Origin of the sequence: Peribacillus aracenensis (genome assembly GCF_025175645.1) — a bacterium.
Taxonomy (GTDB): domain Bacteria; phylum Bacillota; class Bacilli; order Bacillales; family DSM-1321; genus Peribacillus; species Peribacillus aracenensis.
Genome location: NZ_JANZMJ010000007.1, coordinates 1 through 115,343, shown reverse-complemented (window position 1 = coordinate 115,343; position 115,343 = coordinate 1). Strand labels below are relative to the sequence as shown.

Annotated in this window: 113 protein-coding genes, 2 pseudogenes, 4 riboswitches and 1 other annotated feature (1 of these 120 running past the window's edge); of the genes and pseudogenes, 78 read left to right on the top strand and 37 right to left on the bottom strand. The window is 42.1% G+C overall.

Annotation, left to right across the window (positions count from 1 at the left end; translation table 11 throughout):
- The 6 genes from N0M92_RS09830 to N0M92_RS09805 all read right to left on the bottom strand — a co-directional run.
- Positions 1 to 1,193, bottom strand: partial view of a gamma-glutamyltransferase family protein gene (locus N0M92_RS09830; RefSeq protein ID WP_260285539.1) — the 5' portion only. 391 nt of this gene lie to the left of the window's left edge; the window shows 1,193 of its 1,584 coding nt (coding positions 1–1,193); the start codon lies at positions 1,191 to 1,193; the stop codon falls past the left edge of the window.
- 69 nt (positions 1,194 to 1,262) lie between these two features.
- Positions 1,263 to 2,555: a CapA family protein gene (locus N0M92_RS09825; RefSeq protein WP_260285538.1), complete on the bottom strand. Its 1,293-nt coding sequence runs from the start codon at positions 2,553 to 2,555 to the stop codon at positions 1,263 to 1,265.
- Positions 2,556 to 2,565: 10 nt separating this feature from the next.
- The gene (gene pgsC, locus N0M92_RS09820; RefSeq protein ID WP_192206182.1) at positions 2,566 to 3,015 is read right to left on the bottom strand and encodes a poly-gamma-glutamate biosynthesis protein PgsC; all 450 of its coding nucleotides are present in this window, start codon (positions 3,013 to 3,015) and stop codon (positions 2,566 to 2,568) included.
- Positions 3,016 to 3,030: 15 nt separating this feature from the next.
- Positions 3,031 to 4,212: a poly-gamma-glutamate synthase PgsB gene (pgsB, locus tag N0M92_RS09815; RefSeq protein ID WP_260285537.1), complete on the bottom strand. Its 1,182-nt coding sequence runs from the start codon at positions 4,210 to 4,212 to the stop codon at positions 3,031 to 3,033.
- Between the two features lie 791 nt (positions 4,213 to 5,003).
- Positions 5,004 to 5,219, bottom strand: a complete 216-nt coding sequence (locus tag N0M92_RS09810; protein ID WP_192206180.1) for a hypothetical protein — start codon at positions 5,217 to 5,219, stop codon at positions 5,004 to 5,006.
- A 452-nt stretch (positions 5,220 to 5,671) separates the two neighbouring features.
- Entirely contained in the window at positions 5,672 to 7,351 is a 1,680-nt protein-coding gene (locus tag N0M92_RS09805; RefSeq protein WP_260285536.1) for a methyl-accepting chemotaxis protein, read from the bottom strand.
- A 185-nt stretch (positions 7,352 to 7,536) separates the two neighbouring features.
- Positions 7,537 to 7,579: riboswitch (PreQ1 riboswitch) on the top strand.
- A gap of 55 nt (positions 7,580 to 7,634) precedes the next feature.
- Between N0M92_RS09805 and queC the strand changes: the two genes are divergently transcribed.
- The 3 genes from queC to queE are packed head-to-tail and all read left to right on the top strand — an operon-like array spanning position 7,635 to position 9,491.
- Entirely contained in the window at positions 7,635 to 8,300 is a 666-nt protein-coding gene (gene queC, locus N0M92_RS09800) for a 7-cyano-7-deazaguanine synthase QueC (RefSeq protein ID WP_260285535.1), read from the top strand.
- A complete protein-coding gene (queD, locus tag N0M92_RS09795; protein WP_192206177.1) occupies positions 8,300 to 8,770 on the top strand; it encodes a 6-carboxytetrahydropterin synthase QueD in 471 nt (156 codons plus the stop codon). Before queC ends, queD begins: the two co-directional genes overlap by 1 nt.
- Complete coding sequence (gene queE, locus N0M92_RS09790) at positions 8,763 to 9,491, top strand: 7-carboxy-7-deazaguanine synthase QueE (RefSeq protein ID WP_260285534.1); 729 nt, start codon at positions 8,763 to 8,765, stop codon at positions 9,489 to 9,491. Before queD ends, queE begins: the two co-directional genes overlap by 8 nt.
- Before the next feature lie 55 nt (positions 9,492 to 9,546).
- Here queE and N0M92_RS09785 read toward each other — a convergent pair whose 3' ends face one another.
- Together N0M92_RS09785 and N0M92_RS09780 are read right to left on the bottom strand one after the other, a co-directional pair.
- Positions 9,547 to 9,894, bottom strand: coding sequence for a DUF4260 domain-containing protein (locus N0M92_RS09785; RefSeq protein ID WP_260285533.1), 348 nt, complete (start codon positions 9,892 to 9,894; stop codon positions 9,547 to 9,549).
- Between the two features lie 50 nt (positions 9,895 to 9,944).
- Positions 9,945 to 10,514, bottom strand: a complete 570-nt coding sequence (locus N0M92_RS09780) for a TetR/AcrR family transcriptional regulator (protein WP_260285532.1) — start codon at positions 10,512 to 10,514, stop codon at positions 9,945 to 9,947.
- A gap of 334 nt (positions 10,515 to 10,848) precedes the next feature.
- Here N0M92_RS09780 and N0M92_RS09775 point away from each other — a divergent pair, with 334 nt between their 5' ends.
- Together N0M92_RS09775 and N0M92_RS09770 are read left to right on the top strand one after the other, a co-directional pair.
- Positions 10,849 to 11,154, top strand: coding sequence for a hypothetical protein (locus N0M92_RS09775; protein WP_260285531.1), 306 nt, complete (start codon positions 10,849 to 10,851; stop codon positions 11,152 to 11,154).
- The gene (locus N0M92_RS09770; RefSeq protein WP_260285530.1) at positions 11,151 to 12,122 is read left to right on the top strand and encodes an HD domain-containing protein; all 972 of its coding nucleotides are present in this window, start codon (positions 11,151 to 11,153) and stop codon (positions 12,120 to 12,122) included. Before N0M92_RS09775 ends, N0M92_RS09770 begins: the two co-directional genes overlap by 4 nt.
- A 224-nt stretch (positions 12,123 to 12,346) precedes the next feature.
- On the opposite strand, the gene N0M92_RS09765 is transcribed toward N0M92_RS09770, so the two are convergent.
- Both N0M92_RS09765 and N0M92_RS09760 read right to left on the bottom strand, forming a co-directional pair.
- Positions 12,347 to 12,787: an SRPBCC family protein gene (locus tag N0M92_RS09765; protein ID WP_260285529.1), complete on the bottom strand. Its 441-nt coding sequence runs from the start codon at positions 12,785 to 12,787 to the stop codon at positions 12,347 to 12,349.
- Between the two features lie 44 nt (positions 12,788 to 12,831).
- A complete protein-coding gene (locus N0M92_RS09760; protein WP_260285528.1) occupies positions 12,832 to 13,308 on the bottom strand; it encodes an SRPBCC family protein in 477 nt (158 codons plus the stop codon).
- Between the two features lie 215 nt (positions 13,309 to 13,523).
- Positions 13,524 to 13,566: riboswitch (PreQ1 riboswitch) on the top strand.
- Between the two features lie 50 nt (positions 13,567 to 13,616).
- Between N0M92_RS09760 and N0M92_RS09755 the strand changes: the two genes are divergently transcribed.
- The gene (locus N0M92_RS09755) at positions 13,617 to 14,159 is read left to right on the top strand and encodes a VUT family protein (protein WP_048687567.1); all 543 of its coding nucleotides are present in this window, start codon (positions 13,617 to 13,619) and stop codon (positions 14,157 to 14,159) included.
- A gap of 20 nt (positions 14,160 to 14,179) precedes the next feature.
- The gene (locus N0M92_RS09750; protein ID WP_260285527.1) at positions 14,180 to 14,329 is read left to right on the top strand and encodes a hypothetical protein; all 150 of its coding nucleotides are present in this window, start codon (positions 14,180 to 14,182) and stop codon (positions 14,327 to 14,329) included.
- A gap of 336 nt (positions 14,330 to 14,665) precedes the next feature.
- Here N0M92_RS09750 and N0M92_RS09745 read toward each other — a convergent pair whose 3' ends face one another.
- On the bottom strand, positions 14,666 to 14,986 hold the full coding sequence (locus tag N0M92_RS09745) for a PadR family transcriptional regulator (RefSeq protein WP_260285526.1): 321 nt from the start codon (positions 14,984 to 14,986) through the stop codon (positions 14,666 to 14,668).
- A gap of 310 nt (positions 14,987 to 15,296) precedes the next feature.
- Between N0M92_RS09745 and N0M92_RS09740 the strand changes: the two genes are divergently transcribed.
- Positions 15,297 to 16,043: an alpha/beta hydrolase gene (locus N0M92_RS09740; protein ID WP_192206165.1), complete on the top strand. Its 747-nt coding sequence runs from the start codon at positions 15,297 to 15,299 to the stop codon at positions 16,041 to 16,043.
- Positions 16,044 to 16,132: 89 nt separating this feature from the next.
- Here N0M92_RS09740 and N0M92_RS09735 read toward each other — a convergent pair whose 3' ends face one another.
- The gene (locus N0M92_RS09735) at positions 16,133 to 16,837 is read right to left on the bottom strand and encodes a DUF421 domain-containing protein (protein WP_260285525.1); all 705 of its coding nucleotides are present in this window, start codon (positions 16,835 to 16,837) and stop codon (positions 16,133 to 16,135) included.
- Positions 16,838 to 17,039: 202 nt separating this feature from the next.
- A riboswitch (purine riboswitch) is annotated at positions 17,040 to 17,140 on the top strand.
- 166 nt (positions 17,141 to 17,306) lie between these two features.
- On the opposite strand from N0M92_RS09735, the gene N0M92_RS09730 reads away from it, so the two are divergent.
- Complete coding sequence (locus N0M92_RS09730; RefSeq protein WP_260285524.1) at positions 17,307 to 18,500, top strand: NupC/NupG family nucleoside CNT transporter; 1,194 nt, start codon at positions 17,307 to 17,309, stop codon at positions 18,498 to 18,500.
- A gap of 89 nt (positions 18,501 to 18,589) precedes the next feature.
- Here N0M92_RS09730 and N0M92_RS09725 read toward each other — a convergent pair whose 3' ends face one another.
- The 3 genes from N0M92_RS09725 to N0M92_RS09715 form a co-directional block, all read right to left on the bottom strand.
- Entirely contained in the window at positions 18,590 to 19,741 is a 1,152-nt protein-coding gene (locus tag N0M92_RS09725) for a CAP domain-containing protein (protein WP_311202533.1), read from the bottom strand.
- A gap of 30 nt (positions 19,742 to 19,771) precedes the next feature.
- Entirely contained in the window at positions 19,772 to 20,077 is a 306-nt protein-coding gene (locus N0M92_RS09720; protein ID WP_260285522.1) for a hypothetical protein, read from the bottom strand.
- 178 nt (positions 20,078 to 20,255) lie between these two features.
- A complete protein-coding gene (locus N0M92_RS09715) occupies positions 20,256 to 20,627 on the bottom strand; it encodes a winged helix-turn-helix transcriptional regulator (RefSeq protein WP_192206160.1) in 372 nt (123 codons plus the stop codon).
- 188 nt (positions 20,628 to 20,815) lie between these two features.
- Here N0M92_RS09715 and N0M92_RS09710 point away from each other — a divergent pair, with 188 nt between their 5' ends.
- The 8 genes from N0M92_RS09710 to N0M92_RS09675 all read left to right on the top strand — a co-directional run bounded on the left by N0M92_RS09710 (position 20,816) and on the right by N0M92_RS09675 (position 30,767).
- Positions 20,816 to 22,021 (top strand): MFS transporter, encoded by a 1,206-nt coding sequence (locus N0M92_RS09710; protein WP_260285520.1) that lies wholly within the window; start codon positions 20,816 to 20,818, stop codon positions 22,019 to 22,021.
- A 181-nt stretch (positions 22,022 to 22,202) separates the two neighbouring features.
- Positions 22,203 to 23,045: an aldo/keto reductase gene (locus tag N0M92_RS09705; protein ID WP_260285519.1), complete on the top strand. Its 843-nt coding sequence runs from the start codon at positions 22,203 to 22,205 to the stop codon at positions 23,043 to 23,045.
- Between the two features lie 425 nt (positions 23,046 to 23,470).
- Complete coding sequence (locus tag N0M92_RS09700) at positions 23,471 to 24,499, top strand: NADH:flavin oxidoreductase/NADH oxidase (RefSeq protein ID WP_260285518.1); 1,029 nt, start codon at positions 23,471 to 23,473, stop codon at positions 24,497 to 24,499.
- Positions 24,500 to 24,851: 352 nt separating this feature from the next.
- Positions 24,852 to 27,365 carry a PEP/pyruvate-binding domain-containing protein gene (locus N0M92_RS09695; RefSeq protein WP_260285517.1) on the top strand — a complete coding sequence of 838 codons (2,514 nt, stop codon included), beginning with the start codon at positions 24,852 to 24,854 and terminating at the stop codon, positions 27,363 to 27,365.
- A 42-nt stretch (positions 27,366 to 27,407) separates the two neighbouring features.
- Positions 27,408 to 28,748: an MFS transporter gene (locus N0M92_RS09690; RefSeq protein WP_260285516.1), complete on the top strand. Its 1,341-nt coding sequence runs from the start codon at positions 27,408 to 27,410 to the stop codon at positions 28,746 to 28,748.
- A gap of 108 nt (positions 28,749 to 28,856) precedes the next feature.
- Complete coding sequence (locus tag N0M92_RS09685) at positions 28,857 to 29,168, top strand: rhodanese-like domain-containing protein (RefSeq protein ID WP_034309364.1); 312 nt, start codon at positions 28,857 to 28,859, stop codon at positions 29,166 to 29,168.
- Positions 29,169 to 29,435: 267 nt separating this feature from the next.
- Positions 29,436 to 30,518, top strand: coding sequence for a tartrate dehydrogenase (locus N0M92_RS09680; RefSeq protein WP_260285515.1), 1,083 nt, complete (start codon positions 29,436 to 29,438; stop codon positions 30,516 to 30,518).
- 63 nt (positions 30,519 to 30,581) lie between these two features.
- Positions 30,582 to 30,767: a sporulation protein Cse60 gene (locus N0M92_RS09675; protein ID WP_048682016.1), complete on the top strand. Its 186-nt coding sequence runs from the start codon at positions 30,582 to 30,584 to the stop codon at positions 30,765 to 30,767.
- A gap of 107 nt (positions 30,768 to 30,874) precedes the next feature.
- On the opposite strand, the gene N0M92_RS09670 is transcribed toward N0M92_RS09675, so the two are convergent.
- Positions 30,875 to 31,804, bottom strand: a complete 930-nt coding sequence (locus tag N0M92_RS09670) for an SDR family oxidoreductase (protein WP_260285514.1) — start codon at positions 31,802 to 31,804, stop codon at positions 30,875 to 30,877.
- A 147-nt stretch (positions 31,805 to 31,951) separates the two neighbouring features.
- Here N0M92_RS09670 and N0M92_RS09665 point away from each other — a divergent pair, with 147 nt between their 5' ends.
- The 3 genes from N0M92_RS09665 (at position 31,952) to N0M92_RS09655 (ending at position 33,250) form a co-directional block, all read left to right on the top strand.
- The gene (locus tag N0M92_RS09665; protein WP_260285513.1) at positions 31,952 to 32,122 is read left to right on the top strand and encodes a hypothetical protein; all 171 of its coding nucleotides are present in this window, start codon (positions 31,952 to 31,954) and stop codon (positions 32,120 to 32,122) included.
- A 238-nt stretch (positions 32,123 to 32,360) separates the two neighbouring features.
- Positions 32,361 to 32,921, top strand: coding sequence for an MEDS domain-containing protein (locus N0M92_RS09660; RefSeq protein WP_260285512.1), 561 nt, complete (start codon positions 32,361 to 32,363; stop codon positions 32,919 to 32,921).
- Positions 32,922 to 32,995: 74 nt separating this feature from the next.
- Positions 32,996 to 33,250, top strand: coding sequence for an MGMT family protein (locus N0M92_RS09655; RefSeq protein ID WP_063232865.1), 255 nt, complete (start codon positions 32,996 to 32,998; stop codon positions 33,248 to 33,250).
- 116 nt (positions 33,251 to 33,366) lie between these two features.
- On the opposite strand, the gene N0M92_RS09650 is transcribed toward N0M92_RS09655, so the two are convergent.
- Complete coding sequence (locus N0M92_RS09650) at positions 33,367 to 34,632, bottom strand: BaiN/RdsA family NAD(P)/FAD-dependent oxidoreductase (protein ID WP_260285510.1); 1,266 nt, start codon at positions 34,630 to 34,632, stop codon at positions 33,367 to 33,369.
- A gap of 205 nt (positions 34,633 to 34,837) precedes the next feature.
- On the opposite strand from N0M92_RS09650, the gene N0M92_RS09645 reads away from it, so the two are divergent.
- Together N0M92_RS09645 and N0M92_RS09640 are read left to right on the top strand one after the other, a co-directional pair.
- The gene (locus N0M92_RS09645; protein WP_260285509.1) at positions 34,838 to 36,439 is read left to right on the top strand and encodes a putative polysaccharide biosynthesis protein; all 1,602 of its coding nucleotides are present in this window, start codon (positions 34,838 to 34,840) and stop codon (positions 36,437 to 36,439) included.
- Positions 36,440 to 36,562: 123 nt separating this feature from the next.
- Positions 36,563 to 37,285: a pseudouridine synthase gene (locus tag N0M92_RS09640; RefSeq protein WP_260285508.1), complete on the top strand. Its 723-nt coding sequence runs from the start codon at positions 36,563 to 36,565 to the stop codon at positions 37,283 to 37,285.
- 85 nt (positions 37,286 to 37,370) lie between these two features.
- On the opposite strand, the gene N0M92_RS09635 is transcribed toward N0M92_RS09640, so the two are convergent.
- Positions 37,371 to 37,592: a DeoR family transcriptional regulator gene (locus tag N0M92_RS09635; RefSeq protein ID WP_034309346.1), complete on the bottom strand. Its 222-nt coding sequence runs from the start codon at positions 37,590 to 37,592 to the stop codon at positions 37,371 to 37,373.
- 539 nt (positions 37,593 to 38,131) lie between these two features.
- On the opposite strand from N0M92_RS09635, the gene N0M92_RS09630 reads away from it, so the two are divergent.
- From N0M92_RS09630 to N0M92_RS09615, 4 genes are all read left to right on the top strand, one after another.
- A complete protein-coding gene (locus N0M92_RS09630; RefSeq protein WP_192206148.1) occupies positions 38,132 to 38,482 on the top strand; it encodes a hypothetical protein in 351 nt (116 codons plus the stop codon).
- A 161-nt stretch (positions 38,483 to 38,643) separates the two neighbouring features.
- Positions 38,644 to 39,414 (top strand): isocitrate lyase/PEP mutase family protein, encoded by a 771-nt coding sequence (locus N0M92_RS09625; protein WP_260285507.1) that lies wholly within the window; start codon positions 38,644 to 38,646, stop codon positions 39,412 to 39,414.
- A 23-nt stretch (positions 39,415 to 39,437) separates the two neighbouring features.
- The gene (locus N0M92_RS09620) at positions 39,438 to 39,992 is read left to right on the top strand and encodes a bifunctional transcriptional activator/DNA repair enzyme AdaA (protein WP_260285506.1); all 555 of its coding nucleotides are present in this window, start codon (positions 39,438 to 39,440) and stop codon (positions 39,990 to 39,992) included.
- Between the two features lie 69 nt (positions 39,993 to 40,061).
- Complete coding sequence (locus tag N0M92_RS09615; protein ID WP_260285505.1) at positions 40,062 to 40,538, top strand: methylated-DNA--[protein]-cysteine S-methyltransferase; 477 nt, start codon at positions 40,062 to 40,064, stop codon at positions 40,536 to 40,538.
- 499 nt (positions 40,539 to 41,037) lie between these two features.
- On the opposite strand, the gene N0M92_RS09610 is transcribed toward N0M92_RS09615, so the two are convergent.
- Positions 41,038 to 41,796, bottom strand: coding sequence for a DeoR/GlpR family DNA-binding transcription regulator (locus tag N0M92_RS09610; protein WP_397443832.1), 759 nt, complete (start codon positions 41,794 to 41,796; stop codon positions 41,038 to 41,040).
- A 228-nt stretch (positions 41,797 to 42,024) separates the two neighbouring features.
- Between N0M92_RS09610 and N0M92_RS09605 the strand changes: the two genes are divergently transcribed.
- The 6 genes from N0M92_RS09605 (at position 42,025) to N0M92_RS09580 (ending at position 48,615) form a co-directional block, all read left to right on the top strand.
- Positions 42,025 to 42,777, top strand: coding sequence for an ABC transporter ATP-binding protein (locus N0M92_RS09605; RefSeq protein WP_260285503.1), 753 nt, complete (start codon positions 42,025 to 42,027; stop codon positions 42,775 to 42,777).
- Positions 42,770 to 44,386, top strand: a complete 1,617-nt coding sequence (locus tag N0M92_RS09600; protein WP_260285502.1) for an ABC transporter permease subunit — start codon at positions 42,770 to 42,772, stop codon at positions 44,384 to 44,386. Before N0M92_RS09605 ends, N0M92_RS09600 begins: the two co-directional genes overlap by 8 nt.
- Positions 44,387 to 44,399: 13 nt before the next feature.
- Positions 44,400 to 45,392 (top strand): extracellular solute-binding protein, encoded by a 993-nt coding sequence (locus N0M92_RS09595; protein ID WP_260285501.1) that lies wholly within the window; start codon positions 44,400 to 44,402, stop codon positions 45,390 to 45,392.
- A 25-nt stretch (positions 45,393 to 45,417) separates the two neighbouring features.
- Positions 45,418 to 46,512: a 2-aminoethylphosphonate--pyruvate transaminase gene (phnW, locus tag N0M92_RS09590; RefSeq protein WP_260285500.1), complete on the top strand. Its 1,095-nt coding sequence runs from the start codon at positions 45,418 to 45,420 to the stop codon at positions 46,510 to 46,512.
- On the top strand, positions 46,509 to 47,324 hold the full coding sequence (gene phnX, locus N0M92_RS09585; protein WP_260285499.1) for a phosphonoacetaldehyde hydrolase: 816 nt from the start codon (positions 46,509 to 46,511) through the stop codon (positions 47,322 to 47,324). Before phnW ends, phnX begins: the two co-directional genes overlap by 4 nt.
- A 226-nt stretch (positions 47,325 to 47,550) precedes the next feature.
- The gene (locus tag N0M92_RS09580) at positions 47,551 to 48,615 is read left to right on the top strand and encodes an NAD(P)/FAD-dependent oxidoreductase (protein ID WP_260285498.1); all 1,065 of its coding nucleotides are present in this window, start codon (positions 47,551 to 47,553) and stop codon (positions 48,613 to 48,615) included.
- A gap of 48 nt (positions 48,616 to 48,663) precedes the next feature.
- Here N0M92_RS09580 and N0M92_RS09575 read toward each other — a convergent pair whose 3' ends face one another.
- From N0M92_RS09575 to N0M92_RS09560, 4 genes are all read right to left on the bottom strand, one after another.
- Positions 48,664 to 50,610, bottom strand: a complete 1,947-nt coding sequence (locus N0M92_RS09575) for an ABC transporter permease (protein WP_260285497.1) — start codon at positions 50,608 to 50,610, stop codon at positions 48,664 to 48,666.
- Positions 50,600 to 51,361: an ABC transporter ATP-binding protein gene (locus tag N0M92_RS09570; protein ID WP_260285496.1), complete on the bottom strand. Its 762-nt coding sequence runs from the start codon at positions 51,359 to 51,361 to the stop codon at positions 50,600 to 50,602. Before N0M92_RS09570 ends, N0M92_RS09575 begins: the two co-directional genes overlap by 11 nt.
- Before the next feature lie 100 nt (positions 51,362 to 51,461).
- A complete protein-coding gene (locus N0M92_RS09565; RefSeq protein WP_260285495.1) occupies positions 51,462 to 52,466 on the bottom strand; it encodes a sensor histidine kinase in 1,005 nt (334 codons plus the stop codon).
- A complete protein-coding gene (locus N0M92_RS09560) occupies positions 52,463 to 53,152 on the bottom strand; it encodes a response regulator transcription factor (RefSeq protein WP_260285494.1) in 690 nt (229 codons plus the stop codon). The genes N0M92_RS09565 and N0M92_RS09560 overlap by 4 nt, the downstream gene beginning before the upstream one ends.
- A gap of 156 nt (positions 53,153 to 53,308) precedes the next feature.
- On the opposite strand from N0M92_RS09560, the gene N0M92_RS09555 reads away from it, so the two are divergent.
- Positions 53,309 to 53,650: a zinc ribbon domain-containing protein YjdM gene (locus N0M92_RS09555; protein WP_260285493.1), complete on the top strand. Its 342-nt coding sequence runs from the start codon at positions 53,309 to 53,311 to the stop codon at positions 53,648 to 53,650.
- A 64-nt stretch (positions 53,651 to 53,714) separates the two neighbouring features.
- On the opposite strand, the gene guaC is transcribed toward N0M92_RS09555, so the two are convergent.
- Positions 53,715 to 54,698 carry a GMP reductase gene (guaC, locus tag N0M92_RS09550; RefSeq protein WP_192206137.1) on the bottom strand — a complete coding sequence of 328 codons (984 nt, stop codon included), beginning with the start codon at positions 54,696 to 54,698 and terminating at the stop codon, positions 53,715 to 53,717.
- Positions 54,699 to 55,415: 717 nt separating this feature from the next.
- Between guaC and N0M92_RS09545 the strand changes: the two genes are divergently transcribed.
- Together N0M92_RS09545 and N0M92_RS09540 are read left to right on the top strand one after the other, a co-directional pair.
- Positions 55,416 to 55,634 carry a hypothetical protein gene (locus N0M92_RS09545; protein ID WP_260285492.1) on the top strand — a complete coding sequence of 73 codons (219 nt, stop codon included), beginning with the start codon at positions 55,416 to 55,418 and terminating at the stop codon, positions 55,632 to 55,634.
- A gap of 306 nt (positions 55,635 to 55,940) precedes the next feature.
- Positions 55,941 to 56,825, top strand: coding sequence for a PHP domain-containing protein (locus N0M92_RS09540; RefSeq protein ID WP_260285490.1), 885 nt, complete (start codon positions 55,941 to 55,943; stop codon positions 56,823 to 56,825).
- Between the two features lie 321 nt (positions 56,826 to 57,146).
- Here N0M92_RS09540 and N0M92_RS09535 read toward each other — a convergent pair whose 3' ends face one another.
- Positions 57,147 to 57,650, bottom strand: coding sequence for a DinB family protein (locus N0M92_RS09535; protein WP_260285489.1), 504 nt, complete (start codon positions 57,648 to 57,650; stop codon positions 57,147 to 57,149).
- A gap of 738 nt (positions 57,651 to 58,388) precedes the next feature.
- On the opposite strand from N0M92_RS09535, the gene N0M92_RS09530 reads away from it, so the two are divergent.
- From N0M92_RS09530 to N0M92_RS09455, 16 genes are all read left to right on the top strand, one after another.
- A complete protein-coding gene (locus N0M92_RS09530) occupies positions 58,389 to 59,057 on the top strand; it encodes a YdeI/OmpD-associated family protein (protein ID WP_260285488.1) in 669 nt (222 codons plus the stop codon).
- A 118-nt stretch (positions 59,058 to 59,175) separates the two neighbouring features.
- Positions 59,176 to 60,186: a permease gene (locus tag N0M92_RS09525; protein WP_260285487.1), complete on the top strand. Its 1,011-nt coding sequence runs from the start codon at positions 59,176 to 59,178 to the stop codon at positions 60,184 to 60,186.
- Positions 60,186 to 60,950 carry a TIGR03943 family putative permease subunit gene (locus tag N0M92_RS09520; RefSeq protein ID WP_260285486.1) on the top strand — a complete coding sequence of 255 codons (765 nt, stop codon included), beginning with the start codon at positions 60,186 to 60,188 and terminating at the stop codon, positions 60,948 to 60,950. The genes N0M92_RS09525 and N0M92_RS09520 overlap by 1 nt, the downstream gene beginning before the upstream one ends.
- Before the next feature lie 145 nt (positions 60,951 to 61,095).
- A complete protein-coding gene (locus N0M92_RS09515; RefSeq protein WP_063232644.1) occupies positions 61,096 to 61,551 on the top strand; it encodes an RrF2 family transcriptional regulator in 456 nt (151 codons plus the stop codon).
- Between the two features lie 74 nt (positions 61,552 to 61,625).
- Positions 61,626 to 62,336: a DsbA family oxidoreductase gene (locus N0M92_RS09510; RefSeq protein WP_260285485.1), complete on the top strand. Its 711-nt coding sequence runs from the start codon at positions 61,626 to 61,628 to the stop codon at positions 62,334 to 62,336.
- Between the two features lie 141 nt (positions 62,337 to 62,477).
- Positions 62,478 to 62,750: a hypothetical protein gene (locus N0M92_RS09505; protein WP_260285484.1), complete on the top strand. Its 273-nt coding sequence runs from the start codon at positions 62,478 to 62,480 to the stop codon at positions 62,748 to 62,750.
- A gap of 366 nt (positions 62,751 to 63,116) precedes the next feature.
- A complete protein-coding gene (locus N0M92_RS09500; protein ID WP_260285482.1) occupies positions 63,117 to 63,932 on the top strand; it encodes a uroporphyrinogen-III synthase in 816 nt (271 codons plus the stop codon).
- A gap of 13 nt (positions 63,933 to 63,945) precedes the next feature.
- Positions 63,946 to 65,394, top strand: coding sequence for a uroporphyrinogen-III C-methyltransferase (gene cobA / locus N0M92_RS09495; RefSeq protein WP_260285481.1), 1,449 nt, complete (start codon positions 63,946 to 63,948; stop codon positions 65,392 to 65,394).
- A gap of 78 nt (positions 65,395 to 65,472) precedes the next feature.
- Positions 65,473 to 65,628, top strand: a complete 156-nt coding sequence (locus N0M92_RS09490) for a hypothetical protein (RefSeq protein ID WP_260285480.1) — start codon at positions 65,473 to 65,475, stop codon at positions 65,626 to 65,628.
- A 133-nt stretch (positions 65,629 to 65,761) separates the two neighbouring features.
- Positions 65,762 to 66,172, top strand: a complete 411-nt coding sequence (locus tag N0M92_RS09485) for a DUF4064 domain-containing protein (RefSeq protein WP_260285479.1) — start codon at positions 65,762 to 65,764, stop codon at positions 66,170 to 66,172.
- 174 nt (positions 66,173 to 66,346) lie between these two features.
- Complete coding sequence (locus tag N0M92_RS09480; RefSeq protein ID WP_260285477.1) at positions 66,347 to 68,236, top strand: immunoglobulin-like domain-containing protein; 1,890 nt, start codon at positions 66,347 to 66,349, stop codon at positions 68,234 to 68,236.
- Between the two features lie 390 nt (positions 68,237 to 68,626).
- Positions 68,627 to 69,109 carry a DUF2975 domain-containing protein gene (locus tag N0M92_RS09475; protein ID WP_260285476.1) on the top strand — a complete coding sequence of 161 codons (483 nt, stop codon included), beginning with the start codon at positions 68,627 to 68,629 and terminating at the stop codon, positions 69,107 to 69,109.
- A gap of 10 nt (positions 69,110 to 69,119) precedes the next feature.
- Positions 69,120 to 69,338 (top strand): helix-turn-helix domain-containing protein, encoded by a 219-nt coding sequence (locus tag N0M92_RS09470; RefSeq protein WP_096339021.1) that lies wholly within the window; start codon positions 69,120 to 69,122, stop codon positions 69,336 to 69,338.
- 517 nt (positions 69,339 to 69,855) lie between these two features.
- The gene (locus tag N0M92_RS09465) at positions 69,856 to 70,239 is read left to right on the top strand and encodes a DUF1992 domain-containing protein (RefSeq protein WP_260285475.1); all 384 of its coding nucleotides are present in this window, start codon (positions 69,856 to 69,858) and stop codon (positions 70,237 to 70,239) included.
- Between the two features lie 94 nt (positions 70,240 to 70,333).
- Positions 70,334 to 70,882: a signal peptidase I gene (lepB, locus tag N0M92_RS09460; RefSeq protein WP_192206107.1), complete on the top strand. Its 549-nt coding sequence runs from the start codon at positions 70,334 to 70,336 to the stop codon at positions 70,880 to 70,882.
- A 245-nt stretch (positions 70,883 to 71,127) separates the two neighbouring features.
- The gene (locus tag N0M92_RS09455) at positions 71,128 to 71,613 is read left to right on the top strand and encodes a DedA family protein (protein ID WP_192206106.1); all 486 of its coding nucleotides are present in this window, start codon (positions 71,128 to 71,130) and stop codon (positions 71,611 to 71,613) included.
- Between the two features lie 88 nt (positions 71,614 to 71,701).
- Here N0M92_RS09455 and N0M92_RS09450 read toward each other — a convergent pair.
- Positions 71,702 to 72,435, bottom strand: a pseudogene (locus N0M92_RS09450) (SDR family NAD(P)-dependent oxidoreductase).
- 464 nt (positions 72,436 to 72,899) lie between these two features.
- On the opposite strand from N0M92_RS09450, the gene N0M92_RS09445 reads away from it, so the two are divergent.
- From N0M92_RS09445 to N0M92_RS09410, 8 genes are all read left to right on the top strand, one after another.
- Complete coding sequence (locus N0M92_RS09445) at positions 72,900 to 74,237, top strand: MATE family efflux transporter (protein ID WP_260285474.1); 1,338 nt, start codon at positions 72,900 to 72,902, stop codon at positions 74,235 to 74,237.
- A 382-nt stretch (positions 74,238 to 74,619) separates the two neighbouring features.
- A complete protein-coding gene (gene pepV, locus N0M92_RS09440; RefSeq protein WP_260285473.1) occupies positions 74,620 to 76,032 on the top strand; it encodes a dipeptidase PepV in 1,413 nt (470 codons plus the stop codon).
- Positions 76,033 to 76,053: 21 nt separating this feature from the next.
- Complete coding sequence (dat, locus tag N0M92_RS09435) at positions 76,054 to 76,908, top strand: D-amino-acid transaminase (RefSeq protein WP_260285472.1); 855 nt, start codon at positions 76,054 to 76,056, stop codon at positions 76,906 to 76,908.
- 214 nt (positions 76,909 to 77,122) lie between these two features.
- The gene (locus tag N0M92_RS09430; RefSeq protein ID WP_192206101.1) at positions 77,123 to 78,361 is read left to right on the top strand and encodes an Nramp family divalent metal transporter; all 1,239 of its coding nucleotides are present in this window, start codon (positions 77,123 to 77,125) and stop codon (positions 78,359 to 78,361) included.
- 206 nt (positions 78,362 to 78,567) lie between these two features.
- Positions 78,568 to 79,125 carry an RNA 2',3'-cyclic phosphodiesterase gene (gene thpR, locus N0M92_RS09425; protein ID WP_260285596.1) on the top strand — a complete coding sequence of 186 codons (558 nt, stop codon included), beginning with the start codon at positions 78,568 to 78,570 and terminating at the stop codon, positions 79,123 to 79,125.
- Positions 79,126 to 79,146: 21 nt separating this feature from the next.
- The gene (locus tag N0M92_RS09420) at positions 79,147 to 80,154 is read left to right on the top strand and encodes an NERD domain-containing protein (protein WP_260285471.1); all 1,008 of its coding nucleotides are present in this window, start codon (positions 79,147 to 79,149) and stop codon (positions 80,152 to 80,154) included.
- A complete protein-coding gene (locus tag N0M92_RS09415; protein WP_260285470.1) occupies positions 80,066 to 81,097 on the top strand; it encodes a diacylglycerol/lipid kinase family protein in 1,032 nt (343 codons plus the stop codon). Before N0M92_RS09420 ends, N0M92_RS09415 begins: the two co-directional genes overlap by 89 nt.
- 292 nt (positions 81,098 to 81,389) lie before the next feature.
- Complete coding sequence (locus tag N0M92_RS09410) at positions 81,390 to 82,172, top strand: phosphotransferase family protein (RefSeq protein ID WP_063232868.1); 783 nt, start codon at positions 81,390 to 81,392, stop codon at positions 82,170 to 82,172.
- Here N0M92_RS09410 and N0M92_RS09405 read toward each other — a convergent pair whose 3' ends face one another.
- Positions 82,173 to 82,448, bottom strand: coding sequence for a YtzH-like family protein (locus N0M92_RS09405; protein WP_260285469.1), 276 nt, complete (start codon positions 82,446 to 82,448; stop codon positions 82,173 to 82,175). It abuts the gene before it with no gap.
- A 241-nt stretch (positions 82,449 to 82,689) separates the two neighbouring features.
- Here N0M92_RS09405 and trmB point away from each other — a divergent pair, with 241 nt between their 5' ends.
- Together trmB and N0M92_RS09395 are read left to right on the top strand one after the other, a co-directional pair.
- Positions 82,690 to 83,328 (top strand): tRNA (guanosine(46)-N7)-methyltransferase TrmB, encoded by a 639-nt coding sequence (gene trmB, locus N0M92_RS09400; RefSeq protein ID WP_192206097.1) that lies wholly within the window; start codon positions 82,690 to 82,692, stop codon positions 83,326 to 83,328.
- 141 nt (positions 83,329 to 83,469) lie between these two features.
- Positions 83,470 to 84,315: a YtnP family quorum-quenching lactonase gene (locus N0M92_RS09395; RefSeq protein WP_260285468.1), complete on the top strand. Its 846-nt coding sequence runs from the start codon at positions 83,470 to 83,472 to the stop codon at positions 84,313 to 84,315.
- 50 nt (positions 84,316 to 84,365) lie between these two features.
- Here N0M92_RS09395 and N0M92_RS09390 read toward each other — a convergent pair whose 3' ends face one another.
- A complete protein-coding gene (locus N0M92_RS09390) occupies positions 84,366 to 84,683 on the bottom strand; it encodes a PepSY domain-containing protein (protein WP_260285467.1) in 318 nt (105 codons plus the stop codon).
- A gap of 177 nt (positions 84,684 to 84,860) precedes the next feature.
- Here N0M92_RS09390 and N0M92_RS09385 point away from each other — a divergent pair, with 177 nt between their 5' ends.
- The 3 genes from N0M92_RS09385 (at position 84,861) to N0M92_RS09375 (ending at position 87,527) form a co-directional block, all read left to right on the top strand.
- Positions 84,861 to 85,934, top strand: coding sequence for a M42 family metallopeptidase (locus N0M92_RS09385; protein ID WP_260285466.1), 1,074 nt, complete (start codon positions 84,861 to 84,863; stop codon positions 85,932 to 85,934).
- A gap of 83 nt (positions 85,935 to 86,017) precedes the next feature.
- Positions 86,018 to 86,539 (top strand): DUF84 family protein, encoded by a 522-nt coding sequence (locus N0M92_RS09380; protein WP_260285465.1) that lies wholly within the window; start codon positions 86,018 to 86,020, stop codon positions 86,537 to 86,539.
- 118 nt (positions 86,540 to 86,657) lie between these two features.
- Positions 86,658 to 87,527, top strand: a complete 870-nt coding sequence (locus tag N0M92_RS09375; RefSeq protein WP_260285464.1) for an AraC family transcriptional regulator — start codon at positions 86,658 to 86,660, stop codon at positions 87,525 to 87,527.
- A 108-nt stretch (positions 87,528 to 87,635) separates the two neighbouring features.
- On the opposite strand, the gene N0M92_RS09370 is transcribed toward N0M92_RS09375, so the two are convergent.
- Positions 87,636 to 88,085 (bottom strand): YtoQ family protein, encoded by a 450-nt coding sequence (locus N0M92_RS09370; RefSeq protein WP_260285463.1) that lies wholly within the window; start codon positions 88,083 to 88,085, stop codon positions 87,636 to 87,638.
- Between the two features lie 123 nt (positions 88,086 to 88,208).
- Here N0M92_RS09370 and N0M92_RS09365 point away from each other — a divergent pair, with 123 nt between their 5' ends.
- The 6 genes and pseudogenes from N0M92_RS09365 (at position 88,209) to murC (ending at position 96,523) form a co-directional block, all read left to right on the top strand.
- Positions 88,209 to 88,715 carry a hypothetical protein gene (locus tag N0M92_RS09365; RefSeq protein WP_260285462.1) on the top strand — a complete coding sequence of 169 codons (507 nt, stop codon included), beginning with the start codon at positions 88,209 to 88,211 and terminating at the stop codon, positions 88,713 to 88,715.
- Positions 88,716 to 88,825: 110 nt separating this feature from the next.
- A complete protein-coding gene (locus N0M92_RS09360) occupies positions 88,826 to 89,137 on the top strand; it encodes a thioredoxin family protein (protein ID WP_260285461.1) in 312 nt (103 codons plus the stop codon).
- A 50-nt stretch (positions 89,138 to 89,187) separates the two neighbouring features.
- On the top strand, positions 89,188 to 89,994 hold the full coding sequence (locus N0M92_RS09355) for a DUF1444 domain-containing protein (RefSeq protein ID WP_260285460.1): 807 nt from the start codon (positions 89,188 to 89,190) through the stop codon (positions 89,992 to 89,994).
- 156 nt (positions 89,995 to 90,150) lie between these two features.
- Positions 90,151 to 90,254, top strand: a riboswitch (glycine riboswitch).
- Positions 90,255 to 90,479: 225 nt separating this feature from the next.
- Positions 90,480 to 91,662: pseudogene (locus N0M92_RS09350) on the top strand (amidohydrolase).
- Positions 91,663 to 92,091: 429 nt separating this feature from the next.
- Positions 92,092 to 94,932 carry a DNA translocase FtsK gene (locus N0M92_RS09345; protein ID WP_449581448.1) on the top strand — a complete coding sequence of 947 codons (2,841 nt, stop codon included), beginning with the start codon at positions 92,092 to 92,094 and terminating at the stop codon, positions 94,930 to 94,932.
- A gap of 286 nt (positions 94,933 to 95,218) precedes the next feature.
- A complete protein-coding gene (gene murC / locus N0M92_RS09340; RefSeq protein WP_260285459.1) occupies positions 95,219 to 96,523 on the top strand; it encodes a UDP-N-acetylmuramate--L-alanine ligase in 1,305 nt (434 codons plus the stop codon).
- Between the two features lie 54 nt (positions 96,524 to 96,577).
- Here murC and N0M92_RS09335 read toward each other — a convergent pair whose 3' ends face one another.
- Positions 96,578 to 97,690, bottom strand: coding sequence for an aminopeptidase (locus tag N0M92_RS09335; protein WP_260285458.1), 1,113 nt, complete (start codon positions 97,688 to 97,690; stop codon positions 96,578 to 96,580).
- A 227-nt stretch (positions 97,691 to 97,917) separates the two neighbouring features.
- Between N0M92_RS09335 and N0M92_RS09330 the strand changes: the two genes are divergently transcribed.
- From N0M92_RS09330 to ccpA, 5 genes are all read left to right on the top strand, one after another.
- On the top strand, positions 97,918 to 98,427 hold the full coding sequence (locus tag N0M92_RS09330) for a DUF948 domain-containing protein (RefSeq protein ID WP_260285456.1): 510 nt from the start codon (positions 97,918 to 97,920) through the stop codon (positions 98,425 to 98,427).
- 49 nt (positions 98,428 to 98,476) lie between these two features.
- Positions 98,477 to 99,049, top strand: a complete 573-nt coding sequence (locus N0M92_RS09325) for a YtxH domain-containing protein (protein ID WP_260285455.1) — start codon at positions 98,477 to 98,479, stop codon at positions 99,047 to 99,049.
- Between the two features lie 129 nt (positions 99,050 to 99,178).
- Positions 99,179 to 99,505 (top strand): bacillithiol system redox-active protein YtxJ, encoded by a 327-nt coding sequence (gene ytxJ / locus N0M92_RS09320; protein ID WP_260285454.1) that lies wholly within the window; start codon positions 99,179 to 99,181, stop codon positions 99,503 to 99,505.
- Positions 99,506 to 100,001: 496 nt separating this feature from the next.
- The gene (locus tag N0M92_RS09315; protein WP_034309244.1) at positions 100,002 to 101,078 is read left to right on the top strand and encodes a bifunctional 3-deoxy-7-phosphoheptulonate synthase/chorismate mutase; all 1,077 of its coding nucleotides are present in this window, start codon (positions 100,002 to 100,004) and stop codon (positions 101,076 to 101,078) included.
- A 381-nt stretch (positions 101,079 to 101,459) separates the two neighbouring features.
- Positions 101,460 to 102,464 carry a catabolite control protein A gene (gene ccpA / locus N0M92_RS09310; protein ID WP_260285453.1) on the top strand — a complete coding sequence of 335 codons (1,005 nt, stop codon included), beginning with the start codon at positions 101,460 to 101,462 and terminating at the stop codon, positions 102,462 to 102,464.
- A 79-nt stretch (positions 102,465 to 102,543) separates the two neighbouring features.
- Here the strand turns inward: ccpA and N0M92_RS09305 are convergent, their stop codons facing one another.
- The 3 genes from N0M92_RS09305 to N0M92_RS09295 are packed head-to-tail and all read right to left on the bottom strand — an operon-like array spanning position 102,544 to position 105,027.
- Complete coding sequence (locus tag N0M92_RS09305; protein ID WP_260285452.1) at positions 102,544 to 103,725, bottom strand: acetoin utilization protein AcuC; 1,182 nt, start codon at positions 103,723 to 103,725, stop codon at positions 102,544 to 102,546.
- Positions 103,718 to 104,368: an acetoin utilization AcuB family protein gene (locus tag N0M92_RS09300; protein ID WP_260285451.1), complete on the bottom strand. Its 651-nt coding sequence runs from the start codon at positions 104,366 to 104,368 to the stop codon at positions 103,718 to 103,720. Before N0M92_RS09300 ends, N0M92_RS09305 begins: the two co-directional genes overlap by 8 nt.
- Before the next feature lie 26 nt (positions 104,369 to 104,394).
- Positions 104,395 to 105,027 (bottom strand): GNAT family N-acetyltransferase, encoded by a 633-nt coding sequence (locus tag N0M92_RS09295; RefSeq protein ID WP_260285450.1) that lies wholly within the window; start codon positions 105,025 to 105,027, stop codon positions 104,395 to 104,397.
- 346 nt (positions 105,028 to 105,373) lie between these two features.
- On the opposite strand from N0M92_RS09295, the gene acsA reads away from it, so the two are divergent.
- On the top strand, positions 105,374 to 107,092 hold the full coding sequence (gene acsA, locus N0M92_RS09290) for an acetate--CoA ligase (protein WP_260285449.1): 1,719 nt from the start codon (positions 105,374 to 105,376) through the stop codon (positions 107,090 to 107,092).
- A gap of 132 nt (positions 107,093 to 107,224) precedes the next feature.
- Here acsA and N0M92_RS09285 read toward each other — a convergent pair whose 3' ends face one another.
- Positions 107,225 to 110,254: a transglycosylase domain-containing protein gene (locus N0M92_RS09285; RefSeq protein WP_260285448.1), complete on the bottom strand. Its 3,030-nt coding sequence runs from the start codon at positions 110,252 to 110,254 to the stop codon at positions 107,225 to 107,227.
- Positions 110,255 to 110,403: 149 nt separating this feature from the next.
- Positions 110,404 to 110,620, top strand: a binding site (T-box leader).
- Positions 110,621 to 110,686: 66 nt separating this feature from the next.
- Between N0M92_RS09285 and tyrS the strand changes: the two genes are divergently transcribed.
- Positions 110,687 to 111,943: a tyrosine--tRNA ligase gene (tyrS, locus tag N0M92_RS09280; protein ID WP_192206077.1), complete on the top strand. Its 1,257-nt coding sequence runs from the start codon at positions 110,687 to 110,689 to the stop codon at positions 111,941 to 111,943.
- A gap of 97 nt (positions 111,944 to 112,040) precedes the next feature.
- Here tyrS and rpsD read toward each other — a convergent pair whose 3' ends face one another.
- Positions 112,041 to 112,643, bottom strand: a complete 603-nt coding sequence (rpsD, locus tag N0M92_RS09275; RefSeq protein WP_260285447.1) for a 30S ribosomal protein S4 — start codon at positions 112,641 to 112,643, stop codon at positions 112,041 to 112,043.
- Between the two features lie 507 nt (positions 112,644 to 113,150).
- Positions 113,151 to 113,630 (bottom strand): GAF domain-containing protein, encoded by a 480-nt coding sequence (locus N0M92_RS09270; protein WP_260285446.1) that lies wholly within the window; start codon positions 113,628 to 113,630, stop codon positions 113,151 to 113,153.
- Between the two features lie 154 nt (positions 113,631 to 113,784).
- Here N0M92_RS09270 and refZ point away from each other — a divergent pair, with 154 nt between their 5' ends.
- The gene (gene refZ / locus N0M92_RS09265; RefSeq protein WP_192206074.1) at positions 113,785 to 114,441 is read left to right on the top strand and encodes a forespore capture DNA-binding protein RefZ; all 657 of its coding nucleotides are present in this window, start codon (positions 113,785 to 113,787) and stop codon (positions 114,439 to 114,441) included.
- A 1-nt stretch (position 114,442) separates the two neighbouring features.
- On the opposite strand, the gene hisJ is transcribed toward refZ, so the two are convergent.
- Positions 114,443 to 115,246 (bottom strand): histidinol-phosphatase HisJ, encoded by an 804-nt coding sequence (gene hisJ / locus N0M92_RS09260; protein ID WP_260285445.1) that lies wholly within the window; start codon positions 115,244 to 115,246, stop codon positions 114,443 to 114,445.
- Positions 115,247 to 115,343 lie beyond the last annotated feature (97 nt).

Below are 115,343 nucleotides of genomic sequence, written 5' to 3'. Positions count from 1 at the left end.
GCGTTCAAGCCGGACCGGAAATTTTTCAATTGATCGTTAAGGAAAAATCCATTCGTATAATCACCAGATCCGAAAAAGTTACTGAGCGTATTTGTGGCGGAAACGACAGTGCCATACTTGTCCATGATCACAAAATGTGTCGTACTTTCATGTTCTTCGAAACCATTCGATTCTTTATTTTTCCATTTTTCACTTTTGATCATATTTTTTAGATTGTCCAAGTGAATAGGGGAGAGCAATTTTTCCGCCTTAGAGTGACTTATTCCATCCCCAATATTGGCGGATCGGTCTTGATAAGCAGTATCTGTTATGCCCCCCAATACCTTCATATAAGTTGATTTGCTAGCAGAATCACTGAGGTTCATTTCCTCGGCGAGCTTTAGCATTTCAAGAACGGTAATCCCGGAAAAGGGCGGAGGGGCGGTAAAAGCATCATAACCGGCAAATGTTCCATGGACCGGCTTACGTTCTTTCACCTCATAGCGCTTTAAATCCATCAAGTCGATATCTGTTTCTCTTTTAATATCCCGTGCGATTTCCCCTTTATAAAAACCATCAGGACCTTTCCTTTGAATCTGCTTCAATGTTTTAGCAAGTCTTTCTTGAACGAGGGTTTTGCCTGGTTCAATGGCATCGCCATCAGGATAAAAAAGTGAAGTCGCATCGGAAGATATCCTTGGCTGAGCTGCTTCTAAGCGTGATGATAACATTTTGTCGACTTCAAATCCGCCTTCAGCCAAATCTATCGCCGGCTGGAGAAGGTCTGCCATTGGTACGCTCCCATACTTATCACTTATAACCTGCATGCCGGCCACTAAGCCAGGAATCCCTGCATTGTGTCTTGAACTTGGGTCTTCCGGAGAGGATTCACGATAATCGATAAAATTGGGATTGCCGGATTTCGGTGCAATCAGCATACCGCCGCCGCCACCCACGCCAGATCCAAAAGGTTCAACTACACCTAATACATAGGATACCGCAATGGCGGCATCTGCCGCCGTACCACCATTTTTCAATATATCCATCCCGACATCTATTGCGATTGGATTTGAAGAACTGACCCCATATGATTGTTCCGTTTTACTATCTATCGGATCATTCGTGTCAGAAATAGGGGGGGTCTTCGAACATCCAGCTAAATATATGAGCAGGCAAAGTGAAATGAATATTTTCCAAGTCGCACGGTTAATCATCGATTACTCCCCCTTCTCGTTGAGACTCCAAGTTGTTTCTCATTTCACATAGTAGTATTCAATCGATCCTTACTGAATGGGCTGTATGTCCTGTTGTATAGCTTGTGCTGCCTTTTTCTCTTGTGCAGCTTTCTTTTCTTTTGCTTCTTTCGCTTCTTTTGCTGCCTTCGCAGCTTTTTCTTCTTGCTCACGTTGAGCCTTATGGTCGATTACCTTCTTGTGATCCAATGTAATCTCGATGTGATCCTCTTTTTTCGACCATTGGGTTTTTTCACTCGTTTCCTTCGTCAACTGACGGTAAACACGTGATTTGTCGATTGAAGTGGTAGCTGGCCTTGGTGTTGCTTCTTCAATTTGCAGTGGAACGACATCGACTGTAGCTTTTCCGTCTTCCGCTAAATGGTATTGAACCATGGCTGAATCCTTTGTGCGTGTCCAGCCTTGATCGAAAACGAAGTTTCCTAAGCTATAGAAAATGATTCCATCTTTATAAACATCAAACGATTGAAGCACATGGGGGTGATGGCCGATGATGACATCAGCTCCCGCATCGATTATCGCTTTAGCCAAGTCTGTTTGACGAGCGGTGGTAGATGTTGAATATTCTATTCCCCAGTGAACATTCACCACAACCAAGTCTGCGTTGCCTTGCTTGGCATCCTTTGCTTTTTCAATCATTTCAAATAATAAATCAGGGTTGGTGTTCAATATCCCGGCTTTATTACTTTTTGACACGGCATCCTTACCGTAAACATCTGTGAAGCCAAGTGTTGCGACACGCACACCATTAACATCCGTATAGTCGATGCTATTTTTAGCTTCGGTAGTGTTCGATCCAGCACCAACATAGTGCATATCCTCAGTTTTGAATTCATCAATCGTGTCAAGCAGTCCTCGTTCTTCATAGTCCATCATATGGTTATTGGCCAAATTCATCACAGTGAAGCCAGCATCTTTAACGGCTTTCACACCATTATTATTGGAGTTTAACCTGATAGCTGTGTCTGCTTCCTTGTAGTTGGATACCTCTTCTTTTAAAACGGGATGTTCATAATTCCCACTGACATAGTCTGAATCGGTAAAATAGGGCTTCATATAACGGAAGAGGTAATCATACCCATGCTTTTCCGTTACTTCTTCAACATAACGTCCCATCATCACATCACCGACCATCGTCATCGTCAATGGTTGATCAGTTTTTGAAGCGGTTGTTTTCACTTCTTGAGCCCGTCCCACCCAAGTGGTAATGACTAAAGCGATTAGTAATATAGGTAGTATGATTCCAGTGTATTTAAGATTCTTTTTCTTCGTGCGTTTAATAAAGATAAGTGTTTTTTCTTTTGCATTTAAATTCCGTTTCATTTTTTGCACCTCAGAATAGGTAGTACACGTTCATTAAACCGAAAGTCAAGCCGGATAATAAAAGCGTGCTGCCAAGTGTCAATGGCATTCCTTGTCTTTGTATGGTATTTGCTATCAATCCGGGTACGATTATACCGATTCCCCGAAACTCGAATATTTCAAATGGCATGACGGGGTAGACTAAATCCAATAGGAGTTTCAAGCAAATCCCGGTCACCATCATGGCTGCGAATTTTCTTCTTCCATATAAAATCACCCATCTTGAAAGGCCGTGGGCGACGATCAAATAAGTTACTATACTAATGGACAAGATGACCAGCATGATTTCCCATTGGTCAAATACTAATGCTAAATAACCAGGCACGATAAGTCCTGCGGGTACGACACCCGTCTTTTCTGAAAATATAAGGCTAAGCGTTACTCCCAGTACTAGGGCTACATATAAATCCGATCCAAACATTAAGGTTCCTCCTACTTAACTTGCTTTTTGCTTTGTTTTAGATTTCATGAATGCTTCAATTAAAGGTTCCGCTGCACCGTGAATATTCCCGACACCGTAGACGATGCGATTCTTCATCAATGGGCGGAGGCGGGCAACGATTTCTTCAGTTGACCAGTTTTCTAAATCCCAATATTCTTTTGTATCCAATTGACCTTGCTCGAATGCCCGAGTGATCGGTGATGTAGTTTCACCAATGGAAATGACGATTTCAGATTTTATGTAAGGCAATACATCTCTAGCAAACTGCTCTGTACGGTCCACGCGGTCGGGACGGCAATTCATGATGACGATAGGAGGTTCTGTGCTGTATCCGAACGTATTGACACGTTCCCAGATGTTCAGTGTCGATGACGCGTCATTTGCAGCAAAGCCATTGACAAAGAAAGTTGGCTGGATGGAATCCCCGAATTTGGTGATCCGCATGGCACCTGGATCGGGATGCGCATTCAACATTCCGCGAAAAGCTGTTTTTTCATCGATGCCCAAAGCTTCCGCAACGGCCAATGCCAGTGATGCATTATCAGGAAATACCATATAGTCGAATTCGCGTAGAAAATCTTCCGAAATTCTAGAATTGTCTGCAACGATTACTTTTGTGTTGCGTTCTTTGGCAATTTGCTTGAAAAAGTCCAAATATTCACTTTCGATGGTTACTAAGTGACCATTATAGGGAATGGTAGCAGTGAAAGCTTCAGCAACCTCATCCAAAGTCGGTCCCATTACATCCATATGGTCTTCCAATACATTCACGATTACGCCAATGTTTGCTTGGATCATTTTGTTTTGGAAGATTAATTGATAGTCAGGCTGTACGGCCATGCACTCACAAACCAGTGCTTCCGTGCCTAAATCGGCAACTTCTTTAACTACACGCCGCTGTTCTCCTATGTTGGGTCCTTCTGGGCGACGTACAATCGGTTTTTCCTTATCGGTAAACCAATAGATCATTCTTGCTGATGTTCCGGTTGTTTTGCCTACTGTTTTGTACTTAGCTTCTTGGATCACACCTGTAATTAGACGCGTTACAGTCGATTTCCCTCGAATCCCATTCACATTCACACGCACTGGGATGGAGTCGAGACGCTTCTGATGGCGCTTTTGTTCGAAAATGCCATAGCCAAGCAAAAAGATCGCACAAATAAATATCGGTGCCATTTTTTAACCTCTCTTTTTTTCAAATATTTGAATTACTGAATACACACTACATGATTTTAAACTTAATAGGCAAGAGCTAATTATTTTATTGTAATATAGTTTTTTTAGAGTTTTTCAAATAAATGTATATTAGGGTGTAATAGTATCTAATGGGATAAATTGTTTTATGAGTACAAAGTTATGTCTGGAAATCGGTGAAATACTCCGTTAATTTACACTAAATTATGGAAAGTTTAATAAAGATACCTTTTTAGTCAGAATCAAAGTAGTTTTATGAGCATTTGAACCTGATTCCTAATGGCTATATTTGAATAATAATTGGTTTTTAAAAGTGACGTTTATTACAGTTTGGTAATTGTTTATACCCATTGTTTGACATAAACGTAACAATATTTATGCATTTGTTATTCAATGTAAGATATTGCATCTAACGACTCAATTAGTTGAACTCTTTTGAATTTGATCAAAGATGAGTAAAAGAACACATCTCTTTTTTTGTGTATTTTCCGGTTTTTTCCTCAGAGAATACCCCGCGACTATAATGGAACTTTTACCTTAAACATGAAATAAACTAAAGTTAACCCATTTTTTTTAAAAAATACCTAGTTTCTTCTATAGATATAGTGTTTATAGAAGAATGAAATAGAAAAAAAGCTCAGAAGCATATCTGAGCTTTCGGCTTATATATTGTAAATGAATGGAATGGTCACGAATTTCCATTTTTCATGGAGATTTACCGTTTGTGGGTCTTAAGCTACAGCTTTTGGTAGCTGATTATGGAAGGAATCAGGTTAACTTGATTTCTTTCTGTCAGAAATCTCAAGGTTGGAGTCCTTTTTACCGCCATCAATCACATAAAGTCTAGGAGCTAATCTCCTTCTTTTTCCTTGATTGTCAGGATTCATCTTCATATAATTTTCATGTTCTTTGCGAAAGAATTCTTCGGTTTCCCGTTCCAGTGCTTTTCTTTCGTTAAAATCTGTTATGAATTTGAAAAAACGTTTCATATGAATTCCTCCTTATGGGGTTAAAAGGTCTTAGTTTAATAGTAACATATAAAGTGTGAAATTTAACCTTTTTTTACAAATTTGGAGTGAAAATCGTGTTTTTTTGTGTGAAAAAAGTCGTGTACGGTTTGATTCGAGAGAAAGATGCAATGGATCCTTACTGAGTATAAGTGCCCGTGCATGGTGTTGAAAGGGAATGTCGGGATGTGCAGTAGCGGTTATTGGAAGTGATGGTTATTTAAGTTAAAATATTCCTTTAATCAATTATACACTAAATATTCTGAAAATAAAGGAAAATATTCACTTCCAGCCGCCGCTTTTGATAGATTTGCTTTTTAATGATCTATTATTGGCTATAGTTATTTATTCCCCGAATTTACGAAAATGAAACAATCTATATAATGGGAGGGAAAAGCAATTTCCCGCATTCATGTGCCGGGAAATTGCTAGTGTCATAATTGGAACTTCCTAACCTGTTCAGTCAGCAGTTCTGCCGATGATGCAAGTTCACTGGCATGACTCGTGACTTCATCCATCGAAGAGCTGGATTGCTGAGCAGAGGCGGAGACTTGTTCGATTCCAGCTGCGGACTCTTCAGACACCGCGGCGATATCTTCGATAGCCTGATTGATATTTTTGCTATTTGTGGAGATATAGTTCAATTCGTCTGTTATATGCTGTATTTTCATTTCCATATTCCCGACAGAGTGATTGATTGTTTCAAAGGTTTGGCCTGTGAGCGTGATTTGTTTCGTGCCTTCGTCCACTTGTGCATAACCATCTTCCAGGGAGTGGACGACTGTTTTTGAATCCGTTTGAATGGCGGAGACAATATTGGTGATATCCCCAACGGAGTGTGTGACCTCTTCAGCGAGTTTCCGCACTTCATCGGCGACGACGGCAAAGCCCTTGCCATGTTCACCGGCACGAGCGGCTTCTATGGCAGCATTCAGTGCCAATAGATTGGTTTGATTGGATATATTCTTGATGACCTGTACAAGCTGTGAAATTTGCTGCGATTGGGAATCGAGCCCTTTCACTTGCTCTACGGCATTTTTTACAATCCCATCAATATATTGCATCTGTTTGATCGAACTGCGCATTAAAGTGGTGCCCTCCTTGGTCAAGAAAAGGATTTCGGTTGAACTTTTAGCAACATTCACTCCTTCTAGGCGGGCCAACTCGATTCTGCCGGTGAAATCATCCATCATGCGAACCACTTCAGCTGCCCGGTTGGCCTGTGACTCCGAACCTTCCGAAAGTTCATGCATGGTAGTCGCTATTTGTTTGCTGCCCTGCTGGACTTCATTTGCTGATTGAGTCAGATTCTCACTTTGGTTGGAAACGGATTCGGATACAACGAGCATTTTTTCGATCGTATCACGAAGGTTTTTCTGCATTTGGTTGGCGGATACCGTTAATTCGCCCATTTCATCATATGACTTTTGCTCCAGGGGCTCATGATTCAGCTCTCCGTCAGCCACCATTTTCATCCTGTCCCTGATTTTAAGGAGGGGGGTGGTAATGAGGTTGGCAGTCACAAGCGCCAGCAGAAGGCCGATAAGGACTGCCGCAATGGATATGATGATACTTGTCGTCTTTACCGATTTCCCGCTTGCGATGACGGTTTCACCTGAAGCGACAATCAATTCCTCGCGTTCCGAAGCAAGCTCCTTGAAACCCTCCATTACTTCATTGCTGATTGGCGCCACTTCATTTTTGAGTATCTCTTTCGCTCGTTCTTCATTTCCCTTTTCATATTGTGGAAATACCCGGTCTACAATCATCATCCTCCAATCCCGGCTTTTCTCGATCAATGCCTTCACTTTATCAGAATCGCTCAAAGCCAGGAGATCTTCCTGGATGACCTTGCTGTCTTCAGTATATTGTAAGAACCTTTCTTTATAACTCTCGTCACCATATAGAATATAGGCTCGGGCGAATGCGGTTCTTTGTGCTAGATTATATAGCAGCTTTTCATCTTGGATAAGAAGCGGAAGTTCCTTTTCGATGATATTCTGGGAATATACCAGTGACTTGTTGCTGCTGTAAATGTTGAATGCTCCTAATATGACACATAAAGATATGATGAGTGAAAATGCCACCAATACCTTTCCTTTAATGCTTTTCAAATTAATGGACCCCTTTATCGATATTTTATTCACACTATTTTATCGGACGGATAATGGGATATTTAAGCAATGAAAAGATAACCAAATTTTCCATCAGCTCTACTATTCACTAAATATAATCAACTTGATTTATGATCGTTTTCAAGTTACTATTGACTTGGAAAAATATAATATTCCGCGTTAAGGCGGAAGAGGTTCTAGCTACCCTCTCAAAAAAACTAAGGAGAAACAGTGCTCTATTCTTAGGGTGCTGTTTTTTTCCGTAAAAAGGAGTTTTATAGAAATGAAGAAGAAAGAAAAGGCAGTGGTTGTGTTTAGCGGAGGTCAGGACAGTACGACGTGCCTGTTCTGGGCATTGGAGAGATTTGAGGAAGTGGAAGCGGTGACGTTCGATTATAATCAGCGGCATAGCTTGGAAATCGAATGCGCTCAAAGCATCGCCAAGGAATTGGGCGTGAACCATCATATCCTTGACATGTCGCTGCTGAACCAACTGGCACCGAATGCATTGACGAGAAGTGATATTGCAGTTGCGGACGGAGAAGAAGGGGAATTGCCGTCGACGTTCGTACCAGGGAGGAATTTGCTGTTCCTTTCGTTTGCCGGAGTGCTGGCGAGTCAGATTGGCGCTAAACATATTATCACCGGTGTCTGTGAAACGGATTTCAGCGGATATCCTGACTGCCGCGATGTATTCATTAAATCGTTGAATGTGACCTTGAACTTGTCGATGGACCAGTCATTCGTGATTGATACGCCGCTAATGTGGCTTAATAAAGAAGAAACATGGGAGCTTGCGGATCAGCTTGGCGCCTTCGACTTTGTCCGCGAAAAGACCCTGACTTGCTATAACGGAATCATCTCCGACGGCTGTGGAGATTGTCCGGCATGTAATCTGCGGAAAAAAGGACTGGATGACTATGTAAGCAGACGGAAGGTGCTTTCATGATGTACGGTTTTACAATAGTGGATAAACTCCAAAAAATAGATGAAGACATTCAGCGCAGCCAATTGAAGTATACAACCAAGAGGGTTCTTGTGAGTAAGGAATTCACCTTTGACGCGGCGCACCATCTGCATGACTATGAAGGAAAATGCAAGAACCTGCATGGCCACACATATAAGGTCATATTCGGATTGAGCGGATATACGGATTCACGCGGTTTGATGATAGATTTCGGGGACATCAAGGATATATGGAAAAATGAAATTGAAATCCACCTGGATCATCGTTATTTGAATGAAACCCTGCCGCTCATGAATACAACAGCTGAAAATATGGTTGTCTGGATTTATGAAAAAATGGCCGAAGCCCTTTCATTAAAAGAATATGAGGGTGCTAGAGTCGAATTTGTTCGACTATACGAAACGCCGACAAGCTATGCCGAAGCCAGACGGGAGTGGATGGAAAGTGAGTAAACTCCCGGTTATGGAAATCTTCGGACCGACCATCCAAGGTGAGGGAATGGTCATTGGTCAAAAAACCATGTTCGTTCGGACGGCAGGCTGCGATTATTCATGTGCCTGGTGTGATTCCGCATTTACTTGGGATGGCACCGGTAAGGAAGATACCGTCCAAATGACTGCAAGAGAAATATGGGATGAGCTGAAGCGAATTGGGGGTTCCGGTTTTTCCTTCGTGACGATATCAGGCGGAAACCCGGCTCTGCTGAAAAACCTAAACGGGTTGATAGCGATCTTGCATGAAAATAAAATGAAGATAGGTGTCGAAACACAAGGGAGCCGATGGCAGGATTGGTTTCTCGATATTGATGAACTGACGATTTCACCTAAGCCGCCGAGCTCTAGAATGAACACGGACTTTACGGTGCTCGACCAAATCCTCTTGAACCTTGCCAATCGGAATCCTGAAAACCATGTCTCATTGAAGATTGTCGTCTTTAATGAGGAAGATTATCAATATGCCAAACATGTACATGGTCGTTACCCGGATATTCCTTTTTATTTGCAGGTCGGCAATGACGATAGCAGGACGGCGGATGATCGTCAATTGATCAGCGGTCTTTTGAAGAAGTACGAAGAGTTAATAGACAAAGTGATAGCAGATGATGAATTGAATGATGTGAAAGTGCTGCCCCAGCTGCATACCTATATATGGGGCAACAAGCGGGGCGTATAAAGAAAAGTGAGCAAAAGGCAGTGTGATGGCGTAATCACACTGCCTTTTAAGCTTTTTACAGCCTTTGAATATGTGTAGCTTTGAAGGAAGATGTGTATTTGAGGCCATACCCAAATAAGCGATCCATTCCAATATGTGCGGTCCAAATTAAACCAATCATCAACAATGCATCGAACTTTAGAAAAATGGCAAGCAAAATCATGAAGATGGACAGGGCATAAGTGTGAAATAGGTTATAAACCTTTGCTCCAATTCGATCATTGATCAGATAGGCCAGCATGGAAACATCAGGAGACAAAATCAATAACAGGAATATCCACCAGCTGAATTCATATAACGAATAGATGTAAATCACCGCTAAAAGAACCATGAGTCCTTCAATATGAAGGAATTTCTTTACCATTTTAAAACCCCCAATGTTTATTTGACCAATGGTCAATAATGTTCAAAAAATTATATGATGTTTCCGATGATATTTTTTACATGAAAATCAGCTAAGCCTTTAACATCTTCATAAGATAGTTCAGAATTAATATAAAAAGTGATGAATCCGTGAAGAGAAAGAAAAATCGACCATATGGATGCAGGATTCAATTTGTTGTCCGTTAGGTCCGTCAGGGACTGGATTAGCTTTTCATATGTTTTATTGGAATCGAATTGAAGTAACTGCTGAATTTCTTTTTCCTTCGATAAAAACATGATGGAATAATGATTCTGTTGGGTTAAACCGAACTCCAAGAAGCACAATAAAATCTTTTCCATTTTTACAGAAGGGTCATTTTCCGACATGATGATATCATCGATTAAAGTATTTAAAACGGAAAAATCCGTTTTCACCAAACTATAAAATATTTCTGCCTTATTTTTAAAATGATAATATATGGCTCCATGGCTGCATTCCAATGATTTAGCCAATTGCCTCATTGAGACATTCGAATACCCTAACGTTGCAAAAAGGTTTCTGGCTTCATTCAAGACCATGTCCCTGGACAGTTCTTTACTTGCCGATTTCCTTGGCGACATCTTGAGACCCCCTTATTTATTGACCACTGGTTAATAAAAATGATACCTCACTGATTTTCAAATGTCAACTATTGGATCATATTACAAAGTACTGTTTTTTCAGGGGGGCTTTACCATTTATTGAACTGGAATTTCGCCTATGTTGCAAAGGGGAGGATGCAGGATATTGACTAGGGAATATTCCCTGCAGCCCGTTAGATGAATCAGAGAAAATATTCATGTCATGTAACAGAAAAAGGAACCAACTATATATGCGCTGCGCTTATTTAAATACCATTAATTACCTCCTATGGTATTATAGAGGTATTGATAGAGCGTTGGAGGGGATGAATAAATGAAAAAGAAATTCGCTATTTTCGGTTCAATTATCATAGTCTTGACCGGCTATTTTTTATTCACTAAACCGTATAAAGATAAAACGAAACCTGTAGAAGACATTTTTAAAGTGAATCAACCAGATCAGGTAATAATAAATGAAATCATCTCGATAGAAGGAATTGATGAGGTCAATCCAGGGGATATCGATTTGAATGATGAAGAAGAAATAATAAAATTGGCAAAAAGGCAATATGAACAAAATGAAAAGGGGGAAATAATTTTTACAGAACCACCTACTAATGGGGGAGGCGGCAGTTATTGATAGTTTTGGATAGTATCTATGGGAAACACATTGTAGAGGGAGTTCTTGAAGAGCTGATTCTAAGCAAACCCGTCCAAAGATTAAAGGGGATACATCAAGGCGGGGCAAGTTATTTAGTTAATGAGAAGTGGGACGTTACACGATTTGACCATTCACTTGGTGTGATGCTTTTAATTAAAGCGCTTGGAGGTTCATTGGAGGAACAAATCGCGGGCTTGCTGCATGACGTATCCCATACTGCATTCTCACATGTTATTGATTTCGTTCTGGATTGTAAGGATGAAGATTATCATGAAAAGATATATGATCACGTCATTATGGAATCAGAAATCCCATTTATACTGAAGAAGTATGGATTTGATTGTGAAGTCATAGTTCAATCAAAATGGGAATTGCTTGAACAGCCAGCACCTGAGTTATGCGCCGATCGGGTAGATTATACTCTCCGGGATATGTATCAATATGGACATATCACACTGGAATCCGTTCAAGACTTCTTAGACCATGTAATCATAATAAATGGAAGGATGTATCTGGATAATATTGAATCGGCGGAATGGTTTGTGAAAACGTATTACAGTGAAGTTATTGATTTTTTCATGAACCCACTTAATATATATGGCTATGATGTATTGGCAAAGACCTTAAAATTGGCTTTGGCTAAAAATCTGATCAGCCTTGATGACTTACTCGGTACAGATGAAGAAGTTATGTCCTTGTTAAGCTCCACTGAAGACCATGAGGTGAAAAACCTGTTAAAACGGATCCATGGTAACGTAAAGGTGATAGAAAATCAATTGGAATACGATTTACATCGGAAAAATAAAGTGCGCCTTATTGATCCTTCCGTTATTGAAGGAACCCAATTATTAAGAGCATCCAGTTTATCAGAAAGAGTTAAGAAAATGGGAATGGAAGCCTATGAAAAAGCTTCGAAGGGCATATATCTAAAAGTGATTTCCGATTAAATGTCATGTCCAACCATACGGAAAGTAAAACTCAAGGGTGATATCCATCCTTGAGTTTTTTCTCGGAAGAATTTAAAGTCTCCTCCCGTATGCTTTCTTTGACCTTGATTAAGGAAAGAAGGTAAGACTCAATAGGACCCAACATGCTTAAAAATCTTAAGTATCATTGTGCCGGGAGTCAGGACGCCCAACTGCATTTTATCTGAACCAGCACCATTTAAGAATTAAAAAATTATAGATGCTCTCAAAGTATTAACCCCATTTTCTAAGTAACCCTTTAAACATGTTAATGTATAAACCCAACCTTCCTTTTGTCCTATCATTTTATTTATCAATTCGGGGTCGTCTTCTTTCAAACCTGATTCGTTCACTTCAATAATTGTACTCATTTTATCCGACTCTTTTAGGGTAATTGTAACAATCGTTTCTTGATCATTTCCTCCCCATGAGAACACGATTTTCCTATTTTCCTCTACTTCCAATACATGAATGGCCACTTCAGCATCGTATTCGTTATATCTCAATGTAAGCGTCCTGCCTTGTTCCCATCTATCAGAACTCGATGAGAACCAGAAATTCCCGATTCTTTCTGGGTCCACTATGGCTTCAAACACTTCCTTGGTTGGTTTGGCTATTTTAAACTTCGTGATTATTTGCGTATCCATCACTATCAACTCTCTTTCGATTTTTTTAAGTTTTCCACTACCACTTAATGATCCCGAACTACTGTTATCGGCGGCAGGGTCCGTCCCGTTTCAAGCAAGCTCTTCAGGTTACTTAGAATTGCTGGCCATCCATTATTCAAGCCTTCAAAGGTATGATCATCATATACGAAATCCGTCTCCAGAAGCTCTTCATGCCTAAGCGTTAATTTCAAAGTCGAATCATCCATGGGCTGCAGTATAAAAGTGACCCGGGTAGGCTGCTCGCGAGGTGTTTCGTCTCCTGTCATGTTCCAAGTGAACGAGAGCAGGTGCAGCGGCTCACACTTGAGTACTTTACCATGATCAGTAATACGCCCATCTTCCAGCATATATGTAACGCTTGAGCCTTCTTGCCAGTCAGACTGGACTTGGCATCCAAAATGGTACCTCTTCGTGACCTCACCGCTCGTCAGGGCTTCCCAAAGCTTCTCTGGTGTGGTTGCGATATAAATAGCATGAACAAACGATGGTTTTTTTATCATCTTTTTCCTCCTCGCGTTTATACCTCATATCAAGATCGTAACATTATTCTATCAATCATTTTCGGCTTTTCATATACAGCTGGTCAAGCAGTTTTCTGCGACAAAAATCGGCAGAGTCATTGAATTGACCATTGTCCGTGCAAGCCATATGGAAACTTCTTGATTTCCAATCGCTTTCAAGCTACGATAAATAAGGAAAATGATAATCCGCTCGGGCGGAAGAGGTTCTAGCTACCCTCTCAAAAAAACTAAGGGGAACAGTGCTCTTTCTTAGGGTGCTGTTTTTTCTGTATAAGGAGAATTAAGAAATGTTAAGAATTTTATTGTATTTAGTATCCATCATCACGGCGAATGTGGTTACAGCAGCTTTTGCGCCATTGCATTTTGGCATGTTCATCATTCCGATGGGTACATTGCTCATTGGGGGAACCTTCATCTTTCGAGATCTCGTCCAGAATAAATTCGGCCGCGCAAAGACCTATATATGTATCGTCACTGCACTTATTTTATCTGCGTGTGTATCATTTTTATTAGGAGATACGTTATTGATTGTATTTGCTTCCGCATTATCGTTCGTGGTCGCAGAAACAGCGGATACGGAAATATATACCCGTTTAAAACTCCCGATGAGCTGGAGAGTGTTTTACAGCGGAATCGTTGGAGGGTTTTTCGATTCGGTGATATTTGTCGTGATTGGCCTAAGTCCATTGGGTGCCAATATATTGCCATGGGAAGCAGTACCTGCTGCGGTCATCGGCCAAATCATCGTTAAAACGATCATTCAGTCAATTGGTGCCGTACTGTTGGGACGAATCAACGTAGAGCTGGAGAAACGTGTAGTCTCCAGTTAAAGCTAGGAGGGATGCACTCGATGGATGGAATCAAAAAAGAAAAAGATAAATGCTATTGCCTCGAGGCTTTTCGTGAAAAATATGGCCCGCATGTTCAAGGGGATTGTATGAAGCTCTCTTGCGCCAATTATCGCAAGCATAAAGGAATAGACAAAAAAAGACCTAATTAGGTCTTTTTTTTGCGTGAACGGAGTAACTCACGAGTAAACGGTGCGGAATCATGAGTGTAGTATGAATTCACGAGTAAAAGTGCAAAACTCACGAGTAAAAGTGCAAAACTCACGAGTAAAAGTGCAAAACTCACGAGTAAATGTGCGAAACTCACAAGTAAATGGTGCGAAATCATGAGTGCGGTATGAATTCACGAGTAAAAGTGCAAAACTCACGAGTAAAAGCGCGAAACTCACGAGTAAAACAGCAAATTCACGAGTAAACAGCCCAAACTCAGCAAAAAAAAGTTTCCTGCGCCTTTCCAAGTAATGGGTGCAGAGAGCTTTTTATTTTGTTTAGAATTGCTCTGCGCTTTTCCGGACTAATTTTTCCAGGAAGTAAAAGCATTCTCGTTTCCGTTCAAGTTCGGTTTGTCCATTTTCGGTGACATGATAATATTTCCTGCGGCCTGAATCTGACTCTTTCCAATGGCCTGTAATGAATTCTTTTTTTTCTAATCGTTTAAGGGCGGAGTAGAGGGTGCCTTCACTTATTTGATATTTTCCCATGCTCATTTCCTTCAAGATCTTCGTGATTTCATAGCCGTATAGCCTTTTTTGTGAGAGAAGTGAAAGTAAAAGGAGGTCAATGCTTCCCTTCATTAATTCTTTATCCAAATAAATTCTCCTCCTTTTCATTTTTAAAGTGTAATATGGTGTACATCGTAACACAAGGTGCATTTTACTTTTCTTTAAAAAAATGGTTAAATGACGATTGCTAAATAATTTTAATCATAGTAAAATGTGCTTCGGAACGAATGAGTTGTGAAGAGTGTGGTAAGGATACAATATACATGATTTAATTGTTTTAATGAAAATTCGGAATAGAATAGAAGAATCACTACTCAAGGGGTATTAATTGATTTTTTTTCGAAAATCATTTAGATTCTATTTATCAACATGAGCAAAGAAAGAAGGTCCTAGATAGATGAAAGTGAAAGCACCTGAGTCATTCACATACAGAGGTGGAAAAAGAGCTGTTCTTTTACTTCACGGGTTTACCGGAAGTACAGGAGATATGAAGAAATTAGGAAAGTACTTGAATGATCTCGACTATACTTGCCACGGACCTCTTTATAGTGGGCACGGAGTATCAGCCGAGGAACTTGTTAAAACAGGTCCAAAGGAATGGTGGAAAGACGTAGTTGATGGTTATAATTTCCTTAAAGATGAAGGCTATGAGGAAATTGCTGTTGTGGGAATTTCTTTAGGAGGAGTTTTCTCATTAAAAGTGGGAATTGAATTGCCTGTAACAGGGGTGGTTTCAATGTGCGCTCCGACGAAAGGAAAAAGTATCGATCGACAAAAGAACCGCTTGCTCAATTATGCACAGGCTTATAAGAAGTTTGAGGGCAAAGATGCAGACCAAATTGCTGCAGAAGTGAAGCTGCTGGAAGAAGAGCCTATGCCTCAACTAAAAGATGTGTTGAATATTATAAATGAGACAGGTGAAGATTTAGATTTGATCACATCACCAACTCTTGTTTTACAAGGGCGTTTGGATGATCCCGACTATACGGAGAGTGCTACAGCGATTTTCAATGAAGTCGATACGCAGCATAAACACTTGATATGGTATGAAAAATCAGGTCATATCATCACATTGGGTAAGGAACGTAATCAAGTGTATGAAGATGTTTATAAGTTCTTGAATACACTGAATTGGTCGGAGTAATAAGCGAGTTAATAATCCCCTTTACGTTGACGTGTTATAAGCCTACATTCATGTAGGCTTTACACAATGTTTGGGGGTTTTTATTTTGGCTATTTGTAGAAAAAGACCTTTAAGTTATCGTTATTATCAAGAGTTGCCAATAAAATATCGTTCACGTCGGCATTATATGTTGTTTCGATTTCTTTTTTCAGCCATTCTTCGTCTTTACCGCCCCTATTTAATTCTTTATAATCAATCTTCCCTTCTTTAATAATCGTTTTAGGAAAATTGAAGTCAGTTGTTGCTAGGTGCATATCTGCTGGTGTTACCGCTTCATATTGAGGGTGTAAAAATAATGAAATGGTACCACCCGATTCCCATAGTGCAAGGGATACCTTTTGAATATCTTCGACCTTTTCTTTTCTTAACTCCGATAATAAATCATCGATGGATATTCGGGCCCTAGCTAGACTTTTGTAAATGATTTGTCCATTTTCGATAAGCGGAAAGGGGTCGGAGTCAAAAAAATTTCGAAGTTTCCGCCACTTAAGGCTCGTAAACAAACTGATTATATATAAGATGACTAATGCAAAGGCCGTGATCATTGAGCCCTTCAATCCTGACTGTTCATCAGACAAAGGGCGGGAAAGAATGTTCCCAATAGTTAACGCCATTATGAAATCAAGTAATCTTAACTGGGAAATGGACCGTTGCCCCATCAATTTAACCAAAAAAATTAAGAAGAAGAAGGATATGATGGCTCTTAAAGTCCACTGAAATGCAGTAAGAGTTTCCTGGCTATGAAAAAAATCCACAAAAATTCACGTCCTTATTTCCTGTGTTAGTAAGGTGAATTGAAACAACTGGGAGGGTTTAAGCCAGCTTCTTATTAGTATTACCCAACATTGCCACTTGGAGACTTCCTTGACTGTTTTCGAAAAATTTATATTAATATAACAACTTTGAAACGTATTGTAATTAAAAATAAACTGATTTAAAATGATATCTTTCCTGAGAAATTCATTAAAAAAATATCCTTGTATAATATCAGTGATGATGGTCTGATAGTTTCTACCTGGCAGCCGTAATGCCGGACTACAAGGAAGTATGAAAATAGAAGAGATGAACAGGTTTTGGTTGGCTTGAACAGGCTTGATCCACAAAACATTTCAAGAAGGCTCTTACTTTTTCACACTTTCTTCCTGCGGCTGAAAGTGTAAAAAGGTGAGGGCTTTTTATATAAAAAAATGAATGGGAAATAATATATCCAAAGGGGATGAAATCATGTATTTCTTATTGAATATACTAGGTGTTTTGGTTGTAATGGGCATCGTTTACCTTTGTTCACCTAATAAAAGGAACGTTAAGTGGAAAGCCATTCTTACCTTGCTGGTTCTCGAATTACTTATCACATGGTTCATGTTATCCACTAAAATTGGGGCATGGGTCATCAATCTGATCGCTTCATTCTTCACCTGGTTGATTGAATGTGCGAATGAAGGAATTTCTTTTGTCTTTCCTTCACTTATGGCGAATGAACATGTGGATTTCTTTTTCAGCGCATTGATGCCAATTATCTTCATTATCACGTTTTTTGATGTTTTATCGTATTTCGGTATACTTACCTGGATCATTGATAAAGTGGGATGGCTCATCTCAAAAGTATCCGGTTTGCCAAAACTTGAGAGTTTCTTTTCGATTCAAATGATGTTCCTAGGGAATACCGAGGCACTTGCCGTTCTCCGCATGCAGCTCAGTGCGATTAAGGATCAGCGTCTTTTGACATTTGGAATCATGAGCATGAGCAGCATCAGTGGTTCAATCATTGGTGCCTACCTCTCCATGGTACCGGCAACCTATGTTTTTGTAGCGATACCTTTGAACTGCTTAAATGCCTTGCTGATAGCAAACATGCTGAATCCCGTCGACGTCACTAAAGAGGAAGACGTCGTTTATGTACCTTCTAAAGAGGAACGTAAAGATTTCTTTTCCACCATTTCCAACAGTATGCTTGTCGGAGCCAAAATGGTCTTCGTCATCATGGCAATGGTTATCGGCTATGTGGCCTTAACGGCCAGCGTAAACGGCATTTTCGGTTTCTTTGTGGATGGCTTGACCATTCAAAAGATTTTCTCTGTCATTTTTAGTCCATTTGCATTCCTGCTTGGACTATCTGGACCTGATGCCATGTACGTCGCTCAATTGATGGGAATCAAGCTTGCCACGAATGAGTTCGTTGCCTTGCTCGATTTAAAAGATAAAGTCAGTACACTGTCTCCGCATACAGCTGCTGTGGCTGTCACTTATCTGACGTCATTTGCCAACTTCAGTACAGTGGGCATGATTTATGGAACGTTCAATTCCATCCTCAATGATGAGAAATCGAACATCATCGGAAGGAATGTTTGGAAATTACTGGTTAGCGGGATGGCTGTTTCCTTGCTGAGTGCCATGGTCGTTGGGTTATTCGTTTGGTGAACTAAAACAAGGGCATCCATTTTTTTTAATGGATGCCCTTTCTTGTGTGAAAAAAGCTGTGCTGGATTTTCCCATGCACAGCTTTTTATTCATTTCGTCAAATAGTTCTCCGTATAATATGGTTTATTTTCCTCATCGAAGGCAACTCCGACACCGAGCAATTCAAAATCCTTCTGTAATTTATTTTCCCTGTGGCCAATGGAATTCATTAGGCCTTCATGGGCAAAAATACTGCTATTCTGACCGGCAGCCAGGTTTTCCCCCGCCATTCGAAAAGTGATTTTGTCATCTTCCATCCGGTCGAACGGGGATTCTCCTTCAAGGTTTGTATGGTTGAAGTATTGATTCACGGCCATGTCTTTACTATGATCCTGTGCCGTCACCTTCACTCGTTTATCCCATGAAAGCACTGAGAGATCATGATTGACCCGTGATGCATTGGTCAAATCGAATAATTGATATTCAAAGCCCTTCTTTAATTCGGGGCCGGCTTCTGCAAAATAGCCGCTCTTTTGCTTTTCGAGTTTTGCGTCGATGATTTGGATTGCCGTGACTGTATTTTTCTCATGTTTGTCATAAAAAATGGTCACATAGCTATTATCCATTTCAAACATATCGTATTCGCCGCTGTCACTTCGAATCTGGTAATAGACGTTTCCTTTAAGCAGTTTTGTTACAGGCTCCCCCATTTTCCCGGTCACGGTTTCTTTGGGAGTGCCGCGTTTAATGCCTTCCTTCGAGGAAATCAAATCTTGATTCGTATATAAACCGACAACTTTATTGTTGTTATCGTAGGCAACCATGAAGAAATTTTGATAATTTTCGTGATAGGCGAACCAGTCCACGCCATATTCATTACGCGTATTCCGCTTAGCTTCACCAGCCAATTTTTCTACATCATCCTTCGTGTCGCCAATTTCAATATTATGGACCGAGAAGGAAGCATCAGCAGGTGCTTCTAGTGCTGGTTTTTTCACTTTTTCTGTTTCCTGCGATTCTTTTTCAGAAGCGGAATCCAATGTTTCCGTCATCGAGCCGATGATACTGCTGACCCCAGTACTCAGTTTTTCCAAGGCAGTCGTAACCTCGGGCCCGGTTATAAAGGAGCGGACATCCGTTGCAAAGGCACTGGCCCCCGCTTTGAATCCAGACTCCTGAATATCTTTACCATATCCATACCATAATCCAGAGAGTAGGAGTATGAGGACCACAATATTAAACAATTTCCGCAAATCGTTCACTCCTGCTCTATCCAGGATATAAAATCCCGATTAATGAAAGATCATTTGCAGCACACTTAAAACAGGCGGGGTACATAGCAAAAATACTGAACACAGAATGAGGATTTGTGAGGCAATTTTGGGGAGCTTTTCCTTCCCTTTTCCCGAATACCAGCCACTGAACTGAAGTTTATTTCTGTACCAGACGAATAATAAAAGCAGAATGGCAATCGAGCCTAGCCAGCCATACTGATTCACTCCGATGTTTATATATATGCCGTTTACAATGGTCGAAATGATTGTTCCGGCTATCCCGAATATGAGTATGATGCGTATCAATTCTAATAAGACCCTCATATGTCACCCCTTGGTTTCATCATTATACTTCTTCGTTTACAAAATAAAAAATTATAAGTTGTTCATTACATATTATACCAAAAAGGAGAGGGGGTAAAACGGTGGTGAAATTTATTGTTCGGAAGTTAATTTATACAAAAAAAGATTAGCCGCTTCGAGCTAATCTTTTTGTTTGGAATTATTTCAATGGATCATTCAATACACTTTCCTCGAGTACGGAAAACTTATCTCCATACACTCTGGTTATGTGATTTTCCCCCCACGTACATAGTGAGGATAGGATACTTTCCAGGCTTTGCCCATATTCACTAAGTTCATATTCCACTTTAGGGGGGACTTGGTTGTAAACGATACGGTTGATGACTTCGTCCTTTTCCAACTCCCTCAATTGTTGGGTCAACATTTTTTGGGTGATGTTCGGCATAAGGCGCTTCAATTCACTGGTCCGCTTTTTTCCGTGGGTCAGATGGCAGAGGATTACGCATTTCCACTTTCCGCCCATTACTTCCAGTGTCGCTTCAACTGATATATTGTATTTCTTTTTTTGCATGATTGGCATACTCTCCTTATTTTATAGGTACTAAAAGGTGCCTATATCACTTTAAAGTACGTACTGTTTTTTATTTGCATTATATCTCATAATAACATTTGCACGCCGAATTCCACTGTACCATTTATAAAAAAAGTTGCTAAGGCAATTTCAATGATAGTACAAAATGACAAGAAGGAGAAGAGGATATGATTTCAAATAAAAATAAAAGTACATGGGCATTGCTGGCTTTAGCGATCAGTGCCTTTGCAATTGGAACAACAGAGTTCATCAGCGTGGGATTATTGCCGCTCATTTCTAAAGATTTACACATTACAGTGACGACGGCGGGATTGACGGTATCCTTATACGCCTTGGGGGTCATGTTCGGGGCACCTATCCTGACATCCCTGACATCGAATATGTCGCGAAAGACTTTATTGCTTTGGATAATGGTCGTGTTCATTGCCGGAAATGCATTAGCCGCTTCTGCAACAACTGTCGGTGTATTATTGATCGCACGTGTCATTTCAGCGCTTGCACATGGTATCTTCATGTCGATCGGCGCTACGATTGCGGCTGATTTGGTCCCTGAAAACCGCAGGGCTAGTGCCATCGCCATCATGTTTACAGGTCTGACGGTGGCAACGGTGACCGGAGTTCCTTTTGGAACCTTCATCGGTCAGCAATTCGGCTGGAGATTCGCTTTCATCATCATTGTGGCAATCGGCTTGATTGCTTTCATCGGAAACGGCATCCTGGTTCCATCCAATTTAAGAAAGGCTGCACGGACCACATTCCGTGATCAAATCAAATTGGTGACGAATGGCCGCTTGCTGCTAGTATTCATCATTACGGCATTAGGGTATGGAGGTACATTCGTTGTCTTCACGTACCTGTCGCCATTACTTCAGGAAGTGACAGGGTTTAAAGAAGGAACTGTGGCTTTGATTTTGCTAATATATGGAGTGGCAATAGCAATAGGAAATACCCTTGGCGGGAAATTCGCCAATCGCAATCCTATTAATGCCCTATTCTATATGTTTCTTATACAAGCCATTGTACTTGTGGCTTTGTCTTTCACGGCACCGTTTAAGATTGCCGGTTTAATTACGATCATTTTAATGGGATTGTTTGCATTCATGAACGTTCCGGGGCTTCAAGTGTATGTCGTCATGTTAGCTGAGCGTTTCGTACCGAGTGCAGTGGACGTGGCATCGGCCATCAATATTGCGGCCTTCAATGCGGGAATCGCCATTGGTGCCTACTTGGGAGGGGTGATTACGGATTCGATCGGACTGATCCATACAGCGTGGATAGGTGGAGTCATGGTGTTTGCAGCAGTGATTTTAACAGCATGGAGCCGTGCCCTGGAAAGTAAAGACCGTTCCAAGGGAACTGACAAAATAGCATAGGATTGAAAAAGTGATGCATGTTAGAAAAAGCATGCCATGCGTTTAGAGTATCAATAACCAAGTATCATTGCATCCCTTCAGGGAATGATGGAAGGTTCCTTGAAGGGATGTAATGATACTGATACTTAAGCGCATTACAATCCTAAAAAACAATGAAGAAAAAATTTGGAGGTAGAGTATAATGGTGAAAAATTTACAAGATACAACAACGTTGCATAATGGCGTTAAAATGCCTTGGTTCGGATTGGGCGTATTTAAGGTGGAAGAAGGGCCGGAGCTGGTAAATGCAGTTAAAGTGGCCATTAAACATGGTTATCGCAGCATCGATACAGCTGCTATTTATGAAAATGAAGAAGGAGTCGGACAAGGGATTCGTGAGGGCATAAAAGAAGCCGGAATCTCCAGGGAAGACTTATTCGTAACTTCAAAAGTCTGGAATGCCGATTTAGGATATGAATCAGCAATTGCGGCATACGAAAAAAGCTTAAAGAAACTTGGCTTGGATTACTTGGATTTATATCTTATCCATTGGCCAGTGGAAGGAAAATATAAAGAAGCCTGGAGAGCGTTGGAAACTCTTTATAAAGAAGGAAAAGTAAAAGCGATCGGTGTGAGCAATTTCCAGATTCACCATCTTAAAGATTTAATGGAGGATGCAGAAGTGAAGCCGATGGTCAATCAAGTGGAATGCCATCCGCGTTTAACTCAAAAAGAAGTTCAGGCATTCTGTAAGGAACAAGGGATACAGCTTGAAGCGTGGTCACCATTGATGCAAGGTGAACTTCTGGATAATGACGTTTTACAAGCAATTGCGACCAAGCATGGCAAATCAGTTGCACAAGTCATTTTGCGCTGGGATATCCAAAACGGGATTGTAACGATTCCAAAATCCACTAAAGAACATCGTATTGTAGAAAACTCATCTATATTCGATTTCGAATTGACGGAAGAGGAAATGAATCAAATTGATGGATTGAATCAAAATCACCGTGTTGGTCCAGATCCTGATAATTTCGACTTTTAATCAAGTATGAAGGAGAGGGACGGGATATCCGTCTTTCTCTTTTTTTTAGGCTCTTTTCGTAAAGATTGTTTTTTTTAAAACTAAACGATTTAAGGTTGATTGTAGCGCAAGTGCGAGACTCCTGCGGGAGCAGCGGGACAGGTGAGACCCCACAGGCGTTTACGCCGAGGAGGCCCACCGCCCGCCCCGCGGAAAGCGAGCATCTGGAGGGGAAATCAACCACACCGCTTTACTTGGTAAATAGCAAAAAAGTATGCGAAAACAGCTTTTTTATTGGATCTCCGCATTGGTGGGGATGGAAATGCTGTACCAATAGATGATGTCGTTTACAATGAAAGATTCGGGAATCTGATTAGTTGACACAGAATTAATCAGATGATATAAATGCATGTGCATGCATTATATGAAAAAGGAGATAAAAAATTATGAATGATTTATTTTCACCTTATCGCATAAAAGAACTTGAACTTAAAAATAGGATCGTCATGCCGCCGATGTGCCAATACTCCGTCGAAGCGGAAGATGGTATACCAACAAACTGGCACCAGCAACATTATGTAAGCAGGGCAGTTGGCGGCACGGGATTGATTATCGTGGAAATGACTGATGTGGAGCCTGATGGGCGCATTTCGAATCGTGATCTTGGATTATGGTCCGATGACCAAATTGGAGCTTTCTCCAACATCGTTAAGGAAGTTCATCAATACGGTGCAAAAATCGGGATACAAATTGCCCATGCAGGCCGTAAAGCGGAGGATGCCGAAACTCCGGTGGCACCATCAGCCATTGCGTTTGATGGAACGTACAAAACACCAAGAGCTTTAGCAACGGAAGAAGTGAAGGGAATGGTCGATAAATTCCGGGCATCGGCCAGAAGGGCTGTTAAAGCGGGATTTGACGTAATCGAATTACATGGTGCACACGGGTATTTAATCCACCAATTCACATCACCGCTTACGAATAAACGTGATGACGAATATGGAAAAGACCTGACCAAATTCGGAGTGGAAGTCATTAAAGCAGTGAAAAGCGAAATGCCTGCCGACATGCCTTTAATCATGCGCATTTCTGCAAAAGAGTACGTTGAAGGCGGATATGGCATTGAGGAAAGCATTGCCTTTTCACAAGTCTTTAAAGAAGCGGGAGTCGATATGTTCCATGTAAGTTCTGGAGGAGAAGGTCCGATTGGAGCAGACGGAAGACCGGGTACGCATGCTAGCTATCAAACTCCGTTGGCGAGGGAAATCAAAAAAGCTTTGGATATCCCCGTGATTGCTGTAGGTCGATTAGATGATCCGATTCTAGCAAATTCAATCATTGGCAATGAAGAAGCCGATTTGGTTGCCGTCGGCAGAGGAATGCTGCGAAACCCTTATTGGGCACTTGAAGCATCTAAATCTTTGAATATAAAAACGGAGATCCCTAAACAATATCAACTAGGCTTCAAGCATTGATACGGATTTTTAAAACGCCGGCGAAAATTATATTCGCCGGCGTTTTTTTCATTCAGGCCCCATTGTGACTATTGTAGGGATTATTCGTTGTGATTGGATTTGATGTATTTACTTAATAAATGTAAATAAATATAAAATTGAATAGTTTGTTGCATTTTTGCGATCGATCATTCGGGAAAATGGCAATAAAGCCCTAAGAATCATTGCGAAAGCAATGCCCATCATGAAATTTAGTGTAAGCCTTTTCAAATGCATTGTAACAGGATTTCCTTTATGGTTAAGAGTGGGATTTATACCTATAAATGGTTATTTCTCGATCTTGGATATTCAACGTGATGGAAGGGGAGCGAATATGTATACAGAGCGATTTGAAAATGCTGCTGAGTCCAATGAAATCGTAGGGGGAAAAGCTTTACATTTAATTAAAATGACGAAGTTGGGCATGCCCGTGCCTCATGGGTTTGTCATTAGCAATGATTCATTCATGCATTTCGTAGAAAGAAATGAACTGGATTTACAAAGTGAAGCCATCCAGGCCGAGATTATGGAGGCGAGCATCCCGGATGATTTGACAAGCACCCTGTTGAGCTCTTTTCATGAGCTGCGGGAAGACTATGCATCCGTGGCAGTCCGTTCCTCTTCGGGTGCAGAAGACCTGGAAGGGGCATCCTTTGCCGGTCAGTATGAAACATACCTGAATGTTAAAACGGATGAAGAATTTCTATCAAGGGTAAAAGGCTGCTGGGCTTCCTGTTTCGAGAACCGGGTTCGGCAATATACCGAAACCATTCATGAAAATGCTGAAAAAATATCAATGGGCGTTGTGGTCCAAGGTCTGATACATTCAGATGTTTCAGGAGTGATTTTCAGCCAGGACCCCGTTACGTACAATCCAGATCATATTGTGATAAATGCCAGTTATGGGCTCGGGGAGGCGGTGGTATCTGGTATCGTGACACCCGATACCTATTTGGCTAAACGTGATGGTACGAAGATCGAGAAAATCAAGGGCTGCAAAGAGCTGAAAATCATCTCCGGCTCCAAAGGCACGTTAGAAGTGGAAACCACAAAAGCGGAACAGGAGGCATATTGCCTCAATGATGCGCTGCTTACACAATTGATCGAATTGACACTGGAGGTGGAGAAGCATTATGGGCATCCTGTCGATTTGGAATTCGCCATTCAAGATCAAAAGGTATATCTCTTGCAAGCTCGCCCGATTACAACAGTGATCGAAGACGCTGAAGTCATTCCAGAAGCCAGGAAAAAATTTATTTTGGATCGGACTGATAAGGAGGACTTTTGGGTTTTGATCGATTCAAGATTTCCTGATCCAATTTCCCCATTATTCGCATCCATAGTCACCCAACCATTTTATCAAGGAATGGCTAAAGCGGCAGAGGAACTCAGGGAACCGTCGGGATACATCCAAATGAAAGTCCATAATGGGTATTATTACGGAAAGCAAATCCACCTAGAAACGGACCCCAAGCAATTATTCATGGAAAACGAAAAGCTTATGGAGACCTTGTATCCAGATATGACGAACAGGATGCATGATATTATCCATGATCATTTATTGCCCATTTATCGATATTTGGATGAAGAAACTTCGAAGGAATTCACGGCAGCCAAAGCGATAAGAGGGTTGGGTGAGTTAGAAGGGTTTTTCAAAGAGGTCTATTACTGGCATTTCATGATCGTCCTTCCGCTTGCGAGTATTACTATTAAACTTGAACGGCTATTCAAAAGCTTGCTGGGGACCGAACCGCCCCATGAACTCTACCAATCCATGGCTGGAGTGATGAATAAGTCACTGGAGTCCGATCGAATACTGTGGCAATTATCTTTGAAAGCGAAGAATGAACCTCAGTTGCTCAAGGTGATCATGGATGCTGATGAAGGAAATTTATCCAGGGATCTAAACGCGTTTGGGAAAGGGAAGGATCTTCTGGAACGTGTGGATAATTTCGTCAATGTGTACGGGTACAGATGTCTTAAAGCACATGATTTCGTTGGGGAAACCTGGATTGAAAATCCTGAGCATGTACTGCAAATCATTAAAAGTTTCATCATCAATGGGTATGATTTCGATAAAGAATTCGAAACGGCATTAGCTGACGGGAAACGGATATACCAAAGGTTTTTAAATGGAATTGAAGATTCCGCTGAGCGGGACGAATTTAAAAAATATTACCAAATGGTCTTGGATGCTGCTGTAATCACGGATGATCATCATTTTTATATTGATGCCATGTTCGATGCAAAGGCACGTTTATACTTATTGAAAGTAAGTAAGCTTTTAGTTGAACAGAACGTGCTGGATGACGCAGAAGATATTTGGTTTTTATATAAAGATGAGGTCATATCCGCTTTGGATGCCCCCCACACTTTAAAGGAAACGGTATTGGAACGGAAAAGGCAATATGATTTACAGAGTAAAATGAAAACGCCATCATTTTTTGGGGAACCTACGGATGAAGAGCGTGCTTTCGTGGAAATGGTGTTTGGCTCATTGGAAGAAAACAAGGAAAATACGGCGAGTACGATTAAAGGGATTTCAGCATCCGGAGGAGTATGCGAAGGAAAAGTCAAGGTGATATCCGGTATGCATGAAGCCTCTCATTTTAAAAAAGGAGATATTCTGGTCTGCAGGACCACGACACCAGTCTGGACGTCCTTTTTCCAGGATGCAAAAGCAATCATTACCGATACAGGCGGCATGCTGTCCCATTCTGCGATCATTGCCAGGGAATATCGGATTCCGGCAGTGTTAGGGACAAAAATAGGAACGGATCGCTTAAAAGATGGAGATCGTGTCATTGTCGATGGGAATACGGGAACCGTTACGATTATCGATGGATGAGCAAGTAGAACAAAGTGCTGTTTGAAGGACTGAGGTGAAAGAATGGGCAGACAGAAAGAATTCCTGATGATTATTTTTACTTTAATGGCGGCGTTTCTCGTACCAATCAATTCAACGATGATTTCGATAGCACTGGGCTCGATTTCAGACTTTTACGGTTTGGATATCCACAGTGTCACTTTGGTCGTCACCATCTATCTCATTGTAATGGCCGTTACCCAGCCGATTGCGGGTAAACTTGGGGATTTATATGGTAATCGTAAAATCTATATAATTGGCATATTACTATTCCTTGCTGCCTCGATTGGATGCGGGCTTGCGCTAAATATAGGCATGCTTGTCGCTTTTCGATCACTGCAGGCCATAGGGGGCGGATTGCTGATCCCGAATGTCGTTGCCCTTATCCGGCAGACCGTTTCACGTGAGCGGCTCCCGGGGGTGTTGGGATTTTTCGGGTTGGGAATGGGTCTGGGAGCAGCGGTAGGTCCATTGATAGGATCGCTTTTGATTGCTGTAGCCAGTTGGAAAGCGATATTCTTGGTTAATGTCCCTTTTTTATTGGGGGCACTTGCTGGAGGCCTTTTTCTTTTACCAAAACTGCAGAAAAAGCATTCCCGACAGCCATTGGACATTATCGGTTCTATTTATTTAGCCGTTACGATCACTTTATTGATTACTTTAACTCATGCAAAATCAACGGCGATGTACATCGTACTCGGTATGGGGAGCCTTCTTTTCCTGGGATTATTCGTACGGAAAGAAAGGTCTGTCCCATCCCCGATTATAGACTTTAGCTTATTTAAGAGTCCTATATTCGTGAATGCCAATTTATCTGTACTGATCAATAATTTCACGATGTATGCGATTTTGTTGGTCATGCCGCTGATCATGACCACAAAAATGGATATTTCGGCTTCCATGAGCGGTGTCATGTTATCATTGTTCTCCATTTCAATGGCTATTAGCAATATGATAGGCGGACAGCTTAACCGGAAATACCCTTCGGAAAAGGTCATATTCCTTTCATTCGCCATCACGGTGCTAACGAATCTATTATTCTTATTCGTCATCCAATTCCAGTCTCTTTTGTATCTAGCCGTAACACTTATCGTGAATGGGTTGGCTATCGGTTTAGGGCTTACAAGCATGCAGGTCGCTTCCCTGGAAGCCGTGGAGGAATCCGCATCGGGTTCGGCATCGGGAATCTTTTCGACCTTTCGATATTTCGGGAGCATCATCTCATCTACGTTGATAGGGATCATCGCCAATTATTCGATCCTTTTCGGTATCCTGATAGTGGCGGCAGTGTTAGGAGCCATTTTAACCAGGATGGTTTTTAGAAGCAATAAAAATTTGAGTGTTGAAGATAATTTCTGGAAATAAATACATGGCATGAAGGAATTTTCATTAACGATTCCATTACGTGATGTTGAACTGGAAATTTTGCTATAATGAAAAAGATAAATCAAACGATAATTCGAGGTGCTAATTATGGAAGAAATCAAAATCATTACAACTGAAGAAGTGGAAGCTAAGCTTGAGGCAGGCGAAGCGATGGAACTTGTCGATGTTCGTGAAGACGAAGAAGTACAAGAGGGAATGATCGAAGGCGCGAAACATATCCGCATGAATGACATCCCGGCGAATCTTGACTATTTTGATAAAGAAAAAGAATATATTTTTATCTGCCGTTCAGGACGCCGCAGTGAAAATGTATGCCATTATCTTCAGGAACAAGGATATAAAGTGGCAAACATGGTTGGCGGAATGCTTGAATGGGACGGCGAAGTCATCGTTAAGTGAAGTTCTTCAAAAAGACCTGTCACTTTTGTAAGCGTAAATCCAAGAATGTGACGGCTTATTTGAATGAAGAGAGAAAAAAGATCATGGTTTGTTCACAATGCCGTGAATATGCGGAAAGACGCGCATATTTGAAGGCGTGAAAAAAAGAGCCCTTTCATCATGAAAGGACTCTTTTTTTCTGTATACCCCCCTTGACAGGAATGCAAAAATGATATGTTAAAATTAGGGTGCTGAAATCAGAAAATATAGAAAAAGGAGAGTGGAAGAATGAATGTTCATAAAATAGCGGTTATTGCGGGTGATGGAATTGGCCCTGAGGTAATTAATGAGGGGGTAAAGGTACTTAAGGAAGTGGCTGAAATTGCTGGGGATTTTTCTTTCGAGTTCACCTATTTTCCATGGGGCTGTGAATATTACCTGGAGCACGGCAAAATGCTGCCCGACGACGGACTGGATCAACTGATGAAGTTTGACGCCGTGTATCTTGGGGCTGTAGGTTATCCTGGTGTCCCGGACCATATTTCCTTACGTGAACTTCTGCTGAAAATCAGAAAGGGATTTGACCAATATGTGAATGTCCGACCCGTTAAATTGCTTCAAGGTGCACCCTGTCCATTAAAAGACGTGACTCGTGACCAAATCGATATGGTTGTCATCCGTGAAAACAGTGAAGGGGAATATTCCGGCGCCGGTGATTGGCTTTTTAAAGGCAAGCCGGAAGAAGTGGTACTGCAGACGGGAGTCTTTTCCCGAAAAGGAACGGAGAGGATCATCCGTTATGCGTATGAACTGGCGCGTAAGACGGGCAGGACGCTAACGAGCATAAGCAAGGCGAACGCATTGAATTATTCAATGGTTTTTTGGGATCAGGTTTTTGAAGAAATTGGACAGGAGTATCCGGAAGTAGAAACGAATTCCTATCTGGTCGACGCGGCAAGCATGTATTTTGTCAAACAGCCCGAACGCTTTCAAATCGTCGTCACCTCCAATTTATTCGGTGACATCATCACGGATTTAGGTGCTGCCATTGCAGGCGGGATGGGACTGGCGGCTGGTGCCAATTTAAACCCGGAACGGATTTATCCCTCCATGTTCGAACCGATTCATGGTTCAGCCCCGGATATAGCACATCAAGGCATCGCGAATCCACTTGCGGCCATATGGTCCGCCAGCCAGATTCTCGATTTCTTTGGGCATGAGATTTGGGGTGCGAAAATTTTGGACGTGATCGAACAGGTAATGGTCGATAAAAAGGCGCTGACTCCTGATATGGGCGGGGCAGCTTCTACAGAAGAAGTCGGGGATGAAGTTGTTGCCATATTATCCGCGTTACAAACAAATCAAGTATAAACATCATGAAAAATGGGCATCCTGCACAATAACTATCATTATAGTAAAAGGGCGGGAGAGCCGATGATACAAGTCAAATTATTTGATTATGAGCATGAAAAGGATCTAGAGGACGAAATGAACTTTTTCCTTGAAGACATTCGCGATAATCAAATCGTCGATATCAAATATAATGTCGCCACTACAGGTGAGGAGGAAGAGGAACAGATTTACTGTTTCAGTGCGATGATCATCTATAAGAAAAAATAAAGGCCGGCCGGCAACTCCATCATTCATATCAGACTACCTATTGCTGCAAGGCGGGCAATTCAAGGTAGTCTTTTTTCGTGTGGGGGGAGTATATTCGATGTGGGAAATTACGACGATGTCACTTCCCCGCCGTTGACATGAAGCGTTTGTCCTGTCACAAAACGGGAATCATCAGAAGCGAGATAGACAAAGGTGGGAGCCAGTTCAAATGGCTGTCCTTGACGCTCCATCGGGTTATCGACTTGTGTCACTTCGTCTGCCGAGAAACTTGCCGGGATGAGCGGTGTCCAAAACCTTCCGGGCGCAACGGCGTTCACCCGGATGCCTTGATCGACAAGACTGTTTGCCAAGGCACGTGTGAAACCGATATTGGCCCCTTTAGTCGCCGTGTAATCAATTAATTGCTTATTCCCATTAAACGTCACGACAGAAGATGTATTAATGATGGAGGCCCCAGCTTTTAAATGGGGAAGGGCAGCACGGGTCGTGTAGAAATGGGAATAGATATTGACTTTAAAGGTATCATCAAATTGCTCATCCGTAATATCAAGCAAGCTTAATTGCTGAAATTGAATACCCACGTGGTTACAGAGAATATCGAGCTTTCCAAATGTTTCGATGGTGTCTTCCACGATATGGATGCATTGCTGCTTATCCCTTAAGTCACCAGGCACCAGTAAGCAACGTTGTCCAAGCTCTTCAATTCTCGTTTTAGTCCGATTGGCATCCTCATGTTCATCCAGATAAGCGATGGAAACATCTGCCCCTTCTTTAGCAAAAGCGATGGCAGCCGCAGCGCCAATCCCACTGTCTCCGCCAGTTATCAATGCGACCTTTCCGGTTAGTTTCCCGCTGCCCCTGTAATTGGGATTTTCGATGATGGGCCTGGGCACCATTAATTTTTCTACACCTGGCTGGCGGAATTGGCGTTGCTCAGGAACCGTGATGGGAACGTCTTGATAACGGGTGATCTTTCCATAATTCGGATGCATGGGATAGCTTTTACCGGATGATTTCTTTTTCTTATCTTCTGCCATGAGGGGCCCTCCTAAAAAAGAATTTAGTCCGGTTACTTTATGATTATCAGGTATATGCCGTGCATGAAGAACATGTATGGGGACGGGCTCGTTGCCGTGCAGCGCGAATATGCTGAAGGGTAGAAAAAAGTTTTTGGAGGCCTCGATATGCCCTATTATTATAGCGAAGAAGTGAAGATGTTATTGGTCGAACAATCGGATGAAAAAGTGGAGTTGTTATATGATTCCAACCCAAATACCTTCGAATTGCCGCTTATCGGACCAAGACCGCCCTATTATTATAACCCGCGATATGTGCCGTATTATCCCGTGATTTAAAGGTTACCATCAAAAGGGAAAATGGATGAAGAACGGAGTCCGCTGAATTGGGCTGCCTTGGTCTTTCAATGAGAGGACTAAATGCAGCCTCCATTCGACTCAAAAATTCCCGATCATAACAGATGACATTAGGAAAAACTGACTATATCCTTCTATGAATTTTACAAATACAGAGATAATGGTTAAAGTTATACATAATACACAGTGCGGAATGGTGTATTTGAAGGAGAGAGCCATTTTGGATAATAAAATGTTACAACTACTAGAAGACATACAGCAATCGGATGGCGGCCATATTTTATACTGTTTTAATGAATTGGAAGCCTACATTGAAAATGAGGCAACTTTCATCATTGCCGGTGTTGAACAGGGAGACCATATCCTGGTCGTCGAAAATGACCGTATCTTTCCTTTCGTGTATAAGAAATTGCAGCTTCATTTAAACGAGGAGCAATTGGAGCAAGTGCATCTTATCAATAATTTTGATTTTTATTGCTTTCATGGAGACTTTCATCCTTCGACTATGGTTAATTATTTCTTGGAAAATATCGATATATACACTAAACGCAATCAGTACGTGCGGACTTGGGGCCATGTTGAATGGGGCCACGACGATCAAGCCAGCTTAGCGATAGGCGAATATGAAAAAGGAATCGACAAACTGATCGGGGAACGTGGATTGATTTCCGTTTGTGCATACGATGACTGCAGAATGCCTGCCGAGCTTAAAACAAACTTGATCAAGCATCATGGGGTCCTGATAACCGATGAAAAAATCACGATGTTAGCAAACGGATAAAAGGGGAGAGCCATTTGGAAAGTTTTACTGAACGGGTAATTACTATCATTAAACATATCCCTTCCGGTAAAGTGATGACATATGGTCAAATCGGACAGCTCGCCGGTAGTCCGCGCGGTGCAAGGCAGGTCGTAAGGATCCTTCATTCAAGCAGCAAAAAACATGACCTTCCTTGGCACCGGGTAATCAATGCCAAGGGAGAAATCGGCATAAAAGCGGAGGGCGCCGCAGAACACCAGAAGGCGATGCTCGAGAGTGAAGGCATCACATTCACGGAACGGAATACCATTGACCTCGAAGCTTTTCGCTATCATCCCGAAATATTTTAAACGGGAAAGCCAGATAAAAGAGGAGGCGCGGGTGCGGACGAAAAAAACCAAGTAACGGACTTACGAAATCGAATTAAAAAGAGGCTGATCCAAGCGGATCAGCCTCTTTTTAGGAATTATGAACGGGCATGCATGGCAGCATTCATACCGGCTAGTCTTCCGGTTACTAATGCCGATGTAATATTATAGCCGCCTGTGTATCCGTGTATATCCAGAATTTCACCGCAGAAATACAGTCCGGCCATCAGTTTGGATGCCATTTCTTTTGGGTGTATTTCTTTGACGGATACGCCGCCGCCCGTGACGAAGGCCTTTTCTAGAGGCTGGGTGCCGTGTACTCCGAATTGGAAGTCCTTGCATAGTTCTGCAAGGCGGCGGATTTTTTCATTTGATATCGTCGCTCCTTGTTCTTGAAGGTCGATGCCGCTTCGCTCAAGCAGAAAGTGAAGGTATCGTTCAGGAACTAAACCTTTTAAAGTATTTTTAATGGCTTTTTTCGGTTCTGCCTTGATTTCCTTCATGATGCCTTGAAAGACCTCTTCCTTGTTTCGGTCCGGCAGGGCATCGAGTTTCATTGTCACTTCCGACAGGTTCCATTTTTTCATCGCTTTCACGACGAATTGGCTGCATCTTAGAACAGCTGGGCCGGAGACTCCAAAATGGGTGAAGAGCATATCCATTTGGTGTGTGATCAGGGCCTTGCCCTTTGGGTTAAGGACACTCAATGAAACATCGCGAAGTGCAAGACCTTGGAGTGTTCGATCTTTAATGAATGTTTCCTGGCTAAGTACGGGAACTTCAGTTGGGAACAGTTCGGTAATCGTATGCCCCGCCTTTTTAGCCCATGCGTAGCCGTCTCCGGTCGAGCCGGTGTGGGGAACTGATTTCCCGCCGACTGCAATCACGACTGCATCCGTGTCGATGGTCTGTCCATCTTTTAACCGGACACCGCTTGTTTTTCCATGTTCATAGAGAACTTCCGCTACTGGAGAGTTCTTATAGATCGTTACTTTTAAATTAGACAGGCGCGTCAGAAGGGCATCCACGACACTTTGAGCTTTATCGTTGACGGGGAACATCCGGCCATGGTCCTCTTCTTTTAGGGCCACGCCCAATTTTTCAAAGAATTGAATAATGTCTTCATTATTGAACTCTGAGAAAGCACTGTATAGAAATCGCCCGTTTCCAGGGATATGCTGAATGATTTCATCGATTGAGAGCCTGTTCGTCACGTTGCAGCGTCCGCCGCCCGAGATGGCTAGCTTCCTGCCAAGCTTCTCGCCCTTATCCACTAACAAGACATGTGCCCCTTTTTCCCCGGCAGCTATTGCTGCCATCAATCCGGAAGGACCGCCGCCAATTACCACTACATCATATTTCAAATTGATCACCACTTTATCATTTTCAGTCCCTTCATTATATAGCAAGAGCCCGTCAGATTGCGAATGTAGAAAAAAAGGAATTATTTGTTTGTGTATTATCTTCGAAAACGATAAACTTGAGTGTAGTTTTCTATAGAAAAAATACTTTAATATGATAAGATAAAGAGCGTGTAAAACGTAACTGACAGAGGCAGGAAGGGATTAGATGTCATCTAAGTTTTTAAAAGGGGCTTTTATATTAACGCTGGGAGCGATCATTTCCAAGGTACTTGGTTTATTTTACGTCATCCCATTTGAACATATGGTTGGGAATAAAGGGGCTACCCTCTATCAATATGGGTACGTTCCATATACCATTTTCATTAGCTTTGCGACGGCAGGCATGCCGCTTGCTGTTTCTAAATTCATTTCGAAGTATAATGCGCTCGAGGAGTACGCCGTCGGTGAGAAGTTATTTAAATCGAGCCTGAAATTGATGCTTGTCACCGGTTTTCTCGCTTTTTTGATTCTCTATACGATGGCACCGATGTTCACTGGGGTCTTTGGGGTCAGGCAGGAAGATGTCAAAGATGTCACGGAGATTATACGGGCAGTCAGCTTCGCCTTGATTTTTGTACCGTTCATGAGCATCATCCGCGGCTTCTTTCAAGGTCATGAGGCGATGGAGCCAACGGCCATATCTCAGGTAATCGAACAAATTGTCCGCATCGTGTTCCTTTTGGCCGGTGTGTATGTTGTTTTGAATGTCCTTGATGGAGAGTTAGTGAGAGCCATCCAAATAGCTACCTTCGCGGCGACGGTCGGGGCTGTCGGCGGTTTAGTGGTGTTATTTTGGTATTGGAAAAAACAAAAACCATATTTGGACAGCTTGATGAAGAAAGACCGGGGGACGATGGAAATTTCCCTGAAGGAAATCTATAAAGAAATATTTCTATCATCGATTCCTTTCATATTCGTCGGAATCGCGATGCCAATGTTTCAGTTTGCGGACTTATTGTCTTTCAATAAGGCGATGTCGTCCATCGGTTTGCAGCATGTCGCAGAAGATGCCCTTGGGGTGTTGAATGTATATGCCCAGAAGCTTGTCTTGATTCCGATGACACTTGCAACCGGGTTTTCAATGGCGCTTCTCCCTTCGGTGACGAAGGCATATGTAAGCGAGGATTCAGAAGTGTTAAACCGCCAGCTGAACCAAGCTTTTCAAATTTTGTTGTTCATTACGATTCCGGCGGTCGTTGGCATGTCGGTGCTGGCCGATCCAATCTATAGTGCCTTTTACAGCCATGATCCACTTGGAATCAGTGTCTTGAAGGCATATGCGCCCGTTTCCATCTTGTTTGCGCTTTTCTCCGTTTCGGCGGCGATTTTACAAGGGATCAATCAGCAAAAATATACGGTGCTCAGCCTGCTTTTGGGCTTTTTAATCAAATTGAGCTTGAATATCCCGTTAATCAAGATGTTTGAAACGGAAGGATCCGTTTATGCTACGGCATTCGGCTATTTGGCTGCTGTGCTGCTGAATTTGTATGTCATTACCTACTTTACTGGATATCGTTACAGCCTTACCATCAGACGATCTGTTTTGATTTCCGTTTTTTCAGTGATAATGGGACTGGCTGCATGGGGCATGAACAGTTTATTATCGCTGTGGCTTACAACGGAAGGGCGATTCCAGGCGATTTTGATCGTGGCCGTTTGTGCCATTCTTGGAGCGCTCATTTATGCGGCGCTTTCCCTGAAAAGCAAACTTGCCCACCGTTTGTTCGGTGCCCGGATCGATCGGTTAAAAGCTAAGTTAGGATTATAAGCTGGAAGTTTGATGTGTAAAAAAACGGGTATTGAATGGTGAATCCCCAAATTAAAATATCGTGGCCTTGCCTGTCATTAAAGTGGGCAAGGCTTTTTATGGAAAAGGCTTTAGGAGGAAATGATGAGAATTGATAAGATTTTATCCAATATTGGTTATGGCAGCAGGAAAGAAGTGAAAAAGCTCCTGAAATCCGGCGCCGTCAAGGTCAATGACAGGCTGCTCAAGGACCCGAAGGAACAAGTGGACCCTGATACGGAAATCGTGACGGTTCATGGTGAACGGGTTGAATACAGGGAATTCATTTATTTAATGATGAATAAACCGCCAGGCGTATTGTCGGCAACGGAGGACAACTACCAAGAAACCGTCATCGACATCTTGGAGCCGGAAGATTCAGTTTTCGAGCCATTTCCTGTAGGCCGTCTTGATAAGGACACAGAAGGTTTATTGCTGATCACAAATGACGGAAAGCTTGCCCACCAACTGCTGTCCCCAAAGAAACATGTCCCTAAAACATATTTTGCGGTCATTGATGGCGAAGTGACGGAACGGGATATCGAGGCATTCCGCAACGGCGTGACCTTGGATGATGGATACGAAACGAAACCAGGTGAATTGAACATTTTAAAATCAGGCCTGACATCCGATATCGAGCTGACGATCATGGAAGGGAAGTTCCATCAGGTGAAGCGGATGTTTGAGGCCGTTGGCAAACGTGTCGTCTATCTTAAGCGTCTTTCCATGGGAAGTTTACAGCTTGATGAGGAACTGGAGCTTGGTGAATACCGTGAGTTGACGGCGGAGGAGCTTGAACAGTTAAAGGAGGGCCAACCGGCTGAATGATAATGGAAACAAAAAATGAGGCGGACAAAAAATTGTCCGCCTCAAAGTATTTTACATATCGATCTTGTTCGGGTGGTCGTTCTTTTTACGATGACATCTTCACCTTTTTACTTGTTGTCGTCCAAAGGCCTCGGCTTGGGCTTTGAACAAGGTCATTGTATGCTAAGACATTTAAATCGCGCTGCACAGTTCGAGGAGTGATGCCAAATTCTTCTACAAGCTCTTGAGTAGAAACCGTACCGTTATTACTAATGAACATATAAACGGATTTAATACGGGTTAACATGCGATTTGTTGAAGGTTTCAAAAAATCACTCCTTATTCTTTTCATTGTTATTTTGAACAAATGAAAACAACCGATATGTCGGACAGCATTTCAGCTGTCACTATGTACTTGCTATACCCACCCTATAACTCCTCGGAAACATTTAGAAAAAATAAGATGTCATTAGCTTCATTCTACCCCTTTGCAAAAGCAAATTCTAGGGAAAAATACTAATTGACTAAATATTACATTTATTATATCAAATTTTAACAAAATTATTCTTTATACATATACAAAATTAATAAAGAGTTGTTCCATTTGTTCTTGATCTTATTTTGCCAATACAGGACGCTTAATATGCATTTCGAGATTCGATATGTCACACAACACGAACGTTGACTTTTATGGCATGTACAGGTTAATTTACGTAAAATGATTATAAATCGTAATTATTACGCTTTGTGTATGAATAGGTGCTTGATGGCTTGCGGTTACGATGTCATAATGAGGTATCGGGCTGTATAGATTTTTCATACATATCTAAAAGGATTTAAATATAAACCAATTCGAGGTAGAGCCATATGAACGAAAGATTAATGGAGTTTTTATTGCGCGACGAAGTAACCAGACTTTCTGGCGTCAAAAAACAAGTGTATGAATTCATCGTGAACGAAGAAGATTATCTTGCATCGAAGGCGGACACGGTCGATCAATTCATGAGATTGCTTGTAAAGCATTCACCGCCCAGGCTCGCTGCCCGCCATTTCAATATGCCCTACGGGGAAATCATTCGTTTCATGAATGAAATAGAAGATGAACTGAATGAGAGATTAGAGGAAAGATGCAAGAAAGTAAAATGGATGGACTTCACGGAAAAGGACCAACAGGCATTTGTGGAATATCATAGAAAGTTATATCTATTCGTAAATTAATAGGTTCATGAAAATGCCCCGGTATGAAAGGGCATTTTTTATTTGTTCGGAACCATTAAACGGGAACCCGCTATGAATGGACCATAATAGCAAGAATGAGGACGATTTGGAGCCGGATTGATTGTTAAAATGAGAACAAATAAATTTTAGGAGCAAATATTATGACTAACATAAAGGAATTCAATGAATTACACTTTTCGAAAGACCTGTTGATATTGGGGAATGCCTGGGATCTATTATCGGCCTTGATTCTCGAGAAATCAGGATTCAAGGCAATTGGAACGACAAGCTGTGGAATTGCCAACTCCCTTGGTCATTCTGATGGCGAATTGATTGATTTTGAAAGACATTTAGGTATCATTAAGCTTATTGCGGATAATGTGAAAATTCCCGTCACTGCGGATATTGAAGCAGGCTATGGTGAAGCCGCAGAAAAGATTGTCGATAATGTGTTAAGGACGGCAGACGTCGGTGTAGCCGGGATCAATATTGAGGATTCGCTCAAAAAACAAAAAGGGCTAAGAGATATATCCGAACACTGCAGCCTACTAGTAAAAATAAGAGAATCATTGGATAATAATGGGTATGAAGGTTTTTACATCAATGCTAGAACAGATACTTATTTTCAAAAAGAAAATCCTCTTCAGGAAACAATAAAGAGGGCAAAAGCGTATGTGGAGAGTGGAGCAAGCGGAATATTCATCCCTGGATTAACGAACCATGATGAAATAAAGGAAATCACTTTGAATATAGGTGCCCCCCTTAATGTATTATCTTTGCCTGGATTAACGAATGGTAAGGAGCTTGAAGAATTAGGCGTGAAACGTCTCAGCTTCGGAAATGCCCTATCCGATAAAGTCATTGCATTGTTAGAAAAAGATACAGCACGAATAGTAGAGCTAAATGACACCTCACATTTATATGGGAACTAAAACCTGAAAGGATGCGGAGTATAATGGCTGATGCTATCAATCTTTCCTTTGAAGAAATGTGGGAGAAAATCATTGCCTGTGACCCTAAATATGACGGATTATTCTTTACGGCTGTAAAGACTACAAAAATATACTGCCGCCCTTCATGCAGGTCAAGGAAGCCGAAAAAAATAAATGTGAAATTCTATCATGATATCGATGAAGTCGAAAAGGCTGGCTTCCGTGCTTGCAAAAGATGCCAACCGGAAGTTGATGATTCCCCGCAAATGCGAATTGTCAGAGATGTCATCGCTTTTCTGGTAAATCACTATAACCAAAAGGTGGAGTTAAAGGATATTGCCAACCATGTCGGTGTAAGTTCCTATTATCTGGAGCGGCTATTCAAAAAGGAAACAATAGAAACTCCCCGTTCCTATTTGGAAAAAATAAGAGTCGATAAAGCGGCATTCCTTCTAACAAGCACAAGTCTAACGAATCTCGAGATTTCCCTTGAAGTAGGATTCCAAAGCCCTTCGAACTTTTATAAGGTATTTCGCCGTTTGAAACATTGTTCTCCCAGTGAATATCGAAACATGTAGGAAAAGGGGAATTGAAAAAAATGGGGTGGGAGGCAGGCATCTGCTTCCTTCTATCTAGGAGGTCTTTATATGGGTGAATTATATAAATTAGATTATGAATCGCCGATTGGAATAATCGAGATATCAGGAACGAATGAGGTCATCTGTTCCATAATGTTCGCTGAAAGGGATATAAAGATAAATATTATGCAAGATCAAACGCCCAAGGTTTTGGTGGAGTGCTTTCGTCAGCTTGATGAGTATTTCAAAGGTGAACGCAGGGAATTTACATTTCCTTATTTACTTGAAGGGACCATCTTCCAAAAAAACGTGTGGAATGCCTTAACAGGAATCCTGTATGCTAACACGGGTTCGTATAAAGACATCGCCGTTACAATCGGTAATGAAAAAGCCATAAGGGCAGTAGGGAGCGCAAATGGCCGGAATAAGTTAAGCATCGTGATTCCTTGTCATCGGATAATAGGTTCAAATGGGAAATTAACCGGTTATGCGGGTGGCCTATGGAGAAAGGAATGGCTCCTTCAGCATGAAAGGAATTTTAAGTAGGATACTTGGCTCAACTTTATGGGAATCGCCAGGACCCAGTCAGAGTCAAAGCCATGAAAATAGCTTGAGTTTCACTCTCCATTGATGGAGGACACAGTTTTTTTATTTCAAGTTGCAGTTGATTGAAGAAATTCGCTCCCTTTCCGCCGACTGTCTGCCAAGCCTCCTCGACGCAAGCGTCTGTGGGGTCTTGGCTAACCAGTTATTCGGAAGGAGTGTCGCAAATTTCTTCAATCCAGTGAGTTTACCTGTAGATTTTTTCTAAAAAAACATTCCAGTTGATTGGAACGGAAAGCGCGTGCCTGGAGAGGAAATCAACGTTGTGATGAAGGTGAAGCTTTGGGCCAATTGGTCCTTGAACATCATTTATAATGGATTTCCCCGTCATTTGTTAAAACGTTCTTCGTTCCAAATGCATTGGGCATTCGCTTAACCCCTTTTGTCTACAAACTGAAAAACGGGAACTATACGACTGTATAGTTCCCGTTTTTTCTTGCTTTTAAGAAAGAATCAGTTGTGTGCCGGTCTCTTTAAAAGAAGAGATGAAATCATTATGTAAATGATTGTCAGTGATGACGTAATCGATTTTATCCAGTGGCGATATCCCGATGGTCACGTCTTTCCCGAACTTTGTGCTATCAGCGGCAACATAGACTTCTTGAGATAAATCAATGATTTTTTTCCGTGTATTCGCTTCTTCTAAATTATAGTCGGATATGCCTTTTTCAATGGTTATGCCGCTCGCGCAAATGAATGCTTTTGAAATATTCAACTCACTAAAGTTGAATAAGTAGTCAAATGCAACAATGGACTGTTCATTTCGCCTGACTTTCCCCCCAATGATCAAGATCTCGATATCGCTATGAATGAGCTCATTTACAACAGGGATCGAACTGGTTATCACCGTCAGTTTCTTTTTCTGTTTTATATATTTAGCGATTTGATAGGTTGTCGAACCACTATCGATATAAATGCAATCCCCATCGTCGATATACTCACTGCATTTTTGGGCGATGGTTTCCTTTTCTTCTAATTGACTGAACATCCGTTCATCTATTGTCGATTCTCCAAACTTCGATTGAACCAGCTTAACGCCGCCATAGATCTTTTCTATTTTTCCTTGCCTTGTAAGAAGGTTCATATCCCTTCTGATGGTTTCTATGGAAACTTGCAGTTCTTCAGTAAGCTCGGCAATCTTCATAACTTTTCTAATCGTTAATAATTCGATGATCTTCTTTTGCCTTTCAAGAGGAAGCATAAGTTTCACCCGCCTATTCTTCATATCTTTCTTCCTGATATTCATTTTAAGTGTACTGTGTACCATGAATATATTCAACAAGTAGATGATAAAAATATCACTAGTTGGTCAAGAGTTGGTATGAAGTTAGTAAAGAAGTGTTCAATATTTACAGAGTATTTACAAAAATCTCAAATTCGTTTTACAAACGGCTTTTATACTAAGGGTGTATTAAAGGAGGTGAACAGTTTGCTAAAATTACAAAATATTAGCAAGCAATTCGATGGAAAATCAGTTTTGGATAATATAAATCTTGAAATTAAAACGGGGGAGATCGTTTCACTATTAGGACCAAGTGGAAGCGGCAAAACTACTTTATTACATATAATTTTGGGCTTGACGGGTATCAATCATGGGAAAATCATTTTCAATGATGCCGATTTGAGTAACGTGCCCATGAAAGACAGGGGATTTAATATCGTTTTTCAAGATTACGCTCTTTTCCCTCATTTAAACGCCTATGAAAATATCGTTTATGGATTGAGGAACAGGAAGGGATCCATTTCCAAGGAAGAGCTTCAGGAATACATCGATTTCCTGGAATTGACACCGCATTTGAAAAAAAGGATCAGCGAATTATCCGGGGGGCAGAAACAAAGGGTTTCGATTGCAAGGACTCTTGTAATGAAACCGAAGATCCTATTACTTGATGAGCCACTGAGTGCTTTGGATGGTGTGATCAAGGAATCGATAAAGGAGCGCATCAAATCCATTGCCCGGGAATATAAGCTGACTACAATCATAGTGACACATGACCCGGAAGAGGCTTTGACGATGTCCGATAAAATTTTGATCATTAATCAAGGGAATATTTCTCAATTTGGATCACCACAAGAGATCATCAATCAGCCAGCCAATGATTTTGTTAAGCAATTCATTCTTAAGCAACTGGAGATCAAGAGAGAAAATATTTATAACTTATTCGGTGAAAAGTATGCCTGATGTAAAACCGGCAATGAGAGTCATATATATACCTATCTTACTGCTATTTACCGCTTTTCTTTTTTTGCCGCTTGGCACATTGTTCGTCCGTTCATTTGAATCGGCTGATGGAATAAATCTCTCGAATTATCTAACGGTGCTTTCAAATGCAGAGCTGATGAAGTCATTTGGAAACAGCGTGAAAGTGTCGGGTCTCACAGCCGTCATTACGACCGTTTTAGCCTTTTTAATGGCCTATTCCATCCATTGCACACAGGTTTATAGGCCATTAAAAAGTGTAATTAAAACAGGGATTCTAATTCCGATGCTGCTGCCGACAATCACATTCGGGTTTGCGATCATCTACTCTTTCGGCAATCAAGGGATCATAACGAAGATTTTTGGAAGGAATCTATTCGATATATACGGATTTAATGGATTATTGATAGGTTATGTGATTTATACATTGCCATCAGCTTTTCTTCTCATTAATAATTCCTTCAAGTATATGGATAAAAAGTTCATCATCGTTTCAAAATTAATGGGTGACGGAACGATAAGAAGTTTCATGAATACGATTATACGGCCATTGGCGGGAACTTTGGGTGGAGCTTTTGTACTTTCCTTCATCTTGAGCTTTACCGATTTTGGGATACCGGCTTCAGTCGGCGGTACTTACTCCGTTGTTGCGACGCAACTGTATCAAGTCATGCTAGGTTCAATCCCTGATTTCAATAATGGTGCAGTGATTGCCATTCTCATGCTCATTCCGGTAGTATTCAGTGTTTTCCTATTAAACTATCTCGAAAAACTGAACTTTCATTATGATAAGTTCAGCGATATCGAATTGACGCAGCACAAAGGGAGGGATATATGTTTTGGGGGTATCTCGCTGCTGGTCTTAATAGGGATGTTTTCAGTATTTGCGGTCATGTTCATTGCACCATTTTTAACAAGTTTCCCTTACGACCTCTCGTTCACCTTAAAGCACTTTATCGACACATTCCAATCGGGCGATTTAACGGCAGTCTATAGGAACTCCTTATTCGTCGCCTTGATGACGGCCGTACTGGGAACGTTCATCGCCTTTAGCTCGGCTGTTCTGAATGTCCGGACGCCCCTTAAGGGGAAATCGTCAATCGATGTCATTTCGATGTTGACGAATACAGTTCCGGGAATGGTGTTAGGTTTATCTTATTTGCTGCTGTTCAACGGCAGCAGCTGGAAGGGGACCTTTGCCATCATCATTCTATGTAACATGGTCCATTTCTTTACGACACCCTATTTAATGGCGAAGAACTCTTTATCCAAAATGAACCCTGCCTGGGAAACCACCGGGAATCTATTGGGGGACAGCTGGATCAGGACAATCTATCGAGTCATCCTGCCTAACTCGGCATCCACTGTCATCGAGATGTTCAGCTACTATTTCATCAATAGTATGGTGACGATCAGCGGAATCATCTTTTTGGTCACCGCCCAAACCACATTGGTGGCCAGTAAAATTAAAGAGCTTCAGCACTTTGCCAAATTCAATGAAATATTCATCCTGTCTTTACTTATCTTTTTTACAAATCTACTCGTGAAGCTGCTTTGTGATCATTATCAAAAACGACAATTCAAACATTAATGAGGGGGATATTATGTTTAAAACGATGAAGATAGCCTTACTGTCTCTAGTAGCTTTAGGTTTGGTATTTGTATTGGTGGGCCGTAACAGCGGCAAAGCGGATGAGGAAAAGGTGGTCATTTATACGAATGGTGATGAAGAAGCCACTTCAGCAATGGAGACTTCCCTGAAAGATGCCGGATACGAAGGGAAATATGTCCTTCAATCATTAGGCACATCTGAATTAGGAGGGAAACTGCTGGCAGAAGGCGCTGAAATCGAGGCTGATGTCGTGACGATGAGTTCCTATTTCATCGAAAGTGCACAAGAACAGCACTCCATGTTTAAGGACCTGTCATTCAGTACAAAGGCATTGGAACAACATCCATCCTATTATACGCCAATTTTAGCAAATACCGGTTCCGTTTTTGTGAATACGGAAGTTCTCAAACAAAAAGGCCTGCCGATGCCGACCACGATTAAGGACTTAACAAAGCCGGAATATAAAGGGCTCGTTTCAATTCCTAACATCCTGGACTCTTCAACTGGGTGGCTGTTAGTTCAAGCAATTATCAGTCAATACGGTGACGCAGAAGGGAAAAAGGTTCTCCATGACCTAATAGCAAATAGCGGTCCGCATCTTGAAAGCTCAGGTTCAGGTCCAATCAATAAAGTGCAAGCAGGGGAAGTGGCTGCCGGTTTTGGTTTACGCTACCAGGCTGTGATGGCTAAAGAGGCCGGCTTACCGATCAAGTTTGTCGATCCGATTGAGGGGAATTTCTCCTACACGGAATCCGTAGCTGTCGTGAATAAAAATAATGAAGCTAAAACAAGTTTAGCGATGAAAATGGCAGAAACGATCAGTAAAGATGCTAGAGAAGAACTGTTGAAACATTACCCGGTCGCACTTTATGAAGGTGAAAAGGTGACGGAAAAGAACAAACCGGCCCACCCTAAGAAATTCAAGCAGCCACTAACGGTCGAATTATTAAAACAGCATCAAGAGTTCTTTAAATCAGCACAATGATAAATACAGTGAGGAGTGAAGGAAAATGAATACATATAAACTTTTAACGCCTGGACCGCTGACCACTACTAGTACGGTGAAACAGGAAATGCTTGTTGACCGCTGTACATGGGAAAATGATTATAAAGAAATCACGCAAAAAATCAGAGCCCAGCTTCTTGAATTGGCATATGCTGCAAACGGGGAATATTCGGCTGTACTTATGCAGGGGAGCGGATCGTTTGTTGTGGAATCTGTGCTGACGACTGCACTTTCAAAATCCGATAAAGTGCTGATCATAACGAATGGCGCATATGGAAAAAGGATTGTGAAAATGGCCGAGTGCATCGGACTGAATCATGTGGAATATGGCGTAGAGTACAATGAATTTCCAAAGGAGACTGAAATCCGGAACATTTTACTGGATGATAGTGACATCACACATATTGCAATGGTTCATTGTGAAACGACGACAGGGATTTTAAATCCGATAGAAATGGTTTCGAAGATATCAAAGGAACAAGGGAAAACCTTGATCATTGATGCGATGAGCAGCTTTGGCGGAGTGGACATGAATGTACCTGAACTCGAAATTGATTATTTGATCAGCAGTGCAAATAAATGCATTCAAGGAATCCCTGGTTTTGGTTTCGTCATTGCGAAGCTTGATAAATTGTTGGCATGTGAAGGCAATGCCCGCAGTTTGTCCCTGGATTTATATGATCAGTGGAAAGAGATGGACAAGGATGGGAAATGGCGTTTCACATCCCCGACACATGTAGTGGCCGCGTTTGCTAAAGCGTTGGAAGAATTAACGGAAGAAGGCGGCATTCCAGCCAGATTCGCCCGCTATAAAAATAATAATGATAGGCTGAGGGAGCTGATGGGTAAATTGGGCATTCATGCGTATATCTCACCTGATAAACAATCGCCCATCATTACAACCTTCCTTTTTCCTGATGAAACCTTTGATTTTGGGGACTTCTACAATTTCATCAAAGAGAGGGGTTACGTAATATACCCCGGAAAGCTGACTGACATAGATACATTCCGAATCGGCAATATTGGTGAAATCCATGAAGAAGATATCGAGGAACTTGGCAGGATCGTAGAAAAATATATGAAAGTGGTGACAGTATGAATAAGGTAGAGGGAATCATTTTGGATTGGGCTGGAACAGCTGTGGATTTTGGATGTTTTGCACCAGTGAATGTTTTTGTGGATATATTTAAGAATGCTGGACTGGACGTGACGATGGAAGAAGCCAGAGCGCCGATGGGCATGCTGAAAATCGACCATATTCGTGCGATGCTGACCATGCCAAGGATATCTTCGTTATGGGAAGAACAATACGGAAGGCCATTCAATGAGGAAGACGTTGAAAAACTATATGCTGAATTCGAACCGGCATTGATGATGTCATTGGCAGATTATACAGATCCCATTCCAGGGGTTATCGAGACAGTGGAAGCGCTAAGAAATCGAGGCCTGAAGATTGGGTCTACAACGGGTTATACGGATACAATGATGGAGGTCGTCGTACCAAATGCTTTGAAGAAAGGGTATCGGCCCGATTTCCATGTCACCCCGGATGCAACCCACTCGATTGGAAGGCCTTATCCTTACATGATATATCGGAATATGGAAGAATTGAAGTTAACCGCATCATGGAAGGTAGTGAAGGTAGGAGATACCGTTTCCGATATGCAAGAGGGAGTCAATGCTGGTGTATGGTCGGTCGGAATCGTTGTCGGAAGCTCCGAGATGGGATTGAGTCTGAATGAGTATACTAGTTTACCAGAACGAGAGAAACAAAACCTCATCTCTAAAACGGCAAACACCTTTATGCAAAACGGGGCAGACTTCACCATCAAAACGATCGAGGAACTGCCTGAACTCATAGATCGGATCAACCTTCTTATAACAGAAGGGAAAAGACCTCATTCAAGCTAACATTAGTGCAAGAAAAGTGCAGCATCTTTCATCCTTGAGTAGGAATGAAGGATTGCTGCACTTTTTTCGCTTGCCTGAACATCATTACATGGCTTATTTTCAAACTTATTCATTACGTTTTTTTTTTGAAATTACTTTCACTGCTTATTGTAAAAAGTGAAAAAAGAGTGTACCATTAAATGAGAATGATAATCAATAACAATTGATTACCGGGGAGTGGACGTAAATGGAACAGCAAGATTTATTTGATGTAACGGTTATTGGGGGAGGGCCAGCAGGCCTTTACTCCACTTTTTATAGCGGACTTAGAGAAATGAAAGTTAAACTGATTGAATACCAGCCAAGGCTAGGCGGGAAAATTCATGTCTATCCGGAGAAAATGATTTGGGATGTAGGAGGGCTGACACCCACAACTGGGGAAAAATTAATTGAGCAGCTAGTGGAGCAAGGTTTAACATTCAATCCAACAGTCGTCTTGAATGAAAAAGTGGAATCCATCACACGCAATGAAAAAGGTATCTTCGTTTTACATACGGCTTCTGGTCAAATGCACTTTTCCAAGACGATCATTGTCGCGGTTGGCGGCGGAATCCTGAATCCGCAAAAGTTGGAAATAGACGGGGCAGAAAGGTTTGAAGTCTCCAATTTAAACTATACTGTTAAGTCTTTCAATCGATTCAAGGATAAGACGGTGATCATTTCAGGCGGCGGGAATTCTGCTATAGACTGGGCAAATGAATTGGAGCCCATCGCCAAAAAGGTGTATCTGACATATAGGAAAGATAGTTTAGCGGGTCATGAATCACAGGCAAGGCAATTGATGGAAAGCTCTGCTGTTTGTTTCTTGAATACGACGATTACAAAACTGATAGCATGCGCTGACCATGAATCAATTGAACATGTTGAACTGACGAATCACGCAACGGGAGAGGTTTCTTACTTGCCGATCGATGAGGTCATCATCAATCATGGTTATGAGCGTGATACATCGCTGCTTCGAAATAGTAAAGTGGATATAGCCATAGCCGACAATTATTATATTGAAGGTACTTCTGCAAGTGAATCCTCGATGGACGGAATATACGCTGCCGGTGATATCCTAAAGCATGAAGGGAAATTGAACCTGATTGCAGGTACTTTTCAAGATGCAGCAAATGCCGTAAACAAAGCAAAGCAATATATCCAGCCTGACGCTCACGGAGTGGGGATGGTTTCTTCCCATAATGAAATCTTTAAAAAGCGCAACAGGGAAATGATCAAGGAAATGATGAAACCGGCTGGGGTACTTTAAAGGGGAAATAAAAGCTCCAGGGCCTCATGGGCCCTGGAGCTTTAGCACTTATAGAGATTCTTTGATGACCTTCTTGTAATGGAAGACGGATAGGATCCCGAAGATCGAATACAATGCCGTGTATAATGCCATAACGATGATCATCGGTGTCCAAACTTCGGTCCCGAATAAGAACCATCCTGATTGGACTGCGAAATAACTGTGAAGCAGCCCGACGACTAAAGGAATGCCGAAATTGAAAACTTGTTTTGCTTGGATTCCTCTTAACAAGTCACCTCGTGTGAATCCTAGTTTCCTTAAGATGGTGTAATTGGATTTTTCACCTTCACTTTCATCCATTTGCTTGAAATAGAGGATGCAACCGGATGTGATGAGGAAGGTTAATCCCAAGAAGGCGACGATGAACATGATAAGGCCCATATTCTTCTTCTGGTTGTTGAACATTTCCATTTGGGAATCATTTACATGTTCTTCTTTGAAACTCATTTTATTGAATAGATCATTCGCCTTTTCAAGTTCAGCTTCATCCTTCACATCAATGCCGATATTTACAGATGAAACCTTTTGGATTTTCGGGTCGATATCCTTTTTCAAACGGTCGAATATCGTTTGGTCTACAATGGCAACGGGCATTCCGCCACTCGTGAAGTAATAGGACAGGATACTATCATCATTCAATCCCATGTATGTTTGCGGAATCACTTCGTGTTTGCCCTTCAGTTCAATCTTTCCGGAATCCTTCAAGGACATGACCTTCTCCATCATATTACTGTATCCGCTGAAAAGGGTCTCATCTTCGGCGAGGTTGATTCCTTTAACAGCTTCATCACTGATGACGGGAACGGTCATGATATCCGGATCGAAGTTCACTCCTTCCAGGCTGGTTTCCATTATTTCCTTTACATTGACATCCACTTGAATGACATCGATCACTTTTTCGTCATAATCAATTTTACTGTCTGATAATGTTTTCTTGAATGCATTTGCATCTTCCGTATCCGTCATCGAAAAATCGGTGGGGATATAGGTTTGTGCACTCTTCTCCGCTGAGTAGTAGGAGATATAGCTTAATGATAATAATCCAATCGCCAGAGCGGAAACGGTCGTGATGATCGTCAATAATACCGCATTCGATTTCATCCGGAACATGATGGATGAAAGGGACAATACTTCATTGATGTTCAAATAGCCATTTTTCTTTTTACGGACGATATTAAAGATAAAGCTTACGGATCCTTTATAGAATAGGTAGGTACCGATGATGACGGTTGCCAAAATGAAGACCATGGCCATAAAAAGCTCGGTCATCTCTGAAAAAGCTCCATCGAATAATTTGGATGAGACGACATAGCCGGCAATGATCAGGATGATTCCGAATATCCCGATGATCATTTCGAACATCGAAACCTTTTTCACTTTTCCTTCCGTCATTGAAGTCACTCTAAATAATGAAAGAATGGTCTGCCTTTTAATGAAGGCATAATTCATCAACATGATGAAAAGATAGATGGCGCTAAAAACAAGAATGGTCTGAACAAGCGGCTGAAAAGAAAATTGTAGGGTCGCGATCGCCTGGACACCCATTATTTTAAATAGTATCATGATGATCAATTTTGATGCAGCAAACCCTACAAAGATTCCCAGGAATACGGAACAGAAATACAAGATCAGGTTTTCCACACTCAGGATACGGAATATCCTGTTCTTGGTCATGCCTATCAATTGAAATAAACCAATTTCCTTACTGCGTCTTTTTATGAAAATGCTATTGGCATATAAAAGGAATATGGAAACAATCGCAACAAGCAGGATCGATGCAGCCTTGATGGAGGCGGCCCCTTTCACCGTACCCTCCACTTCATCCAGCGATGGGTCATATTGCAAGGTGACAAAGGCAAAATAAAGAGAAGCGCTGAAGACCAGGGCAAACACATACAGATAATAGTTCTTCAGATTCTTCTTCAGATTTCGAAAGATGAGTTGATTAATGCTCATTTTGAACCCCTCCCAATACACCTTGTGTTTTCATGATGTCCTTGAAGAAGGTTTGTCTGGATTGTTCCCCTTTATTCAATTGTGTATATATTTGTCCATCTTTAATGAAAATGACTCGGCTGCAATAACTGGCCGCCACTGGATCATGAGTTACCATGATGATGGTCGCTTTGCGCTTTTGATTCATTTCACTCAATTTGTTCAGTAAATCGGAAGCTGATTTGGAGTCAAGCGCCCCAGTCGGTTCATCCGCAAAAATGATGCTTGGATCATGGATGAAGGCCCGTGCTGCAGACGTACGCTGTTTTTGACCGCCGGAAATTTCATTTGGGTATTTATCTTTCACTTCATATATGCCCAGTTCCTTCGCCACGGCATCAAACTTTTGTGCCGCTTCATTAGGGGGTGTTTTTGTAATGGATAAGGGCAGAAGGATATTTTCTTTGACGGTCAGTGTGTCCAATAAGTTATATTCCTGGAAGATGAAGCCTAGATGGTTCTTCCGAAATTCGGCCAACTGCTTTTCCTTCATCCCTGAAATCACTTTTCCATCGATTGTAATGGTGCCGTTGCTGATTTTATCGATCGAGGAAAGGACATTAAGCAAAGTCGTTTTTCCTGAACCGGATGCACCCATGATACTTACGAATTCACCTTCTTGTATGCTTATATCAAGACCCTTTAATACTTCTTGTTTATTGAATTTATTACCATAGCTTTTATGGATTTTTTTTGCTTCTAATATATTCATTTGGATACACTCCTTTTTTTCTATATCCTCATTATAAAAGGCCGTGAATTTCTTTTCCTTCGTTTGGACGAACAAAGAATAAAAGCATGTGACACTTTTGTCACATGCTTGTGATATTCACGAAATCATTTCTTTTTGGGAAGGTCAAGATAAAGGTCGTTCCGGTTCCAAGCTCTGATTTCACGTCAATGGAGATGAATAGGGACTCGGCTGCATTCTTTGTTAAATATAAGCCCATGCCAGTTGCCGCAGTGTCACGATGATTTGTTGTGGAAGTGAATCCTTTATCAAATATGCGGGATAAATCCTTTGGATCGATGCCCCGTCCAGAATCCTTCACTTCAAGAACCGTTTGTCCAGCCTGTTCATGGCTATATATCGCGATATCCGAGTTTTCACTGTATTTAATGGAGTTGGTCAGGAGCTGCCTCATGATGAAGGCCAGCCATTTGGCATCGGTAAGCACTTCGGTTACATCCAATTGTATGTCGAAGCCGATCCCTTTTTGAATGCACCATGATTGCAGCGTTTTAATCTCATCAAAGATTATTGTTTCCAAATCGGTTTTCTCTATATACAAATCATTTTTGATGAAAGGCAAGCGCCCTTGGTGGAGCTGCTGATCAAGAAGCAGGTGAATGCGCAGCCACTCATAAGTCAAATGTGATTTCAGCAATTCATCATCCAAACGGTCAATCATTAAATGCATCGCCGTTAATGGTGTCTTCACTTCATGAATCCAAGTTAATAATTCATCCTTCTCCTGCTCTAAAGTCATTTGACCAATTGATGCGGACTGCTTCAATATTTCGGTTTGGTTCATGATGCTGTTTTCTATGATTTTTTCGAAAGGGCTTTCTGGTTCGGCTATATTCGTAATATCCAGGTTGTCTTCCCGCGCTTCTAAACTTTTATAAAAATAGGTTTCTTTTTTATAGCGGAATATCAAAAATATAATGAATATGAGCAATGATAAAAAAACAATATACAGTATGGGCATTAACGGAATGGCCGAATCAAGATAAGCGACAAAGATAATGAATAGATGAAGAAGTATGTAGAATATGATCCAGCTGAGCCTTTCCACGAGATATTTCCTGATCATGCATTTGCCTCTTCTACGGCGATATAACCCTGTCCAACCTTCGTTTCGATGAAATGTCCTAAACCCAGTTCATCCAATCTCTTTCGTAAACGGTTCACATTCACTGTAAGGGTGTTATCGCTTATGAAACGTTTGTCATCCCATAAGCTGTTGATCAATTCTTCGCGGCTTACGATCTTGTTTTTCTGTTCAATGAGCTTTTTCAAGATGAAAATTTCATTTTTCGTCAATTCGATTGTGCCAGTCCCGGCCGATACCGTGTTCTTCTCGTAATCCACAGTTGCGCCGCACCAGGTTTTCAATTCGACCTTTTCGGTATTGTAATTATAGACACGGCGCAGGGTGGCCTGTATCTTTGCGATGAGTACATCGAAATGAAAAGGCTTCTGGATAAAATCATCAGCTCCAAGCTGCATGGACATCACCATGTCGGTAGGATGATCACGTGAAGATAAAAAGATGATGGGAACATTGGAATGGGACCGGATCATTCTGCACCAATGAAACCCATCGAACTTCGGCAACTGTATATCAATGATGACCAAATCAGGTTTTATTTCCGTGAATTCCTGAACCACTTTACTAAAATCGCCGATTCCGTATATATCATAAGACCATTGCGCCAATCTATCTTTAATTTCATTGAATAACGTCGTATCATCTTCTATCAATAGTAGTTTAAACAAGGGGGTCACCGCACTTTCCAGCTTTTTCTTAAAAGTATATAGTAAAAACTCTATAGGTTCTAGAGGAAGGGAGGAACAGGAGCTATAATAGACTCCGGTTGTGTGTAAACCATTATTATATTAGAATTGACAATAACGAATGGAGGAAGTGAATTTATGGCTGATTTTCCTAATTGCCCTGCATGTGATTCAGAATATACATACGAAGATGGAAGTCTTTTTGTTTGCCCGGAATGCGCCCATGAGTGGGCGGTGGAAGCGGAAACGGAAAATGGTGATCAAAAGAAGATTATCAAGGATGCTAATGGAAATGCCTTGAACGATGGTGATACCGTTACGGTAATCAAGGACCTTAAAGTGAAAGGGAGCTCATCCGTCTTAAAAATGGGAACTAAAGTCAAAAGCATCCGTCTAGTTGATGGAGATCATGATATTGATTGCAAGATTGATGGTTTTGGTGCAATGAAATTAAAATCCCAATTCGTTAAAAAGATATAATTATTATAAAAAACGGCCTAATCCATTGATTAGGCCGTTCTTTTTTACGTTTAATGATTCCTTCTTAATAAACTTTGTCACCGTTAAAGATAGAGTTCTTAACGACGACATAATCCACATTCCGGATCGCTTCCAACTTGGTTCCGCCGGCATATGAAATGGAAGACTGAAGGTCTTGTTCCATTTCCTTCAACGTATCTTCCAAAGATCCTTTGTGCTCGACATACATCTTTTTACCTTCAACGTTTTTCTTCTCACCTTTTTGAAATTCAGAAGCTGAACCAAAGTATTCTTTAAAGGCCTTTCCATCTTTCTCGATCGTTTGCCCTGGAGATTCTTCATGTCCAGCAAATAGTGAGCCGATCATGACCATGGAAGCTCCAAATCTAACTGATTTAGCAATATCACCGTTCGTGCGAATGCCGCCGTCAGCTATGATTGGTTTGCTTGCCGCTTTTGCACACCAGCGAAGTGCAGCTAGCTGCCAGCCGCCCGTTCCAAATCCAGTCTTGATTTTAGTGATGCAAACTTTCCCTGGCCCGATGCCAACCTTTGTCGCATCCGCACCGGCATGTTCCAATTCCCGAACCGCTTCAGGAGTTCCCACATTTCCTGCAATGACAAAACTTTCAGGTAAATGTTTTTTAATATGCTGTATCATCTTTATCACGGCATTGGAATGGCCGTGTGCAATATCTATAGTAATGTATTCAGGTACAATGTTGTCAGCCGATAATTGTTCAATGAATCCGTATTCTTCTTCTTTAACGCCTACACTGATGGAAGCGATCAATTCTCGTGAATGCATATCTTTAATGAAAGTCAGTCGTTTTTCTGGCTCAAAACGGTGCATTACATAGAAGTAACCGTTTTCAGCTAAGTAAATGGCAATCTTTTCATCAATGATCGTTTGCATATTGGCAGGTACTACAGGTAACTTGAATGTATGTTTACCCAATGTAACGGATGTATCACACTCAGAACGACTATTTACTACACATTTTGCAGGAATTAATTGAATATCTTCATAATCAAACACGTTTTCCATGTTATGCACCTCTATATACGAATATTTTTATCTTTAATTATTAAAATTGTTCGCCCAATAGGTAATGTACATCATTTTTGACAGTAAGTCAAAATTTTTAATGGTTTTATTTTGATTTTTTTTCAGTTTGATGGAAAATCCGCTACAGGGCAGGAAGCTGAAAAAGGCGAACGAACATGATTTCTCTTGCCAACATTTTTTTTGTGGGTTTGTAAAATGGGAACGTTGATTTCCTCTCCAGGCACTCGCTTTCCGCGGGCGGTCCGGGAGCCTCCTAGGCGCTTTTGCGCCTGTGGGGTCTCCCTTGGACGCGTATCCCCGCAGGAGTCTCGCACCTTCCGCTCCAATCAACTTTGTTTTTATGTACAAACTAGATAATCATTGTTTGCCAACATTTTTTTTTTGGGTTTGTAAAATGGGAACGTTGATTTCCACTTCAGGCACTCGCTTTCCGCGGGCGGTCCGGTAGCCTCCTCGGCGCTTTTGCGCCTGTGGGGTCTCCCTTGGACTCGCTTTTCCCGCAGGAGTCTCGCGCCTTCCGTTCCAACCAACTTTGTTTTTGTGTACAAACTAGATAATCATTGTTTGCCAACATTTTTTTTGTGGGTTTGTAAAATGGAAACGTTGATTTCCCCTCCAGGCACTCGCTTTTCTTTATGTTGTCACCTAATGGGAAGGGTCTCATCCCGAATCTACATTAAGACAAGGTTATCCTTCATGTTTTTTACAGTAATTCTTAATGGATTGAAAATTCTTAATGGATTGAAGAAATTTGCGACACTCCTGCCGAATAACTGGCTAGCCGAGACCCCGGTGACGCTTGCGTCGAGGAGGCTTGGCAGACAGTCGGAGGAAAGGGAGCGGATTTCTGAAATCAACTCGGATGTTTTTAAGAAAGAAAAAACTGAAGGCGGTCTCATCCCGAACCTAGATTAAGACAAGGTTATCCTTCACGTTTTTTACAGTAATCCTTAATGGATTGAAGAAATTTACGACACTCCTGCCGAATAACTGTCTAGCCGAGACCCCGGTGACGCTTGCGTCGAGGAGGCTTGGCAGACAGTCGACGGGAAGGAATGAATTTCTGAAATCAACTCGGATGTTTTATTTTCTGTTGCCTTAAATTTTCACCAAACTATATGGCTTTTGCACTTTTACGTTTTTTTACATCTTCTTAACGGGACCGACATGGCACTAAGTTAAAATGATGATGGGTAACGAATAAGAATGGGGGGGATTGGCATGAAGGTTGAATTACATTGTCATACGAACATTTCAGATGGTTCCAGTTCTTTTGAAGAACTATTGGAGGTTGCAAAAAGGGAGAGCATTGGCCATTTAGCGATTACGAATCACGATACAACGATGAGATTGCATGAGATGGTGGAACGGGGAAAGGAAATAGGAATTGAAATCATCCCTGGTATAGAAGTTTCTGGTTATGACTTTGCAAGAGGAAGGCGTGTACATATTTTGGGTTATTTTGTTGAGCCTGGTCATAAGGCACTTGAGGAGCTATGTAATCCACTGATTCATAAGAGGAATGCAGCTTCTGAAAAAATGGTGGAACGGCTGATTCATGCAGGATATCGAATAACTTGGGATCAGGTTTCTAAATTCAAGGGAGGAACCGGCGTTTATAAACAGCATATTATGCTGGCACTAAGGGAATCGGGGTATACGGATTCTATCTATGGAGATTTGTATAAGAAGATCTTCAGTCGCGGCCAAAATGGAGAAGAGCCAGGCATTGCTTTCATTCCTATGGAGTATGTGGATGCCATCCTTGCTGTGAAGGCGATACGTGCTGCCGGGGGCGTTCCGGTCCTTGCTCATCCTGGACAATACGGGAGCTTCGAAATGATTCCTGATCTTGTAGAAGCAGGGCTTGAAGGGATTGAGGTTCTTCATCCGCATCATGGTCATGAAGAAGAGGAAAGAGCGATTTCATATGCAGATCAATATAATCTCATTAAGACAGGAGGTTCGGATTTTCATGGGGATTATGGGGAGAAGCCGATTCGGCTTGGCAGTATGAGCCCTGGAAAGGAATGTGTGGATGCTTTGAAATTAAGGAAAAAAAGCATGTCCATTAATGATGTGGTATTGAAAAATATCGATTTATGAAGCCAGGAAATTTTGCTGTGAAAGCGACCTGATGCAGGATGCTGTAATGAAAAGGTCCATAAAAAAATATTCCCTTTCGTTCTGGTATTTGACCAGGACTTTTTTTTTTACAAGAAAATCATGGCTTCGCAACACAAATCGAAAGGAAGCTTAAAGTATCATCTTGATGCTAGAATTGGGAAATATGGGTTCTGCCCATCTATCAATTTGGTGCATCCCCGACAGAACGTTCGTTTCATAGAATGCATGAAAGAAGACCACAAAATGAAGTGGTCTCTTTGTTTGGAAGTCGATTTAAATGTTGTCAATGTCATGAAATGCTTATATAAGGGCGGACTTTATTTCTTGTATCTGTTTGATATGCCTTTGTTCATGTAAGGATAATAATTCAATCCATTGATCCAATGAGAGGTCCCCGAACAGAGGATGCTTGGCTTTCTTTCTATTTAACAAGATATCTGAATTCATATCATAAAGAACCTGTAATAATCGATCCCTTGATTCTCCCAGCAAATCCATAAGGCTCGATAATTGAAATGGGGTTGAAGAGGGTGAAACGATGTCAGGGGCTACGAATTTCTTTGTCCTATTAGTTACCAGGTAAATGTTTTTTTGAATGATATTATTAAAATCCCTTTCCCGAATGCCATTTGCTATAGCTTCTGTAAAAACCTGTTCCGTAAGATATAAATGATGGCAAATTTGGGCGATGCCCCATACTTCAGGTGCTGGCTTATGGTGGAGCATTTTTTCATCCAACTCCGTAATTTCCTCTATTAACTGTTTTCTTGATTCGAATAGCAAATCATACTCGATATAATTCATGAGAACTCCCCTTTTGTGACACCCCATATGAAAGCATCACTGAATTTTTGATATAGGAAAAAACAAAGGGATATCTGACTGCATAAAGAATGCAAAAAAACTAAGGTGATACGATATGGAATTTATTAAAAAACACAATGATTTCAAAAGGATCATGATTTTAATTCAATGATGGAATATGAATGTGATTGCAGGGGTGTGATACTATACTATGCATTTAAGGAAGGTTTCTATTTGGGAAAAATCGTAAAAGGTATGTCGCATTGTACAAAAAAGCATGTTTCAAGTGTAAGACATTGGTTCAAGGATTGGCTTTTATGTTATCTTGAGGAAGAGATGCAGAGCTGAAGTCAGGTCTGTACTTCCAGGGACTACATTTTTTCTGGAGCTTTGATACCCTATCATGCCTATGCAAAAAAGTTAAGTTTATGCCTGCTTAGAATGTTTCGCTTCATTTACAAGAATGCGACGTCTAGGGCTTCCTCTGATGAGCAGGAAAATGTAAGTTGGCATCCAAAGGGAAAAGAAACTAAAAGAAGCTGGACATTGGAATTGATTATATCTGAATTATAGCACAGTTAATATTTTCCTAGAAATGATTATATGAAAAAAGACGGAAGGTTTACACATCGTCTTTTTCCTTTTTATATTTGATAGACTATCAAGAGAAAAGTTGCTAACGCAATGGGGAGCTTATAAACTGAGGATGGACAAAATGGACGAGGATGGTGAATGACAATGGCTAAAACAATAGTAGAAAAACTGAATTTACATAAATATGAAAGGGTGGCAGTCTTGAATCTGCCAGCTGGGGCGGATTATTTAGCAGAGCTGCCGGATTACGATACAGAGCTTACTGAAAATGCCTATGATCTTATATTTGCTTTTGTATTGGATATGGATTCTTTAAAAGGAATCGTGGATAAGGTGATCGAGAATAATCATTTGAGTAAAAACGGCTATATTTATTTGGCTTACCCCAAGAAAGGTAATAAAGAATATGCTACATATATTCATCGTGATGATCTGATGCAAGGCCTTGGTGCGGATGATGATGGCTATGTTGGCCCGAGTGACCTGAAGTTTGCACGTATGGTCGGGTTGGATGATGTCTTTACGGTAGTCGGACTGAAAGAAGATTCGAAAAATAGGAACCGTCCATCTACTAAAGCAAGCCAATCAGTAGATGATTATATCGAAATGATTTCCGAAATTGAGAAAGATTTGCAGGATTCTCCTGATTTGCTTGCGTTCTATCAATCACTTACCCCGGGGTATCGTAAGGATTGGGCCCGTTACGTGTATAGTGCAAAACAAGAGGCTACTCAAGTGAAACGGCGCAAGGAAATGAAAACGATTTTAGGAGAAGGTTACAAGAGCAGGGATCTATATCGAAGAAATAAATGAGGGTGGGGAATGTTCTTCCATTCTCTTTTTTTCATGTTCTGTTCATCCTATCAAAAGCATATACTAGACCGAATCCGAACTTAAATCGTAATAATTTTGATTTGCGAGGTGACAGAATATGCTTTTGAAACGATACACGGGAAATTTGCTGTTAGTGATGCTGCTGTTTTCGATGCTGGCATTCTTTTTCCTAGGCGATGTATTCATTCCCGAAGCGCTTGATTTCTCGGGCTACCCGGTGCTTCACTCTGTGTTCGTCGTGTTTTTGGGATTGTTTTTAGAATCGATTCCTTTCCTGTTCCTGGGGGCCATTGCCTCATCGTTCATCCAGTTGTTCATCAGTGAGGAAATCATTCAGCGGATGATACCAAAAAGACCCCTGACGGCCATTTTTGCTGCGATAGGGGCGGCGCTGGTCATTCCGGTTTGCGAATGTGCAATCATCCCGGTCGTCCGGAGATTGATCCAAAAGGGTGTCCCGGTCCATGCAGGTGTGGTCTTGCTCGTAACTGCCCCAATATTGAATGTCATCGTGTTCGGCTCAACTTATTATGCGTTCCAAAATAATCCGGCCATTCTATATGGAAGAATCATTCTTTGTGTCCTGACGGCCATAATTGCAGGTTTATTCATTCATATATTCAGCACGAAAGATGTGGTGAAAGAGGAGAGGCTGGAACTGGTACACGGGCATGAACATGATCTTCAGTCCAGTAAATGGACAAGCTTCATGGAACATACTTCACAGGAGTTTTTTATGGTCGGCAGATACTTTATCATCGGGGCCTTGTTTGCCAGTGTATTTCAAGTGTTTATGGATCGGTCCGTAATGGCCGGTATTGGTCAGGCGCCAATAAAAGGCACGGCATTGATGATGGGAATTGCATTTTTGCTTTCACTCTGTTCATCAGCCGATGCATTCGTTGCTGCCTCCTTTTCCCATAGCTTTCTGCCAGGCTCCATACTCGGTTTCCTTGTATTTGGTCCCATGCTGGATTTGAAAAATGTCCTGATCATGATGTCCTGTTTTAAACGGAGCTTCGTCGTCATGTATGTCCTGCTTGTTTTCGCAGTCGTCTTCAGCCTATGCCTGATTGCAAGTGGATTGATCAGTAAGGGGGGCTTCTGATGAAACGTTTATTTATCCAGAGACTTGAAGGATTGCTGCTGCTTGGACTGGGTCTCATGATCTTTAAATTGTATGTTTCAGGATCTTTAACGAAATTGATTGCACCCAAAATGATTCCATATGCATTGGCGGCGCTTTTTGCCTTTTTAGTGATCAGCCTTATCCGAATGAAAAAACAAAAACAAGGTGGACATCATTGTGATTGCGGATCGAATGGAGAGTCTTCCGCGTCCGCACTGGTCCTGAATTATAGTTTGTTCTTCATTCCGATTCTTCTGGGCTTCATCTTGACCGATTTTACATTAAGCGGGGAAGTGCTGGCGAAAAGGGGGCTGGCGAAGCAGCAGACACAGATGGTAAGTTCATATGATTCAGGGAAACATGCGAATGGGGAGAAGATCTCGGTAACCGATGATAATTATTTTGAAGTACTGGATGATTTACTGAACAACCTCGATACGATCGAGGGGAAGGAAATAGAGATTTCGGGGTTCATATACCGTGAGGATACATTTAAGAAAAAACAAATGGCCATCTCCCGCCTCTCCATGTCCTGCTGTGTGGTCGATGCCACGTTATATGGATATATGGTCAACGGGAATGTGGAAGGAATGAAGACGAATGATTGGTATACGATTACAGGGACATTAAAAAAAGGAAGGTATAAAGGGGAGCCCGTACCTATGATCGATTTAAAGGAGTCGAAGAAAATAAAGGCACCCGAAGAAGCTTATTTATATGAAAATGTACAAATCATTCAGTAGAATTGGAAAACCCGGCAAAAGATGCTTTTGCCAGTCCGGAAAATCGTGCACTGCGGTCGAAAAAACGGAAACGGCGCCATTTGTTCAGGAGCACGTAACATAGTATAATGACCTTACCATGGATAGGGCGTAAGGGGGGATAATCATGTCTTCAGGTAATCGAAACAATCAAATCGGACCGCCGCGTTTCGCTATAGCCATTCACTCTCTGGTTTGGCTCGCCCAAAGCGAAAAGCTCCTGACAAGTTCGGCAATCGCCTTAAAGGTGAAGTCACACGCCACTTTTTTAAGAAGGGTGATGGCCCAGCTTGCAGCTGCGGGGATCGTTGAAACAAAGGAAGGACGGGAAGGCGGATATAGCTTGAAGGTGCCTGCGTCTCAGCTTACTTTGGCGGATGTGTATCAAGCGGTAAGGCCCGAATGCCTTGTTTGTATGGAAACGAGCGAATGCGGTGAAGTCGGGAAGCAGCTGGATACGGCATTGGAGGAAATCATGAACGAAGCCGAAAAGGAAACATTGCGCCTGCTAAAGGGCTACACATTGGAAGAATTCATGAAAAAAGTCGACTTCACCAATTTTGAAAATGAGTGTCTGGGGTAATATCCTTGCAAGAGGATACCCAGGATTATATAATGTGCTTAATGCGATTGCACTTAAAATGAGGAGGTAGTTACATGAAGGTGGAAATTTGGTCGGATTATCAATGTCCGTTCTGTTATATAGGAAAGCGTCGATTCGAAGAGGCGTTAAAGCAGTTTGAAAATAATGATCAGGTAGAGGTCTCATTTCGCAGTTTTGAGTTGAATCCAGAGGCTGAGCGGGATATCAATATGACTCAAAATGAAATGTTGGCCAAGAAATACGGCATGTCCCAAGCGCAGGTGGAAGCGAGCAGCCAAAACCTGACGCAACAGGCTAAAGAATTGGGACTCGATTATCATTTGGACAAAGTGGTCTTAACCAATTCGTTCGATGCTCATCGCTTGATGCACTTTGCTGAATCAAAAGGTAAAGAGAAAGAAATGAATGAACGCCTATTTAAAGCTTACTTTACCGAAGGCAAACATATTGGCGATCACGCTACATTGGCTAGTTTGGCTGAAGAGGCCGGCCTTGAAAAGTCCGAGACGGAGACCATGCTGGCAGGAACGGCTTTCACGGCAGAGGTTAGGGGAAATGAGCAAGAAGGAAGCCTGCTTGGTATTACAGGTGTGCCCTTCTTCGTCATTAACCGCAAGTATGGAATCTCCGGCGCCCAGCCAACGGAAGCATTCCTGGATACGCTAAAAAAAGTATGGGCTGAGGAAAATCCGCTTACAATCGTGAATGATCCAGCAACAGGCGACACCTGTACGGACGGTTCTTGTAACGTGCCTGAAAAATAATGCAGATATGAAGAAGGGGACCCAAAACTGGGTCTCCTTTTTTACTTAAAAAGGAAATGTTATGTACGGCAAAGAATATAGTATATATAGGATGGATTTTCGAAAAAGTCCGAAATGAAAGGGAGCTAAGATGTGTATATAATGATTGGAATACTAGTCTTCGTGATTGCCTGTGCAGTAACTGCCAAACTAATTTCCTATAAATATTGGACATGTATCTATACGGCATTCGGGAATGACGATTATTTTAAAGTGGTTGCGAAATTGGAAAGGGAAGGGATACGATTCAAAACGAAAACGCCTATGAATTTAGGCTCTGATAACTTTCAAAATCGCCATGAAAACACTCAATATGATGTTTTTGTAAAAAAGGAACAGGAGCATATTGCCCAAATGGCCGTTCACAAAAGTTAATAAAGTGAAAATCTGGCTGTACTGGTGGCAGCTTTTTTTAACTGTGTTCCAAACTCACGAGTATTTGCCCCGAACTCACGAGTATTTGCCCTAAACTCACGAGTAAAAGCTCGAAACTCACGAGTATTTGCCTCAAACTCACGAGTAAAAGCCCGAAACTCACGAGTATTTGCTCGAAACTCACGTGTATTGGACTTATAAGTAGAAAAATGCTGCCAATCTACTTTTTCATTGAATTTATATAGGATAAAAGAAAGAAAAAGCGTTGATTTTGATATCGAATTCGTTTTTTATAGTTTCAAAGACTGAAAATTTGTATAATGGGTGAGATGGATTTAATTGAATGTACATATAGGAGGGGCATGGATGAGTAAGCTTAATGGCAGGACCGTTGCTTTATTGGGAGCGAGGAAGACGGAAGAACTTAGTAAGATCGTTCAAAATCTTGGGGGAGTCCCGCTCGTTCGCCCGGCACAGGGGACGGTATTCCTGGATGATTCCCATTTGGAAGAAGATGTCGCCCGGTTGATGGCAGGGGAGTTCGATTGGATCATCCTGACGACGGGAGTGGGGACGGAATTATTATATAAAACGGCAGTGAAGATGGAAGCGGGAGATCGTTTCATTGAAGCTTTACAGTCCATGAAAATTGCAGCCAGGGGCTATAAAACGGTGAATATGCTGAAAAAGCTTGGCCTGCAGCCGTTAATCCGGGATGATGATGGCAGTACGGCAGGGCTTGTTCGCAATCTGGAAGGCCATCTGCCTGAAGGTGTGAAGGTCGCTTTGCAGCTTCACGGCGATCCGGCGCCTCTTTTGATGAACTGGTTGGATGAACAAAAAGTGGAACATAAAGAAATCCTGCCATATGAACATATACCGCCCGAAAAAGAAACGATGCAACAGCTGATCCAAGAAATCCTTGAAGGCAAAATCGATTCGGTTGTGTTCACGAGTGCACCGCAGCCGCGAAATTTAATGCGTTTTGTCCGTGAACAAGGTGTGGAGGATAAGATAACCGACCTGTTTGCATCAGATGTAATTGCTCTTGCGGTCGGAAAGGTAACGGCGCAGGTGATAATCGATGAAGGGATCGAGCGGGTCATATATCCTGAAGATCAGCGGATGGGCAGTGCAATGGTGGAGCTGGTGAAATATTATCAGGGAATAGCAAGCAGATAGGAGTGAATTCGGCATGACCAAGGGCAAGGTCTATTTTGTGGGTGCTGGTCCGGGTGATGTGGGCCTTATTAGCGTAAAAGGTCAAAAAGCGATTGAAAAAGCGGACATCATTTTATATGACAGATTGCTTAATCCAAAGCTGTTGGAGGCTGCCACCCTCGATTGTGAATTGATATATTGTGGCAAGACACCTTATACGAATGGCATCAGTCAAGGGGAAATCAATGATCTGCTTGTTTCCAAAGCAATGGCAGGGCACCGGGTCGTCCGGTTGAAAGGCGGGGATCCTTCCGTTTTTGGAAGAGTAGGGGAGGAAGCCGAATCGTTGAAAGATGCGGGAATCCCATTCGAAGTCATTCCGGGGGTTACGTCCAGCATTGCTGCATCCATGTACGCGGGAGTCCCCGTCACGCATCGGGATTATGGACGTTCCTTTGCGATGGTGACGGGCCATGACCAAACGAAGAAGGATATGGATTGGAACGGGCTTGTGAAAAGCATCGATACGGTTGCCTTTTATATGGGTGTGGCCAACCTTCCGTATATCCGTGAAAATTTGATCAATCATGGAAAGCCGGGGAATACACCGGCACTCGTCATACAATGGGGCACTTATGGAAGACAGGAAAGTGTTGAAGGGACTTTGGATGATATCGTTGAAAGGGTGAGTGAAAGGTCGCTTGGCAATCCTGCGATCACCTTGGTCGGGGATATCATTTCACTAAGGGGAAAACTGCAATGGTTCGAAAAGAAGCCACTGTTTGGGCAACGGTTTTTAGTGGCCCGGACCGGGACGGCAAAAAGTTCCTTGGCAGAAACCCTGCATGAACTTGGCGGCGAAGTCATCGAATTTCCTAAATGGAATGCGGCCAAAGTGAAAATAGATGAAAGTCAGCTGCTCTCTTTACTTTTGTATGATCGGATTCTCTTCACTTCTCCCGAAAGTGTCCATGGATTCTTGGATTCACTCATTGAACATGCTATTGATTTCCGCCGGATTTCTTCTAAACTTTATGTGTTATCAAGGAAATCGAAAAAGGCTTTACAGCAACGGGGGCTGATGGCCGAGCTCAAATCCGAGATGTCGGAAGCCGGAACCTTGTTGGTTGTTGGTGATCGAAACAGAGATCAAAGAGACCTTGCTCATGGGGACGGAGACTATTTTCAATCAGTCGATAAATCCGTCGATGAAAGGTTTCTTGAAATCCTTCCGAGAATGCTGGAAGGGATAGCTGTCGGAACGGTACTATTTTCGAATCGGCATTCAGTTGATATGCTGATGAAATATGGGGAAAAGGCAGACGTGGATGTTGAAGGGCTGCTAAATCAAGCCCTCATCGGGGTAATCGGGGAAAGTACCGGCGATAGACTTAAAGACTATGGATTTACATTGAACATGATGCCGAAAGAACCGTCTGTCGAACAATTGGTGGAGTTGATCTTGAATAGGAATGTTTTTTAGGCTCTTATGAAAACAGAGTCTATTTCCTCTGGAGGGGATTCGTGATGCATACTCGAAGAAATGTTGTAGGGTGATTTCATGTTTAATATGGGCGATATTTTATCGCAATTATTCTACATTGCCCTGCATGTTCTGTTATTCGTAATGATTGTGAAGGCGGTCCGTTTCTTTATAAAACATATGACAAAGATGATTAACCTGGAAAGTAAAAGAGATGAATATATGATCGATTGAAAAAAGGGAATGGAGTTGGCCAACTTTACCAAATGGACGTTCATAAGATTTTGGGGAGTAAGGAATAAAAGTCTTTTATTTCTTCACAGATTGGGTATTATATATACGTGACTTTTCCAGGGAGGCGAAGTAAATGAAACGGACATGGGAATTCGTATTAAGTATTTTAGGTGTGGGTATCGCTGTTATTTTTTTAATCATGACGATCATAGCGGCCGTTTATCTCAACAGTATCGATATGAAAGAAATGATGGACTACTCTTTAATGACAGATTCAGAGTTTTCCTCGTCTGAGGTTGATATGTCGATCAAGTTGTTCATGGGCATACTATGGGCTGGAATCATATCGCTGTTCATTGCATTGGCGGGCGGTTTGATCTCTATCTTTCTATTAAAAGGCGGCAAAGCGAAGGGAGCCGGAATCTTATTGATCATTACGGGCATTCTGACGATCTTTCATGTTTGGCCGCTTTTTTTCTTCATCATACCGGGTATCATGTGCCTTGTAAGGAAGCCGAGGGAAACGGTGGAAGTGATCGTATGATCCGGCACTATACATAGTGTAATTTGAAAACAAAGGAGCTGACCCGAAAATGCGGGTCAGCTCCTTTGTACGTGAGGATATTCCAGGGGGATATTCCTATTTATACCTGCAATCACCAGTCTATCATGTTACTATTATTATAGATTTAAATATAAATAGACTGGAGTTCAATCAATGAGGATACCTTTAATGAAGGTTGGGGCACTGACCTGTTTAACGCTCGGTTTGTTCAATGGACAGGCTTTTGCGGAGTCTGGAATAACCAATGCGTGTTCATCATTCGGTAAGATTCAATCCAATGAAAACCCTTCCCATAAGCAAATTAACTGCTTACTGACGAATGCGGCAATAGAGGCCGAAATCCCCCCTGAAGTGGTAAAAGCGGTGGCTACCCAGGAAAACGGGGATTGGAGGCAGTTTAATGAGGACGGTACACCGAATAAATCCGGCGATGGCGGTATCGGTCTAATGCAGCTTACCAATAAAAGTGGGTATGACCAGAAAAAGCTGGAAAATGATATAGTCTACAATATCGAGGCAGGCGTCGAGGTGTTGAATGGCATGTATTCAAGAAGGGATTTGCCCAAAATCAAAGGTTCAGGACGAAGGGGCATCGAAAATTGGTATTTCCCTGTCATGGCATACAACGGGACAAAACCGGTTAACAGTCCTCTTTACAAGGAAAACGGGAAAATAAATCCGAATGCCTATCAAGAGGAAGTTTTTGCCGAGATAGAAAAACAAAGTTATTTGGATGGCACAAAACTGGCCAAATATCCATTCAAAACAACGGACTTTCAATATGATCGGGAAAGCACCGAAAATATCATCTTTAAAAATCTTGAATACACACTGACAGATCAAACGCATGACTCTGTTTATTGGTTCAAGGCCGGAGACAAAGTTTTGACGACATCCAGTGCGAATATCAGGAAAGAAATAAGCACTACGGCAGGAGCAGTGCTTGTGCCACCCAATACAAGCTTGATCATCACAGGGAATTTTGACTATCACGAATCTAAAGGAAATAAATTTGTCTTTTACCCCGTACAAACGGAAGACAAGAGTATTAAGGGATATGTTTCATCGGCTTACATATCCAATAGGCCATCGGGTGTCGTGCCCATCAAGGATACGAATAAACCTGTGATTTCAGGAGCAACCGGTAAATCGATACCATTCAACTCAACTTTCAATCCTAAAACCAGCGTAAAGGCGAAGGATGATAAAGATGGTGACTTAACGAGTGCCATACGTGTGGAAGGTAAGGTGGATGCCAAGAAAGTGGGCACCTATGCTTTGACTTATACGGTAGCGGACAAAGCTGGGAATGTTGCCAAGGTCATAAGGAAAATAACCGTTTATGACAAAGTCAAGCCGGTGATTTCCGGTGCCGGGAATAAAACCATCAAACTTAATTCTTCATTCAATCCAAAAACAAACGTGAGTGCCAAGGATAATGCCGATGGCAGCTTGACTAGTAAAATCAAAGTGACGGGTACAGTGAATACGAAGAAAAAGGGGACCTATACATTGAAGTATACGGTCACCGATTCATCGAAAAATGCAGCGACAGTCACAAGAAAGATCACGATAGACGGCACCAAGCCAGTCATCTCGGGAGCCAATAGTAAAACCGTCGGCTATTATTCGACATTCAACCCTAAATCCGGCGTATCCGCGAAAGATAACCTGGATGGCAACATGACTAGTAAAATAAAGGTGACAGGTACGGTGAATACAAAGAAAAAAGGAACGTATACATTAAAGTATACAGTCACCGATTCATCGAAAAATACTGCGACAGTCACAAGAAAGATTACGGTAGACAGCACCAAGCCGGTCATTTCCGGTGCAAAAAGCAAAACCATTGCCTATAACTCGTCATTCAATCCTAAATCAGGTGTATCCGCGAAAGATAATCTTGATGGAAGTTTAACAAGTAAGATCAAAATAACAGGGACTGTGAATACGAAGAAAAAAGGCACCTATACATTGACTTACACAGTTACGGATAAATCGAAGAACAAGGCAGAAGTAAAACGGAAAATCACTGTTAAATAGAAGGGAAAAAGTCAATTTCACAATACATTTTTACCGTGAATTCTCGTTTTTTATTTCCTTGTATTACTACATGCCAATTCTCGAATATGGAAATAATTATTGTACAGTGCGATTTTTACTGTGAATTACGAAGGATATTATTTATTTTAAGTAGGTTCTGTTATCTATCGTTGTTGATTTCTTTTATTAAACTATTCGGAAGTAGTTGTAAATTTAACATTTTAAAGTAAGAGCATTTCTTTGTTATGAGAAATGCTTTTTATTTTTGTCAAACTTAAAAGGGTATTTCAATAACAATAATAATATAATAAAAAACAATACTAATTTATTGTAAAACAATAAATTATGTAGTAAAGTCAAAACTGACATTTAATAAGTGAGGTGCACTTTATGAAACGAGGAACAACACTCTTTTTGAAGGTGGCTGTTATTCTTATTGGAATCCCAATTCTCGCTTTGTGCATATTTTTAGTGCCTAAGATTGGGGATTTTGCTGGAGAATTGTATCCAAAAATGGATTATATGAAATCTCTCGTTTTAATCGATATGTACGCAGCAGCGATTCCTTTTTACTTTGCTCTGTATCAGGCTTTTAAACTTTTAAGCTATATTGATAAGAACCAAGCGTTCTCGGAATTATCGGTAAAAGCTTTAAAGAATATAAAATACTGTGCCATCACAATCAGTACCTTGTATCTGCTAGGTATGCCGCTCTACTATCTCATGGGGAAGAGAGTTGACCCTCCAAGTTTCATGCCAATCGGATTGGTCATTATTTTCGCCTCTATGGTTATCGCCGTTTTTGCTGCTGTCCTCCAACGGCTTCTAAAAGAAGCGATTAACATAAAATCAGAAAATGATTTGACGGTCTGAGGTGGAGGATATGGCCATTATTATTAATATTGATGTGATGTTAGCAAAACGAAAAATGAGCGTAACGGAGCTTTCGGAGAGGGTTGGAATTACTATGGCCAATATTTCCATTTTGAAAAATGGAAAAGCAAAAGCGGTTCGTTTTTCAACATTAGAAGCGATATGTAAGACTTTGGATTGTCAGCCAGGTGAGATTTTGGAGTATAAAAGCGACGAAGACACTCAATAAAAATGGCTGTTTTCGCATACTTTGTTGCTATTCACCAAGTAATGCGGTGTGGTTGATTTCCCCTCCATTGCTCGCTTTCCGCTGCTCCCGCAGGAGTCTCGCACTTCCGCTCCAATCAACCTTAAATCGTTTTGTTTTAAAAACAACAATCTTTACGAAAAGAGCTATAAAAATAGACAACAAATTTATTTAATTAAAGGTAGTCGATGGAGAATTGAAGGGATAGCCATTAAGCTATCCCTTCTTTGCGTTTATTGATGGTATTTAATCAGAGAATTCCATTGATATTAGTGAGAAAAAATATGATGCGATTTGCAATGTTTTCACCTCAAAAGGGAACTTGTTACGCAATAGGGGGATCCTTTTTTTTGCTGTCTGAATGTGTTTGGCTGAAAGATATGCATATATAATGGTAGAAAGTGTTCAGCGATTGATTCTCCAGGGTGGAGTGGATATTGATAAAAATGTTATAATTGTAAATACATGTAACGAGAAGTAATCTGAAGGGGGATTGTTTATGGGCAAAGAACACGGGCATGTGAACTGGATGGATCAGATTTTTAAGGAATATGAAAGGGACGGCGGGCTGAAGAATAATCCCGGCTTTGGAAAACCGCTTCCGGAGTCGGCGCTATCGGGAAATATATATGACAACTTCTTGGCGAAGGCCAAAGATGCCGGCTACCTTCCGCTTTGGATAAAATGGCAAAAAGAAATTCGGGAAGAGCTGTCCGGATTGGTTCTATTGAAAAAAATGAATGGAACTGAGTCTGAATTAATGAAACGAATTGATGAAATAAATGAGAAAGTCCGTACATATAATGCGATTTGTCCAGCCAAGATGCAGCGCAGGGAAATAGAGTGGGAAAGCATTGAAATCCAACACGAAAAATGGAAGTGATTGACAATGTGTAAAATGTGGGTATTTGTATGACGTGATCATTAAAGGTTTATGATATAATGACATGAATAAAAAACGGAGAGAGGGACTTCGATTGGAAAAAAGAAAAGAAGTTTTTTCATGGATAAAAGCGATATTGATTGCAGTCATTCTAGCTTTTTTAATTCGAACGTATATTTTTGCACCGATTGTCGTGGACGGTGAGTCAATGATGCCGACTCTGCAAGACCACGAAAGAATTGTTCTTACCAAGTTTGGAACGAATATCGATAATATAGACCGGTTTGACATTGTCGTTTTTCATGCAACGGTAGATAAAGATTATATAAAAAGGGTAATTGGTCTGCCAGGTGACCATATTGAATATAAAGATGATACGCTTTATATTAATGGGAAAGCTTATGAAGAACCTTACTTGGACAAATATAAGAATCAGATGGCAGGGGTGCCGCTGACTGAATCCTTCAAGCTAGAAGATATTACAGGCAGCATGACAGTACCGGAAGGCCAGTTGTTCCTTATGGGGGACAATCGCCAAAATAGTTTGGATAGCCGTGAAATAGGCACGATTTCCGTCGATGAAATTGTCGGCAAGGCGAATCTAGTGTATTGGCCAATCAATGAAATAAAGCTTGTGAATTAAGAAGGAGCGGACTCAGGTTAGAGTCCGCTTTATTGTTGCCGTTTTTCAATTCGATTGAATAGCATTTTATACAGGTATTTCAACAAAAAACGTGTCCATTCTATTTTTTTTTCTATTTTTTTTAGGAAAACCAACTCATTTGGGTTAAATTAGGTTATCCTATTAAAAAAGAGTAATCACGTTACCCAGGCCCGCGTAAGAAAATGGATTACTTTAAAAAAGGGTGCTGAGATGGAGTACTTTAGATGGATATAATAAAAGACTTAATATCAAACTATGGTTATTTTGCGATATATGGACTGTTGGCCATTGGGATTATTGGCTTGCCGGTACCTGATGAGTTCATGATGACTTTTGTCGGATATTTGTCATCCATTTCCGTTTTGAATGTCCAAGGAGCATTCCTTGTCAGTTTCCTTGGATCGATAACCGGGATGCTTGTCAGTTATTTCATCGGAAAAAAGGTGGGGAAACCTTTTTTGAGGAAGCATGGTAAGTGGATCAAAATGACCCCCGCGAGGTTGGAGAGGTTGGAGGAATGGTTCAATAAATACGGTCCTTGGACCATCATCATAGCCTATTTCATCCCAGGAGTCCGTCACTTCGCCAGTTACATTTCCGGTATGAATGGGATGGGGAAACGAAAGTACTTTATCTTTGCAGGAGCAGGTGCTTTCAGCTGGTGTTTGGTATTTACGACTTTTGGTTATTTTATTGGTGTGTTAACGTAACTCATTTCAACTTACCAAATTCCTTCATTGAATCAGAAAATCCCGTTTCTGGATCTTTAGAAACGGGGTTTTCCATTTCTGCTTATAATTATTGAGCTGAGTATCCGCCGTCGATGACAAGCTCGGCACCAGTTACGTATGAAGCTTCATCGGATGCTAGATAAAGCACGGCATTTGCAATATCCGCCGGCTGACCCAAACGTTGTAATGGAGTTGCTTTGATCATTTGGTTCACTAACTCTTTTGACTCTTCCAATTTTTGAGTCATTGGTGTTTCGATGATACCAGGGAATACGGCATTGACACGGACGCCCATGCGGCCATATTGCGTTGCGGCAGCCTTGGAAATGGCACGAACGGCTCCTTTTGAAGCTGAGTAAGAGTTCAAGCCCATTCCGATTTGAGCAGTGAAGGAAGAAATATTTACAACTGCGCCTTTACCTTCTTTAGCCATGTGAGGAATAACGTGTTTCATTCCAAGGAATGGTCCAAAACCATTGATGCTTAACATTAGCTGCCAATCGGCCAAAGTCGTATCGTTGATGCCTTTTTCTGTTGAGATACCGGCATTGTTTACCAAAATGTCGATTTTGCCAATTTAGCTATAACTTCATCCGTCACCTTTTTCCAGCTTTCGTCTGAAGATACATCAAGTACAGTTCCATGGACATTATCCAGTTCATTCACAACAGCTACAGCTTTTTCATTGATATCAGCAGCAATGACTTGTGCTCCTTCTTTTGTGAATAGGTCTACCATTTCCCTGCCCATACCAGATGCTCCGCCGGTGATAATGGCTACTTTATTAGTCAATCTTCCCATCATGATCACTCCTAATTAGTTGTTATAACGATGAATATATGTTCAAATATAGTGCAAAAGTTATATTATCAACGAGCAATACTATAACTCCTTCAAGAACCTGTCAAGCATTTTTTTCGGCTTGCGAATATCCTTTTTCTTGCTGGAAAAGAAGGTACATGTATGCCTTTGAAAAAATGGACTTCCCATAACTGCTGCGAGTTGAAAGCGGTATCAATCTTTCAATCTTCTAATTATTGAAACCGGAAATTATCAATATCTAAATAGCTTTACCCGTTCTATTTGAAATGATTCACAAGTAATCTTGTAGAGGCATCTCATGCATACCGGGGAGCACCATATATTCAATTCTAGTAATTAAAATTGAATACTGCAATCTTTTTGTACTTTAAATACAATTTTTTATAACGTCATTCCAATTCTAACTTTTCGGAATTTTCATGTACATAGGAGGTCATCATTATATGAATAACAGAGCGTATCTTTCCTTGGCCATCCCGCTTACGATTTCGACGATGAGTACGCCCTTGCTCGGTGCGGTCGATACGGCTGTGGTTGGAAAGTTGAGTGATCCCGCTTATATTGGCGGGGTGGCTGTCGGAACCATTATTTTTAATACGATGTATTGGCTTTTTGGTTTTCTACGGGTCAGTACATCTGCCTTCGCTGCACAAGCGGAGGGGGCACGGGATGAAAAGCAAAGCCTGATGGCCTTGATTCGGCCTTTTTTCATTGCAGCGATTATCGGCCTGCTTTTTATCGTGATTCAAAAACCCATTTTGAATATCTCGTTAGGCGCAATCGGTCCTGAATCGGACGTTTCCGCCTTTGCCGCAGATTATTTCGGCATCCGGATATGGGGTGCGCCTTTTGCATTATTGAACTATGTCATCTTAGGCTGGTTAATCGGGAAATCCAGGATAAAAACATCTTTGTTCATTCAAGTTTTCATGAACGTGATCAATATTGTCTTATGCCTCGTTTTTGTAAATGGCTTTTCATGGTCTGTATCAGGGGTTGCTGCCGCTTCATTGATATCAGAGATTTCCGCTTTTTTGCTGGGCTTGTGGGTGATCAGGAAAGCGGTTAACGTACCGGATTCGTTTTCATTCCGGGAGGGGTTCGATCGGGCTTCCCTCAAAAAAATGATGGTGGTCAACAGGGATTTATTCATCAGGACCATTTGCCTGATCACGGTTTTCAATCTTTTTACGGCCAAGGGAGCCACTTTCGGGACAGAGACACTGGCGGCCAATGCCGTACTCATTCAAATCCATTACCTGATGGCCTATTGTTTTGATGGCTTCGCGAACGCGTCGAGTCTTCTGGTAGGGAAGGCGATTGGTTCGAGAGATATAAACCTTTATAAAAAAACACTCTCACTTTCGGCACAGTGGGGCTTGTATGCCTCGGTCATACTTGCCGCATCTTACTACCTGTTCAGTGATAAGGTCATTCTCCTTTTCACGGACATTCCCGGCGTCATCGAACTGGCCCATGAATATGGACTTTGGATAGTCCTATTCCCATTCAGTGCCTTTATCGGACTCATTTTTTATGGAGTGTTTACCGGGGCGACAGAAGCCGTTCCAGTAAGGAATTCAATGCTCCTTGCATTATTGGCTTTTCTACTTGTCCAATTCACAGCGGTCAGCAATCATGGCAATCATGGATTATGGCTTGCATTCCTGGCTTTCAGTTTAGGACGGTCCGTTTTTTTAGCTCTATACATCCCAAGGCTGAACCGAAAAGTAACAAAGCTTATGGATGCCGATAGTCTAATGAAATCATCTTCTTTTTAATAAAAGCTCTTTTCGTAAAGATTGTTATTTTTAAAACAAAACGATTTAAGGTTGATTGGAGCGGAAGTGCGAGACCCCTGCGGGAGCAGCGGGACAGGTGAGACCTCACAGGCGTTCAGGCCGAGGAGGCTCACCGCCCGCCCCGCGGAAAGCGAGCAATGGAGGGGAAATCAACCACACCGCATTACTTGGTGAATAGCAACAAAGTATGCGAAAACAGCCTTAATAAAAGAGGGTGTTTTTTTGAAAATGCAGGGAATTTTATCGGTAGTTTGATGTTGGCGATAATACGGGAATACGAAGAATAGGTAGCAACGCTTGGCGAATCAGGTAGTAAAAGTGATAAAATGAAAAATATATATAAAAGAGGAGTTGTCGTATTTTGAGTGAATTGAATTGGCGAGAAGAAGTTGAAAAACGGAAAATGGACTTATTACTGGATACACAAAACTTATTGAAAATAAAAAGTGTACTGGATGAAGAACATCCGACAGAGGAGGCCCCATTCGGTAAAGGGGTGAAGGAAGCGCTTGATTTCATGCTCCAATTGGGCGAAAAAGACGGTTTTACTGTTAAAAATGTCGATAATGTCGCTGGCCATATCGAAATGGGTGAAGGCGAGGAGTTAATCGGGATATTATGCCATGTCGACGTGGTACCTGAGGGAGATGGCTGGAGTTCGGATCCGTTCGGCGCTGAAATCCGCAATGGCCGCATATATGCTCGCGGGGCAATCGATGATAAAGGGCCGACGATGGCTGCTTATCATGCGATGAAGCTGGTCCGGGAACTGGGAGAACCCTTGAACAAACGTGTGAGGATGATCATTGGAACCGATGAAGAATCGAACTGGCGCTGCGTTGACCGTTACTTTGAAGTGGAGGAAATGCCCTCGATCGGCTTCGCACCAGATGCTGACTTCCCGATCATCAGTGCGGAAAAAGGAATCTGGGATTTCTCGGTTATACACCCTGCCGATGCAGGAAATGGCACGAATTCTGAAGTGAATGTTATGGAATTTTCTTCAGGTCGAAGGACGAATATGGTACCGGATTTTGCTACGGCCATTGTGGAAGCGGCCAACCCTGCTGAAGTGGCGGCAAACTATCAGGATTATTTGCAAAAATACTCATTGGGGGGCCAGGCCGTTCCGCAGAAAAATCAAGTACTGCTTGAAATGAAAGGTGTCTCGGCACACGCGATGGAACCGAAAAATGGCAAGAATGCAGGTCTGCATTTAGCTGTATTTTTAGCTGATCTTACTCTTGATCCGCATGCGAAAGCCTACTTCACTTTCATAAAGGATCGTTTGTTTGAAGATTCCCGCGGAAATAATTTAGGTGTGGCTTATTCAGATGAGCAAACAGGAGAATTGACGGTCAATGCCGGCGTTTTCAATTATTCCAAACAAGGTGACAGCTCGATTGGTTTCAGCATGCGTTATCCTGTGACGTTTGAATGGGAACAGCAAAAAGAGGCATTGGAAGAAAGACTTGCGGCATATAATTTGAAAGTGAAGACCAATTCGCATTCAACTCCACATTATGTGGACAGTGATAGCTTCTTGATTAAGACGTTGCAGGAAGTTTATAAAGCGGAGACAGGTGATGAAGCTGAACTTCTTTCGATTGGCGGCGGCACATACGCGCGTTCATTGAAAGAAGGCGTTGCATTTGGCCCGCTTTTCCCTGGCAGCGAAGACATTGCGCATCAGAAAGATGAATATATTGATATTGAAGATATGCTTAAGGCTACGTCCATTTATGCACGTGCCATTCAAGAATTGGCTAAATAAGAGGCAAAGAGGGAGTAAGACATGGGGAAAATCATTTTTAACGGCGACCTTAAAAGCAGGTCCGAAGTAAAGCTAGATATTGAAGACAGGGGATATCAATTCGGAGATGGCGTCTATGAAGTCATCCGGGTTTATAATGGCGAATTATTTGCGGGGGATATGCATTTGAACCGGCTGATGGACAGTGCGAAGTTGATACAGATGAAGGTTCCCTTCACTGCAGCGGAAATCAAAGCCCGCATGGAAGAGCTGATTGCTGAAGATCAACTGAGGGACGGTATCGTCTATATGCAGCTGACAAGGGGCGTATCTCCGCGTACACACTCATTTCCGACTGTAGAGGTGGAACCGGTCTTTGTTGCCTATACCAAGGAAATGCCTTATACAGGGAAAATCAAACTAGGGGTCAAGGCTGTTACCACCGACGATATACGCTGGATGCGCTGTAATATCAAGAGTTTAAATCTACTGGGTAATATAATGGCTAAACAGCAAGCGGTAGAAGCCGGCTGTGATGAAGCCATCCAGCATCGTGATGGTACGGTGACGGAGGGAAGTTCGTCAAATGTCTCAATCGTGGTGGATGGACTACTTAAAACGCATCCGGCCACAAACTTGATCCTGAATGGAATTACGCGTCAGGTGATGCTGAAACTTTGCGCTGATCATGGGATTCCATATGTCGAGGAAGCCTTCACCGTCGAGGACATGATGGCAGCCGACGAAGTCCTTTATACAAGCACAAGCGTTGAAGTGACACCAATTATTAATATCGATGGCCAATCGATTGCAGCCGGGGAACCCGGTCCGATAACCAAAAGACTGCAGAAACTGTTTTCCGGGGAAATCGAGAAGCAATGCGGTTCCGTTAAATAAATAAAAACCCCTTTGCCACTGGTGGCAAAGGGGTTTTTACTCTGTGTAGCCGGAAGCAGATGGCCATCACCGAATCCCCGTTTACGTTAATTAAATCTTTATGCAATCCTCCCTTTTTGACATTTTCAGAAACCAGGAATATACTTGCTAATAACCTAAAAAGTTTACCTGTCGCAACAATTTGAGTTGCGTGTAAAAAGGAGTTGACATAGATATGTCCGATGTGTTGCATCAATCTTCTTCGAGAGGAATAAAAAATCTGCTTCCTTATCTAGGGCCTGCCTTTATAGCGGCTGTGGCCTATATTGATCCAGGGAATTATGCGACCAATATTACTGCCGGATCAAAATATGGCTATACGTTATTATGGGTGATTTTCGCATCCAATTTAATGGCTGTGCTAATCCAATCACTATCAGCTAAATTGGGAATAGCCACTGGAAAGAACCTTCCAGAGCTATGCAGGGAAAAGTTTTCGAAAAAAACATCTTTCTTATTATGGATTCAGGCCGAAGCCGTTATAATGGCAACCGACCTAGCTGAATTCATAGGAGCTGCACTAGGGATTTATTTGCTATTTGACTTACCGCTTATCACATCGGCAATAATTGCAGCAATTGGTTCCTTTGCCATTCTGGAATTCCAGCGCAGAGGTTATCGAACTTTCGAAGCTCTGATCACGGTCATGATATTTGTCGTTGTGATAGCATTTGGCGCTCAAGTTTTTTATGCAAAACCTGACACTTCTGCCGTTGTTTTAGGACTTTTCACTCCAAAGTTCGAGGGAGTGGACAGTATTTTGCTATCGGCCGGTATGCTTGGAGCCACCGTTATGCCACATGCGATCTACCTTCATTCTTCTTTGACTCAAAGAAGAATAGTCGGAAAAAACGATTTGGAAAGAAAAAGGATTTATCGTTTTGAGCTAATTGACATTGTCATCGCCATGTTGATTGCAGGCGCGATCAATGCCGCCATGGTCATAGTTTCAGCTGCCCTATTCCATAAGAATGGAATACTTGTAGAGGACTTGGATGTTGCCTATCAACAATTCGGTGCGATACTTGGACCATCAGTCGCGATGCTCTTTGGAATAGGATTATTATTTGCCGGTTTATCCAGCTCATCCGTTGGTGTAATGACAGGTGATGTAGTCATGCAAGGATTCATTAAAAGGCATATACCGATTTATTTAAGAAGGGTCATTACCACTGTTCCGCCCCTGCTCATAATATTATGGGGAGTGAACCCATCCAAAGCACTTGTGATGAGCCAAATTGTACTCTCGTTTGGCATCGCGTTTGCCTTAGTGCCATTGATCATGTTTACAAGCAATGAAAAAATCATGGGCCGCCTGGTCAACCATAAAATCACCTCGAGCGTCGCTTGGCTTATAGCTGTACTAATCATTGGACTGAACTTGTTCCTGCTTTACGAAACACTGTTCAGCTAAAAGAAAAATTGTCAGGAAGGACCGATTTTTTGGTCCTTTTTTGTTTTTTTTTCTGTATTTTTCGTTTTATGCGCCCTTTCGTTCATAGTATGGTAGATTGGGGATTTTCCTGATGGAGTGAATATTCAATAGGATGCCCAGGAAAAGGTATATGAATGGGAATTATGGTAAAATTAAAGGGAAAACAGGAAGGAATGTAAGTGACCATGAATACTCATTTTTTCTTTGCTTTAGTATTGCCTGATGATATTAAGGCTTATTTAAATGCTGTTACGGAACAACTTAAGCAAGACTTTCCATTTAAGAAATGGCTGCATCCAGCCGATTATCATATTACGATGGCATTTTTGGGCAATGCTCCCGATACATTGAAAAAGGATGCTTTGAGGCGTGTGGAAAACGAGCTTGCCAACGAGGCCTCATTCGGCATGGAACTCGGCGATATCGGCGGTTTTGGCAAGAGTGAGAGCCCAAGGATTCTATGGGCAGGCGTCAAGCAGCAAGAACGGCTTTTTGCCATTCAAAGGAAAGTCTATAATTCTTGTATCGAAGCGGGTTTTGAACTTGATAAAAAGCCGTTTAAGCCTCATATTACGCTGGCAAGAAAATTCGAGGGGGATAGTCCCTTTTCGTTGGAGAGCGTTCGCCAGATAGCGAATTTGGAGGATAAGCATTTTGAAGCAGTTCAGGTTGCGTTATATCAAACACATCTTGGAGCTTCCCCTTCATATGAAAAGATTTTCACGATAAACCTTCAAAAATAGAGAGAAATGGGTGGTGGTCGAATGGCACAGCTCATAAAGATGCAGGATTATATTTCCCGGTATGAGCAGGATATTTATCATTATCCAACACAATTTGCACGGTTGAAAAAACAGCAATGGGATAAATTGAAGGCTGCTTATAATGCAGGCGAGCTGGATCGGTTGTATAGCGAGCATACTGAAAGTGAAACACAGGTCAAATTTGATCCGCCTCAGGAAGAGTCAAAGGGCCTGATTAAAAAGGTGAAAGGCATATTCCACCGGACAGTTAAACAGGAGGCAGAGGCAGAAGAACTGCTAATACCGAACCAGATTGAAGATACTAATGTTTTTTCATTAAGGTTTCCGTTCCGACCGGCCAGCCTGGATGAATTAAAGCAAAATTTTTTAAATCAATTGCTCCGTTTTCAAATGAAATGGGGGAGTTCGACGCTTCGTGAAAAGTCATTTGTGGACCAATCATTCTTTTTGGATGAAAGGCTCCGCTTTTTTCTGCAGCGTTTTCCGGATACGTTTCTTGTATTATATAAACCTATCTTTCTATTGAAAAATGCGCCCGTTGAAGTCGAAGTCATTTTATTGACCCCTGTTGATGCTTGGTGCATCACTTTTCTGGAAGCGGAAGAAGACGCTGCTTTCATCGGTTCGAGTGAACGGTTCTGGGTCCGGAGGCATCATAAGCATCCAGATAAAAAAGTGCTTAACCCATTGTTGGGTGCAAATCGGATGACGAACATCGTCTCCCAGTTATTTGAGCTATATGAAGTGAACATGCCGATTAAAAAGGTGGTTTTATCCCGGAATGGATATGTCGATTGTCCCGAAGCACCTTATGATATTACGATGTTGGATAAACGGACCTTCCCGGAATGGTTTGAAAGGATGCGGGCTATATCGTCCCCTCTTAAGGCACATCAGTTAAAAGGGGCACAGGCATTGCTTGAATATTGCCAAACTACATCCAGCCTGCGACCTGAATGGGAAGCCGATTATAACCAAGCAGAAGGAAATGAGCATGCCGCGCCTTAATGAAACGGTATATTTCATTGTCAATCCAGTGGCTGGAAATGAAGAGAGTTTGAAGATTTGGAATAAAGCCGAGGGAATATTGAAATCAAAAGCTGTTCCCCATGAGGTTTTCTTTACACGTGAAAAGGGGCATGCGCTAAGATTGACGAGGGAAATTCTATCAGGGACGAATCAGGATACCCGGGTGATTGCTGTCGGGGGGGATGGCACGATTAATGAAATGATAAATGGAGCCATTGATTTCCCTCACGCTATCATCGGCTCCATTGCGGCTGGATCCGGCAATGATTATGTAAGGGGCATTCAAAAAACGGAGAGTGTGGAAGAAGCTCTTTCTTTATTTCAGGGTAATGCCTTCCGTGCCATTGATATTGGACGGTTCGAGACGAATGGCAAGGCGGGTTATTTCGTGAACAGCCTGGGAATGGGCATTGATGCAGAAATTTCCGATGAAGCAGATCGTTCCGCTCTTAAAAAATGGTTTAATTTTGTCAGGGCGGGTAAATTAATTTATCTGTTCATTTTTATAAAAAAGATATTTACTTATAAGCCCAGCTGCATGGAATTGATCATTGATGGGGACCGGCATCTTTTGAAAAAGGTTTGGTTCATTGTTATTGCGAACCAGCCCTACTTTGGCGGTGGGATGAAAATTTCACCGATGTCGAAGCTGGATGATGACAGGTTGAACGTGATTGCGGTCCATGATATTACTTTGTTGAAATTATTGACCGTCTTCATCACCGTTTTTTGGGGCGGTCACCTAAACATGAAAAATGTTGATTCTTTTTCCGGTAAAATAATAAAAATGAAGAATCAAGGGTCAGTAAAAATCCAGTCTGATGGGGAAATTGTTGGTACGCATGAAGTAGCTGCAGTGGTTCTGAAAGAGAAAATCCGCGTCATGTTCAAGGATGATAACCCATACAAAAATATGAAATGATTTATTTGTTTTTGTTTTATGCGTATAATCGTTTTATAGTACTTGACGAAGAAACCGTTTTTCAACTAAAATTTAATTTATGGCTATTGTTTAATTGCTCAATAGCTATTTTTTTATTTCTCTAAAATGAGGATGTTTTTAATTGCGGGTATCATCCCGATGCAAGTATATATGCAGCTTCGCCAACAGGCGGATTTTTTATAAAACATGGACTCAAAGTAGTGGTAATACATACACTAGGTGAACGTACCCACATTTGTATGATTAAGCGAGGAAATCGAAGGTGAACCAGTTGGAACATTTATTAGGTCAGGAGTGGGATATATCCCCTGCCGGAGGAGCTACGGGGGAAGCCTTTATTGCCGAGAAAGAGGGGCAGAAGCTCTTCCTTAAACGAAATTCATCGCCATTTTTAGCTGTTCTTTCGGCTGAGGGCATTGTTCCAAAGTTAATGTGGACAAAACGCCTGGAAAATGGGGATGTAATTACGGCCCAGCATTGGATGGAAGGCAGGGAGCTATCTCAGCAGGAAATGAACAATATAAGAGTCGCAAAGCTGCTTCAAAAAATTCATCAATCCGATCCTTTGTTAAGCATGCTCAAAAGGCTTGGGAAATCCCCTTTACGACCTGAAAGTATACTTACAGACATAGAAACCGGGTTATCTTCGGATGTTACGGATATTCCGATTATCAAGCAGGCCATCCATTTTTTACAGAATAATCTCCTGTTGATTGAATGCGACGAAAAAGTCGTCTGTCATTGTGATGTGAACCATAATAATTGGCTCATGACCGAAACCGACGGGTTGTTCCTGATTGATTGGGATGGAGCGGTCATTGGCGATCCGGCCATTGACCTCGGCATACTCCTGTATTCTTATGTCCCAAGGGAAGAATGGAATCAATGGCTTGCCCGTTATGGCAAGAAGCTTGACGCAGGCCTGGAGATGAGGATGAAATGGCACACGGTTTCACAACTTGTGCTTTCCATCCAATGGCATCATCGAAGAAAGCGTTACGAGGAAAGAAATGAATTACTGCAAAAGCTGGAAGCATTATTGATGGTTGGCTGATCAGAATTGATCGATATCATCCACCCACTGGGACAGGTCGTTCTGGTGGGTTGAAATATGTGCATCTAAATCGGCGGTACCGATGCCTGTTTGACTGTATTCGTAAATCTCCGTCAGTATCGGTTTCACATTGCTGTCAATTTCCATATTGATCATTAGGGATTTGACGAGCCTTTCAACCTGTTCACATTCAGAAACGGATCCGCAGCAGTCTGTTTGATGGTTGGTCAATATATCTTTTAATAGTGACATTTGATGTTCATGGGAAAGCGGCATATAATACCTCTCCTTTTTTAAATATGGTTCAAGGGATTTCCAGGTGGTTCTCGCCTGCCCTTCACTTATTTATGGTGTGTTTTGCTGAAAGTTTTATACATGAAAACTACAGAGACTGTCGCCTGGATGGCCGGCAGTTTTTTTATTTGTTCAGTGTGTGTTTCCTGAAAAAATCAACTTGCAGGAATCCATGCACTCGTGTTATGGTTTGAACGATTATATTATAAATAGGGGTGTCATCATGCGTTTAAGAAATAAACCTTGGGCTGAAGACCGTTTGAATGATTTTCCACAATATGTAATTCATCAGCCAGTGAGCCATAAAGGTAAATGGCATGAAGTTTTCGGTAACGATAATCCGTTATATATTGAAGTGGGTACGGGAAAAGGCCGTTTCATCACAGAAATGGCAAAAGCCCATCCTGATGTGAATTTCATTGGAATTGAAGTATATGGAAGCGTCATTGTAGCTGCTTTGGATTTGCTGATTGAAGCGGATGTTCCAAATTTAAAGCTGTTGAATGTTGACGCTGCAAACTTAGGGGACTATTTTGCAAAAGGAGACGTGGACCGCGTCTACTTGAATTTCTCTGATCCATGGCCGAAATCACGTCATGCAAAACGTCGGTTAACGTATAAGACCTTCCTTGAAGTATATGAAGGCATCCTTCCAGACAAAGGCGAGATCCACTTCAAGACGGATAACCAAGGGTTATTCGAATCTTCCTTGAAAAGTATTTCCGAGTATGGCATGCTTTTGAAATATGTAAGCCTTGATCTTCACAATAGCAGTTTTGAAGGCAACATCATGACTGAATATGAAGAAAAGTTCTCGAGTAAAGGCAACCGGATATACAGATTGGAAGCAATGTTCCAATAATCATCATCAGAAACCAACCAGGTGCACAGCATCTGGTTTTTTTTTGTACATGCGGTGTATTCCGTTCAGGAGGATGACTTGATTGTTATCGATTTCAATATATGGAGGTGGGTGTTAAAATAAAGGGAGAGGAGGGGTAAAATGGAAACGATGCAAATAGGGGAAATTAAATTAACATGGTTGAATGGCGGTGTGACTCACTTGGATGGCGGTGCGATGTTTGGTGTTGTGCCGAAACCGCTTTGGGCCAAGAAGTATCCTGTTAACGAAAATAACCAAATCGAGTTACGCACGGATCCGATTTTGGTGCAGGCCAATGGATTGAACATGCTTATAGATTCCGGTATCGGCAATGGAAAGCTGAATGACAAGCAGAAGCGGAATTTTGGGGTGACGGAGGAATCCAATCTTGTCGAAGATCTTGGCAGACTTGGGATTCAGCCAAATGATATCGATTACATTTTAATGACCCATCTACATTTCGACCATGCCTGCGGTTTGACGAAACGTGAAGGTGAAACTTTGGTGCCTGTTTTCGAGCGGGCAGAAATCATTACGACCCAAACTGAATGGGTGGAAATGAAAAACCCGAATATTCGTTCAAAAAGTACATATTGGACAGAAAACTGGGAGGCTGTCGCTTCTCTTGTACGCCCTTTTGAAGGTGAGCAGGAAATTACGGACGGCATTAAAATGATCCATACCGGTGGGCATAGTGATGGTCATGCGATCATCATCATTGAGGATGGTGGGGATAGACTGATTCACATGGCAGATATCATGCCGACGCACGCGCATGCGAATGTCCTCTGGGTCCTCGCTTATGACGATTATCCCATGACTTCCATTGAAGCAAAGGAAAAGTGGATGAAATCCGGACTGGAAAATGGGTCCTGGTATAGCTTTTACCATGATGCCCAATACTGTGCCATCAAATGGGATGTAACGGGTAAGGAAATAATAGCCGAATTGAAACGGAAGCGATAAGAGGGAAAGCAAAAGGAGGACGTCATTTTGACGGCCCTCCTGTTGTTGTTTCAATCATTTTGCGTATTAAGCTCCAATATCGTTCCTGTTGAGGCATCTGCAACAAATTCGAATTGCTCGCGTTTACCCTCTGTGTTTCTGGTGATCCCGCCTTTGTACACTTCATAGTCCAAGTCATTTTTTGTATAGCTCTCCGGCTTCATCAAAATCCATGAGCCATAAATATTTCCATCCTTTTTGACCGTTTCCTTCACTTGGGCCAAGACTTTATCGGGAGAAGGTTTACTTGATTGATCCAATAGCTGTTTTGTCGCATAGCCAGCAGCAAACCCGGCTGCAGTACCTAATAAAAACGTTTTCCAATTCATTGATTTCTCCTCCATTGCATTTATTAAAATCGCTTCTTCCAGTATACAGAAGAACGCTTTATTTGACTAATAATTTGAAATTTTACCCATTAACTGATAAATTAGAACTTTCTAGTGTATCACGATGCTAAGTTCTGTAAAATAGTAAGAAACAATACATAAGTTAGGGGTAGAAAAATGAATCATGAGACTTTGGAGCTTTTTAAAACATTGACGGAATTACCGGGAGCCTCGGGAAATGAACATGCAGTTCGGAGTTTCATGAAGAGGGAGCTGGAAAAGTATTCGGATGAAATCGTCCAGGATCGCCTTGGCGGTATATTTGGCGTAAAAAGAGGCGATGAGGATGGGCCGACTGTACTAGTTGCCGGACACATGGATGAAGTGGGATTCATGGTCACCTCCGTAACAGAAAACGGGATGGTCCGCTTTCAGACTTTGGGAGGCTGGTGGAGTCAAGTGCTATTGGCCCAAAGAGTCGAGATCATAACCGATAACGGTCCGGTCATTGGTGTCATCGGTTCGATTCCGCCCCATTTGCTTGATGAATCGCAACGCTCAAAACCAATGGATATCAAAAATATGCTAATTGATATCGGTGCGGATGATAAGGAAGATGCGAAGAGGATCGGTATAAAGCCAGGTCAGCAGATTGTACCGATTTGTCCATTCACTCCCATGGCCAATGAGAAGAAAATCCTCGCAAAAGCGTGGGATAATCGTTACGGCTGCGGACTTGCGATAGAATTGTTAAAGGATTTAAAAGGTGAAACGTTACCGAATATCTTATATTCCGGGGCAACCGTCCAGGAGGAAGTTGGATTAAGGGGTGCGCAAACTGCAGCTCATATGATCAAACCGGATCTTTTCTTCGCTTTGGATGCAAGTCCGGCGAATGATATGTCCGGCAGTAAGAATGAATTTGGCCAGCTAGGAAAAGGGGCACTGCTCCGCATTTTCGATCGTTCGATGGTCACTCATCGCGGCATGAGGGAATTCATCCTTGATACGGCCGAGTCGAATGAGATTCCATATCAATATTTCGTATCTCAAGGCGGCACGGATGCAGGGCAAGTCCATATTGCAAACGAAGGCATTCCAAGCGGGGTGATTGGCATTTGTTCCCGCTATATTCATACACATGCATCCATGATTCATATTGATGATTATGCCGCTGCACGTGAACTGATTGGGAAATTGGTTCGTTCCTGTGATAAAACGACATTCGAGACCTTGATTAATAACGGTTGATGGTGGAAGCTGAAATGGAAAGGGATGCTGTCATGTATCCTTTTCCATCAGCTTTTTTTTTACATAGAAGGAAGGTAATTATATTGAAAATAGCAGTAGGCAGTAAGAATCCGGCGAAAGTAAGTGCCGTGCTTGGTGTATATGAAGATGCAGAAATCATTTCGCTTCAAGTGGAGAGCGGGGTCCCGGAACAGCCTTTTTCAGACGAGGAAACGATGGAGGGGGCAATGACACGTGCCAGGAACTGCTTGATTCACAGTGATGCCGAAATGGGCATCGGGCTTGAAGGCGGTGTCGTGAAAATGGGACAAGCCCTGTTTTTGTGTAATTGGGGTGCAATGGCAACAAGGGATGGTGAGGTCTTTGTAGCTGCCGGAGCGAGAATCCCAATTCCGGGAATTGTTGCTGAGAAGCTGCTGGACGGTGAAGAGTTGGGCCCGGTGATGGACGCCTTCACAAGGCAAGAGAATATTAGCAAAAAGGAAGGAGCGATCGGCGTATTTACAAATGAGCGAATCACCAGGGGGGCCATGTTCCTTCATATCATGAGGATGCTTGCCGGTCAACACGAGTATAAGCTGAAAAAGAAAAAACAGGATTTTTGAATCCCCGTCATGGAAAAGCGGGTTTCGAATGATGAAAACGAATACTGCCAAAACAAAGCAGGAACGGACAGGATTTTATTGAGCGGCCTTGCTAGTATAGTAACAAGGGGGGAACGAAATGGGGTGGGTTGAATCAATCCAAAAAGCCATCGAATATATCGAGGAGAACTTATTGGAGGACCTGACGATCGAGAGCATTTCCAGGCAGGCGAATGCCTCAGCTTTTCATTTTCAACGGACTTTCACCATTTTAACGGATATAACCATTGGTGACTATATTCGTCGTCGAAGACTGACCTTAGCGGCCCAGGAGATTTCATCAACAAATGGCAAGGTCATTGATTTAGCCTACAAGTATGGCTATGACACCCCCGAGGCATTCTCGAAAGCTTTTCGAAGGCAGCATGGGGTATCTCCAAGCGAAGCCCGAAAGTATATGGGGAAACTGAAATTCTATGAACGCCTGGTGATACAGGTGATTCTGAAAGGGGCAAAACCGATGAAATACAATATCCTTGAAAGGGATTCCTTTCAATTGATTGGAATCAAGCAGGAGTTTTCCTTGGTTAATGAAGAGAATTTAATCGGGATTCCAAAGTTGTGGGAGAAAGTGAATGCGGATGGAACAGGTAATAGGTTAGCTAAGTTGAACAATGGCCAAATAGAAGGCTTGATTGGTGTATGTGTCGATAAGCGGACTGTGGAAAAAAATGAAACGATGGATTATTGGATAGGAGCAGAGTATGCCGGGAAAGTGCCTGAAGAGTTTTCAACCCTTACGATACCGGCTTCCAAGTGGGTTGCTTTCGAAGTTCACGGACCTATGCCTGATGCCATCCAACAAGCTTGGAAACGAATTTTTTCCGAATGGTTCCCTACCAGCGGTTATGAACATGCCGGAACTCCAGAATTGGAAGTATACGCGAATGACGACGCTTCAAACCCTGACTATTACTCTGAAATTTGGATTCCCATAAAAAAGGGATAAGTTAAAAAATTCTTTTCGCTTGCAGGGGAGGCCCTGCAAGCTTTTTTTCATTTCTTTATAATGATCAAACATTCATACTTGAGCTGAGCAGTGAAGGGGCAGGGAGTTTTACAGCCCTTCTTCAAAAATATAAGAAAGCACTTTCATCGCTTGATTGACGGATTCTACCGTGACACTCGCCTTTTCCGATAATTCCTTTAAGGCATGATGATGGGATTCCGGACGAATCAAAATAAGCGGTTTACCCAGGGAGATGGCGGTGCTTGCGTCCATGGCGGTATTCCACTGTTTATATTTCTCGCCAAATAGAGCGACAACAAGATCAGCTTTTTTCATCAAAAGAGCTGTCCGTAAATTATTGATTTGGGAAGCTGCCGCATCCTTCAGGATGGGATTCGGCTGTTCCCCGAGGATATCTTCACCGATATCATCGGAGCGTTCATGATTTTCCATCGGGCCTACAAATTCTAAAGGGAGCTTCAGTGCAGCGGCCTTATCTCTCAGCTCACTTCTCCAATTCGAATGGATCTCCCCAGCAAGATACACGGTTAACTTCATTGTTTTCCTCCTCGGTATTAAAATTGCTTTCATTGTACCATGTTTTTTAGAAAATGGATGAATTCCATAAATAAGGATAATATTATCCATAAGGTAGTAAAAGAGACGGCTGGAGGAATGACGATGGCTTTATCGAATAAGAATATCCTTGTTTTCCTGTTGATAAGCAGTTTGATCGCGGGCTGCTCAGGCATTGAGAGACAAACCGAAAAGGCAATGAAGGCTGCTGAAGTGGCTTTTCGTGACGATGAAAAACAGCCCAATCAAGTGGCGGGGCTAATTCAGGTTTATCTGCCAAAGGATTTTAAAGTAGTGGAAGAACATGATAATAATTTGATTTTACAAAAAGATGATAAGATTTATATATTATTTGTCAATCCAAATGAAAAAGAAGACAGCTCCGTGTTATATTTGGCGATAAAAGAACAAGGTGATCAAAATGTAATGCTGCATTCTTTCCAAACCGATGATAAATTCGGCTTTATTTCGGTCAAAGAGATACCGAAAGAAAAGTATGAGCTTGCAGTGGGGATCGGCGGGGTGAAGCTGACAACCGAAACGGATAAAGACCAATTAAAAACCGATGCAAAACAAATGATGGAAATCGTTTCATCCGTGCCCCAGAAATAAGCTTTATCACGGCCGTTCAACCGATCCGTATTAATGGTTGATTTCTGGAGAGTCTGGTATGATGGGATTATAAAAACTATGGTGTCATTTAGAGCAGGAGGAATATTCAAATGGAAAATTTACAAACCGTTGAGCAATATGATGCATTGAAAAATGAAGGCAAACATATCTTTCTTTTTTCAGCGACATGGTGCGGGGATTGCCGTGTAATCGAACCGATCATGCCGGAGATTGAAACGAAATTTCCTGACTTTACATTCATTCATGTGGACCGTGATGAATTCATCGATGTGTGTGCGGCGAATGATGTATTCGGCATACCAAGTTTCATCGCGTATGATAATGGTGTAGAGTTAGGCAGATTCGTGAGCAAGGATCGCAAAACGCAAGAACAAATTGAGGAATTCATTCAATCACTATAATTAATTTCCCCTTCTCGCTGGGGATTTTTCAATGAAGAGGAGGGTCAGTCATGAAAATGGACAGCACGAAGCTGAAAAATATCCTGAAAGAACGTTTAAAAGATGAAAATCGCACATTCAAATTCGATAGCAAGCAAGATACGTTACGGGTGGAAAATGTGAAGACCGGGAAGGGGATCACCATCGAGTTGCCTCCTGTACTTGCTAACTATGAAAACGTACAGGAAAAGGCCATCGATGAAATTATCTATTACGTGGAAGAGGCCCTGAATGTGATGGGGGGAGTACACAGCATGGAAGGCAAGGAGAAATTCATTTTCCCAGTCATCCGCTCGACCTCCTTTCCAATGGAATCGGAAGAAGGAAATCCATTTTTATTCGATGAGCATACGGCTGAAACCCGGATTTTTTATGCCCTTGATTTAGGGAAAACCTACCGTCTTATAGATGAAAAGATGATTCAACGGGAAAATTGGCAGGGTGACAGGATCCGTGAAATTGCCCTTTTCAATGCCCGTTCCCTTTCCACTGAAATGAAGTCGGATATCGTTGCAGGTAATGCATTTTATTTTTTGAACACGAATGATGGGTATGATGCCAGCAGGATCCTGAATGATTCATGGCTTCGGGAAATGAAGGACAAGGTCGAGGGAACCATGGCTGTTGCCATTCCCCATCAGGATGTCATCATCATTGCCGATGTGAAGAATGATACGGGCTATGATATTCTTGCTCAAATGGCGATGAGCTTCTTTGCCAGCGGGCATGTTCCGATAACGGCTCTATCATTTCTTTACGAAGAAAATGAGTTGGAGCCCATCTTCATTATGGGTAAAAACAAAAAGCGTGAACAATGATATATTGAATCATAAAAGGACCGTGTCAGCATCTGACATCGGTCCTTTTAAAGTTTAATAGAGTTTATGACCCTTAGAGTTGATATTTATTTTTTTATCGGCGATAATTAAATTGTAATATTTTGAAAATACAGAATAAAACGATAGAACGAGCGTATGAACGTTGTGGGAAAGTGCAAAGCATTGAGCCGCCGGGGGAGCAAGTTCCAAAAATATCCCTTGGAGCAAATCTCTCAGGTAAATGGAACCGCAGCTGGACGCAACTCTGGACAGCGCGCAGGAAGTGTGCCGTCAACGGGGAAATCTCCACGACCAAAATGGAGTTGAATTCTCAGGTGAAAGGACAGAGAAGGGAGCGGCAGGTTTGCGCAACCCTTCTCTGTCCTTTTTTAATTGGGCATTATGCATACAAAAGGTTTGCAGCGAACATGGAACCTACTAATATGCCAATCAACTTAAAATAATGGGGGAGAATAATCGTGAATGTGAAAAGCAAATTAATGAACATGCTGGAAGCCCGTAAAGAGGAAATGGTTCAAATCCGCCGTCATTTACACGAGAATCCGGAGCTATCCTTCAAAGAAGAGAAAACGGCAAAATATATCATTGATTTTTATAACGGGAAAGATGTATCGATTCAAACGAATGCAGGAAATGGATTAGGGATCATCGTGACGATCGAAGGCGGGAAACCAGGGAAAACGATTGGTCTCCGTGCCGATTTCGATGCACTGCCGATTACAGAAGAAGCGGAGGTCCCGTTCCGTTCAAAAAATGAAGGTGTCATGCATGCCTGCGGACACGATGGGCATACCGCTTATTTATTGGTACTGGCAGACTGCATCATTGAGCTGAAGGATTCCCTATCAGGTACGATCAAAATAATTCATCAACATGCAGAAGAAACACCTCCTGGTGGAGCAAAGAGCATCATGGAATCGGGGGTTTTGGATGAACTGGACGCTGTCTTTGGAATTCATTTATTCCCCTCGCATCCAGCAGGGGTCGTCGGGTATCGCAGCGGCTATTCGATGGCTGGACGGACCTATTTCAAATTAGCCATAAAGGGTGTGGGCGGCCATGGTTCCTCCCCGCATATGGCTAATGATTGTGGCAGGCGCCCATTTCGTGACAGCCGTACAAACCGTAATCAGCCGCCGCTTGAACCCTTTTGATATGGGAGTAGTCACAATCGGCTCCTTCGATGGAAAGGGAAGCTTTAATGTCATTAAAGATCGTATAGAAATTGAAGGGGATGTCCGTTATATGACGGCAGAGACCCAGCAGCTGATCGATAAGGAAATCCACCGGATCGTTAAAGGGATAGAAACGGAATTTGATGTTCAGTGCGAGCTTACATATGTGCCCGATTATCCTCCGTTATATAATGACCCTGAACTGACTGGATTCGTGAAAAATAGCCTGGAAAGCATGAATGACAAAGATGTTAAGAATGTTGTGGAATTTCCGGTTTTCTCAGGTTCGGAAGATTTTTCGTATTATGCAGAAAAGATTCCTGGCTGCTTCTTTTACATTGGCTGTAAACCGAAAGGGGTGGAAAAGGCCTATTTCAATCACCATCCTAAATTCGACATTGATGAAGATGCCCTTTTGATCGCCTCCAAATCAGTGGCGCAGGTTGTATGCAGTTTTTATGAATGGAAATAGTCTTCTTTGGTCTTTGTTTGCAAAAAAAAACGCAGAAACCCACAAAACACCGTTCGGTATTAACGAACGGTGTTTTATGGGTTGCGGCATGTATTTGAATGCCGCCGGCGGTATCATGAAGGATGTTGCAATGAATTGGCCAGTCTGCTTCCAAGGCTGCACGAAAACTTAATCTCTTTGTAAACGCGATTTAACAGCGGTGTTTTATTTAAATAGTAGACTAGGGGCTAATGTTCATTCGCAATTGATAGGTTTAAACTCATTCCAGAAGGGGTTTAATAGGATAGGAGTTCTGCGAACTTCGTAAAGTTAGCAGGAATGCGATAAAAAAATAGATGCCAATCCCAATTCAGCTTAAATTTTCTCGATATTTTTAAAATAACTGGTAGAATTAGTTACATAACTACAGATGTAGAAAGAGTGATAGTTTTGAAATGGCTAAATAAGATGAAAAAATGGTTCCAAGCAGAGGAAATTATTGAAATCGAAGAAATAATTATAGATGAGCCGCTTGATGAAGAGACATTAAAGAAAATGGATTTTTCAAAGCTTCCGAAGTCAAAGAAAGAAGAAATAAAAGTTTACAATCAAAAAGTGGAAAAAATGTCCCAGACGCCAGACCCGGATACGAAAATCCTGTTTCAATATCCAAAAGGACAGTTCAAGTTTCCGCTCATTCCAGACCGGGAGCAGAATAAAAGAAAGCCTAGGGAAAGGAACAGGGAAGAAAATGAACCCAAACAGGGGAAAAATGTGACCAAAGAAACAACGAAAAGGCCTGTAAGGGATAGTGAACCGAAACGGAGAAGCTTCGACCGGGAGGAAACCTCAAAAATAGTCCCGTCAAATACTCCATTCCGCCCAACGGAAATCCCTTCACCCATATATGGGTTCCGTCGTCCGGAAAAAAAAATAGTCCCATCTGAAGAAATTGTCGAATATGAATTAGAAAGCAAAATGCGCAGCCTAAAAAAAGAAAGGGCTGATATCGAGATTCCGGTATCGATCCCTGAAATTCCCAAAGAAGTGTCACATGAGGAAATGACGATAGAGCCATCCGTTCTTATATCGGAAAAAGCGGAAGAAAAAAGGGAAGATTCGGAGATACCCGCTTTCTTTCGCAGGAATTCCATAGAGTCACTGCCAGAAGAAGCAGTAGGCGAGCCTGACATAGTTGAGCCTGCGGTGGAAAAAGAGACCATTGAACAGGACCAGGTCGATTTTGGACGCGAAGTCGCTGTATCCATCATCGAACAGGCCGATGACACACCGCCTGAAGCTATATCGGTTCCGGAGGAGGTTGCTGCACAATCAAATCAACCATCCGTCAGTCAAGGGACACTGCCTGAAGATCCATCAGAGGCAACACCTGAAGGGCAGCCTAAACGTCCGAAAAAACATATCCCATTCAATGTGATGATGCTTAAGCAAGACCGGGAAAAAAACAGCTTCATGGATAAGATGATGCCGGAAAAAAAAAGCCTTAATTCGGAAAGGGCAGTAGCTTCACCTGATAAGCGACCAATGAATGATGCTGCTGAAACGGAGGCAGTACAAGCGAAACCATCCGCCATTCCTGAACGGAAACAGGAGGAGGGCAGAGTTATGCCGAAAGAGGGGACTCCGATCATTAAACCAACCTTTTTGGACACGAAGGCTGGTTCGGAAACCGCCGCCGAGCCTGAAATTACAGTTGAATCCAATATGGGTTCCAGTTCGGTCACTAGGCCGCTCTTGGAGCAGGAATCCCTTTCTGGAAATGGGTATCAAGAAGCAGTTTATACTGAGGCGGCAGCAGAAAGTGGCCAGGACGATACCCCGGCAGTTTATGGCTCCGTGGAAGCGGAGGATAATCCATATTATGTGTTCCCGAATATCGAATTGCTGACACCTCCCACTTATGCTGTACATGATGATGAGTGGCTCGAGGAACAGACTTTATTACTTGATGAGACATTGAAAAATTTCAATGTCCGTGCAAAGGTCGTCAATGTCACTCAAGGACCGGCAGTAACTCGTTTCGAGGTGCATCCGGAACCGGGAGTGAAGGTGAATAAGGTGACGAACCTGATGGATGACATCAAATTGAGCCTTGCTGCTCAGGATATGCGGATGGAAGCGCCCATTCCCGGTAAACATACAATTGGCATCGAGATTCCGAACAGGAAAAGCAAACCGGTATTTTTGCGTGAGGTTTTGGAAAGTACTGAGTTTCAAGAGCATGAATCACCGCTTGCTGTCGCTTTAGGACTCGATATATCCGGTCAGCCGATCATCACGGATTTGAGAAAGATGCCGCATGGATTGATAGCCGGGCAAACGGGATCGGGGAAAAGTGTCTGTATCAACACGATGCTGGTCAGCTTGCTGTATAAAGCGACGCCGCAGGAGTTGAAATTACTCTTGATTGATCCGAAAATGGTCGAGCTCGCCCCTTATAACCGGATCCCGCATTTGGTCAGTCCAGTCATAACCGATGTAAAAGCCGCTACGGCTGCGTTGAAATGGGCTGTAGAAGAGATGGAACGGCGTTATGAATTGTTTGTACATGCTGGTGTGCGTGATATCACCCGCTTTAATGACCAAGCGGAAAAAGCCGGTCAATATTCAAGCAAGCTGCCTTATATCCTGGTGATCATCGATGAGCTTGCGGATCTAATGATGATGTCCCCGGCTGATGTAGAGGAAGCGATTTGCCGGATTGCGCAAAAGGCCCGTGCCTGCGGCATTCATTTGATTGTAGCCACTCAAAGACCTTCAGTCGATGTCATAACGGGATTGATCAAGGCAAATATCCCGACGAGGATCGCTTTTTCAGTATCTTCACAAGTCGACTCCCGTACAATCATCGATAGCGGCGGTGCAGAAAAATTATTGGGAAGAGGAGATATGTTATTCGCCGAAAACGGCTCATCGAAAACGGTGCGCCTGCAAGGGACTTTTGTGAGCGATGAAGAAATCGATCAAGTCGTCAACCACGTAAAACTTGAACAGCAGCCGAAGTATCTGTTTGAACAGGAAGACTTGCTGAACAGGGCCGAGGTCACGGAAGAAGCGGATGAACTGTTTTTCGAGGCATGTGAATTTGTCGTGAGCCAGCAGGCTGCATCTGCATCGAGTGTCCAAAGGCGCTTCCGTGTCGGCTATAACCGTGCAGCGCGTCTAATAGAAATGATGGAGCAACGGGGAGTCGTTTCCGAATCCAGGGGCTCAAGGCCCAGGGATGTATTGATTACGGAAGAAGAACTGGAATTTTTACATGTTAATTAAGAGAACCTAATAAAAGGAAATTGAATATAATGTGAAAGGGTGAAAACCCTTTTTTATCACCTTAATTGAGGGAAAAACCAATGATTTGATAAATTGGCATCTGCCTGACATGGATGAATGAATAAAAAAGTGATATAATAGTTTTTTGTTGATGAATGATTAAAAATAAGAGCTTGAAAAACCTATTAAGAAATTGCGTTACTAACAAGTCTCGTAATGGAAAAAACAAATAAAAGATGACGTCATATACTGTCATACAGGTAGACGATTGGTGGAGGTTCGCTTTATGACTGCTTACCATTTTGTGGGAATTAAAGGATCGGGTATGAGTGCTCTTGCACAAATACTGCATGATATGAATATTGAAGTGCAGGGTTCCGATTACGAAAAAGAATTTTTTACACAATTGGCATTAGAAAAAGCCGGGATTAAAATCCTTCCTTTTAACGAGGAAAATATTCAACCTGGAATGACAATCATTGCAGGAAATGCGTTTCCGGATAGTCATCCGGAAATCGTGAAGGCAAAAGAACTTGATTTGCCGATTATCCGTTATCACCGCTTCCTAGGTGATTTCATGAAAAATTTCATTAGCGTGGCCGTTACGGGAGCGCATGGTAAAACATCGACGACCGGCTTGCTTGCCCATGTAATGGGAGGCGCTAAACCGACATCCTTCTTAATTGGGGATGGAACGGGTAAAGGAATCGTGAATTCTGATTACTTCGTATTCGAAGCATGTGAATATCGCCGTCATTTCCTTTCCTATTATCCGGATTATGCAATCATGACGAATATCGATTTTGATCATCCTGATTATTACGCCAATGTCGAAGACGTGTTCGAGGCTTTCCAAACGATGGCCCTTCAAGTCAACAAAGGCATCATTGCGTGCGGGGATGATGAGCATTTACCACATATTCAGGCGAAAGTACCGGTTATTTTTTACGGATTTGCAGAAGGAAATGATTTTCAAGCGAAAAATGTTTCCGTCACTCCGGATGGCACGACTTTTGATGTGCATGTAAGGAACAATTACTATGATACATTCACTATTCCTACTTTTGGAAAGCATAATGTATTGAATGCACTTGGTGTCATTGCACTTTGTAAATATGAAAACTTGGATACGGAAGCTGTGAAAGCCCAATTGCGGACTTTTGGCGGAGTTAAACGCCGGTTCTCCGAAAAGGAAATCGGAAGTCAGATCATCATTGATGATTATGCACACCATCCGACCGAGATCTTTGCAACTGTCGACTCGGCTCGTCAGAAATATCCAGAGCGTGAAGTTGTTGCAGTATTCCAGCCACATACTTTCTCGAGAACGCAGGCATTCCTGGATGAATTCGCCGACAGCTTGAATTTGGCCGACAAAGTATACTTATGTGAAATTTTTGGATCTGCTCGTGAACATCAAGGGAAGTTATCAATTGAAGACCTTCAAGATAAGATTCCCGGTGCCGAGCTGATTACGGAGAACACAACATCAAAATTGCAACATCATGAAAACAGTGTCGTGTTATTCATGGGTGCGGGGGACATTCAAAAGTTCCAGGCAGCCTACGAGCATTCACTGCAGGTAAAATAAAAAAAACGACCATCCGTTAGTAGCGGGTCGGTCGTTTTTTTATTGGGTTTTATGTTATTTCAAATTTTCAGGATTTAAATTTTCCAGTTCCGGTAAAACGAAGCGGCCGTCCTTACGTATCAAGACGTCATCAAAATGGATTTCCCCGCCGCCATATTCAGGCCGCTGGATATTGACCAGGTCCCAGTGAATGTCTGAGTGGTTTCCGTTAAAGGCATCATCATAGCATTGCCCGGGAGTGAAATGAAAACTTCCATCAATTTTTTCATCAAAGAGGATATCTTGCATCGGGTGTAGAATATATGGATTTACACCAATTGCAAATTCACCGATGTATCGTGCGCCTTCATCAGTATCAAAAATTTTGTTGATGCGTTCCGTATCATTCGCAACCGCTTCAACGATTTTTCCATCCTTGAATGTCAACTTCACGTTTTCAAAAGTAAAACCCTGATAAGGGGACGGAGTATTATACGAAATCACTCCATTGATGGAATCTTTAACCGGGGCCGTATATACTTCACCGTCAGGAATGTTCAGCTCACCCGCACATTTGATGGCTTTGATGTCTTTGATGGAGAAGGTTAAGTCCGTACCGGGCCCAGTTAAGCGGACCTTATCCGTTTTATCCATCAATTCAACAAGATTGTCCATTGCTGCGCTCATTTTGCCATAGTCGAGGTTGCAGACTTCGAAATAAAAGTCTTCGAATGCTTCTGTGCTCATTTTGGCTAATTGGGCCATTGAATTTGTCGGGTAGCGAAGTACGACCCATTTTGTTTTTGGCACGCGGATATTTCTATGTACTTTACCGACTGTCTGTCCATGAATCGCCATCTTCTCTGAAGGGACATCGGATTGTTCATTGATATTATCCCCGGCACGAAGCCCGATATAAGCATCCATCTGTTTCATTACGTTTGCTTCAAACTCACCCATCAACTTGTACTGTTCTTCTTTGGCACCCATCAGCAAGGCACGATCCACTTGGTGATCCTTTAAAAGGACGAATGGGTAACCACCTGCTGCATAGGCTTCATTCACAAGTGCGTTAACAAGTTCACGCTGCAATCCGAAGTTTTCGATCAAGATTCTTTCACCTTTTTGAAGCTTAACGGAATAATTGATTAAGTTTTTGGCCAATGTACCAATTCTGGGATCTTTCATAAAAATACCTCCATTGTTTAAATTCGACTTATCTTTTCTATCATACCCGATTTCCTGCCATAAGTGTCACCCATGAATTTCACGGAGGAACTGGATGCAGACAACAATATTTCCAGATTAGGGTTTGATAGGGTATATTGAAAAAATAAATAAGTTTATAATAATAGGGAAGGGGTAATTAATATCTAACAGCTATTAAATAAGTCGATTTTTTCGGAGGTGTTCCAATGGAGATTATTTTGTACGTAAGTGCTGCAGTTGCAGCGATTGCTTTTTTGGTACTTGTTATTTTTCTAACAAAGGTACTGACATCACTTCAAACTACCCTGGACAGTGTGGCCCGGACGCTGACAGGACTAGAGAGCCAAATGCAGGGCATAACGCTCGAAACTACTCAGTTATTACATAAAACGAATACGTTGGCTGAAGATTTGCAGCAAAAGTCGGAAAACCTGAACACGGTGGTGGATGCAGTGAAGGATGTAGGCACATCCATCTCTAGCTTTAATTCTTCCATCCAAAAGGTTTCCCATAAAGTGCAGGCTGAGATTGATAATAATCAAGAACGAATCTCACAAATTGTACAATGGAGCAATGTAGCCATGGAGATCAGGGACAAGTGGAAGGCCAGAAGCAAACAGGCTGCCCCGACCCCTACTGAAAGGGCGGAGTTAGAAAGGGAAGCGCTTGAAACTGATGACCTGCCTAAAAAAAGGTTTTTACGTTCTAGATCTTAAAATCTAGTTAAATAAAAAAATGAATTGAAAATTGAAAGGGGAATGTATTATGACTCAAAAAGAATTTCCGACAAAAGATTATCAGAAATCATATGAGGACGAACGCGACTCGATCAATTCTAAGGACTTTATGATTGGCGCCTTGATTGGCGGCATGATCGGAGCGGCCACAGCTTTATTCATGGCTCCGAAAACAGGCAAGGAATTAAGGAATGATTTCAATGAACAAGCTAGAAACATTTCAGAGAAAACAGAAAGATTAAGACAAACGGCGATGGAAAAAGGGACAGTCCTTGCTGATACTGCAAAAGAAAAAACGAGCTCTGTCACGGAAATCGTTTCCAATAAATCCTCAAATATCGTCAATAAAGTGAAAAGCCTAAAAACGGGAAAAGAAAACGGGGACGCGGCTGATGATACGACGAATTCCAGCAATAAGGATATAGATGTAACCGGAACTTCCGATGCTCCTATCGTATCCGTCGAAACGAACTTTGCTAACGGCAATGACTCGGAAAATAATCCTGCAGATCCTACAAGCGGAAACAAGAATGCTGCAAAATTAAAACTTGATGAAGCGAAAAAGGCATTTGATGAAACAGAGAATAATCTAAAGAAATAAATTCCTAGGATTCCTTCAAAGGGGATGAAAAGGCATAAAGGGACGAAGAATAAGGCGGTGAAGTGCTTTGATGGCTTCATCGCCTTTTTGATGGTAAGATTTATATGGACAAGGAAAGGAGATTGTTTTATGGTCATGAGTAAAATCGAAACAGAAGAACAATTCAATGAGCTTCTAAAAGAGGATACATTCCTGCTTTTCAAGCATAGTGTAACATGCCCGGTCAGTGCTGAAGCATTTGAACAATATCAGAGGTACATCTTGGAGAACGAACAGCTTAAAACGGCCTATTTAGCCGTTCAGGAAGCTCGTCCACTATCTAACTATGTGGCAGAAACATTTGATGTCAAACATCAATCACCTCAGGCCATCCTTTTTAAAGGTGGAAAACCTGCCTGGAATGAATCTCATTGGCGGATTACATATGATTCATTGAGCAAGGCCATTACTGAATGAATGAATGAAGGCCGGATCCCTTTAGTAAGGGGGTCCGGCCTTTTATTATTCCATTTGGTGGCCATGGGAATTTTAAACGGTCTCCAGGGGAACCCTTTTCTTTAAAGGCCCTTCCTGTTCAAGTGGAAGACGATTTGGTCATGTCCAATTTCTCTTTAAGGTAAAATATCGATTAAATTATAGCTTTCTTGTTCTATTTCCAATATAATTCCTACAATGGATTGTTCCAATATTCAGTCTAATTCGTTTTTCCTGCATGTAACACCTGATTTTATGCATTCATAACTTTAATGCTTAAAAGCGTTTAATTATTAAAGAAAAATATAGTGACATTTATGGACACTTCATTTATAATTGATTTAATCATACATGAAATATTCTAAATTTTTCATTGATAATACAATCGGGGTGGACGTTCGAGGATCCAGATGGGATTTTTTTAGTTGGAGTCCGCTGAACCGATTTCTATTTTAAAAAACGAAGGGATGGATATGTAATGAGCAACAAAGAGCTTGATGGACTTCGTAATCAACTGGATGATGTGAACCTTCAGTTATTACATCTTATTAATCAACGTGCTGAACTTGTACAGGAAATTGGTCGCGTTAAAGAAAAACAAGGTGTAAACCGTTACGATCCGGTCCGTGAAAGAACAATGCTGGATCTTATCGAAGCCAATAATCAAGGACCGCTGGATCTTGGTTCGATTAAACATATTTTCAAAGAAATCTTTAAATTAGGCTTGGAGCTTCAAAAAGATGATCAGAAGAAAACGCTTCTTGTATCAAGAAAACAAAAGGCTGAAGACACGATCATCGACATTAAAGGTGAATTGGTAGGTAACGGAATCCCTAGCTTCGTTTTCGGACCATGTGCCGTTGAATCTTATGAACAAACAGCTGCGGTGGCGGAAGTCATTAAAGCTAAAGGCCTGAAATTGATGCGCGGCGGTGCATTTAAGCCACGTACATCTCCATATGACTTCCAAGGGCTTGGTTTGGAAGGTTTACAAATACTTAAACGTGTTGCTGATGAATACGGCTTGGCTGTCATCAGTGAAATCGTGAGTGCCAACGATATTGAAGCGGCAATCGATCATATCGATGTCATCCAAATCGGTGCGCGCAACATGCAAAACTTCGACTTGCTAAAAGCTGCAGGTGCTGTAAATAAACCGGTTCTTTTAAAGCGTGGACTGGCGGCAACGATCGAAGAGTTCATTCATGCAGCGGAATACATCATGTCGCAGGGCAATGGCAACATCATCCTTTGTGAACGCGGTATCCGTACTTACGAAAAAGCAACAAGGAATACACTTGATATCTCAGCTGTACCGATTTTAAAACAAGAAACTCATTTACCTGTCATGGTTGATGTGACGCATTCAACTGGACGTCGCGATCTTCTGCTTCCTACGGCTAAAGCGGCTCTTGCAATCGGTGCTGACGGTGTTATGGCTGAAGTGCATCCAGATCCTTCCGTTGCTTTATCTGATTCTGCACAGCAAATGGACTTCAAACAATTTGATGAATTCTACGATGAAATTAAACGTTTGAACTGGGTAACTGTATAAGCCAAGAAAGTCTTTAAATCATCTACTTACGGCCCTTACCAACTTGGCAAGGGCTTTTTTTAATGGTAAAATACTAGTTTTTACAGAAAAAGCTTCGAAATAAGCACTATTGGATTGCAGGAAAGATTCTACTATCGTATGATAAATAACAAGAATGAGAACTGTTCGGAAGATTGAGTCATACATAAAGTGATATCTATGTGAATTTTATACTTAAATAGGGTATTGAATATTTGACTGAGAAGAGAGTAGGACTGCATTTTTGTTAGGCAGGTCATTCCTAAAATAATCTTCCTTATAGAGAAAAACGCATAAAAGATCTTTTTCCGAAATAATTCGGGTCTTTTATGGGGAAAATGAAAGAAATGGAGGAATGGATGAATGAATAATATAACCATTTATGATGTGGCGCGTGAGGCGAATGTTTCCATGGCCACCGTTTCCCGCGTAGTTAACGGGAATCCAAATGTAAAGCCTGCAACAAGGAAGAAAGTTTCCGATGTGATTGAGAAGTTAGGGTACCGTCCCAATGCAGTGGCGAGGGGACTTGCCTCAAAGAAAACGACTACAGTCGGGGTCATCATCCCGGATATCTCGAGCATCTTTTTTGCCGAATTGGCACGTGGCATAGAAGATATAGCCACAATGTATAAATACAATATCATTCTTAGCAGTTCTGATGAGAATATAGATAAGGAATTCCATTTGCTGAATACGATGCTTGGAAAACAAGTGGATGGTATCGTGTTCATGGGCGGAAACATCTCTGATGAGCATGTTAAAGAGTTTACGAATTCACCGGTTCCAATCGTTCTGGCAGGTTCGGTGGATGAAAGCGGGCAAGTTCCATCGGTTAATATTGATTATGAGGCGGCGGCATTTGACGCAGTGACATTCTTTGCTAATAAAGGCCACAAGCATATCGCTTTTGTAAGCGGAAACCCTTCCGCGCTGATTAATGAAATGAAATTGACTGGTTATAAACGAGGATTGAAAGAAGCTGGTCTTTCATTTGATGAAAGTTATATTGTTGAAGGTGATTATACATATGATTCAGGAATTGAATCTTTTGAAAAGTACCTGGAAGTTGAAGACAGACCGACGGCATTCATCGCCGGTGCTGATGAAATGGCTCTTGGAATTGTCCATGCCGCACAGGACAAAGGGTATAATGTACCCGAAGACTTTGAAGTGATCAGCTTCGATAACACGAGATTGACATTGATGGTGCGTCCGCAAATCACCACGATCGTTCAACCTTTATATGACATTGGTGCGGTTGCGATGAGGCTCCTTACAAAGTTGATGAATAAAGAACAAGTGGAGGAAGGTCTTGAAAAAGTGATCCTCCCGCACCGGATTGAAAACCGTCAATCAACGAAATAAACTTGTTTGGAGAGTGTCCCGGAGGGCACTCTCTTTTTATTTCCAACTCGAACAAAAAAGATCGTTTTTCAACGATCTTTTAACTTTGTTCATTGCTTTTCGACGTTTGCTTGGAAGACCTGATGGGATAAAGGGCCTTTTCAAGCGTCAGGGCATTCTTCTCGGTAATTTCAGGCTTCCTCGGAATCGGTTCGTAAATATCCTCCATGTCATCCCATTCATCCGGCAGCGTGACAGGGGACTCAGGCTGCCAGCAATCGAGCCATTCCTTTGATAGGGGACCAGATAGATCATTGTTCGTCATTTCAAGCCAGACCCTCGCCCAAGCCCTCGGGACGACGCGCCATATATCATATCCGCCGCCGCCTACTGCAATCCACCGTCCTTCGCAAAACTTATGGGCCATTTCGTGGGCCAACTTTGGTATTTCCCTATAAATCTTCATGGTGGCAGATAAATGGGTGAGCGGATCGTAATAATGGGAATCCGCCCCGTTTTGCGTTAATATGACATCCGGTTTGAAGAATTCAATGACCTCCTTAAAGGAAGCCCTATAACATTCGAGCCAGGATTCATCTTCAGTGAACGCATCGACCGGGATGTTGAATGAATAGCCGTAGCCTTTTCCCTGGCCACGCTCGTTAATATTGCCGGTGCCGGGAAATAAGTAGCGCCCCGTTTCATGAATGGATAGGGTGCATACATCGGGATCATCATAAAATGACCATTGGACCCCGTCACCATGATGTGCATCGGTATCGACATACAAGACACGTGCCCCGTATTTTTTTTGCAGGTATTTAATCGCGACCGAACTATCATTGTAAATGCAAAAGCCTGAGGCCTTCCCCCGGAAACCGTGATGCAGGCCCCCGCCAAGATTAAGTGCGTGCTGGGACTGACCGGTCATGACGGCATCCACAGCCGTCAAGGTACCGCCTACAAGCAAGGCACTCGCTTCGTGCATTTTGGGGAAGATAGGGGTATCCTCTGTTCCCAGTCCATAATTTACTGCCTTTTCAGGGGGGAGCTTTCCCTGGCCCGCCAGTTTGACAGCGTTTACATAATGGTGATCATGGATCAGTTCCAATTCTTCAACGGTAGCCATTCTGGGCTTGATAATTTGATCATCATTGATGGCATGGTGTTTTTTTAATAAATCAAGCGTGAGTTTAAGCCGCTTTTGATTGAATGGATGTTCATCGTTGAATTTGTAGGTAAGCAGTTCATCCGAATAGACGAAAAGGGAGGTATCATTCATGTGAAATCCCCGGTAGGCTAGGCCATAAAACGGTATAGCCTTCTTTCTTCAAATCCTCCACCACCATAAATGGATTCATCGTCTGTACACGAATTACAAGAATTTTATAATCGCTTCCATTTTTTTCAGGATAAACAAGGGTGCTCAGGATATTCGAATTACGCCTTTTGAAAATATGGGCAATATCATGGAGGGAACCTGCCTTATCCGGGATTCTGATTTCAATTTGGGAACCGGGCTGATTGACTCCAGTCAACTCAACGTATGAATGAAGTAAATCGGAACCGGTTATGATGCCCACTAACTTCCTTCCCGTTACGATTGGAAGGCAGCTGATATTGTTATCACAGAAAACAGCCCCGATTTCTTCCACGAAATCCAGCGGGTGCCCCGTGATTATTTCCGTTTTCATGATGCTTGATAATGGTTTTTGTAAATCATTTTTGTATTCTGCGGTACGGAATATAGAAGGTGCAGCATCCCGAATATCTCGGTCGCTGACTAATCCCACAAGATGATAGCTGTCATCGACAATGGGTATATGGCGAATTCGCTTCTCCTTGATGATCATGACAGCGCTATGGATTGTATCTGTTGGAGTGAGGGTGATAATATCCTCATTCATTATTGTTTCTACAATCATTTTCCTTCCTCCTCTTATTCGCCTCTTTAATACATAAACCGATTCATAAAACGCAATTGGTCGAACTTCTGGATGGATTCAGGCGGGACTCTTTTGCCAATACGGGCCATCAGGCAGTTGGCGGGGTGGGAACTGATTTCAGGGTCATCTGTTGCAAAGTAGACCAAGCCACCCGCACTCATCATTTTTTCCATGACTTTCCGATAATCCCAAATATTCAGACCTGTCCCTTTCAAATCCCAATGCCAATAGTATTCAGTGGTGATGATGATGAAGTCTTCAACCGAATCGTCTTCCATGGAAAGGCGGATCAGGTTCTTCCCGACGGAGGCACCCCGGTATTCAGGGATGACCTCGATTGCACCAAGCTCAATCAGGTCCTCCATCTTAATTTCCGACCAGCGCTCCAAGGGATCGGGATATAAGTAAGTTACATAGCCCACGATCGTTTCATTTTCACGGGCGATGAAGATCCTGCCCTCAGGCAAGTCTGCAATCTCTATTAAGGCTTTATGCTGCAAAGCAGGCGGGCGAAAGGCGACCAAATCTTCGTGAAACCCATAAGCGGACATTTTTTCGCCGTTCAACGGACCTTCGATGATGAGCGTCCCGCTCGATGTCTGCAGTTCTTTAGTATAAAAGGTCTTATTATATTCCATTCTTTCACCACCCTTGTTATGTAGTAATCTTACACTCTGGCATTCCGGAGTATAAGAAGCGTTGCTTTTAAAAACTGACCGAATGGAAAGCTTAAATAAATTATACATAAAAACAAGGGGCATAATTTAGAAAGTTCAACACATATATGAATCTTTTGTTACAGTGCTTCCTCTTTCCCGGCCATCAACATGAATTCACCTTAACTCTACCATACTTGTCATTCTTCAAAATTCAGCAAGCAGGATTTTCCCTAATATGGAAGCTCTTAATATTTTAAAAATTGAGAAAATTGTCTTTTTATACTATAATAAAAATATAGAGCCGAATGAAGGGGGAGTTTGTCGTATGAATGTGAAAGCGTTGCCAGTAGTGGAAGGTAATTTTAATTTAAAGAATTATGATGAAAAATACAAGAAGTTTGACTGGTCTGAGACGGAAAAGGAATTCTCCTGGTCTGAAACCGGTAAAGTGAATCTTGCATATGAAGCCATTGACCGCCATGCCGAAACATACAAAAAGAATAAGATAGCCCTTTATTACAAAGACGATAAAAGAAATGAAAAGTATACATTCAAGGAAATGAAAGATTATACGAATCAAGCGGCCAATGTGTTCAAGAACATTGCCAATGTGGAAAAAGGTGATCGAGTTTTCATCTTCATGCCTCGCTCCCCGGAGCTTTATTTTGCATTGTTGGGTGCGATTAAAACGGGAGCGGTCGTTGGGCCGTTGTTCGAAGCCTTCATGGAAGGAGCAGTAAGGGATCGCCTTGAAGATAGTGAGGCAAGTGTGATTGTGACGACACCTGAACTATTGCCGCGCGTCCCAGTGGATGAGCTACCCCATTTGAAGCATATTTTCTTGGTGGGGGAAAATATAAAAGAAGAAGGAAAGTACCATCACTTCAATAAAAAATTAAAAGAAGCCGACAAAAATTTCGAAATTGAATGGGTGGATCGGAATGACGGTCTGATTCTTCACTATACCTCCGGTTCCACAGGCAGACCAAAAGGAGTGCTTCATGTCCATAATGCGATGATTCAGCATTATCAAACGGCAAGGTGGGTCCTTGATTTGCAGGATGAGGACGTGTATTGGTGCACAGCGGACCCTGGATGGGTGACAGGGACGTCTTACGGGATCTTTGGACCTTGGTTGACAGGAACCTCGAATGTCATTGTAGGCGGGCGGTTCAAGCCTGAATCCTGGTACAAGACCTTGGAGGACTTTGGTGTCACGGTATGGTATAGTGCCCCGACGGCCTTCAGGATGCTGATGGGCGCAGGTGACGAAATCGTTAAGCGGTTCGATTTAAGCACTCTCCGCCATATCTTAAGTGTCGGTGAACCGTTGAATCCGGAAGTGGTGCGCTGGGGAATGAAGGTATTCAATCACCGTATCCATGATACATGGTGGATGACGGAGACCGGGGCTCAGGTCATCTGCAATTATCCTTGCCTGGAAATTAAACCGGGTTCGATGGGCAAACCGATTCCTGGTGTGAAGGCGGCGATAGTGGATGATCAAGGCAACGAGCTTCCGCCGCATAGAATGGGGAACCTTGCCATCAAGAAAGGTTGGCCATCGATGATGAAGACCGTCTGGAAGAATGAAGCGAAATATGAATCTTACTTTATGCCAGGTGACTGGTATGTTTCGGGAGATTCCGCATATATGGATGAAGATGGTTATTTCTGGTTCCAAGGCCGTGTTGATGATGTCATCATGACGGCAGGGGAGAGAGTCGGACCTTTCGAAGTGGAAAGCAAGTTGGTCGAGCATCCTGCCGTAGCTGAAGCGGGGGTCATCGGTAAGCCGGATCCGGTTCGGGGGGAAATTATCAAAGCGTTTATCGCCCTTCGTGACGGATACGATGCAAACGATGAGTTGATTGAGGAAATTCGTACATTTGTAAAGCATGGTCTAGCAGCACATGCGGCACCTCGTGAAATTGAATTCAGGGATAAACTTCCTAAAACAAGAAGCGGTAAAATCATGCGCCGTGTCCTGAAAGCTTGGGAACTTGATTTGCCAACTGGTGATTTATCATCGATGGAGGATTGAGAAACTGAGCCGTGCTGATTATTGAAAAGAAAAAGGCATTCATTGTCCCTTTCATGGATGCCTTTTTGGGAGATTACAAGGAAACAGGCTGTCGGGTTCGCCCGACAGCCTGTTTTAGTTCAAGAAAGAGTGTCATTCTTCCTCTTCTTCAGCTTTATCCGTTTCTTTCTCTTTATCATTGACTGTGTCTTGATCTTTGTCGGTCTCTTGAATTTCTTTATCTGTATTTTCCTTGTTTTGATCTTTGTCTTGAGCTGGCTCTTTAACTTTATTCGTTTCTTTTTCTGGTTCTTTATCATTATCATTATCTTTATCTTTATCCGAACCGTTCTTTTCTTTTGAGTCCGGTTTTTTATCTTCGTTAGCTACTTTATCTTTTCTGCGATCATCTTTATTTTTTGCGGAATCTTCTTTTGAACCTGTCTTTTTAGCGCCGCTTTCAACACGTTGAGAAGGGGCTGATTCTTTACCGACTATGTCTACGGCCGTTACGTAATAGGAACCGCCTGAGCCGACTTTGTAAACAAGACTCCCGCCAGCATTGATGCTCGCCACTTTTTTTCCGTCTTTATAGACACGATAACCGACGACATCTCCTTCATGATGCAAGCCCCATGTAATCTTATCGTTACTGATCGTTATGGATAGGGGATCTGGTGCTTTGCCATTATCATTCAATTTCGCTTTCGCCCCGACGACATTTCCTGATTTTTCGCCTCCAGGAATCACGGATCCCGGGTCATCGACATATTCCAAACCGATATCTGCATAGGAATCGGGATTCAACATGAACCCGCCGCTTGTGAATTCGCCAGGCGTTTGCGGAAGGGCTGCGTAGCGTTTGCTGCCGACTGATACATATTGTCCATCTATGAAACTATCATCCGCCCTGGATGGAGCATATTTGGCGATGAATAAATCTGATTTTACAAGACCTGCCTTTTGGCATGCACTTGAAGGCAGCAGTCCTGAAACGCCACAGAAGGAACGGCTGACAATTCCGCCCGGCATTTCAAATCGCTTATCGGGGTCGATGAGTTTAGGATCGACCTTGTAGGCGGCATTGATCAGATCTGCCCAATAATACATATTACGTTTATTATATTCCAGACCATTATAGGTCCCTTGTAAGGATTTCGGTGTGTCATATCCCAGCCATGTACCGAATGAAACATTTGGATTGGTAGCGACGAACCAAGCGTCCCAATAGTTTTGGGAAGTTCCGGTCTTACCTGCCCAATCACTTGAGAAAGCGAGGCGGTTCCTGACCGAAGCTGCCGTCCCGCTGTTTACTACATCACGCATCATATCAAGCGTCAGGTAAGCGGCTTGCGGAGAAAATACTTCCACTGGCTTCACTTTATGTTCATAGATGACCTTGCCATCTTTCGATACGATTTTATCGATCATATAAGCATCGATGAACTCCCCTGAATTGGCAAATGTGCCAAACGCATTGACGTTTTCTTCAACGGTTACACCTTTGTCCATGGCACCTAATGACATGGCAAGATTGGAGTAATCCCCCTTCGTCACGGTGGAGAATCCCATTTTCTCTAAATAGGAAGCGGGGCTCAGGTTGATTATTTTCTTGTAAAAGAGCGCTGCCGGGATGTTATAGGAATTCTTCAGGGCCTCCCGGGCTGTCGTTACCCCCGTATAGCTTCCGCCGCCATAGTTTCCTGGACGCCACATTTTTCCTGCTGGAATGGAAATGGGTACGTTGGCCGATACGCTTCCAGGTGAGATTTTTCCTAACTCGATCCCTGGGCCATATACGAGCAGCGGCTTCATCGTTGATCCGTTTGATCGCAGTGATGCGGTAGCATGGTTCGTCTGTTCCCGCTTGAAATCACGGCCTCCTACGAAACTGATGATTTTTCCTGTTTTATTTTCGATTAGAATGGCCCCGGCTTCAACGGGCTCACTCACCGTTTTCATTTCTTTCGTATCAGGATCGACGACTTGTGCCGTTTTATCGTATCCGTAATTCGGATAGTTTTTCGTTACTTCCTGCATTTTATCATATATCTTTTTATTGACCGTCGTATAGATCTGATAGCCGTTTTGACGCAGCTTACGATCGGCAAGTGCTACATATTGATCTTTTAAATCATCATTCTTTAAATCTTTCTCTTCATATCCATCTTCTTTTGCCAGACTGACAGAAAGGATTTCGATGGAGCGTTTTTCGATTTCATAGGTGAGCCATGGATATTTCTCGGATGGCATCTCCGTTTTGCCGATAAAGTCTTTTGTTATGTCGTATGCGACTGCTTGATCATACTCTTCTTTTTTTATGTATCCGTTACTATACATCCGCTTTAAAACGGTTTTCATCCGGTTTATTCCGGGCTCTTGATTTTCTTTCAGTGTTCCTTTCTGGGTATATGGTGTATATCCGAAAGGGCTTTGCGGCAATCCAGCGATAAACGCTGATTGGGGCAGTGTCAGATCTTTGGCCTCCACGCCAAAAATACCTTCAGCGGCGGACTCGACCCCAGCGATGTTACGGCCTGAAGAGTTTCGTCCCAAAGTGGAGACGTTTAAGTAGGTTTCCAAAATCTCTTCTTTTTCAAAGAACTTTTCGACTCGGAGCGCAAGCAGGATTTCTTTTGCTTTCCGTTCAAATGAAACCTCGTTGGTCAGGACCTGGTTTTTAATGAGCTGCTGTGTTAACGTACTTCCTCCCGATTGGACGGTTGCATTCGTAAATTCCTGGTAAATGGCACGCAGGATAGCTTTTGGGACAACCCCGTCATGCTCATAAAAATACTCATCTTCTGTAGCGATGACTGCATTTTTAAGATACTCGGAAACTTTATCGATGGACACTTCTTCACGCTCAAGGTCACTCTTAAGCTTGCCCAAGTATACTTCATCTGCAAAGTATACCTCAGAGGTCTCTTCATAATTGTAAATGTCTTTTTTCAAATCTTCTTTTGAGCGTACTGGCTCATCATTGACGAGGGCAGCGAAATAGCCGGCTCCAACGCCGCCGGCGAATGAGAATCCTAGGATCCCGACAATAATGAGGATCAGCGTTAAATTCCAAATGACTTGGTATGTAACCCGCGCGTTCTTTTGTGTTTTTTCATTTTGAAAAAAACGGGTCAGCTGCTTCCAGACTGTTTGAAATCTATCTTTTTGATTATTATTCATCGTATCATACCCCCTGAAATCACATATATTATAGCATATAACAGGTAGGGGAAAGGGCATCTTTCTTATTTTTCTATAATCCGTAAGGGTGATGTTGACAAGGATTCTTATGTATGATAAAAGTTTATTAACAACAATAAAATGATGAAATGATCGCGATGATAGGACCCAGTAGTCAGACTATCCCTGTTTTAGAGAGCCGGTGGTTAGTGGAAATCGGTACAAATGGTATGATGAATTACTTCCTGGAGCATTTGCTGTGAAATGATTAGTAGCAGGAAACGGTTGACGACCGTTATTCGTCTTGAGCGGAGGGCATATTATGTCCTCAAGTTGGGTGGTACCGCGAATTCATTCGTCCCTTCATATTTATGAAGGGGCGTTTTTGTGTGTTTTTTGCGGTTTTTTTCTAAGATGAAGGAGGAATATTTAATGGAATTGCTTAAAGACCTCGAGTGGAGAGGGATTATTTATCAACAAACGGATGAAGAAGGTTTTAAGGACCTTTTAGAAAAAGAAAAGATTTCTTTATACTGTGGTGTCGATCCAACTGCGGATAGTATGCACATCGGACATCTATTGCCATTCTTGACATTGCGCCGTTTCCAGCAGCACGGTCATCGTCCACTTGTGCTGGTAGGCGGTGCGACTGGACTTATCGGTGATCCAAGCGGTAAAAAAGAGGAACGTCAGCTGCAAACACTGGAAAAAGTGCTTTATAATGCAGACTGCATAAAAGGGCAGCTATCCCACATCTTTGAATTCGACGGTGATAATGGTGCGGTCATGGTCAATAACTATGACTGGATAGGTAAAATCGATATGGTTACATTCTTGCGTGATTACGGGAAATACATCGGCATTAACTACATGCTGGCAAAAGATACGGTTGCTTCCCGCTTGGATACGGGGATTTCCTTTACTGAATTTGCGTACACGATCTTACAAGGAATTGATTTCGGTCATTTATACAGCAATTTCAATTGTAAATTGCAAATTGGAGGCAGTGATCAATGGGGCAACATTACGACCGGTCTTGAAATGATCAGGAAATCCAATGATGAGAATGCCAAAGCATTCGGTATGACGATCCCGCTCGTAACGAAAGCGGATGGGACGAAATTCGGTAAAACGGAAGGCGGAGCGATTTGGCTTGACCCGGAAAAGACGACTCCGTATGAATTTTACCAATTCTGGATCAATACAGCTGATGCTGATGTTGTGAAATACCTGAAATTCTTCACATTCCTATCTCGTGAGGCGATTGAAGAGTTAGAGCAATCCGTACAGACCGAACCGCATTTGCGTAAAGCGCAAAAAGCATTAGGGGAAGAAATGACCCGTTTGATTCATGGTCAGGAAGCTCTAGACCAAGCAATCAAAATCTCTGCCGCCCTATTCAGCGGTGAGGTGAAGAATTTAAGTGCAGCGGAAATCAAATTGGGCTTTAAAGATGTCCCTAGCTTCGAACGTGAAAGCAAAGAAGATATCGGTTTGGTCGATTTAATCGTTGAAGCGAAAATTTCGCCATCCAAGCGTCAAGCCCGTGAGGATATTCAGAATGGGGCAATCTCCATAAATGGGGAGAAAGTGACTGATCTGCAATATGTAGTGACGGAAGCTGCCAAGATTGAAGGGGAGTTCATCCTCGTTCGTCGCGGCAAGAAGAAATACACATTAGTGAAATGATTATTCAAAGCCCGGCTGAATCCCAGCCGGGCTTTGCCATGCAAAGGTGTTTAAGTGCAAAAAAAAGCCCATCCAAGGATGGGCTTTTTTGAAGTTATTAACGAGAGTAGAACTCAACGATAAGAGCTTCGTTAATTTCAGCAGGCAATTCAGAACGTTCTGGTAAACGAGTGAAAGTACCTTCTAATTTCTCAGCATCGAAAGTAAGGAAATCAGGAACGAAGTTAGTTGCTTCAACTGATTCTTTGATGATTGAGAAGTTGCGTGATTTTTCACGAACTGCGATTGTTTGTCCAAGAGACACTTTGTAAGATGGAATGTCTACGCGGCCTCCGTCTACAGTGATGTGACCGTGGTTAACAAGTTGACGTGCTTGACGACGTGTACGAGCTAAACCAAGACGGTAAACTAGGTTGTCAAGACGTGATTCAAGAAGAATCATGAAGTTTTCACCATGAACACCTTTAAGTTTGCCAGCGCGGTCGAACATTGAACGGAATTGACGTTCAGTGATTCCGTACATGTGACGAAGTTTTTGTTTCTCTTGCAGTTGCATTCCGTATTCAGAAATTTTTCTGCGTTGGTTAGGACCATGTTGTCCTGGAGCATAAGGGCGTTTTTCTAATTCTTTACCAGTACCTGTTAGGGAAATTCCTAAACGACGGGATAGTTTCCAGCTTGGGCCAGTATAACGAGCCATAGGATGACTCCTCCTTTAAATGTTTTTATTTTGGTAAAATAAAAACCGTGTGAATGTACGATCATGACCATTTTGTTTTCATGTACCTTCGCCCTAGCAGCAGAGAGTTACGAGATACACCTCTGTATTGAGGAACAAAATGAGAACATAAAGGCTGTCACATAGGCTGCAATATTTTACACAAGGAGTATTGTATAATATTCTGCTCAATGAGTCAAGGACAGTTGTGATTAATTAAGGAATGGATAAAGAGAATCACAGGAGGAAAGACAATATATTAATAAAATGCAATTTATAGAGAGGTCTTTTCCATTGTAAGCGCAATGAGGTAATGAATCCAAAAATTATAGATGGTTTGAGACATTTCTTGGGTACCTATACCATGGGTGTGGTCCAATCCTGTTTCTTTACTAAAAATGTCAAAAGGGTCGCTGAATTCAGGACGGAACGGGTACATGTACAAGTAAAGTAAAAGGGAGCAGGCAAGGTTTGCCGCTCCCTTTTACTTTATAGATGATTGGAAAGGATTTCAGCGAACTTCTCCAGTCCTTGCTGATCCATTTCATCAAAACGGTCCGTTATCGGGCTGTCGATATCGAGGACACCGAGCAATTTGCCATCCTTCATGAGCGGTATGACAATTTCAGACCTTGATGCCGCATCGCAGGCGATATGTCCAGGGAATTGATGGACATCCTCTACGCGCAAGGTTGTTTCAGTTGCGGCTGAAGTCCCGCATACGCCCTTGCCCATTGGAATGCGGACACAGGCTGGAAGACCTTGAAAGGGTCCTAGAATTAATTGGCCCTCTTCATATAAATAAAAACCTACCCAGTTAATCTCATCGAGAAACAGATTTAGTAAAGCTGCCGCATTGCTTAAATTTGCTATCCGGTTCGTTTCATCTTCGATTAAGGCAAGTAGTTGTTTTTGGACCAGTTCATAGTTTTTTTCTTTTTTTCCTTGATACATTTCGACATTAAACAAAAGCGTTCACCTGTCTTCCGCATATTTTTACAGCACTATCTAATCATGATGCTTTATTGTTGGGAAATTGTCGAGAAATTACTAAAGGATTCAGGCTCTTCCGTGAAGAAGTAGTCCACAAGACTTGTCTCAAAGAAAGCGAGGGATTGCCTGAATGAATCGCCAGACGCCAACGAAACAAGCCATTGTGGAAGCTGCATTGCATTTATTTCATTTAAAAGGCTATCATGCTACATCCATACGGGATATTGCAAATAAAGCGAAAGTGAACGCTGCAAATATTGCCTACTATTTCAAGAATAAACAGGGGTTGCTGGAATTCTGTTTCATTTCCTATTTAGAAGAGTATATCCTGGTCCTTGAGAAGAACATGACATTGCTCGAACTTAAAGGCCCGCAACATTGCTTGATGAATCTTGTAAAGGATATTCTCGCTTTCCAAAGGGAAAACTTCCTTGCTGCACGGTTCATATATGGGGAATCTTCACTAGATTCCAATTTAAACCGCGAAATTCATTCGACTTATTTTACTAAGGAAAAGTCTTATTTTCAATATATTTTGGAACAAGGAATCAAGAGCAGGAGTTTCCAGCAAGTATCCGTTCCCATGTATATGCTGCAGTTGAAGGGTTTATTGACGGCCCCTGTCCTGCATACCCATTATGCGATGGAGGTGCTTCACGTCTTCCCGCAGGAAGCCTATTACACGAATATTTATGCCAATGAAGTCGGACGTTTTCTGCAAGATACCCTTTTCAATGCCGAAGACTTCCAGCCACTGTTAGCCGGCCGGCCTGAAGTGTATACATGAGTTATCCTTTATACCCTGCAATCAGTGCCTGATGGCCCTGACCCAAATCTTTAGCCTGATGGGCATCGGAACCGTAAATAAGCGGAATGCCGAGATCTAAAGCACGTTTTGCAAATCGTTCAGGGGGATAGGGCTCACCGCATAGCGGCTTTACAAGCCCGGCTCCATTATAATCCAGTTCATACCTTTGATCCTTGATCATATCGAGAACCTTGTAAACCCGCTCGTCAAAACTTGATGCCGGCGGATATCGTTGCTGGAATTTATGGACAAGTGTAATGTGCCCGATCCGTTTTGGTTTATATATGCCTAAATCAGCTTCTATTGATTTTTCCAATGTATCGTAATATTTGGTATAAACCGATTCCACTGAACCTAGTTCATTGGCAATCTCACTAAACCCATCATCGCTGAAATCGATGCAATGCCAACGGTTTTGATGCTTGATGAAGTGGACGGAAAGTATACTATCATCAAGGAATTCCCCGATTTCGTCGAGGAATGCTTTTGTTTCATTTTCATACCCCTCTATAAAGTCAACCTCCAGGCCTGTTTTGATCAGGATTTTGTCTTTATAGCGTTCTTTTAGTACGCGGAGCTCTTGAAAGTAATCCAGGAGCAGGGCAGCGTCCATGCCGCTGTCTTTTTCAGGCGTAGGATCTTGAAAATTTCTTGGCAGTGGAGCATGTTCCGTAAATGTGATTTCCTTTAATCCTAGCTCGATTCCCCGCGTAATATATTCATCGAATTTATCCGTAGAGCCGTGTGGACAAAACGGAGTGTGCACATGACCGTCAGCTTTCATGGTTCTTCCCTCCCAAAAAACAGGTATTTGTAGCAATTTTCTACAAAAAAATCATTTTCCTCGTCAAAAATTATTGCTAACATGGTATCATAAAAAC

Coding starts and splice junctions, on each gene's coding strand:
- thpR (WP_260285596.1), top strand. CDS start 78,568: ATGAATACTCATTTTTTCTTTGCTTTAGTATTGCCTGATGATATTAAG.
- guaC (WP_192206137.1), bottom strand. CDS start 54,698: ATGGAAAACGTGTTTGATTATGAAGATATTCAATTAATTCCTGCAAAA.
- N0M92_RS09355 (WP_260285460.1), top strand. CDS start 89,188: ATGAAAATGGACAGCACGAAGCTGAAAAATATCCTGAAAGAACGTTTA.
- N0M92_RS09680 (WP_260285515.1), top strand. CDS start 29,436: ATGAATGTTCATAAAATAGCGGTTATTGCGGGTGATGGAATTGGCCCT.
- N0M92_RS09625 (WP_260285507.1), top strand. CDS start 38,644: ATGACTAACATAAAGGAATTCAATGAATTACACTTTTCGAAAGACCTG.
- refZ (WP_192206074.1), top strand. CDS start 113,785: ATGAATCGCCAGACGCCAACGAAACAAGCCATTGTGGAAGCTGCATTG.
- N0M92_RS09445 (WP_260285474.1), top strand. CDS start 72,900: ATGAATAACAGAGCGTATCTTTCCTTGGCCATCCCGCTTACGATTTCG.
- N0M92_RS09520 (WP_260285486.1), top strand. CDS start 60,186: ATGAAACGTTTATTTATCCAGAGACTTGAAGGATTGCTGCTGCTTGGA.
- hisJ (WP_260285445.1), bottom strand. CDS start 115,246: ATGAAAGCTGACGGTCATGTGCACACTCCGTTTTGTCCACACGGCTCT.
- N0M92_RS09755 (WP_048687567.1), top strand. CDS start 13,617: ATGTTAAGAATTTTATTGTATTTAGTATCCATCATCACGGCGAATGTG.
- ytxJ (WP_260285454.1), top strand. CDS start 99,179: ATGGTCATGAGTAAAATCGAAACAGAAGAACAATTCAATGAGCTTCTA.
- N0M92_RS09335 (WP_260285458.1), bottom strand. CDS start 97,690: ATGAAAGATCCCAGAATTGGTACATTGGCCAAAAACTTAATCAATTAT.
- N0M92_RS09360 (WP_260285461.1), top strand. CDS start 88,826: ATGGAAAATTTACAAACCGTTGAGCAATATGATGCATTGAAAAATGAA.
- trmB (WP_192206097.1), top strand. CDS start 82,690: ATGCGTTTAAGAAATAAACCTTGGGCTGAAGACCGTTTGAATGATTTT.
- N0M92_RS09480 (WP_260285477.1), top strand. CDS start 66,347: ATGAGGATACCTTTAATGAAGGTTGGGGCACTGACCTGTTTAACGCTC.
- N0M92_RS09600 (WP_260285502.1), top strand. CDS start 42,770: ATGCCTGATGTAAAACCGGCAATGAGAGTCATATATATACCTATCTTA.
- N0M92_RS09430 (WP_192206101.1), top strand. CDS start 77,123: ATGTCCGATGTGTTGCATCAATCTTCTTCGAGAGGAATAAAAAATCTG.
- N0M92_RS09615 (WP_260285505.1), top strand. CDS start 40,062: ATGGGTGAATTATATAAATTAGATTATGAATCGCCGATTGGAATAATC.
- N0M92_RS09510 (WP_260285485.1), top strand. CDS start 61,626: ATGAAGGTGGAAATTTGGTCGGATTATCAATGTCCGTTCTGTTATATA.
- N0M92_RS09505 (WP_260285484.1), top strand. CDS start 62,478: ATGATTGGAATACTAGTCTTCGTGATTGCCTGTGCAGTAACTGCCAAA.
- N0M92_RS09545 (WP_260285492.1), top strand. CDS start 55,416: ATGTTTTTTACAGTAATTCTTAATGGATTGAAAATTCTTAATGGATTG.
- N0M92_RS09295 (WP_260285450.1), bottom strand. CDS start 105,027: ATGGAATATAATAAGACCTTTTATACTAAAGAACTGCAGACATCGAGC.
- N0M92_RS09465 (WP_260285475.1), top strand. CDS start 69,856: ATGGGCAAAGAACACGGGCATGTGAACTGGATGGATCAGATTTTTAAG.
- N0M92_RS09720 (WP_260285522.1), bottom strand. CDS start 20,077: ATGAGGGTCTTATTAGAATTGATACGCATCATACTCATATTCGGGATA.
- N0M92_RS09620 (WP_260285506.1), top strand. CDS start 39,438: ATGGCTGATGCTATCAATCTTTCCTTTGAAGAAATGTGGGAGAAAATC.
- N0M92_RS09810 (WP_192206180.1), bottom strand. CDS start 5,219: ATGAAACGTTTTTTCAAATTCATAACAGATTTTAACGAAAGAAAAGCA.
- cobA (WP_260285481.1), top strand. CDS start 63,946: ATGACCAAGGGCAAGGTCTATTTTGTGGGTGCTGGTCCGGGTGATGTG.
- N0M92_RS09700 (WP_260285518.1), top strand. CDS start 23,471: ATGAATGATTTATTTTCACCTTATCGCATAAAAGAACTTGAACTTAAA.
- pgsC (WP_192206182.1), bottom strand. CDS start 3,015: ATGTTTGGATCGGATTTATATGTAGCCCTAGTACTGGGAGTAACGCTT.
- N0M92_RS09300 (WP_260285451.1), bottom strand. CDS start 104,368: ATGATTGTAGAAACAATAATGAATGAGGATATTATCACCCTCACTCCA.
- N0M92_RS09405 (WP_260285469.1), bottom strand. CDS start 82,448: ATGCCGCTTTCCCATGAACATCAAATGTCACTATTAAAAGATATATTG.
- N0M92_RS09580 (WP_260285498.1), top strand. CDS start 47,551: ATGGAACAGCAAGATTTATTTGATGTAACGGTTATTGGGGGAGGGCCA.
- N0M92_RS09750 (WP_260285527.1), top strand. CDS start 14,180: ATGGATGGAATCAAAAAAGAAAAAGATAAATGCTATTGCCTCGAGGCT.
- N0M92_RS09305 (WP_260285452.1), bottom strand. CDS start 103,725: ATGAATGATACCTCCCTTTTCGTCTATTCGGATGAACTGCTTACCTAC.
- N0M92_RS09640 (WP_260285508.1), top strand. CDS start 36,563: ATGAGAATTGATAAGATTTTATCCAATATTGGTTATGGCAGCAGGAAA.
- N0M92_RS09685 (WP_034309364.1), top strand. CDS start 28,857: ATGGAAGAAATCAAAATCATTACAACTGAAGAAGTGGAAGCTAAGCTT.
- murC (WP_260285459.1), top strand. CDS start 95,219: ATGACTGCTTACCATTTTGTGGGAATTAAAGGATCGGGTATGAGTGCT.
- N0M92_RS09610 (WP_397443832.1), bottom strand. CDS start 41,796: ATGCTTCCTCTTGAAAGGCAAAAGAAGATCATCGAATTATTAACGATT.
- N0M92_RS09325 (WP_260285455.1), top strand. CDS start 98,477: ATGACTCAAAAAGAATTTCCGACAAAAGATTATCAGAAATCATATGAG.
- N0M92_RS09455 (WP_192206106.1), top strand. CDS start 71,128: ATGGATATAATAAAAGACTTAATATCAAACTATGGTTATTTTGCGATA.
- N0M92_RS09530 (WP_260285488.1), top strand. CDS start 58,389: ATGGCTAAAACAATAGTAGAAAAACTGAATTTACATAAATATGAAAGG.
- N0M92_RS09365 (WP_260285462.1), top strand. CDS start 88,209: ATGGCTTTATCGAATAAGAATATCCTTGTTTTCCTGTTGATAAGCAGT.
- N0M92_RS09535 (WP_260285489.1), bottom strand. CDS start 57,650: ATGAATTATATCGAGTATGATTTGCTATTCGAATCAAGAAAACAGTTA.
- N0M92_RS09715 (WP_192206160.1), bottom strand. CDS start 20,627: ATGCAAAAAAAGAAATACAATATATCAGTTGAAGCGACACTGGAAGTA.
- N0M92_RS09420 (WP_260285471.1), top strand. CDS start 79,147: ATGGCACAGCTCATAAAGATGCAGGATTATATTTCCCGGTATGAGCAG.
- N0M92_RS09655 (WP_063232865.1), top strand. CDS start 32,996: ATGACATATGGTCAAATCGGACAGCTCGCCGGTAGTCCGCGCGGTGCA.
- N0M92_RS09375 (WP_260285464.1), top strand. CDS start 86,658: ATGGGGTGGGTTGAATCAATCCAAAAAGCCATCGAATATATCGAGGAG.
- phnW (WP_260285500.1), top strand. CDS start 45,418: ATGAATACATATAAACTTTTAACGCCTGGACCGCTGACCACTACTAGT.
- N0M92_RS09690 (WP_260285516.1), top strand. CDS start 27,408: ATGGGCAGACAGAAAGAATTCCTGATGATTATTTTTACTTTAATGGCG.
- N0M92_RS09330 (WP_260285456.1), top strand. CDS start 97,918: ATGGAGATTATTTTGTACGTAAGTGCTGCAGTTGCAGCGATTGCTTTT.
- N0M92_RS09630 (WP_192206148.1), top strand. CDS start 38,132: ATGAACGAAAGATTAATGGAGTTTTTATTGCGCGACGAAGTAACCAGA.
- N0M92_RS09555 (WP_260285493.1), top strand. CDS start 53,309: ATGGCTGATTTTCCTAATTGCCCTGCATGTGATTCAGAATATACATAC.
- N0M92_RS09765 (WP_260285529.1), bottom strand. CDS start 12,787: ATGGATACGCAAATAATCACGAAGTTTAAAATAGCCAAACCAACCAAG.
- N0M92_RS09525 (WP_260285487.1), top strand. CDS start 59,176: ATGCTTTTGAAACGATACACGGGAAATTTGCTGTTAGTGATGCTGCTG.
- dat (WP_260285472.1), top strand. CDS start 76,054: ATGGGGAAAATCATTTTTAACGGCGACCTTAAAAGCAGGTCCGAAGTA.
- N0M92_RS09780 (WP_260285532.1), bottom strand. CDS start 10,514: ATGTCGCCAAGGAAATCGGCAAGTAAAGAACTGTCCAGGGACATGGTC.
- queD (WP_192206177.1), top strand. CDS start 8,300: ATGTACGGTTTTACAATAGTGGATAAACTCCAAAAAATAGATGAAGAC.
- N0M92_RS09665 (WP_260285513.1), top strand. CDS start 31,952: ATGCCCTATTATTATAGCGAAGAAGTGAAGATGTTATTGGTCGAACAA.
- N0M92_RS09760 (WP_260285528.1), bottom strand. CDS start 13,308: ATGATAAAAAAACCATCGTTTGTTCATGCTATTTATATCGCAACCACA.
- N0M92_RS09825 (WP_260285538.1), bottom strand. CDS start 2,555: ATGAAACGGAATTTAAATGCAAAAGAAAAAACACTTATCTTTATTAAA.
- N0M92_RS09285 (WP_260285448.1), bottom strand. CDS start 110,254: ATGAATAATAATCAAAAAGATAGATTTCAAACAGTCTGGAAGCAGCTG.
- N0M92_RS09385 (WP_260285466.1), top strand. CDS start 84,861: ATGAATCATGAGACTTTGGAGCTTTTTAAAACATTGACGGAATTACCG.
- N0M92_RS09595 (WP_260285501.1), top strand. CDS start 44,400: ATGTTTAAAACGATGAAGATAGCCTTACTGTCTCTAGTAGCTTTAGGT.
- N0M92_RS09785 (WP_260285533.1), bottom strand. CDS start 9,894: ATGGTAAAGAAATTCCTTCATATTGAAGGACTCATGGTTCTTTTAGCG.
- acsA (WP_260285449.1), top strand. CDS start 105,374: ATGAATGTGAAAGCGTTGCCAGTAGTGGAAGGTAATTTTAATTTAAAG.
- N0M92_RS09695 (WP_260285517.1), top strand. CDS start 24,852: ATGTATACAGAGCGATTTGAAAATGCTGCTGAGTCCAATGAAATCGTA.
- N0M92_RS09315 (WP_034309244.1), top strand. CDS start 100,002: ATGAGCAACAAAGAGCTTGATGGACTTCGTAATCAACTGGATGATGTG.
- N0M92_RS09775 (WP_260285531.1), top strand. CDS start 10,849: ATGAAAAAGAAATTCGCTATTTTCGGTTCAATTATCATAGTCTTGACC.
- N0M92_RS09675 (WP_048682016.1), top strand. CDS start 30,582: ATGATACAAGTCAAATTATTTGATTATGAGCATGAAAAGGATCTAGAG.
- N0M92_RS09540 (WP_260285490.1), top strand. CDS start 55,941: ATGAAGGTTGAATTACATTGTCATACGAACATTTCAGATGGTTCCAGT.
- N0M92_RS09500 (WP_260285482.1), top strand. CDS start 63,117: ATGAGTAAGCTTAATGGCAGGACCGTTGCTTTATTGGGAGCGAGGAAG.
- N0M92_RS09470 (WP_096339021.1), top strand. CDS start 69,120: ATGGCCATTATTATTAATATTGATGTGATGTTAGCAAAACGAAAAATG.
- queC (WP_260285535.1), top strand. CDS start 7,635: ATGAAGAAGAAAGAAAAGGCAGTGGTTGTGTTTAGCGGAGGTCAGGAC.
- N0M92_RS09575 (WP_260285497.1), bottom strand. CDS start 50,610: ATGAGCATTAATCAACTCATCTTTCGAAATCTGAAGAAGAATCTGAAG.
- N0M92_RS09645 (WP_260285509.1), top strand. CDS start 34,838: ATGTCATCTAAGTTTTTAAAAGGGGCTTTTATATTAACGCTGGGAGCG.
- phnX (WP_260285499.1), top strand. CDS start 46,509: ATGAATAAGGTAGAGGGAATCATTTTGGATTGGGCTGGAACAGCTGTG.
- N0M92_RS09370 (WP_260285463.1), bottom strand. CDS start 88,085: ATGAAGTTAACCGTGTATCTTGCTGGGGAGATCCATTCGAATTGGAGA.
- N0M92_RS09390 (WP_260285467.1), bottom strand. CDS start 84,683: ATGAATTGGAAAACGTTTTTATTAGGTACTGCAGCCGGGTTTGCTGCT.
- pgsB (WP_260285537.1), bottom strand. CDS start 4,212: ATGGCACCGATATTTATTTGTGCGATCTTTTTGCTTGGCTATGGCATT.
- N0M92_RS09485 (WP_260285479.1), top strand. CDS start 65,762: ATGAAACGGACATGGGAATTCGTATTAAGTATTTTAGGTGTGGGTATC.
- N0M92_RS09475 (WP_260285476.1), top strand. CDS start 68,627: ATGAAACGAGGAACAACACTCTTTTTGAAGGTGGCTGTTATTCTTATT.
- rpsD (WP_260285447.1), bottom strand. CDS start 112,643: ATGGCTCGTTATACTGGCCCAAGCTGGAAACTATCCCGTCGTTTAGGA.
- tyrS (WP_192206077.1), top strand. CDS start 110,687: ATGGAATTGCTTAAAGACCTCGAGTGGAGAGGGATTATTTATCAACAA.
- ccpA (WP_260285453.1), top strand. CDS start 101,460: ATGAATAATATAACCATTTATGATGTGGCGCGTGAGGCGAATGTTTCC.
- N0M92_RS09730 (WP_260285524.1), top strand. CDS start 17,307: ATGTATTTCTTATTGAATATACTAGGTGTTTTGGTTGTAATGGGCATC.
- N0M92_RS09740 (WP_192206165.1), top strand. CDS start 15,297: ATGAAAGTGAAAGCACCTGAGTCATTCACATACAGAGGTGGAAAAAGA.
- N0M92_RS09570 (WP_260285496.1), bottom strand. CDS start 51,361: ATGAATATATTAGAAGCAAAAAAAATCCATAAAAGCTATGGTAATAAA.
- N0M92_RS09705 (WP_260285519.1), top strand. CDS start 22,203: ATGGTGAAAAATTTACAAGATACAACAACGTTGCATAATGGCGTTAAA.
- N0M92_RS09395 (WP_260285468.1), top strand. CDS start 83,470: ATGGAAACGATGCAAATAGGGGAAATTAAATTAACATGGTTGAATGGC.
- N0M92_RS09515 (WP_063232644.1), top strand. CDS start 61,096: ATGTCTTCAGGTAATCGAAACAATCAAATCGGACCGCCGCGTTTCGCT.
- N0M92_RS09490 (WP_260285480.1), top strand. CDS start 65,473: ATGTTTAATATGGGCGATATTTTATCGCAATTATTCTACATTGCCCTG.
- N0M92_RS09670 (WP_260285514.1), bottom strand. CDS start 31,804: ATGGCAGAAGATAAGAAAAAGAAATCATCCGGTAAAAGCTATCCCATG.
- N0M92_RS09710 (WP_260285520.1), top strand. CDS start 20,816: ATGATTTCAAATAAAAATAAAAGTACATGGGCATTGCTGGCTTTAGCG.
- N0M92_RS09565 (WP_260285495.1), bottom strand. CDS start 52,466: ATGATCAGGAAATATCTCGTGGAAAGGCTCAGCTGGATCATATTCTAC.